This is a genomic window from Sporosarcina sp. SAFN-015 (assembly GCF_059415085.1).
On record NZ_JBPFDR010000002.1, the window covers coordinates 115,344 to 230,686 of the forward strand.

Annotated in this window: 122 protein-coding genes, 1 pseudogene, 1 riboswitch and 1 other annotated feature (2 of these 125 cut by a window edge); of the genes and pseudogenes, 98 read left to right on the forward strand and 25 right to left on the reverse strand. The window is 45.3% G+C overall.

Going from position 1 to position 115,343, the window contains the following annotated elements; genetic code table 11:
* Positions 1–1,392, forward strand: the 3' portion of a protein-coding gene (gene scpC, locus ACR65H_RS03545) for a succinyl-CoA:acetate CoA-transferase ScpC (protein ID WP_440498732.1). 123 nt of this gene lie to the left of the window's left edge; only the last 1,392 of its 1,515 coding nucleotides appear in the window; its start codon lies beyond the left edge, outside the window; it ends in the stop codon at positions 1,390–1,392.
* A gap of 407 nt (positions 1,393–1,799) precedes the next feature.
* Here scpC and mgtE read toward each other — a convergent pair whose 3' ends face one another.
* Positions 1,800–3,158, reverse strand: a complete 1,359-nt coding sequence (gene mgtE / locus ACR65H_RS03550; RefSeq protein ID WP_440498734.1) for a magnesium transporter — start codon at positions 3,156–3,158, stop codon at positions 1,800–1,802.
* A 204-nt stretch (positions 3,159–3,362) separates the two neighbouring features.
* Here mgtE and ACR65H_RS03555 point away from each other — a divergent pair, with 204 nt between their 5' ends.
* From ACR65H_RS03555 to ACR65H_RS03595, 9 genes are all read left to right on the forward strand, one after another.
* A complete protein-coding gene (locus ACR65H_RS03555; RefSeq protein WP_440498736.1) occupies positions 3,363–4,175 on the forward strand; it encodes a transporter substrate-binding domain-containing protein in 813 nt (270 codons plus the stop codon).
* A 69-nt stretch (positions 4,176–4,244) separates the two neighbouring features.
* Positions 4,245–4,877 carry an amino acid ABC transporter permease gene (locus ACR65H_RS03560; protein WP_440499200.1) on the forward strand — a complete coding sequence of 211 codons (633 nt, stop codon included), beginning with the start codon at positions 4,245–4,247 and terminating at the stop codon, positions 4,875–4,877.
* A 12-nt stretch (positions 4,878–4,889) separates the two neighbouring features.
* Positions 4,890–5,615 carry an amino acid ABC transporter ATP-binding protein gene (locus tag ACR65H_RS03565; RefSeq protein ID WP_440498737.1) on the forward strand — a complete coding sequence of 242 codons (726 nt, stop codon included), beginning with the start codon at positions 4,890–4,892 and terminating at the stop codon, positions 5,613–5,615.
* Positions 5,616–5,735: 120 nt separating this feature from the next.
* Positions 5,736–6,194, forward strand: coding sequence for a GyrI-like domain-containing protein (locus ACR65H_RS03570; protein WP_440498739.1), 459 nt, complete (start codon positions 5,736–5,738; stop codon positions 6,192–6,194).
* Between the two features lie 30 nt (positions 6,195–6,224).
* Positions 6,225–6,575: a VOC family protein gene (locus ACR65H_RS03575; RefSeq protein WP_440498740.1), complete on the forward strand. Its 351-nt coding sequence runs from the start codon at positions 6,225–6,227 to the stop codon at positions 6,573–6,575.
* 15 nt (positions 6,576–6,590) lie between these two features.
* Positions 6,591–6,998, forward strand: a complete 408-nt coding sequence (locus ACR65H_RS03580; protein ID WP_440498741.1) for a VOC family protein — start codon at positions 6,591–6,593, stop codon at positions 6,996–6,998.
* Positions 6,999–7,140: 142 nt separating this feature from the next.
* Entirely contained in the window at positions 7,141–8,271 is a 1,131-nt protein-coding gene (yfkAB, locus tag ACR65H_RS03585; RefSeq protein WP_440498742.1) for a radical SAM/CxCxxxxC motif protein YfkAB, read from the forward strand.
* Between the two features lie 26 nt (positions 8,272–8,297).
* On the forward strand, positions 8,298–8,540 hold the full coding sequence (locus ACR65H_RS03590; protein WP_440498744.1) for a hypothetical protein: 243 nt from the start codon (positions 8,298–8,300) through the stop codon (positions 8,538–8,540).
* Positions 8,541–8,657: 117 nt separating this feature from the next.
* On the forward strand, positions 8,658–9,587 hold the full coding sequence (locus ACR65H_RS03595) for an AEC family transporter (RefSeq protein WP_440499201.1): 930 nt from the start codon (positions 8,658–8,660) through the stop codon (positions 9,585–9,587).
* A gap of 195 nt (positions 9,588–9,782) precedes the next feature.
* Here the strand turns inward: ACR65H_RS03595 and ACR65H_RS03600 are convergent, their stop codons facing one another.
* From ACR65H_RS03600 to ACR65H_RS03610, 3 genes are all read right to left on the reverse strand, one after another.
* Positions 9,783–10,847 (reverse strand): M24 family metallopeptidase, encoded by a 1,065-nt coding sequence (locus ACR65H_RS03600; RefSeq protein WP_440498745.1) that lies wholly within the window; start codon positions 10,845–10,847, stop codon positions 9,783–9,785.
* Positions 10,848–11,122: 275 nt separating this feature from the next.
* Entirely contained in the window at positions 11,123–11,902 is a 780-nt protein-coding gene (locus tag ACR65H_RS03605) for a cytochrome c oxidase assembly protein (RefSeq protein ID WP_440498747.1), read from the reverse strand.
* Positions 11,895–12,416, reverse strand: a complete 522-nt coding sequence (locus tag ACR65H_RS03610; protein WP_440498748.1) for a DUF2243 domain-containing protein — start codon at positions 12,414–12,416, stop codon at positions 11,895–11,897. Before ACR65H_RS03610 ends, ACR65H_RS03605 begins: the two co-directional genes overlap by 8 nt.
* 120 nt (positions 12,417–12,536) lie before the next feature.
* Here ACR65H_RS03610 and ACR65H_RS03615 point away from each other — a divergent pair, with 120 nt between their 5' ends.
* The 6 genes from ACR65H_RS03615 (at position 12,537) to ACR65H_RS03640 (ending at position 20,945) form a co-directional block, all read left to right on the forward strand.
* A complete protein-coding gene (locus tag ACR65H_RS03615) occupies positions 12,537–12,971 on the forward strand; it encodes a YugN family protein (RefSeq protein ID WP_440498749.1) in 435 nt (144 codons plus the stop codon).
* Positions 12,972–13,222: 251 nt separating this feature from the next.
* Positions 13,223–14,440: an MFS transporter gene (locus ACR65H_RS03620; RefSeq protein ID WP_440498750.1), complete on the forward strand. Its 1,218-nt coding sequence runs from the start codon at positions 13,223–13,225 to the stop codon at positions 14,438–14,440.
* 28 nt (positions 14,441–14,468) lie between these two features.
* Positions 14,469–15,875 (forward strand): M20 family metallopeptidase, encoded by a 1,407-nt coding sequence (locus ACR65H_RS03625; protein WP_440498752.1) that lies wholly within the window; start codon positions 14,469–14,471, stop codon positions 15,873–15,875.
* A 127-nt stretch (positions 15,876–16,002) separates the two neighbouring features.
* Positions 16,003–17,298, forward strand: coding sequence for a hypothetical protein (locus tag ACR65H_RS03630; protein ID WP_440498753.1), 1,296 nt, complete (start codon positions 16,003–16,005; stop codon positions 17,296–17,298).
* Between the two features lie 223 nt (positions 17,299–17,521).
* The gene (locus ACR65H_RS03635) at positions 17,522–18,421 is read left to right on the forward strand and encodes an ABC transporter ATP-binding protein (protein WP_440498755.1); all 900 of its coding nucleotides are present in this window, start codon (positions 17,522–17,524) and stop codon (positions 18,419–18,421) included.
* Complete coding sequence (locus ACR65H_RS03640) at positions 18,402–20,945, forward strand: ABC transporter permease subunit (protein WP_440498756.1); 2,544 nt, start codon at positions 18,402–18,404, stop codon at positions 20,943–20,945. Before ACR65H_RS03635 ends, ACR65H_RS03640 begins: the two co-directional genes overlap by 20 nt.
* A 179-nt stretch (positions 20,946–21,124) precedes the next feature.
* Here ACR65H_RS03640 and ACR65H_RS03645 read toward each other — a convergent pair whose 3' ends face one another.
* Both ACR65H_RS03645 and rluF read right to left on the reverse strand, forming a co-directional pair.
* The gene (locus tag ACR65H_RS03645) at positions 21,125–21,886 is read right to left on the reverse strand and encodes a SurA N-terminal domain-containing protein (RefSeq protein ID WP_440498758.1); all 762 of its coding nucleotides are present in this window, start codon (positions 21,884–21,886) and stop codon (positions 21,125–21,127) included.
* A 219-nt stretch (positions 21,887–22,105) separates the two neighbouring features.
* Positions 22,106–22,810 carry a 23S rRNA pseudouridine(2604) synthase RluF gene (rluF, locus tag ACR65H_RS03650; RefSeq protein WP_440498759.1) on the reverse strand — a complete coding sequence of 235 codons (705 nt, stop codon included), beginning with the start codon at positions 22,808–22,810 and terminating at the stop codon, positions 22,106–22,108.
* Positions 22,811–23,019: 209 nt separating this feature from the next.
* Positions 23,020–23,248 (forward strand) — a binding site (T-box leader).
* 84 nt (positions 23,249–23,332) lie between these two features.
* Between rluF and ACR65H_RS03655 the strand changes: the two genes are divergently transcribed.
* The 35 genes from ACR65H_RS03655 to ACR65H_RS03825 all read left to right on the forward strand — a co-directional run bounded on the left by ACR65H_RS03655 (position 23,333) and on the right by ACR65H_RS03825 (position 57,933).
* On the forward strand, positions 23,333–24,691 hold the full coding sequence (locus ACR65H_RS03655; RefSeq protein WP_440498760.1) for an anthranilate synthase component I family protein: 1,359 nt from the start codon (positions 23,333–23,335) through the stop codon (positions 24,689–24,691).
* Positions 24,692–24,721: 30 nt separating this feature from the next.
* Entirely contained in the window at positions 24,722–25,753 is a 1,032-nt protein-coding gene (gene trpD / locus ACR65H_RS03660; protein WP_440498761.1) for an anthranilate phosphoribosyltransferase, read from the forward strand.
* Positions 25,750–26,541: an indole-3-glycerol phosphate synthase TrpC gene (gene trpC / locus ACR65H_RS03665; protein ID WP_440498762.1), complete on the forward strand. Its 792-nt coding sequence runs from the start codon at positions 25,750–25,752 to the stop codon at positions 26,539–26,541. The genes trpD and trpC overlap by 4 nt, the downstream gene beginning before the upstream one ends.
* Entirely contained in the window at positions 26,538–27,149 is a 612-nt protein-coding gene (locus ACR65H_RS03670; protein WP_440498763.1) for a phosphoribosylanthranilate isomerase, read from the forward strand. The genes trpC and ACR65H_RS03670 overlap by 4 nt, the downstream gene beginning before the upstream one ends.
* A 1-nt stretch (position 27,150) precedes the next feature.
* Complete coding sequence (gene trpB / locus ACR65H_RS03675) at positions 27,151–28,344, forward strand: tryptophan synthase subunit beta (protein ID WP_440498764.1); 1,194 nt, start codon at positions 27,151–27,153, stop codon at positions 28,342–28,344.
* The gene (gene trpA / locus ACR65H_RS03680; protein ID WP_440498765.1) at positions 28,341–29,135 is read left to right on the forward strand and encodes a tryptophan synthase subunit alpha; all 795 of its coding nucleotides are present in this window, start codon (positions 28,341–28,343) and stop codon (positions 29,133–29,135) included. Before trpB ends, trpA begins: the two co-directional genes overlap by 4 nt.
* A gap of 48 nt (positions 29,136–29,183) precedes the next feature.
* Positions 29,184–30,158 carry a DUF4003 family protein gene (locus tag ACR65H_RS03685; RefSeq protein ID WP_440498767.1) on the forward strand — a complete coding sequence of 325 codons (975 nt, stop codon included), beginning with the start codon at positions 29,184–29,186 and terminating at the stop codon, positions 30,156–30,158.
* 318 nt (positions 30,159–30,476) lie between these two features.
* Positions 30,477–31,502, forward strand: coding sequence for an ABC transporter ATP-binding protein (locus tag ACR65H_RS03690; RefSeq protein WP_440498768.1), 1,026 nt, complete (start codon positions 30,477–30,479; stop codon positions 31,500–31,502).
* A complete protein-coding gene (locus ACR65H_RS03695; RefSeq protein WP_440498769.1) occupies positions 31,483–32,409 on the forward strand; it encodes an ABC transporter ATP-binding protein in 927 nt (308 codons plus the stop codon). Before ACR65H_RS03690 ends, ACR65H_RS03695 begins: the two co-directional genes overlap by 20 nt.
* Before the next feature lie 14 nt (positions 32,410–32,423).
* Positions 32,424–33,392: an oligopeptide ABC transporter permease gene (gene opp4B / locus ACR65H_RS03700; RefSeq protein WP_440498770.1), complete on the forward strand. Its 969-nt coding sequence runs from the start codon at positions 32,424–32,426 to the stop codon at positions 33,390–33,392.
* Positions 33,393–33,420: 28 nt separating this feature from the next.
* On the forward strand, positions 33,421–34,332 hold the full coding sequence (locus ACR65H_RS03705; protein WP_440498771.1) for an ABC transporter permease: 912 nt from the start codon (positions 33,421–33,423) through the stop codon (positions 34,330–34,332).
* A gap of 22 nt (positions 34,333–34,354) precedes the next feature.
* Complete coding sequence (gene opp4A / locus ACR65H_RS03710) at positions 34,355–36,190, forward strand: oligopeptide ABC transporter substrate-binding protein (RefSeq protein WP_440498773.1); 1,836 nt, start codon at positions 34,355–34,357, stop codon at positions 36,188–36,190.
* Between the two features lie 226 nt (positions 36,191–36,416).
* Positions 36,417–37,241, forward strand: a complete 825-nt coding sequence (gene dppA / locus ACR65H_RS03715; RefSeq protein ID WP_440499202.1) for a D-aminopeptidase DppA — start codon at positions 36,417–36,419, stop codon at positions 37,239–37,241.
* Positions 37,242–37,256: 15 nt separating this feature from the next.
* The gene (locus ACR65H_RS03720; protein WP_440498775.1) at positions 37,257–38,192 is read left to right on the forward strand and encodes an ABC transporter permease; all 936 of its coding nucleotides are present in this window, start codon (positions 37,257–37,259) and stop codon (positions 38,190–38,192) included.
* On the forward strand, positions 38,192–39,130 hold the full coding sequence (locus ACR65H_RS03725) for an ABC transporter permease (protein ID WP_440499203.1): 939 nt from the start codon (positions 38,192–38,194) through the stop codon (positions 39,128–39,130). Before ACR65H_RS03720 ends, ACR65H_RS03725 begins: the two co-directional genes overlap by 1 nt.
* Positions 39,131–39,240: 110 nt before the next feature.
* The gene (locus ACR65H_RS03730; RefSeq protein WP_440499204.1) at positions 39,241–40,227 is read left to right on the forward strand and encodes an ABC transporter ATP-binding protein; all 987 of its coding nucleotides are present in this window, start codon (positions 39,241–39,243) and stop codon (positions 40,225–40,227) included.
* Between the two features lie 55 nt (positions 40,228–40,282).
* On the forward strand, positions 40,283–41,950 hold the full coding sequence (locus ACR65H_RS03735) for a peptide ABC transporter substrate-binding protein (RefSeq protein WP_440498776.1): 1,668 nt from the start codon (positions 40,283–40,285) through the stop codon (positions 41,948–41,950).
* 107 nt (positions 41,951–42,057) lie between these two features.
* Complete coding sequence (locus tag ACR65H_RS03740) at positions 42,058–42,981, forward strand: S66 peptidase family protein (RefSeq protein WP_440498777.1); 924 nt, start codon at positions 42,058–42,060, stop codon at positions 42,979–42,981.
* Positions 42,982–44,088: a mandelate racemase/muconate lactonizing enzyme family protein gene (locus ACR65H_RS03745; protein WP_440498778.1), complete on the forward strand. Its 1,107-nt coding sequence runs from the start codon at positions 42,982–42,984 to the stop codon at positions 44,086–44,088. It abuts the gene before it with no gap.
* Positions 44,085–45,029, forward strand: coding sequence for a C40 family peptidase (locus ACR65H_RS03750; RefSeq protein WP_440498780.1), 945 nt, complete (start codon positions 44,085–44,087; stop codon positions 45,027–45,029). The genes ACR65H_RS03745 and ACR65H_RS03750 overlap by 4 nt, the downstream gene beginning before the upstream one ends.
* Positions 45,030–46,043 (forward strand): ABC transporter ATP-binding protein, encoded by a 1,014-nt coding sequence (locus ACR65H_RS03755; RefSeq protein WP_440498781.1) that lies wholly within the window; start codon positions 45,030–45,032, stop codon positions 46,041–46,043. It begins immediately after the preceding gene.
* 492 nt (positions 46,044–46,535) lie between these two features.
* Positions 46,536–46,838, forward strand: a complete 303-nt coding sequence (gene ureA / locus ACR65H_RS03760; protein WP_440498783.1) for an urease subunit gamma — start codon at positions 46,536–46,538, stop codon at positions 46,836–46,838.
* Positions 46,839–46,855: 17 nt separating this feature from the next.
* Complete coding sequence (ureB, locus tag ACR65H_RS03765; RefSeq protein ID WP_440498784.1) at positions 46,856–47,221, forward strand: urease subunit beta; 366 nt, start codon at positions 46,856–46,858, stop codon at positions 47,219–47,221.
* Positions 47,222–48,937 (forward strand): urease subunit alpha, encoded by a 1,716-nt coding sequence (ureC, locus tag ACR65H_RS03770; protein ID WP_440498786.1) that lies wholly within the window; start codon positions 47,222–47,224, stop codon positions 48,935–48,937.
* A 36-nt stretch (positions 48,938–48,973) separates the two neighbouring features.
* Entirely contained in the window at positions 48,974–49,420 is a 447-nt protein-coding gene (locus ACR65H_RS03775) for an urease accessory protein UreE (RefSeq protein ID WP_440498787.1), read from the forward strand.
* Entirely contained in the window at positions 49,362–50,102 is a 741-nt protein-coding gene (locus ACR65H_RS03780; protein ID WP_440498788.1) for an urease accessory protein UreF, read from the forward strand. Before ACR65H_RS03775 ends, ACR65H_RS03780 begins: the two co-directional genes overlap by 59 nt.
* 18 nt (positions 50,103–50,120) lie before the next feature.
* On the forward strand, positions 50,121–50,750 hold the full coding sequence (gene ureG, locus ACR65H_RS03785; protein ID WP_440498789.1) for an urease accessory protein UreG: 630 nt from the start codon (positions 50,121–50,123) through the stop codon (positions 50,748–50,750).
* Entirely contained in the window at positions 50,737–51,549 is an 813-nt protein-coding gene (locus ACR65H_RS03790) for an urease accessory protein UreD (RefSeq protein WP_474760454.1), read from the forward strand. Before ureG ends, ACR65H_RS03790 begins: the two co-directional genes overlap by 14 nt.
* Positions 51,550–51,565: 16 nt before the next feature.
* The gene (locus ACR65H_RS03795) at positions 51,566–53,134 is read left to right on the forward strand and encodes an ABC transporter substrate-binding protein (protein WP_440498791.1); all 1,569 of its coding nucleotides are present in this window, start codon (positions 51,566–51,568) and stop codon (positions 53,132–53,134) included.
* Positions 53,124–54,095, forward strand: a complete 972-nt coding sequence (locus tag ACR65H_RS03800; protein WP_440498792.1) for an ABC transporter permease — start codon at positions 53,124–53,126, stop codon at positions 54,093–54,095. The genes ACR65H_RS03795 and ACR65H_RS03800 overlap by 11 nt, the downstream gene beginning before the upstream one ends.
* Positions 54,092–54,904 carry an ABC transporter permease gene (locus ACR65H_RS03805; RefSeq protein WP_440498793.1) on the forward strand — a complete coding sequence of 271 codons (813 nt, stop codon included), beginning with the start codon at positions 54,092–54,094 and terminating at the stop codon, positions 54,902–54,904. The genes ACR65H_RS03800 and ACR65H_RS03805 overlap by 4 nt, the downstream gene beginning before the upstream one ends.
* On the forward strand, positions 54,897–55,643 hold the full coding sequence (locus ACR65H_RS03810; protein WP_440498794.1) for an ATP-binding cassette domain-containing protein: 747 nt from the start codon (positions 54,897–54,899) through the stop codon (positions 55,641–55,643). The genes ACR65H_RS03805 and ACR65H_RS03810 overlap by 8 nt, the downstream gene beginning before the upstream one ends.
* A 27-nt stretch (positions 55,644–55,670) precedes the next feature.
* Positions 55,671–56,360 carry an ABC transporter ATP-binding protein gene (locus ACR65H_RS03815; RefSeq protein WP_440499205.1) on the forward strand — a complete coding sequence of 230 codons (690 nt, stop codon included), beginning with the start codon at positions 55,671–55,673 and terminating at the stop codon, positions 56,358–56,360.
* Between the two features lie 61 nt (positions 56,361–56,421).
* Positions 56,422–56,898: an acyl-CoA thioesterase gene (locus ACR65H_RS03820; RefSeq protein WP_440498796.1), complete on the forward strand. Its 477-nt coding sequence runs from the start codon at positions 56,422–56,424 to the stop codon at positions 56,896–56,898.
* 84 nt (positions 56,899–56,982) lie between these two features.
* Positions 56,983–57,933: a hypothetical protein gene (locus tag ACR65H_RS03825; protein WP_440498798.1), complete on the forward strand. Its 951-nt coding sequence runs from the start codon at positions 56,983–56,985 to the stop codon at positions 57,931–57,933.
* Here ACR65H_RS03825 and ACR65H_RS03830 read toward each other — a convergent pair.
* Positions 57,930–58,297 (reverse strand): annotated as a pseudogene (locus ACR65H_RS03830) (VOC family protein). The gene ACR65H_RS03825 and the pseudogene ACR65H_RS03830 sit on opposite strands and share 4 nt — an antisense overlap.
* 392 nt (positions 58,298–58,689) lie before the next feature.
* Here ACR65H_RS03830 and ACR65H_RS03835 point away from each other — a divergent pair.
* From ACR65H_RS03835 to ACR65H_RS03880, 10 genes are all read left to right on the forward strand, one after another.
* Positions 58,690–59,472, forward strand: coding sequence for a hypothetical protein (locus tag ACR65H_RS03835; protein WP_440498799.1), 783 nt, complete (start codon positions 58,690–58,692; stop codon positions 59,470–59,472).
* Positions 59,469–60,122 (forward strand): hypothetical protein, encoded by a 654-nt coding sequence (locus ACR65H_RS03840; RefSeq protein ID WP_440498800.1) that lies wholly within the window; start codon positions 59,469–59,471, stop codon positions 60,120–60,122. The genes ACR65H_RS03835 and ACR65H_RS03840 overlap by 4 nt, the downstream gene beginning before the upstream one ends.
* 2 nt (positions 60,123–60,124) lie before the next feature.
* Positions 60,125–60,493: a GntR family transcriptional regulator gene (locus ACR65H_RS03845; RefSeq protein ID WP_440498801.1), complete on the forward strand. Its 369-nt coding sequence runs from the start codon at positions 60,125–60,127 to the stop codon at positions 60,491–60,493.
* Positions 60,486–61,205, forward strand: a complete 720-nt coding sequence (locus ACR65H_RS03850) for an ABC transporter ATP-binding protein (RefSeq protein WP_440498802.1) — start codon at positions 60,486–60,488, stop codon at positions 61,203–61,205. The genes ACR65H_RS03845 and ACR65H_RS03850 overlap by 8 nt, the downstream gene beginning before the upstream one ends.
* Positions 61,202–62,119, forward strand: a complete 918-nt coding sequence (locus ACR65H_RS03855; RefSeq protein ID WP_440498804.1) for an ABC transporter ATP-binding protein — start codon at positions 61,202–61,204, stop codon at positions 62,117–62,119. The genes ACR65H_RS03850 and ACR65H_RS03855 overlap by 4 nt, the downstream gene beginning before the upstream one ends.
* Complete coding sequence (locus ACR65H_RS03860) at positions 62,088–62,867, forward strand: ABC transporter permease (protein ID WP_440498805.1); 780 nt, start codon at positions 62,088–62,090, stop codon at positions 62,865–62,867. Before ACR65H_RS03855 ends, ACR65H_RS03860 begins: the two co-directional genes overlap by 32 nt.
* A 233-nt stretch (positions 62,868–63,100) precedes the next feature.
* On the forward strand, positions 63,101–64,390 hold the full coding sequence (locus ACR65H_RS03865) for a S8 family peptidase (protein ID WP_440498806.1): 1,290 nt from the start codon (positions 63,101–63,103) through the stop codon (positions 64,388–64,390).
* A gap of 131 nt (positions 64,391–64,521) precedes the next feature.
* Complete coding sequence (locus ACR65H_RS03870) at positions 64,522–65,760, forward strand: helix-turn-helix domain-containing protein (protein ID WP_440498808.1); 1,239 nt, start codon at positions 64,522–64,524, stop codon at positions 65,758–65,760.
* Positions 65,757–65,915 carry a hypothetical protein gene (locus ACR65H_RS03875; RefSeq protein WP_440498809.1) on the forward strand — a complete coding sequence of 53 codons (159 nt, stop codon included), beginning with the start codon at positions 65,757–65,759 and terminating at the stop codon, positions 65,913–65,915. Before ACR65H_RS03870 ends, ACR65H_RS03875 begins: the two co-directional genes overlap by 4 nt.
* 474 nt (positions 65,916–66,389) lie before the next feature.
* A complete protein-coding gene (locus ACR65H_RS03880; protein WP_440498810.1) occupies positions 66,390–68,327 on the forward strand; it encodes a DUF2207 domain-containing protein in 1,938 nt (645 codons plus the stop codon).
* A gap of 46 nt (positions 68,328–68,373) precedes the next feature.
* Here the strand turns inward: ACR65H_RS03880 and mscL are convergent, their stop codons facing one another.
* A complete protein-coding gene (gene mscL, locus ACR65H_RS03885; protein WP_440498812.1) occupies positions 68,374–68,751 on the reverse strand; it encodes a large conductance mechanosensitive channel protein MscL in 378 nt (125 codons plus the stop codon).
* A gap of 80 nt (positions 68,752–68,831) precedes the next feature.
* On the opposite strand from mscL, the gene ACR65H_RS03890 reads away from it, so the two are divergent.
* On the forward strand, positions 68,832–69,053 hold the full coding sequence (locus tag ACR65H_RS03890; protein ID WP_440498814.1) for a transcriptional regulator: 222 nt from the start codon (positions 68,832–68,834) through the stop codon (positions 69,051–69,053).
* A gap of 9 nt (positions 69,054–69,062) precedes the next feature.
* On the opposite strand, the gene ACR65H_RS03895 is transcribed toward ACR65H_RS03890, so the two are convergent.
* The gene (locus tag ACR65H_RS03895; RefSeq protein ID WP_440498815.1) at positions 69,063–69,386 is read right to left on the reverse strand and encodes an MGMT family protein; all 324 of its coding nucleotides are present in this window, start codon (positions 69,384–69,386) and stop codon (positions 69,063–69,065) included.
* A gap of 84 nt (positions 69,387–69,470) precedes the next feature.
* Here ACR65H_RS03895 and ACR65H_RS03900 point away from each other — a divergent pair, with 84 nt between their 5' ends.
* Positions 69,471–70,022, forward strand: a complete 552-nt coding sequence (locus tag ACR65H_RS03900; RefSeq protein ID WP_440498817.1) for a hypothetical protein — start codon at positions 69,471–69,473, stop codon at positions 70,020–70,022.
* 11 nt (positions 70,023–70,033) lie between these two features.
* Here the strand turns inward: ACR65H_RS03900 and ACR65H_RS03905 are convergent, their stop codons facing one another.
* Entirely contained in the window at positions 70,034–70,693 is a 660-nt protein-coding gene (locus ACR65H_RS03905; protein WP_440498818.1) for a phosphatase PAP2 family protein, read from the reverse strand.
* An 85-nt stretch (positions 70,694–70,778) separates the two neighbouring features.
* Here ACR65H_RS03905 and ACR65H_RS03910 point away from each other — a divergent pair, with 85 nt between their 5' ends.
* From ACR65H_RS03910 to ACR65H_RS03930, 5 genes are all read left to right on the forward strand, one after another.
* On the forward strand, positions 70,779–71,354 hold the full coding sequence (locus tag ACR65H_RS03910; RefSeq protein ID WP_440498820.1) for a glycerol-3-phosphate acyltransferase: 576 nt from the start codon (positions 70,779–70,781) through the stop codon (positions 71,352–71,354).
* Between the two features lie 35 nt (positions 71,355–71,389).
* Positions 71,390–71,716, forward strand: a complete 327-nt coding sequence (ytxJ, locus tag ACR65H_RS03915) for a bacillithiol system redox-active protein YtxJ (RefSeq protein WP_440498821.1) — start codon at positions 71,390–71,392, stop codon at positions 71,714–71,716.
* Between the two features lie 315 nt (positions 71,717–72,031).
* Positions 72,032–73,093 (forward strand): Delta(5) desaturase DesA, encoded by a 1,062-nt coding sequence (gene desA, locus ACR65H_RS03920; protein WP_440498823.1) that lies wholly within the window; start codon positions 72,032–72,034, stop codon positions 73,091–73,093.
* Positions 73,094–73,166: 73 nt separating this feature from the next.
* Entirely contained in the window at positions 73,167–74,297 is a 1,131-nt protein-coding gene (locus ACR65H_RS03925; protein ID WP_440499206.1) for a sensor histidine kinase, read from the forward strand.
* Positions 74,294–74,899, forward strand: coding sequence for a response regulator (locus ACR65H_RS03930; protein ID WP_440498825.1), 606 nt, complete (start codon positions 74,294–74,296; stop codon positions 74,897–74,899). Before ACR65H_RS03925 ends, ACR65H_RS03930 begins: the two co-directional genes overlap by 4 nt.
* Here the strand turns inward: ACR65H_RS03930 and ACR65H_RS03935 are convergent.
* Entirely contained in the window at positions 74,892–75,158 is a 267-nt protein-coding gene (locus tag ACR65H_RS03935; RefSeq protein ID WP_440498826.1) for a hypothetical protein, read from the reverse strand. The genes ACR65H_RS03930 and ACR65H_RS03935 overlap by 8 nt on opposite strands.
* Positions 75,159–75,255: 97 nt before the next feature.
* Here ACR65H_RS03935 and kynU point away from each other — a divergent pair, with 97 nt between their 5' ends.
* From kynU to kynA, 3 genes are read left to right on the forward strand one after another with little or no spacing between them, the layout of a single operon-like run.
* The gene (kynU, locus tag ACR65H_RS03940) at positions 75,256–76,527 is read left to right on the forward strand and encodes a kynureninase (protein WP_440498828.1); all 1,272 of its coding nucleotides are present in this window, start codon (positions 75,256–75,258) and stop codon (positions 76,525–76,527) included.
* Complete coding sequence (gene kynB, locus ACR65H_RS03945; RefSeq protein WP_440498830.1) at positions 76,524–77,156, forward strand: arylformamidase; 633 nt, start codon at positions 76,524–76,526, stop codon at positions 77,154–77,156. Before kynU ends, kynB begins: the two co-directional genes overlap by 4 nt.
* Positions 77,153–77,971 (forward strand): tryptophan 2,3-dioxygenase, encoded by an 819-nt coding sequence (kynA, locus tag ACR65H_RS03950; protein WP_440498832.1) that lies wholly within the window; start codon positions 77,153–77,155, stop codon positions 77,969–77,971. The genes kynB and kynA overlap by 4 nt, the downstream gene beginning before the upstream one ends.
* Positions 77,972–77,992: 21 nt before the next feature.
* Here the strand turns inward: kynA and ACR65H_RS03955 are convergent, their stop codons facing one another.
* Positions 77,993–80,029, reverse strand: coding sequence for a DUF7800 domain-containing protein (locus ACR65H_RS03955; RefSeq protein WP_440498833.1), 2,037 nt, complete (start codon positions 80,027–80,029; stop codon positions 77,993–77,995).
* A gap of 190 nt (positions 80,030–80,219) precedes the next feature.
* Here ACR65H_RS03955 and ACR65H_RS03960 point away from each other — a divergent pair, with 190 nt between their 5' ends.
* Together ACR65H_RS03960 and dsdA are read left to right on the forward strand one after the other, a co-directional pair.
* Positions 80,220–81,083, forward strand: coding sequence for a D-alanyl-D-alanine carboxypeptidase family protein (locus ACR65H_RS03960; RefSeq protein ID WP_440498834.1), 864 nt, complete (start codon positions 80,220–80,222; stop codon positions 81,081–81,083).
* Between the two features lie 61 nt (positions 81,084–81,144).
* Entirely contained in the window at positions 81,145–82,455 is a 1,311-nt protein-coding gene (dsdA, locus tag ACR65H_RS03965) for a D-serine ammonia-lyase (protein ID WP_440498836.1), read from the forward strand.
* Positions 82,456–82,599: 144 nt separating this feature from the next.
* Here dsdA and ACR65H_RS03970 read toward each other — a convergent pair whose 3' ends face one another.
* Entirely contained in the window at positions 82,600–83,346 is a 747-nt protein-coding gene (locus tag ACR65H_RS03970) for a YqcI/YcgG family protein (protein ID WP_440498837.1), read from the reverse strand.
* A 132-nt stretch (positions 83,347–83,478) separates the two neighbouring features.
* Here ACR65H_RS03970 and ACR65H_RS03975 point away from each other — a divergent pair, with 132 nt between their 5' ends.
* The gene (locus ACR65H_RS03975) at positions 83,479–84,330 is read left to right on the forward strand and encodes a dimethylarginine dimethylaminohydrolase family protein (RefSeq protein ID WP_440499207.1); all 852 of its coding nucleotides are present in this window, start codon (positions 83,479–83,481) and stop codon (positions 84,328–84,330) included.
* Between the two features lie 255 nt (positions 84,331–84,585).
* Here ACR65H_RS03975 and ACR65H_RS03980 read toward each other — a convergent pair whose 3' ends face one another.
* From ACR65H_RS03980 to fmdA, 4 genes are all read right to left on the reverse strand, one after another.
* Complete coding sequence (locus ACR65H_RS03980) at positions 84,586–85,731, reverse strand: hypothetical protein (RefSeq protein WP_440498839.1); 1,146 nt, start codon at positions 85,729–85,731, stop codon at positions 84,586–84,588.
* A gap of 352 nt (positions 85,732–86,083) precedes the next feature.
* Positions 86,084–86,242, reverse strand: a complete 159-nt coding sequence (locus ACR65H_RS03985; protein WP_440498840.1) for a hypothetical protein — start codon at positions 86,240–86,242, stop codon at positions 86,084–86,086.
* 129 nt (positions 86,243–86,371) lie between these two features.
* Positions 86,372–86,641, reverse strand: coding sequence for an FmdB family zinc ribbon protein (locus ACR65H_RS03990; RefSeq protein WP_440498841.1), 270 nt, complete (start codon positions 86,639–86,641; stop codon positions 86,372–86,374).
* Positions 86,642–86,653: 12 nt separating this feature from the next.
* On the reverse strand, positions 86,654–87,832 hold the full coding sequence (fmdA, locus tag ACR65H_RS03995; RefSeq protein WP_440498843.1) for a formamidase: 1,179 nt from the start codon (positions 87,830–87,832) through the stop codon (positions 86,654–86,656).
* A gap of 329 nt (positions 87,833–88,161) precedes the next feature.
* Between fmdA and ACR65H_RS04000 the strand changes: the two genes are divergently transcribed.
* From ACR65H_RS04000 to ACR65H_RS04035, 8 genes are all read left to right on the forward strand, one after another.
* Positions 88,162–88,578, forward strand: coding sequence for a (deoxy)nucleoside triphosphate pyrophosphohydrolase (locus tag ACR65H_RS04000; protein WP_440498845.1), 417 nt, complete (start codon positions 88,162–88,164; stop codon positions 88,576–88,578).
* Positions 88,551–91,688 carry a DEAD/DEAH box helicase gene (locus ACR65H_RS04005; RefSeq protein ID WP_440498847.1) on the forward strand — a complete coding sequence of 1,046 codons (3,138 nt, stop codon included), beginning with the start codon at positions 88,551–88,553 and terminating at the stop codon, positions 91,686–91,688. Before ACR65H_RS04000 ends, ACR65H_RS04005 begins: the two co-directional genes overlap by 28 nt.
* A 99-nt stretch (positions 91,689–91,787) precedes the next feature.
* Entirely contained in the window at positions 91,788–92,645 is an 858-nt protein-coding gene (locus ACR65H_RS04010; RefSeq protein ID WP_440498849.1) for a GIY-YIG nuclease family protein, read from the forward strand.
* A gap of 61 nt (positions 92,646–92,706) precedes the next feature.
* Positions 92,707–93,297, forward strand: coding sequence for a dienelactone hydrolase family protein (locus ACR65H_RS04015; RefSeq protein ID WP_440498850.1), 591 nt, complete (start codon positions 92,707–92,709; stop codon positions 93,295–93,297).
* A 21-nt stretch (positions 93,298–93,318) separates the two neighbouring features.
* Positions 93,319–93,756 carry an NUDIX hydrolase gene (locus ACR65H_RS04020; protein WP_440498852.1) on the forward strand — a complete coding sequence of 146 codons (438 nt, stop codon included), beginning with the start codon at positions 93,319–93,321 and terminating at the stop codon, positions 93,754–93,756.
* Between the two features lie 146 nt (positions 93,757–93,902).
* Positions 93,903–93,986 (forward strand): putative holin-like toxin, encoded by an 84-nt coding sequence (locus ACR65H_RS04025; RefSeq protein ID WP_440499208.1) that lies wholly within the window; start codon positions 93,903–93,905, stop codon positions 93,984–93,986.
* 266 nt (positions 93,987–94,252) lie between these two features.
* Positions 94,253–95,014 carry a glucose 1-dehydrogenase gene (locus tag ACR65H_RS04030; protein ID WP_440498854.1) on the forward strand — a complete coding sequence of 254 codons (762 nt, stop codon included), beginning with the start codon at positions 94,253–94,255 and terminating at the stop codon, positions 95,012–95,014.
* A gap of 206 nt (positions 95,015–95,220) precedes the next feature.
* Complete coding sequence (locus ACR65H_RS04035; protein WP_440498856.1) at positions 95,221–96,369, forward strand: MFS transporter; 1,149 nt, start codon at positions 95,221–95,223, stop codon at positions 96,367–96,369.
* A gap of 75 nt (positions 96,370–96,444) precedes the next feature.
* Here the strand turns inward: ACR65H_RS04035 and dapA are convergent, their stop codons facing one another.
* The 3 genes from dapA to ACR65H_RS04050 form a co-directional block, all read right to left on the reverse strand.
* Complete coding sequence (dapA, locus tag ACR65H_RS04040) at positions 96,445–97,329, reverse strand: 4-hydroxy-tetrahydrodipicolinate synthase (protein WP_440498857.1); 885 nt, start codon at positions 97,327–97,329, stop codon at positions 96,445–96,447.
* Between the two features lie 129 nt (positions 97,330–97,458).
* A riboswitch (Lysine riboswitch) is annotated at positions 97,459–97,637 on the reverse strand.
* A gap of 160 nt (positions 97,638–97,797) precedes the next feature.
* Positions 97,798–98,520: a toast rack family protein gene (locus ACR65H_RS04045; protein WP_440498858.1), complete on the reverse strand. Its 723-nt coding sequence runs from the start codon at positions 98,518–98,520 to the stop codon at positions 97,798–97,800.
* A 333-nt stretch (positions 98,521–98,853) separates the two neighbouring features.
* A complete protein-coding gene (locus tag ACR65H_RS04050) occupies positions 98,854–99,141 on the reverse strand; it encodes a hypothetical protein (RefSeq protein ID WP_440498860.1) in 288 nt (95 codons plus the stop codon).
* A gap of 276 nt (positions 99,142–99,417) precedes the next feature.
* On the opposite strand from ACR65H_RS04050, the gene ACR65H_RS04055 reads away from it, so the two are divergent.
* A complete protein-coding gene (locus tag ACR65H_RS04055; protein WP_440498862.1) occupies positions 99,418–99,609 on the forward strand; it encodes a hypothetical protein in 192 nt (63 codons plus the stop codon).
* A 70-nt stretch (positions 99,610–99,679) separates the two neighbouring features.
* On the opposite strand, the gene ACR65H_RS04060 is transcribed toward ACR65H_RS04055, so the two are convergent.
* Positions 99,680–99,919 (reverse strand): YkuS family protein, encoded by a 240-nt coding sequence (locus ACR65H_RS04060; protein ID WP_440498864.1) that lies wholly within the window; start codon positions 99,917–99,919, stop codon positions 99,680–99,682.
* A 205-nt stretch (positions 99,920–100,124) separates the two neighbouring features.
* On the opposite strand from ACR65H_RS04060, the gene ACR65H_RS04065 reads away from it, so the two are divergent.
* From ACR65H_RS04065 to ACR65H_RS04085, 5 genes are all read left to right on the forward strand, one after another.
* Positions 100,125–100,505: a VOC family protein gene (locus tag ACR65H_RS04065; protein ID WP_440498865.1), complete on the forward strand. Its 381-nt coding sequence runs from the start codon at positions 100,125–100,127 to the stop codon at positions 100,503–100,505.
* Positions 100,506–100,553: 48 nt separating this feature from the next.
* The gene (locus ACR65H_RS04070; RefSeq protein WP_440498867.1) at positions 100,554–102,014 is read left to right on the forward strand and encodes a protein adenylyltransferase SelO; all 1,461 of its coding nucleotides are present in this window, start codon (positions 100,554–100,556) and stop codon (positions 102,012–102,014) included.
* 164 nt (positions 102,015–102,178) lie between these two features.
* The gene (locus ACR65H_RS04075) at positions 102,179–103,846 is read left to right on the forward strand and encodes a MutS-related protein (RefSeq protein WP_440498868.1); all 1,668 of its coding nucleotides are present in this window, start codon (positions 102,179–102,181) and stop codon (positions 103,844–103,846) included.
* A 115-nt stretch (positions 103,847–103,961) separates the two neighbouring features.
* The gene (locus ACR65H_RS04080; protein WP_440498869.1) at positions 103,962–104,480 is read left to right on the forward strand and encodes a sigma-70 family RNA polymerase sigma factor; all 519 of its coding nucleotides are present in this window, start codon (positions 103,962–103,964) and stop codon (positions 104,478–104,480) included.
* Entirely contained in the window at positions 104,473–105,786 is a 1,314-nt protein-coding gene (locus ACR65H_RS04085) for a DUF4179 domain-containing protein (RefSeq protein WP_440498870.1), read from the forward strand. Before ACR65H_RS04080 ends, ACR65H_RS04085 begins: the two co-directional genes overlap by 8 nt.
* Positions 105,787–106,118: 332 nt before the next feature.
* On the opposite strand, the gene ACR65H_RS04090 is transcribed toward ACR65H_RS04085, so the two are convergent.
* Positions 106,119–106,568, reverse strand: coding sequence for an ImmA/IrrE family metallo-endopeptidase (locus ACR65H_RS04090; protein WP_440498871.1), 450 nt, complete (start codon positions 106,566–106,568; stop codon positions 106,119–106,121).
* 9 nt (positions 106,569–106,577) lie between these two features.
* Entirely contained in the window at positions 106,578–106,913 is a 336-nt protein-coding gene (locus ACR65H_RS04095; protein WP_440498872.1) for a helix-turn-helix domain-containing protein, read from the reverse strand.
* Positions 106,914–107,083: 170 nt separating this feature from the next.
* On the opposite strand from ACR65H_RS04095, the gene ACR65H_RS04100 reads away from it, so the two are divergent.
* From ACR65H_RS04100 to ACR65H_RS04110, 3 genes are all read left to right on the forward strand, one after another.
* Positions 107,084–107,506, forward strand: coding sequence for a DNA-binding response regulator (locus ACR65H_RS04100; protein ID WP_440498874.1), 423 nt, complete (start codon positions 107,084–107,086; stop codon positions 107,504–107,506).
* 235 nt (positions 107,507–107,741) lie between these two features.
* Entirely contained in the window at positions 107,742–107,942 is a 201-nt protein-coding gene (locus ACR65H_RS04105; RefSeq protein WP_440498875.1) for a BhlA/UviB family holin-like peptide, read from the forward strand.
* A gap of 218 nt (positions 107,943–108,160) precedes the next feature.
* On the forward strand, positions 108,161–108,964 hold the full coding sequence (locus ACR65H_RS04110; protein ID WP_440498876.1) for an N-acetylmuramoyl-L-alanine amidase: 804 nt from the start codon (positions 108,161–108,163) through the stop codon (positions 108,962–108,964).
* Positions 108,965–109,017: 53 nt separating this feature from the next.
* Here the strand turns inward: ACR65H_RS04110 and ACR65H_RS04115 are convergent, their stop codons facing one another.
* Positions 109,018–109,923 (reverse strand): NAD(P)/FAD-dependent oxidoreductase, encoded by a 906-nt coding sequence (locus ACR65H_RS04115; RefSeq protein ID WP_440498877.1) that lies wholly within the window; start codon positions 109,921–109,923, stop codon positions 109,018–109,020.
* Positions 109,924–110,054: 131 nt separating this feature from the next.
* Between ACR65H_RS04115 and ACR65H_RS04120 the strand changes: the two genes are divergently transcribed.
* From ACR65H_RS04120 to ACR65H_RS04140, 5 genes are all read left to right on the forward strand, one after another.
* A complete protein-coding gene (locus ACR65H_RS04120) occupies positions 110,055–110,204 on the forward strand; it encodes a hypothetical protein (protein ID WP_440498879.1) in 150 nt (49 codons plus the stop codon).
* A 14-nt stretch (positions 110,205–110,218) separates the two neighbouring features.
* Positions 110,219–110,428 (forward strand): hypothetical protein, encoded by a 210-nt coding sequence (locus ACR65H_RS04125; RefSeq protein WP_440498880.1) that lies wholly within the window; start codon positions 110,219–110,221, stop codon positions 110,426–110,428.
* A gap of 270 nt (positions 110,429–110,698) precedes the next feature.
* Positions 110,699–111,598: a carbon-nitrogen hydrolase family protein gene (locus ACR65H_RS04130; protein WP_440498881.1), complete on the forward strand. Its 900-nt coding sequence runs from the start codon at positions 110,699–110,701 to the stop codon at positions 111,596–111,598.
* A complete protein-coding gene (locus tag ACR65H_RS04135; protein WP_440498882.1) occupies positions 111,582–112,256 on the forward strand; it encodes a GNAT family N-acetyltransferase in 675 nt (224 codons plus the stop codon). Before ACR65H_RS04130 ends, ACR65H_RS04135 begins: the two co-directional genes overlap by 17 nt.
* Positions 112,257–112,258: 2 nt before the next feature.
* Complete coding sequence (locus ACR65H_RS04140) at positions 112,259–112,930, forward strand: GNAT family N-acetyltransferase (RefSeq protein ID WP_440498884.1); 672 nt, start codon at positions 112,259–112,261, stop codon at positions 112,928–112,930.
* A 236-nt stretch (positions 112,931–113,166) separates the two neighbouring features.
* Here ACR65H_RS04140 and pgeF read toward each other — a convergent pair whose 3' ends face one another.
* Positions 113,167–113,928, reverse strand: coding sequence for a peptidoglycan editing factor PgeF (gene pgeF / locus ACR65H_RS04145; RefSeq protein ID WP_440498886.1), 762 nt, complete (start codon positions 113,926–113,928; stop codon positions 113,167–113,169).
* A gap of 130 nt (positions 113,929–114,058) precedes the next feature.
* Between pgeF and ACR65H_RS04150 the strand changes: the two genes are divergently transcribed.
* Together ACR65H_RS04150 and ACR65H_RS04155 are read left to right on the forward strand one after the other, a co-directional pair.
* On the forward strand, positions 114,059–114,589 hold the full coding sequence (locus ACR65H_RS04150; protein ID WP_440498888.1) for a sigma-70 family RNA polymerase sigma factor: 531 nt from the start codon (positions 114,059–114,061) through the stop codon (positions 114,587–114,589).
* Positions 114,576–115,343, forward strand: partial view of a DUF4179 domain-containing protein gene (locus tag ACR65H_RS04155; RefSeq protein WP_440498890.1) — the 5' portion only. 501 nt of this gene lie beyond the right edge of the window; 768 of the gene's 1,269 nt are visible here — the first part of the coding sequence; the start codon lies at positions 114,576–114,578; the stop codon falls past the right edge of the window. The genes ACR65H_RS04150 and ACR65H_RS04155 overlap by 14 nt, the downstream gene beginning before the upstream one ends.

Genomic DNA, 115,343 nt, shown 5'->3' on the forward strand with positions numbered 1-115,343 from the left:
GGTGACGCGAAAGCGGTTCCAATGGCTTTAGTGAAACGGGCAGAAACGGAAAAGTTCAAAGTGAATGTATTCACGGGAGCATCCCTCGGCTCGGATATCGATAAATTATTTGCGGAAGCGGGAATTGTGAAAAAGAGACTCCCTTTCCAAGCGGAAAAGGCGATGCGCAACGGCATTAACAATGGCGAACTGCTTTTTGTGGACCATCATCTGTCCCATACGGCAGAGTGGATTCGTTCGAATGTGACTGAACCGATTGATTTCGCAATTTTGGAAGCGATTTCAGTGACAGAAGATGGGATGATCATTCCTTCAACGTCTGTCGGCAACTCGTTATCGTTTGCGAAGCATGCAAAGTCAATAATCATTGAAATAAATACAGCACAGACGACTGCATGGGAGGGAATCCATGATTTGTATGACCCAGGCAAACAAGGAGAACGGAATCCGATTCCACTGATGAAAGTGGATGACCGGATTGGAACAATCGGCATTCCAATCGACGTGGATCGAGTAAAAGGGATCGTGTTCACGCACCAACAAGATTCCGCGTCAACAATTACGAAGCCTGACCATGATACGGAAGTTATGGCTGAACACTTGCTGTCATTTCTACGTTCGGAGGTGGAGGCGGGCCGATTAACGAACAGCCTCGCGCCTCTTCAATCGGGAATTGGTTCCCAGGCGAACGCAGTATTGCATGGTTTACTGGATTCGGAATTCGAAGACCTTGAAGTATATTCAGAAGTGCTGCAAGACGCAGTATTTGATTTGATTGATGCGGGCAAGATCCGTACCGCTTCATGTGCATCGATTACTCTGTCGCAAGAAAAGATGGATAAGGTTTTCGGTAATTTGGATCACTACCGGGACAAGCTGATCATGCGTCCGCAAGAAATCTCGAACCATCCTGAAATCATCCGCCGACTCGGTTTAATTTCCATCAATACGGCTCTTGAACTAGACATTTACGGCAACGTCAATTCGACGCATGTAACCGGGACGAAGATGATGAATGGCATCGGGGGCTCCGGCGATTTCGCCCGAAATGCAAGACTTGCCATCTTCGTTACAAAATCGATTGCCAAAAACGGCGATATTTCAAGCATTGTCCCGTTCGTTTCGCACGTGGATCATACAGAACATGATGTCGATGTCATAGTCACGGAGCAAGGATATGCGGATCTCCGCGGTCTTGCGCCAAGGGAACGCGTTGGCCTCATCATTGCGAATTGCGCGCACCCAATGTACCGCAGTCAACTATGGGAATACTATTACGAGGCGCTTGAACGGGGCGGGCATACGCCACATGTACTCGAAAAAGCATTCTCTTGGCATATGAATCTCATGCAGCACGGCACGATGCACCCATTCACCGAGAAACGCGTCTAACGTTAACCAACCAATCGAATTTAACTATATACTGCAAAGAAAAGCTGTCCAGAAATGACTGTGACAGCTTTTTTATATATGTGGTGTCCATGTCCAAAGCAAGAGGAAAGGAACCGACTTTCGCGCTCAAGAATCTGTATGTCGCGCTCAAGAAATCGGTAAAGCGCTCAAGAATCTGATGTCGCGCTCAAGAAAACGGTAAAGCGCTCAAGAATCTGATTCCACGCTCAAGAAATCGGTAAAGCGCTCAAGAATCCGGATGTCGCGCTCAAGAAATCGGTAAAGCGCTCAAGAATCTGATTCCGCGCTCAAGAAAACGGTAAAGCGCTCAAGAATCCGGATGTCGCGCTCAAGAAATTGGTAATGCGCTCAAGAATCCAGATTCCGCGCACAAAGCGATATAATCCCTACATCAATTTCGAAATGAACATCGTTGCAATTCCGAAATAGATCAATAGCGATAAAATATCATTGATGGTTGTAATAAGTGGGCCCGACGCAACTGCAGGATCAACTTTGAATTTACTTAAAATCAACGGAATGATAGTCCCTGCCAACGTACCGATAATGAGAGTCGCAACGAGGGAAGAACCGACGACGAGTCCAAGTGTGAAGCTGCCTTGCCAAATATAGGCGATGACGGAAATTACCCCGCCGCAGACAACACCGAGCATGATGCCGACGAGCAACTCGCGGAAGACTAAGCTGAGTGTCTTCTTCCATGTCAATTCTTCCGAGACAAGACCCCGAACGACAACAGCCAATGATTGAGTACCTGTATTTCCGGTCATCCCTGCAATCATGGGCATGAAAAATGCCAATGCGACGACGGCTTCGAGCGTTGCCTCAAATTTGGCAATGATGCTTCCTGAAACGAGGCCGATGAACAATAGCAAAATAAGCCATGGAAGCCGTTTATACGTAGCAACGAACGGTTTTGTGTGGAAGTCGATCTCTTTGCCGGAAGCAAACAACATTTCAATATCTTCATTTGCTTCCCGCATGACGATGTCAAGCACGTCGTCTGCTGTAATAATGCCAACTAGAATATTGTCATCATTGACGACGGGCACGGAAAGGAAGTCGTGCTTGCCTAGCATCCTGGCGACGTCACTCTCTTTTGTATCTTCATGGACTTTAACGATGTCCGTCGTCATTACATCGGTAATTTCATCTCCGGGCTCGCTTAAAAGAAGGTCGCGATAGGAAGCGACGCCGACCAACTCTTTTTCATCATTGATGACATATACGTAATTCAAGTAATCCGCAAAGTCTCGAAAATACTTCAATTTGTTAATCGTTTTTTCAACTGTAAAAGATTTATGAACCCAAACATACTGGCTGATCATCGCTCGTCCTGCAGATTTTTTCGGATACATCATCTTTTTACGGATGTCTTTCTTTTCTTCCTCTCGCATTTGAGCAATAAGGCGATTGACCTTTTTATCCGGCAGATCGGACAGCAGATGGGCGAGGTCATCCCTCTTCAACACTTCCAATAATTCCGTGGAACGAACAGCTCCGATTTTATTCAATACACGCAGTTGTTCGTTGCGGGTCAAGTATCTTAGTAACGTTACGAGCTGCTCCAAAGAGAGCCACTCCAAAAAAAGGATTCGGCGTTTTTTTGGCAAATCGCGGTAATGTACGGATATTTCATACGGAGTTAATTCGCTGATGATTTTTTGAAAAGTTTCTTTCTGCCCTTCCTTCAATACGTGGACAATTGCACGTGATACTTCTTCCTGATCCCCTTTTAACGTCATGACTCCCTCACCTCTCTTTTCATATGAAATGAAATACTTGCTAACCCGTCTATTCCCCTCATTCCTTGTTACATAAACAGAACAAGGATTTCACTGGTAGAATAATTGATTACGAAAAAAGATGTTTAGCGCAGAAATGATAGGGAAAGAGAGTTAGTAAGCAAAAAAAGACGGCATTTTGTCGGGAAAAAGGGAGTTTTTTCTATGGGAAAATGGAAGACGCTATTATTCTTGCTTATGGCAGCCATGCTGGTGCTTTCAGCATGCGGAGAGGATAAAGGAGAAGCGACAGATGAGGGGTATAAGCTTGTCAAAAAAGGCAAATTGACATATGCGGCGAGCGGTCTCTACAAGCCGTTCAACTTCGAGGAGAATGGTGAATTGACTGGGTTTGATATGGAAATCGGAGCGGAAATCGCGAAGAGAATGGGTCTAGAGCCGAATCCGGTGACAAACCCATTTGAAACGATCCTTCAAGGACTTGTTGCGAATAAATATGATGCCATCATCGGTTCGATGGCCTACACGAAAAAACGTGCCGAGCAAGCCGCTTTCACAGAGCCGTACTACTACTCGGGCGGGATGATTTGGGTCGCGGAAGACAATAACGACATCAAATCCCCGGAAGATCTGAAAGGGAAGAAGATTGGTGTTATTGCTCAATCGACATATGAAGAGCCGGCAAAGGAACTATCCGACAATATCCAGTATTACAGCAGTGATGTTGTTGCGCTGAAGGATTTGACGGTCGAAAATCGGTTGGATGCCGTCATTACGGCTGATATCGTCGGTTATGAAGCGCAAGATAACGGCTTTGCCATTAAAGAAGTCGGCACTCCGTTATGGGTGGAACAGCCATCGATCGCGGTGAAAAAGGATAATGAAGAGCTCCGTGACGCGATTGACAAAGCCCTGAAAGAAATGATCGATGACGGCACATATGATGAAATCTCAAAGAAGTGGTTCGACCGGAACCTATTGGATATCGACTTGGAAGACGCTGAGATGCTTGAATAAAACAGATTTGTGAATAGAAAGAGGGAGTGACCAGTGCCAGAAATATTGATAACGTTATCCGAAGTGTTCATGCGCACGTACGAAGGCTTCCTGAAAGCGGCACTTGTCACATTGAAAATAACTGCTATTGCCATTGTGTTAGGTACCTTGTTCGGGATTGTCTTTGCGTTAATGAAAATATCAAGATCAAAAATCTTACAAACGATTGCCAACTTATATATTACGTTGATCCGTGGAACGCCGCTCATCGTACAGATTATGTTTTTATACTATGGGATTACATCGATTGTCGTCCTGTCGAATTTCTGGGCAGGTGCGATTGCACTAGGCGTCCATAACGGGGCGTATATTGCAGAAATTTTCCGCGGAGCAATCCAAGGGGTTGACCGTGGACAGCGTGAGGCGAGCCTGGCGCTTGGGATGAATCGAACGCAGGCGATGCGCCGAATCATTTTTCCGCAAGCGTTGCGTCGCGCAATCCCTCCGCTAGGGAACCAATTTATCATTACATTGAAGGACTCGTCCCTCGTATACGTCATCGGCGTTACGGAATTGTTTGGTCTTGCGAATCGGGAGGCGGCGGCATCCTTCATGCCGTTCGAAACATTCCTCGTTGTTGGACTATACTACCTAGTTCTCGTCCTTATTTTCACATGGCTATTGAAGTTGTATGAGAACAGGTTGAACGTAGATGGATCTTAAGGAGGGAACGAAATGATCAAAACAAAAAATCTCCACAAGTCATTCGGCAATCTCGAAGTGCTGAAAGGAATCGATATCGACATCAATCCAGGCGAAGTCGTCGTACTCGTCGGAGTGAGCGGCTCTGGGAAGAGTACGTTGCTGCGCTGTCTAAATTTCCTTGAAAAAGCACAAGAGGGAGATATTTTGATTGATGGGCGGAGAATCGACCGAAAGAAGGAGGACTTGTCTAAAGTCCGTGCGGAAGTGGGCATGGTGTTCCAGCACTTCAACTTGTTCCCGCATAAGACGGTGCTTGAAAATATTATGGAAGCGCCGTTGATCGTTAAAAAGGAAGAGAAGGGGAAGGCGAAGCAATTGGCACTTGCCCTGTTGGAGAAAGTCGGCCTTTCCGACAAGGCGGACGTCTATCCGAATAAGTTATCAGGTGGACAGAAGCAGCGGGTCGCCATTGCACGAGCGCTCGCAATGGAACCGAAAGCACTACTGTTCGACGAACCAACCTCTGCGCTCGATCCGGAGCTCGTCGGCGAAGTGCTAGGGGTCATGCAAGACCTCGCCAATGAAGGAATGACAATGGTCGTCGTTACACATGAAATGAAATTCGCGAAAGAAGTGGCGGACCGAATTATCATGCTAGACGAAGGGTGCATCATCGAGGATGCCGACCCGGATACATTTTTCAACCATTCCACAAACGAACGGACACGACAGTTTTTGGAGATGGTGGATTTGTGAACGAAGAAGCAGCTTCCTGTTTATATGGGAAGCTGCTTTTCTGTTCAATAAATGGTTTTCAAAAATATCAGTTTTATGTCATGATAATAGAAATGACTAAGATAAGGGGAATGTCTGGAGATGGAAATTGTTGAAAAGGGAGAAATGAAGTTTGTCGGTATTCGTCTGCAATGTGATTCAGTGGAGGATTATCAACTGAAGATACCTAAGACGGTTGGGGAATTAAAGGCTCGAACTTCCGAAATTGTACGACCGATTGATCGAGAGCGGATATTTGGGTTGTTTAAAGTGGAGGCTCAATCTTCTGAAGATGGCTATTGGGTCTGCTTGCAAGTTGAAGAGATTGAAAGTATTGCAAATGGCTTCGAAGGTCTTTCAATAAGACCGAGTAAATATGCCACACTTCGGCATGTCGGTGCGGCAAAGGATCTCCATCAAACATATGAAAATCTCCATGAAGAAATTGCGAAAGCGGGATACCAAAGGTTGCCTGACGAATGGACGATAGAAGAATACAGTCCAAAACATGAACAGAGCGCCGATATGATCAATGTTTCTTTGTATGATCCGGTAGTGTAAACACCACATTGTTAGAAAGTAAGGTGCGAAATGAAAACAATTATGAATGCAATTGGAACAGTCTTTTTGCCGGTGCAGGACGTAGAAAAATCACGGGACTGGTATTGTGATCTATTCGGAATTTCTCCAGAAGGGGACATCCAATTCGGGCATCTATATGTGATTCAAATGGAAGGTGTAAACCTCGTCTTGGACAGCAAGCTGTTTCAAAAAACAGGGCCGCTTCGAGCACCGATGTTCCATTTGAATTCAACTGATATTCAAAAGGCTTATGAAGAGATGCAATCTCGGCATGTTGACTTGACGACAGGTATAGAAAACGGTCATTGGTTTAATTTCAAGGATCCGGATGGAAATGAAATGATGATATGTCAATGTTGAAAGTAGGGGGAAGTTATGGAAAGCTTCATTAAACGAATTGAAACGATCTACTTGCCGGTTGCCAATCCGAAATCATCTGCGGAGTGGTATGAGAAGAATTTGAAATTAAAAGCGGTCGGTCCAGCTGAATCAGATGCTACCCAAGTGCGGCTCGCGTTAGAGTCAGGCCAATTCATCTTTTTAATTCAAAGCAAGGAAACGGTGAAGGCAAATTTCACAGAAGCTAGCGGCGAGGAACAATGTTTGCTCACATTGCAAGTAACTGATTTTCAACGTTTCCATGAAGAATTGCATGCGAATGGCGCAACCATTACGGCGATTGAAGACAATGATGATTGTGGACAAAACTTCTATGTGTATGACCTTGATGGCAATAAACTTGATATTTGGAGTGGCTGGCCAGTCGTTCCGGAATCTAAATAACGAAACTTTACGCCTATAAAAAGTATCGAGAGAACAACTTCCTGATACTTTTTTATTTTTTGTTATAAGGATCTGAGGTTGCAAATGCCCCAAATGAAGCTCATACTATTTAAATGCAATTAACTAGTAGGGAGTCATAGAAATGAAGAATGTAGCAACATTGAAAAAAATGTCACCTGCCTATGATCCGTGGGAAGCTTACTTGGACGTGCAGGAGCATGGCAAGTTAACATTATCAAGCATTGAATTTACGACTACTTATTTGTGCAATATGCGATGCGAGCATTGTGCGGTCGGCTATATGCTGCAGCATAAAGACCCCGATGCATTGCCGATCGACTTGCTTCTTTCCCGACTTGATGAAATACCGCATTTACGGACGATCAGCATAACAGGCGGCGAGCCGATGTTTTCGAAAAAGTCGGTTGAGCAATATGTTTTACCATTATTAAAATATGCACATGAACGCGGCGTTCGAACGCAGATGAATTCGAACTTGACGATGCCGCTTGAGCGTTATATGGGGGTTGCCCCTTATTTGGACGTTTTGCATATCTCCCATAACTGGGGCACAGTTGATGATTTCATTGATGGTGGTTTCGCAAATATGGAAAGGAAACCTCCAAGGGAACGCCGTGCCGAGCAGTTCCAGCGAATGATCGATAACAGCCGCGCATTGGCGGAAGCCGGTGTCATGGTATCAGCGGAGACGATGTTGAATAAGCGGACGTTGCCGCATCTCGGACATATCCATCGACAAATCGTCGAGGAGATGAAGTGCGCAAGGCATGAAGTGCATCCGATGTACCCAAGCGATTTCGCATCCCAGCTTGAAGTGCTATCATTGGATGAAACGCGAGAAGCAATCCATCAATTATTGGATATGCGTGATGAAGACGTGTGGATGCTATTCGGTACATTGCCGTTTTATCCTTGTAGCCAGAATGAAGAAGATTTGAAACTGTTGAAACGCATATACAGCAGTAAAAACGTCTCGGTGCGTAACGATCCAGACGGTCGTTCCCGTCTGAACGTCAACATCTTTACAGGCGACGTCATTGTAACTGACTTTGGCGATACACCACCAATGGGGAATATCCAAAATGATTCATTACCCGAAATGCTCGACAGATGGCTTGACCGTCCGCTTGCAAAATCGATCAGTTGCCACTGTCCTGCCGTAAAATGCCTGGGACCGAATCTATTAGTGAAAGATGCGTATTATCCGGAAGAGGATTTTACAGGAAAACAGGCAAGACTTTCAACGGAATGATTTGCAGTACGCGGAAGCGTGCATGATTGGGGAAACCTGCTTCGCGCCAAGTGCCTTTGACAAATAAAGAGCTCATTCCATTTCGGCGGATAGGTAAAAGGTCACGAAATGTCGATAACTTTGTGAAAATGATCGATAACTCGCACCGTGTGACCGATAAGTACTTGCAATTGACCGATAACTTTCGAGAAATGACCGATAAACCCCGGGAAATGATCGGTATCCATTCATTGAAAACAATAGACCATCAAGAAAGGACTTCCGAATGAGGGAAGTCCTTTTCTTATCGTACAGTATAACTTTTTCCTAATTACAATGAAGGATTGTTCTCCTGTATACTCAAATGGAAGAGATTTCTGAAAGAGTGACCTCACATAGGGGGGACCATCATGTTCATAGGGACTATTTTTATTAATATTATTATACCTATATTAATCCTATTAATAATCGGAGCAGGTTTACAAAGGAAGTTTGCATTTAATTTAAAAGCGATTTCGAACCTGATTACGTATTGTCTTATGCCAGCAGCCGTTTTCATCAATCTATACCAGACGGAGATTGATGTGCAAGTCCTGTTGGAAATCATAGGTTATTTAGTTGCCTTCAGTTTAGTAATAATCGTTCTAACAACTATTTTGAGTAAATTATTGAAGTTAGACAGAGAAGAATCGGCCATATTTAAAAACAGTATTTCGTTAATCAACTCTGGGAATTACGGAATACCGGTCAGTCAGCTGTTATTCCAAACGAACCCCCTCGGCATCTCCATCCAAATTATCGTAATGGTTTTCCAAAATGTTTTAACGTATACATATGGATTGTATAATTTGATATCCGCAACGAAGTCAGGGTTAGAAATCCTGAGATCATTATTGAAAATGCCCGTCATCCACGCGATGCTTCTCGGCAGTTTGTTGAATTGGCTGCATGTTCCGATTCCGAACGCTATTTGGGTTCCGATCAGTCATCTGGCGGATGCATTTTTAGCAATTGCGCTTATTTTATTGGGAGCGCAGCTTGCACAAATTGAGTTGAAAACGATTCTGAATCGGACGATTGTCATCAGCAGTATCGGTAGGCTTGTCATCGGTCCAAGTGTTGCATTACTTCTCATTTTTCTATTTGGTCTAGACGGTGTTGTTGCACAATCTTTATTTATTGCAAGCTCCTTCCCCACGTCCAGAAACAGTTCAACACTAGCGTTGGAATATGACGTGAATCCGGATTTGGCCGCTCAAACCGTTCTGTTTTCAACTGTGTTAAGCGCGATCACGGTGACGTTTGTTGTTTATTTATCTGCAATTTTGTTTGTTTGATTGGAGAGAGGTATTTTGGAAGGTAGAAGGTCACGAAATGACGATAACTTTGTGAAAGTGACCGATATCTCTGTCGAGGGTGACCGATAACTCCTCAAAGATGACCGATACCATTGTGAACTTGACCGATAACCATCGCGAAGTGACCGATAACACTAAAATGGACTTCCGGATAGCTGGAAGTCCATTTTTGTCTTAAAGAATGATTAAGTTTTTCGGAGATTTCGTGATAATCTCTATGCCATCTTGCTTCAAGATAATATCATCCTCAATCCGCACCCCTCCAAGGCCTGGAATGTAAATGCCCGGCTCGACCGTCAACACCATTCCCTCTTCGACGAGCAGCTCGCATGTCGGATTCATGAAAATATCTTCATGGATATACAAGCCAATCCCATGCCCCATGCCATGTCCATAATAGTCGCCATACCCTTTTTCGCTGATCACATCACGGGTCAATGCATCCGCTTCTTTTCCAGTCATGCCAACTTTGATGCCGGAGAGCGCGTTTTCAAGAGCGTCATGAACGATTGAATAGATTTCCTTCAGCTTCGGATCAGGCTCGCCGACTGCTACCGTTCTTGTCATGTCGGAGCAATATCCTTTGTAATATGCACCAAAGTCCAATGTCACCATATCGCCTTGCTCAATTACTTTGTCACTCGCCACGCCATGCGGCAATGCGGAACGTACGCCGGAAGCAACAATCATATCGAATGAGGAAGAAGTCGCACCCAGTTTTCTCATATGGAATTCCAGTTCATTCGCAATTTCTATCTCCGTACGCCCAGGTTTAATGAAAGTCAGAATATGCTCGAACGCAGAATCTGCAATTTCAGCAGCCTTTTTCAAAATGGTTACTTCATCTTCATTTTTAATCATCCGCAACTTTTCAACGACATTCGAAACAGGTACCAGCTCCGATTTTACTGCTTTCGAAAGCTGGGAGTAATAAAAATAGGATTGGTGCTGTTGTTCAAATCCGAGCTTCTTGATTCCCAAGCTTTCCGCAAGCGTTGAAATCTCCTCATAAATGATGGAGCGGTCGATTTCTTTTACGGTGAAATCGGTCACTTGGGCATTCGCCTGGCTCGTATAACGGAAATCTACTAATAAATACGCTTCCGCCTTAGACACGAGTACAGTCCCTGCAGTTCCCGTAAAGCCCGTCAAGTATCTCCGATTGTACGGATCTGTAATAAGCATCCCGTCAATTCCTAATTCATCAAATGAACTACGTAACTTCACTAATTTCTCCATTATAAAACCCCCACTAATAAAAATATTCCCATTATTACTATGACATAGGAAGTCCGGAAATAATAGAGGGGGTAATGGCTTTTTACGATGAAGATTTGCAGCGCATTTGACTGGGTAAAAGGTCACAAAATGACAATAACTCCTGGGGAATGATCGATAACTATTGGGAAATAAACGATAAGTGCTCGCAAATAATCGATAACTTCTGGGAAATGAACGATATCCATCGGGAAATGATCTATAAAATTAAAATGTATTCCACCTTGCAACTGCACTCATACTTCGACGGAAGTATATTTGCGCAGACGAACGGATTGATACCAATGCTTGAACAATATAAAAATCAACAACAGATCCACCGCGTCACCACCATAATACATCAGCATGGCGCCAACCCTTGCTTGTTCTGTTGGGACGCCCGCCGGAGGGTAGGCGTAGATGAATTTTGACAGAATGCCATGACCGGCAAGTGCCACAATGAAGACGACAGTTCTGTACGTGAAACTGAAACGGTGGAAGACCGGATCAATATAAATTAAAGAGATTGTGAATAAATAACCTGCCAGGAAGACGTGGATGTGAATGATGATATGTAGCCAAATGTTAGCATGCATCGCTGAATATAAACCGGTCGTATAGAGAAGCCATAACCCGCCAATGTTCAAGATAGAAGCAACGATCGGATGGGTGAAGAATCCCGCGAATGAACTTTGCAGCAGTCGGCTAAGCTTTCTTCCCAAATGAACATTTAACGTACGCATTACTAATGTCATAGGGGCAGCGAGTGCAATGAGAAGCGGGGCAAGCATGCCTAATAGTAAATGCCCCGCCATGTGAGCCGTGAAATCGGCATGGGATTGACGTGAAAGAGGGCCGACCACTGCTGCGGCAGCAAAAAGTACACCTGAAATAAAAGAAACGGTACGCAGCCATGGCCACTTACGAAGTCGCCCCCGTCTATTCGTGATGATCACAGCCCCGATGTAAACTCCGATCGCAAGCAATGCCGGTATGCCAAAAAACAAATCGGTCAACAGAAAATGAGTGTCATGCATTGGAAAACGCCCCTTTTCCTTCACGCTGGTCGCGTCGTGCACTTGCAATCAAACCAATGCCAGCGACAATCATGACGGCTGCAGAAATATTCCAGACGAGGTCATACGGTAAAATGTCAACATTGTATCGGATCTGGTGGATGCGCATGACTTTATGCTGGATCGTGCCGTCATAAAGCTGGAAAGCCCCGCCGCCAAGCAACTTCCCTCCCCACCACATTTTATGCCACAATGCGTTTCGCCTCCGCAAATCGGCAACGAGGAATAAGCCGCCGACAGTTGCAAACCAGCTAAATGCGTGAAATAGTCCATCTGAAACAAGTCCGACCGCAACAGTGGATTTATCGTAAAACTTATGCCAATGGAGCAGCTGATGGAACAATGTTTCATCTAGAAAAGCGACAAACCCTAATCCGAATAAAATACCCGACCAAAGGTTTCTACGCGCAAATAACGCCCTATTATTTAAATTTGCTTGTGTGTTATGTATTGTTGTCAAAAAGTTCCCCTCCATTTGAAGATTCTTTTGAAGTATAGCCGTTAGGAAGGAATGGTAATCTTCTGCTTTCGACAGTATGTCTTCCTTTCCTTTTGTGAATGCTGTATAGCGAATCATGCAGAAGGAGGAGACGTTATGTTGAAATTACAGACGGGGCTTGAAGGGCAGATAGCGTCGTTCGGTCTTGTAAGGGATTGCATCCATGGGCTTGGATACCATATGGGCGGCAATTGGGACTACCACCAAGGATATTTTGATCATATCTTGTGCAAGGAGGGCGGGGAAACAATCTACATTCGGATTCCCTTTACCGTCATGGATGGCGAGCTAGATAATTATGAAGCAGTCATTCGATTCCGTACACCTTATATTATTAAACATGTAGTGCATGTCGGGCTGGACAGAGATGAGACGTCCATGCTAAATGTTGCCGGCTTCAACCAATTCCAGCCGCCGATTGACAAAGACGGCAAGATTACAAATAAAGACAGATGGATGCATGCCGGAGAAGTCGCTGTTCAAGAATTAATGGATTGCTTGCATGCACAAGATTTGTTGAAAATCAGCTGAATCGAATGGAAAGCTTGCTTGACCCTTATAAAAAACAACTTGCCAAATTTATTAATTTTGGCAAGTTGTTTTTTGTCAAAGGTGGACGTTTGAAAAGAGAAAGAGATAGCGGCGACAATTTGAACGTTCGAAATATTGTCGGTTAAGTAAAGCATTGCAATATCGTTAAATTTTATTTATAGTATTTCTATATAACGCAAATTTCGTTTTATGTTCGTAAATTGGTAGGTTGTGAAAAGGGAGGTTTTCTTTTGGTTTCTTCGAAGCAGAGAAATTTAATATTGTTATTGCTTTTTGCCGGATGGGCGATTGGGAATTTTGATCGTTATTTTATAAACTATGCGGTCTTGTCGATTACAGAGGATCTGCAGTTAAACCCGGCTAGTACGGGATTGATTCTTAGCAGTTTCTTTGCGGGGTATGCATTAATGCAAATACCCGGTGGTTGGCTAGCTGACAAATTTGGCTCAAGAAAAGTTTTAATTGTATCCGTTTTCATGTGGTCGGTGTTCACTGCATTGACCGGGGCAGTTTGGTCAATGGCTTCCATGATTGTTGTCCGTTTCCTATTCGGCATCGGAGAAGGCGGGTTCCAGCCTGCTAGCTCAAAAATGATTTCGCAAACGTTTCCAAGCGAAAAAAGGGCGTGGGCCATGTCTGTTATGCTGTCATCAGGAGGCATCGTGTCCTTGGTCGTGCCGCTTCTTTCCGCATATATGCTGACGACAATCGGATGGCGTATGTCTTTCCTTATTCTCGGTGGAATTGGTCTTTCAATTACAATTCTTTATTGGGTGTTTGTTAAATTGCCTGCCCATCTAAAAGAAGAAGAGTTGAAGACGGAAATGGAATCACAAAAAGGGATTTTTAAACAAATTTTAAAAACACCGCTTATGCTGAATCTGTTTATTGCCTACTACAGTATTTATGCAATCAACTGGGGTTTGGCAACATGGCTGCCGACATATCTCGTTAATGTAAGAGGCCTGGATCTGGTTTCGCTTGGCTGGGCACAAACGATCCCTGGTTTAGCTATGCTTGTTGGAATTTACCTTGCTGGCTATATCATTGACAGATTGCCGCTTGGCAAAGAAAAAATTGTGGGCGCAATCTCCAGTGTTGCGATCGGTGTCATGCTATACCTTATGTTCAATGCACCAAGTGTAACGGTTTTTATCGTTTATCAGACAATCGTGCTGCTATTTGTTTCATTCGTCATATTGCTTTTGCCAGCTATTATTTTGAAAAGGCTTCCATCTACCGTGACAGGGACAAGTATGGGGATTGCCAATACAGGCGGGCAGTTGGCAGGATTCATTACACCGCTTGCCATCGGGTTTATCGTACAGGCGTTTAATGGCTCCTATAATGCTGCCTTTTGGATGCTGATCATTTTCGCGGTTATCTGCACAATTTCCCTATTGACATTGAATTATCGGAAAGGTCAATTGTTGCAAGATGCTGCATAATAATTTTCAGAAGAAGGAGAGATGAATGATGGATACATTGAATGCGGTTGTGAATGTAATTGAACAGAAAAGGGAAAAGTTCATTGCTTTAAGCGATAAAATTTGGGAAGTGCCCGAATTGTATTTTCAAGAATTTCAATCGTCGGGCTATTTAATTCATGCATTAGAAGAGGAAGGGTTTCAAGTTGAGCGGGAGGTGGCAGGGATAAGCACAGCGTTTGTCGGAAGTTTCGGTTCCGGGAAACCTGTCATTGCCATTTTAGGTGAGTTTGACGCGTTGCCAGGGCTTAGCCAGAAAAAAGGGCTAACGCATCACGACCCGCTTGTCGAGGGCGGAAACGGACATGGCTGCGGCCATAACTTGCTTGGTACGGGTGCATTTGCGGCGGCTGTCGCAGTGAAAGAGTATTTGGCGCAGAACGATAGACAAGGGACGATCCGTTTTTATGGATGCCCAGCCGAGGAGAATGGCTCTGGAAAAGCGCTGATGACGAAAGCAGGACTCTTCGATGATGTAGACATTGCTTTTTCGTGGCATCCTTGGGATGTACCGGGGCTTATGGATAAAAGGACACTTGCGAATTACTCTGCAAAATTTAAGTTCACAGGAAAAAGCGCCCATGCGGCGGCGGCTCCCCACTTAGGAAGAAGTGCACTCGATGCCGTCGAGCTGATGAACGTCGGGGTTAACTACTTGCGTGAGCATATGGTGCCGGACGCAAGAATCCACTATGCCGTGACGGATACAGGTGGTGCTTCGCCGAATGTGGTTCAAGCAAATGCCGACGTGGTCTATTTGATAAGAGCTGCGGAAAAAGATGAAGTGGAATCGCTTTATAAGAGGGTACAGGACATTGCGAGAGGTGCCGCTTTAATGACAGGCACTACGTTTGAAGAGGAATTTGTAGGAACCGCTTCCAACCTCATTCCTAACTCTGTACTTGCGGATATAATGTACGAGAATTTGGAGAAGGTAGGGGCGCCTTCCTATGATGAAGGTGACGTTGCCTTTGCAAAGAAGATTCGTGATACGCTGTCAACAGAGGACTTGAATAGTGCGTATGCCGGACGGGATCGTGAAACAGTGAAAAAGCTGAAAGAAAGGGATATTGCTGATTTCATCCCGCCATATATACCTTCGGAAGCCATCATGTCAGGATCGACGGATGTTGGGGATGTCAGCTGGGTCGTCCCGACGATGCAATGTCTTACAACTTGTTTTGCACTGGGCACTCCCCTTCACACTTGGCAGGTAGTTTCGCAAGGGGTTGCTCCGATTGCGCATAAAGGGATGTTGCAAGCAGCCAAAGTGATCGCATCCACCGTGTTGCAAGTGATGGAAAATCCAGTAATTATTGAACAGGCGAAAGAGGAATTGGCGGAACGCTTGGATGGCAAATCATATCGTTCATTAATTCCCGATTCAGTGAATTAAAAAAGTTGTTTGGGGCTGATTATATGGTCAGCCTCTTTTTCACGTATAAAATTGGAAGACCACTGGATTTCGTAAGGAAATATCGATAAAATTGGCTCACAGGTGTTGATGAGAAAGCAGGGATAGCATGTACAAAGTTGCGGTTGTCGGTCCGGCCCGATCTGTTAATCGGATTCTAACGTTAGCAATGGAGATAGAAAAGGAATTGGAATTCATTCCGTATGTTTATATGAAAACGAGTGAAGTAGAGGATTTTGTTAAAAATCCAAAGGTACCGGTGGACTTTTGGCTGTTTTCAGGTTACATACCTTATAAGATAGCGCTTAATGTGAAAGGCCCTCAAGAAGCTTTCGTATATATTGATTCGAGCGAATTAAGCATTTATAAGGAAATCGTGAATTTATCTAATAAAATTGGCAAACTCCCGGAACGGATCAGTATTGATATCGTAACATCTATTCATCTTGAAGAAGAGACTGTCAAATTGGAAAAAATAATGAAAAAAGTATTTGTGAAAAAATTTGACGTGGAGATTGACGCAGAAGAATTATTTAATTTTCATTATGAATTATGGCTAAAGGGAGAGATAGAAGGGGCGTTGACTTGCTACCCCACTGTTTATGACCGATTGAAGGAGGTGGGAGTTCCAGCGTTTTGGCTATCGCCGACTCGTAATGAAATCTTCCACACCACACGAATGTTTTTTGAGAAGATCAAGACTTCCTACTATAAAGACACCCAAATTGGCATTAACTTGATTGAAGTTATCGAATATGACGCTATCAAGGAAAAAATGAAGGAATCGTATAAATTGGAGTATTTGGAGCTTCATTTGAAAAAAACACTTATCCAATTATGCGAATCGCTGGACGGATCGCTTATCGAGCAAGGGAATGGCAGGTATGCAATCTTCAGTACACGTGGGGCGGTGGAGCGCGAAATCAGAACAGTAAAAGAGAAAGTGAATCATCTTTCGCTCGAAGCGGATTCGAGTGTTGCTGTCGGGATCGGCTTCGGTCAGACTGTCCTAACAGCAGAAGTGAATGCAAATCGGGCGATTCGTGAATCAAAAGAGATAGGGCAGCAAGAAATCATTATCATCCAGGAAGATGGGACAATAATTGACGCTGCCGGGAAAAGTGAGGAACTTATTTACGCCTATAGAACGGATGACGAAGAATTTGTAAAGAGGTTGAATGAAGGCAATATCAGTGTCAAGACATTTAAGCGCATTGAATCATTGATTCGGAAAATGGATTGGGCTGATTTTACAACAAAGGACTTGGCAATTCACTTAAAGATGAGCGAACGTAATGCTCAAAGAATAATAGCAGAATTATGTGCGGTACATCTGGCTGTCTGCATCGGGGAGGAGTCCCATTATTCGAGGGGGAGGCCGGTGAAACTATATAAGCTCGTCTAGCAAACAGCACTCTGTTCCATTCCGAGAAAAGAACGTTTTTGATGGATTGTATGTATACGGAAGATTTATTGAAAACGAGTTGAATAAGTAATCCATCTTGGCAGCATTGGCTAAGGTGGATTTTTTATTTCGGAATATAAATTAAATATTAAAACAAATACGTTCATAAGTATAGTAGAATAGAGTCAATTGTAAGTAAAATTTTGGAAAGGGGCGGTGGGGAATGATTTTATCTGTTAAAGACGTGTACAAATCATATGGCAAAGAACAGGTTTTGAAGGGGATTACGTTTGAGATTGAAGAGCCACAGATCATAGCGCTCGTTGGGCCGAATGGGTCTGGGAAGTCTACGTTAATGAACATCATTACGAATTTGTTGCCTGCACATAAGGGCGAAGTGGAGGTTCTTGGGAAGAGCAATCGGAATCCAAATATTTTCCGTGAGATTTCTTTCATGCAGGACAATACGGTGCTATACGAATATTTAACGGGGTACGATCATTTGCAATTCATTTGCGACGTGCAAGGATTGTCAAAGAAACAATTATTGGACACGGCGGAACGTATCGGGATTACGAGTTATTTGAATAAAAAAGTGAAAAATTATTCGCTTGGAATGAAACAGCATCTGCTGCTCGCAATGGCTGTCGTGAACAAGCCGAAGCTCATGATTTTGGACGAACCGTTGAATGGTCTTGACCCAACGAGTGCTATTCGGGTACGAAATTTGCTGCTCGCGTTGCGGGAAGAAGGGACGGCTATTTTATTGTCATCTCACAATCTGGCGGAAATCGACCGTGTGACGTCATCGATTTTATTCCTGAAGAAAGGAAGTTTGATTCAGGAAGATATGGCGGAATTTGAGCAAGTACGCTATCAGATTACAGTTAATGATATCGTAAAAGCGGAAAAGACATTGGCATCAGTGGGGATACCTGTCGAAGTAGTGGATGAGCGGCTGCATCTATACCGGAAAGATATAGGGCTTGACCGTGTGTTCTATTTGTTGGATCAAGAGCAGATTGTTATTGACGATATCGAGAAGAAAGTGTTCGGTTCCGAGGAGCGCTACCGGAAAATCTTTACGGAAGAGACGAAGTCCAATGAGCTTGTTGAAGTTTGAGCTGAAGAAGATTTGGCGGCAGAAGAAGTTCATTTGGTTATTGGTTATAGTGATGCTGACCGTTGGATGGTTTTTTTATCAAAACAAAATCGAGCAGGATTTGATGTCGAAAGAGGCAGAGGAGAAAATACTTCAAGTTGTTCTCAAAGTCGACCAACTGTACGCACAGCTCTTGCCGTTGAACAGGGAGAATAGGCTGACAGAGGTGCAGGCGGAGCAATTCGACATCTTGAACAATATGGCGACGGCCACGTTTCAGTGGAAGAGCGCCATTTACGGAAAACGTTGGGATGAAATACCGCTCGTCGAGAATGAATTCTATTCGCTATTGGAAAAGTATGAGAAAACTGGTGGTGTCTTTACAACATTAGAGGGCGTAGAACGGGAAAAGGCCATTAATAAGAATGCTTATTTGGTAAAGCATGATTTGCCGTATGCCAACGAAACAGATCCGGTGTCCCCTGCCTTGCAAATGAGTGAAATCGCTCCCATTTTGCTAGGACCGGCCGGACTTTTGCTGCTATTGCTCCTTTTTGGGAACGCTTATACTTCGGAGAAGGAGCAGCAGACATTATTGACGTTAAGGACGCAACCGCTCCGTAGATGGGAGTTGTTGCTTGCGAAGTACGCGGGATTGCTAACCGTAACGTTTTTCTACTTGGTTTTCGTCGCGATTGGCGGATGGATGATCCCGGTTGTTTTCGGAGAAACATTCAATGACTTGTTGTATCCAACGTTTCTGGAAACAGGCGATTCATTCTCCATCATTCCCATATGGCAACATTTGTTGAATGTGACGATTCTATTTGTGGGAGCGGGGGCATTCCTTTTTGCCTTGTTGCTTTTAATTGGTACGCAATTAAGAAGCTCATTTTCAACAATCATGCTGACAGGCTTCCTTACAATGATCGGCGTTGTACTGACGGATGCACTGCCGATTACGCAGACACCTTGGAACCCTTTCCAGTTTTTCCGCGCAGACCGGTTTTTGACCGAAATGCCGACCGATCCGATAGGGATGTATGCAGTTTCGGCAATTCTATGGAGCGTTTTATTGCTCGCGGCAACCATTTTCTTGCGTGAAGGTGAACGTGGTTTATTTAAATCGGCCGAGGAACTGAAGCCGTACCATAAAGGGAAAATGACACATCTCCGCTCCATTTGGAATACTAGTTTGTTTGAATGGCGGAAGTCGAAGCGGAGGGGGCTTGTCGGGCAGTCGCTGATCGTCCTATTCATCGCTGCTATTGTCGGCTATTTCTATTTCGCGGAGCAAGTGAAGGAGAAGGAGACTGAGGCTCTCGAAAGGTTGGCATCGATTGTAGAAGATGCGGAGAATGAGACGGGACTCATCGGTTACTTTATGGAAGCCATCAAAGAAATGGAGAAGCAGGTTGCAGAAGCAAATGCAAGAGGTGAAGACGGGGATTTCATATATGGACATAATATTGAATACTTTAACGAGTATATAGATGTAGCCCGTGAAGAAGCCGCGCATGCCGAACGTGCATTGAAGGCTTATGAAAATAAAGATTGGACCCCGTTATACGAATATCAGCTGTTCAATGACCATCGATATCTTGAAAGCTTGAAAGAGTCTAAAAAGCATAATTATGATCCTCTCACCATTTTCGGCTATGAAACAGCGATTGCGCAAAAAGAGTGGATGAAAGATCATAATATCCAACCGGTATTTGCGGGCACCTATATTCCGAACATCCATGACCAATGGAAAGAGGAACACCGGAAGGAGAAGAAAATGAATGAACAGGCGAACCGGAAAGTTGATCATAGCGGGTTATTCTCGCTCTTTATGTATTTCCGGGACTACCTGTACTTCATTCCGCTGATTTTATTCCTTCTCCTTGTAGGCGCAGGCTTTTCGGGCGAGCGAGGGAAGAGGCCGACGTTGCAGTTGCTTGAGACATTGCCGATCATGAAGCGTTCCCTTTTCCTTGGTAAAGTGTTTTTCAGTTCTGCTATTGCGATCGGGAGCGCGATTGTTGTTTTCCTGTTTGCCGTGCTCGTCGGAACGGTGTTCAACCGGTTTGGCGACTGGATGTATCCGGTGCTGCATTATCATAGCAGAAAAGAATTCCAATCGTTTGATTTTACAGGGCAGCGGGCATTCGAGGGCGGCTATCACTTCATGCCGCTCGGAGAGTACTTGTTGAAGGCCCTCTTGCTATATGTTTGTGCAGCATTGTTCCTGCTTGCATTGACGAATGTCCTAGGGCTCTTCATCCGCCAGCCGCTAGTCGTGTACGCATTGACGGGATTAATAAGTTTAGCAGGGTATTTAGTGAGTTGGGAAATGAATGATTTTGCTCATTATTCGCCGTTCCTCTATCTCAACATACCGAAAATTGTCAACGGGGAAATAATGACGCTGCTGAATGTTCCGGCCATTAGTGTGTATATGGGCTGCGGGATGCTGCTTGGAGCGACGGTTTTCCTTTTGGGTGCGGCTTATATCGGATTGAGTTTTGAGAAGGGGAGGAAGTCGGTAACAGCAACGGCGTGAACGCTCACAGCATAAAAGAGGATTTAGGGAAAAGATTGATCAAGCCCAAGAGCCTTATATGTAGACACGATATATAGTGAATAAAAAAGAAGATGAACACTACATTTTGTAGAGATTCATCTTCTTTTTCGTTTGAATGGCCGTTTATCAACAGCCCATTGAGCATTTTTGTGTGTACATCAAATCATTATGTCAATCGTCGCATTTTTCTTTAACTCTTCAGCATGCTGAGCAATTTTTTCCTGCTGTTTTTGCTGATGAAGAGATTGTTCGATTTGCGGTTTTACTTCCTCAAGCTTTGGAGCTTCTTGTCCTGCACTCTTTGCTTGTTCTGCATATTGCTCATACATTCGTTGGATTTCTTCATCGGTTATTTTGCCTGCCGGCACTTCTTTCTCAACGTACTGTCTAAGTTTAACATCGTCAGCTATTTGAGTTTCAAGTGTTTTCATATCTATGCCGGATTGTTTAAGGGCGGCTTCGAATTCTTTTTCTGTTTTAAACTGTTTTTTTATTTCGTCCAGCTGCTTATTAATCTCTTCCTCTGAAACTTTATAGCTTTTTTTATCTGCCTCTTGTAGAAGAAGAGTTTGCACGACCAAGCTGTCAATAGTTTGATTTTTCGCTTGCTCTGCACCTTCTTTAGAAGTCGGATCTTGTCCCATTAGCTGCAGTTGTCCTTGGACAGACGCTAAACCAGTATTATAGTCGCTTCCCAAAATCTCTTTATCATTCACTATGGCGACAGTTTTATTTTCATCTATTTGCTGTTCTTCTAATTTCTTTTGCATTTCTGCCATTTGGTTTTGCTGTTCCTTCTGCTGATCGGTTTCGGCTGTTTTATTATCATTTGTGGCTTCTGTATTTTCTCCATTTGCTCCGCATGCCACTAAAATAACGGCCATTAGACCGGTTACTAATGTAAACAACATTTTTTTCATAATCGATCTCCTCCCTTTAGCTAGAAGTATGATTTTTATTAAATAAATCATCTAGTGCGCATTATAAAGTTAATCCTGCGAAAAAGAAACGGGATGCGCCCCTTTTTAATATTTATCACAGGATTGAAATATCTGTAATGACTATGGATGCGTATAAAAAAGGCGATACATATTGTGCTTTCACAATATGTATCGCCCTTTAAACGTTCATCGTTGTATTCACCTTTTCGGCTCATAATTGAGCATTTGAAACATTTCCTTCAGTTCCTTATCCGTCAAGTCGCGCCATTGTCCGATTGGCAAATTGCCAAGATGGATGTTCATGATCCGTGTACGCTGGAGGCGTCTGACGTTGTAGCCGAGTGCCGAGCACATGCGGCGGATTTGGCGGTTTAGGCCTTGTGTCAACGTGATGTTGAATTTGCGGGGGCCAAGTTGTTTCACTTTGCACGGTTTCGTCACTGTGTCGAGGATTTCGACGCCGGATTCCATTTTTTGAATGAATTCTTTTGTAATGGGGCGGTCCACGGTGACGATATATTCTTTTTCATGGCCGTGTTCTTCGCGCAGGATTTCATTGACGATGTCGCCGTCATTTGTAAGAAGCAGCAAGCCGTCGGAGTCTTTGTCGAGCCTTCCGATATGAAAGATGCGGAGCGGGTGATTGACGAAATCGACGACATTCCCCTCAATATGACGTTCAGTCGTGCTCGTAATGCCGACGGGTTTATTGAGAACGATATAGACGAGCTGCTCTTCGGTTTTAACGGGTTTGCCGTCGACACGTACTTCATCTCCTTGTTCGACTCTGCTTCCGAGTTCTGCGGGCTGGCCGTTGATAGTGACGCGTCCGTCTTCAATCCATTTGTCTGCGCCGCGTCGCGAAACGATGCCAGCTTCGCTTAAATATTTATTAATTCTCATTCGGTTCACCTTTTTTCGAGTTTCTTTCCCACTATTGTACAGCTTGGGCAATAGTTATACAAAGTATGGGGGCTACATATATTAACGAAAGGTTGACAATTGATTGAATGAATAGTAAGGTTAGTACAACTTTTTTGTTCGGAGAGGGTAGAGGGGCCGGGAGCGGCGCCGCCCAGGAACAGATGAGTCGAGTTGAGAAGAGCATAGCTGAGAAATTGTTGAATAAGAGGAGTAGCTTCGGAATCGCGATATAGAGAGTCAGTGGGTGGTGGAAACTGATTCGCGGCCGTTGTGAATGGACTTATGAGAGCTGTCTGGAGTTTTTCAGGCGGACGCCTTTCCCACGTTACGGGAAGTGCCTTTTTTAGGCGCGCCGAGTGGAAGCTATTTTAAGATGGCTTCAAATAGAGGTGGCAACGCGGGTAACCCGTCCTCTGCAATTGGACTTTTCTGTCCTTTTGCAGAGGGCTTTTTTGTTTTTAATCTAGCCTGCCACAAACAAATTAGAAGAGGAGAGCTGAGATGGAAAAGACGAGTTTACGTATTACAGAGAAGAAGATTGAAGGAGATTCACTGACGCCGATCCTTATTTTCAGGCGGTTGCAAGGGCGCCATCGATTTTTGTTGGAAAGCTCGTCGCAGCATGATCGGTCGGGGCGGTATTCGTTCATCGGGGTGGATCCGGTGAAGGCATATCGCGGAAGGAATGGCCGGTTGGAAGAGTTCGTGTATGCGACGGAAAAGACATATGTGCATGAAGGGGATTTGTATACACTTCTGAAGAGATTGATGCCACGTATTGCGGAGCATGGAAAATATCCATTCATGGGAGGCGCAGTCGGATATGTCGGCTATGGGGCGGCGGAGGAAGCAGTAGTTCATTCCAATGAAAAGCCTGATGTGTATTTCAATATTTACGATACGGTCATCATCTTCGATCACCTTCTGAATGAAGTGACGTTGCTGCATACGGAAATCCATCCGGAATACGCGAAGCCAGACTTAAATGCTATGGCGGAGACGATTACATCAGGGCCGGTAGAAGAAGAGAAGGGCGTATCCGTTTCTGATTATCGATGTGCAATCTCGCAACAAGAATTTGAGGACCGTGTCCGGCAGGTGCTGCAGTTCATTGAAAAAGGCGAGGCTGAGCAGGTTGTCCTCTCCCGGAAGCTTGTGGCAGAAATCGATGGCGACCCGTTTGCGCTGTATCGAAAACTGCGTAAAAAGAATCCTTCGCCTTATATGTACTATATGGAGTTCGGTGATCATACCGTCATCGGTGCTTCTCCAGAAAGTCTCGTCAAGGTGACGGACGGAACGGTCATAACGAATCCGATTGCAGGGACGCGGAGACGGGGGTACACCGCCGAAGAAGATCGAGCATTGGAAGAAGAGCTGCGAAGTGATCCGAAAGAGCTTTCGGAGCACGACATGTTAGTCGAAGTAAGCAAGAAAGAGATGGAAATGGTCTGTGAGCCATCGTCCATCCTCGTTTCGACATACATGGAAACCGTAAGATATGAGCATGTCATGCACCTAGTTTCGGAAGTGGAAGGCAAAATAGCCCCGGGTTTGCATGCACTCGATGCACTAAAAGCGACTATGCCGGCGGGGACGGTTACCGGTTCGCCGAAAAAGGTTGCGATGGATATCATTACACAGCTTGAGGATGAGCCGCGAGGGTTGTATGGCGGTGCAATAGGCTATATCGGGCTAAATGGGAATATCGATTTTGCATTGACCATCCGGACGATGACGGTGCAGGAAGGAATAGCGACCGTGCAAGCGGGCGCAGGGATTGTGAAGAATTCAGTGCCAGCGTTGGAATATAAGGAGACAGTAAACAAAGCACGTTCTTTATTGGACGCTTTGAAATAAAGGACTTGATAAGAAGAGGAGAGATGAGCGGTGAAAAACTATACGAGAATAGTAGAGGAAGGCCGGAACTTACAGTATGAAGAGATGGAGCATGCGGCAAAACGGTTGTTTTCGGAAGAAGCGAATGTCGAGGAAATGGCCGCGTTTCTCGTCGCTTTGTCCAAGAAAGGAGAAACAGCGACTGAAGTGGCGGCGTTAGCTTCGGTCATGACGTCACATGCAATAGAAATGGACGTCCCGTCTGCCCGTTATTTGGACAATTGCGGAACAGGCGGGGATGGTTCGAACTCGTTCAATATTAGCACGACGTCGGCTTTTGTTTTAGCGGGTGCTGGTGTACATGTAGCCAAGCACGGCAACCGGAAAGTCACAAGTGCAGCGGGCAGCCAAGATGTGCTCGATGTGCTCGGCATCCATTCACGTTTTACAACTGACGATATGGGAAGGATGCTTCGTGAGGAAGGGTTAGCCTTTTTGTTCGCACCGATCGTCCATCCGAAAATGAAGCGGATTGGCGAAGTGCGAGCAATGATCGGTAAGCCGACAATCTTCAACCTCGTCGGACCGCTGACGAATCCTATTCCCCTCGAAACCCAATTCACGGGCATTAACCGTCCCGATTTTATTATGGAATACGCGTCCGTTATGCGAATGATTGGAAGGGAAAGGGCACTTGTCGTATCAGGGGCGGGAGGCCTGGATGAGGCGTCACTTGCCGGACAGAACTCGTTTGTCCTTATGGATAAGGGAGACTTGATCCCGTTTTCATTAACTGCCGAAGATGTTGGGCTATCCTATGCTCCTTTATCTGCGATTCGCGGTGGTTCACCGGAGGAAAATGCTGCGATGATCCGCTCCGTGTTACAAGGCGAACGGGGCCCGCGTTTTGACACGGTCGTATTCAATGCTGGTTTAGGGTTGTTCACGAACGGCATGGCAGATTCGATACAGGAAGGGATTGAACTGGCGACCGACAGCATTCTGTCGGGTAATGCACTTCGGAAATTGAAGGCAGTTGTAGCATTCAGTGAACAGATCGGGCAGGAGGCGATGGTGAAATGACGATATTAGAAACGATTTTGCAGACAAAACGGCTTGAAGTGAAGCAGCTTTTAATGGAGGAACTTGTCGTTTCATGTGAAACATTGCCCAAACGTCCTTCCCTTTTTGAAACGTTAAGAGAATCAGATCGCTTGGAAGTCATTTCGGAGATGAAACGCGCTTCGCCTTCAAAGGGGATGATCGCCGGGAATACGGATTCGGTCGCGCAAGCGAAGGCGTACGAGCAAGCTGGAGCGGCATGCATCTCGGTATTGACGGATTCAACTTTTTTCAAAGGCTCCTTGGACGATTTGGCGGCGGTAGCTGAAGCAGTCAAAATCCCGCTGCTCTGCAAGGATTTCATCATCCATGAATTGCAGATCGACCGAGCGAAGCAAGCAGGGGCATCTGTCATTTTACTTATCGTAGCTGCGCTTGACGATGTGACATTGCAAAGGCTATACAGCTATGCGACTGCGCGTGGACTCGAAGTGCTTGTGGAAGTGCATGATGCAAAGGAATTGGACCGTGCTCTTGCAATAAATGCAAAACTGATTGGCGTCAATAACAGGGATTTGAAAACGTTCGATGTTGATATGGCAAGGACGGAAGAAGTTGCAAAGCATTTTCCATTCAATGAAAATCGCGTATTCATCAGTGAAAGCGGAATTAAGGACGCGGAGGATGCGAGTAGAGCGGCTATGGCCGGAGCAAGCGCTGTTCTTGTCGGTGAGTCGCTCATGCGGAGTGCTTCCGTTGAAGACTCGCTCCGTTCGTTGCAAGTTCCAAAGGCAGGTGTTCCGCTATGACGAAAGTGAAGATTTGTGGGTTGATGGAGCCTGAGCATGTTAGAGCTGCGGTGGATGCGGGGGCGGATGCGGTCGGATTTGTATTTGCACCGAGCAGACGCCGTGTCGCGATTGCGCAAGCAAAAGAACTGGCACGACTCGTTCCGGATCATGTTATAAAAATTGGTGTCTTCGTTAATGCGGAGCAAGAAGAACTGGTGCGGGCATTTCGGGAGGTGCCGCTCGATTTCATTCAATATCATGGCGGGGAGTCAATGGGAACTATCAAAAAAGCAGGACTTCCTTCTATTAAAGTATTATCAGTGCATGGCAGTGAAGATGTGGAAAAGGTGCATGGCTATGATACGGAGTATGTCTTGTTCGATACGCCAGGCGTTGAATTCAGCGGCGGAAGCGGGAAGGTGTTTGACTGGAGTTTGGTGGAGAAGGATGTTCCGAGAGATCGTCTTATTTTGGCGGGCGGATTGCATGCGCAAAATGTCAGAGAGGCAATCCGGCAAGTTCGTCCGTATATGGTAGATGTGTCAAGTGGAGTGGAGATAGATCGTAGGAAAGACGCGACACTGATCCGTGAGTTTGTTCAAGCAGTGAAAGAGGAGGAGAGCTGAGATGGCAGTAGAGATGAGAAAAGGAAGGTATGGAAAGTTTGGTGGACAATATGTGCCAGAAACGTTGATGTCTGCGCTGATCGAATTGGAGAAAGCCTATGAAGAGGCAAAGGCCGATCCGACGTTTGCGGATGAGTTGGATTATTATTTGCGTGATTTCGTCGGTAGGGAAAATCCATTATATTTTGCGGGGCGTTTGACGGAGAAGGTCGGGGGCGCAAAAATTTTCTTGAAGCGTGAGGATTTGAACCATACGGGCGCCCATAAGATCAATAATTCGCTCGGGCAGGCGTTACTTGCGATGCGGATGGGCAAACGAAAAATTGTTGCGGAAACAGGTGCTGGGCAGCATGGTGTGGCAACCGCTACGGCTTGCGCATTGTTCGGTTTGGAGTGCATTGTCTTCATGGGCAAGGAGGATATCCGCCGACAGGAGCTGAATGTGTTCCGGATGGAGCTGCTTGGCGCGAAAGTAGTATCGGTCGATAAGGGATCTGGCACGTTGAAGGATGCTGTCAATGAAGCGCTTCGTTATTGGGTCGCGAATGTGGACGATACGCATTATATTTTAGGCTCAGCGCTCGGTCCGCATCCGTTCCCGGAAATCGTGCGTGATTTTCAACGGGTGATCGGTGTAGAGACGAGGAGGCAGATTATCGAGAAGGAAGGTCGTTTGCCTGACGCGGTCGTTGCGTGTATCGGAGGCGGCAGCAATGCAATCGGTATGTTCCACCCGTTCGTCGAAGATGAAAAAGTTGCATTGTACGGTGTTGAAGCGGCGGGTAGCGGAGTTGCGACAGGACTTCATGCGGCAGCGATTGCGGATGAGAAGGAAGGTGTTCTGCATGGGGCGTATATGTATGTGCTTCAAGACGAGAACGGCTTCATCCAGGAGGCGCACTCGATTTCTGCAGGTCTTGATTACCCGGCTGTCGGACCGGAGCATTGCCATTTGCATGACATCGGAAGAGTGAAGTATACGGCGATCACGGATGCGGGAGCGTTGGAAGGACTTCAGCTTCTATCAAGGACGGAAGGCATCATCCCGGCGTTAGAAAGTGCGCATGCGATCCAGTTTGCGACAGAGCTGGCAAAAAGCATGGAGAAGGACCAAATTGTCGTCATCTGTTTATCAGGCCGCGGTGATAAAGATATGCAGACAGTTCGTGATGTGCTTGGAGGTGGAGCGGAATGAAGACATTGGAGAAGAGAATTCGTACATGTATCGAGGAAGGCGGAAAGGCGTTCGTACCGTATATAATGGCGGGCGACGGAGGTTTAGTGACGCTGAAAGAGAAACTGCTCTTTTTGCAGGAAGCAGGCGTGACAGCGATTGAAGTCGGCATTCCTTTTTCGGATCCGGTAGCGGATGGGGAAGCTATCCAACATGCAGGAGCAAGAGCGCTTTCCGAAGGCGTGACGCTTCGGAATGTTTTGGAGGAGCTTATGAATTGTAAAGGGGAATTGGCGGTTCCTTTGGTTGTTATGACGTATTTTAATCCGATTTTGGCAATTGGTGTGCATCAATTTGTCGAAGCGTGCGGAAAAGCAGGGATCAGTGGATTAATTATCCCGGATTTGCCGCATGAGGAAAGTGGATCACTTCGTGGAATGTTGAAAGGGACTGATATTGCATGGATCCCTCTCGTGTCGTTGACAAGCCCGGATGAAAGGATTGCAATGATAGCAGAGGGCGCTGAAGGTTTCTTATATGCTGTTACCGTCAATGGAATTACCGGAAAACGGAATGAATTCGGTACGGCTATTTATTCCCACCTAGAACGTGTTAAGCGATTCAGTCCTGTACCTGTATTGGCGGGGTTTGGTATTTCAACGCAAACACAAGTGAAAGAGATGGGCAATTATACGGACGGAGTCGTTGTCGGAAGCGCGATTGTCGAAGCCTTTCATCGGGGGGAGCTGGAAAGTATCCGTGATTTAATACAGTCTGGTGTAGAGAAATTTGAAATTGTCGATCAACGTTGAAACTTTTCATGCTGTCATAACGTACATATAGCAAAGGAGTTGTACGGGATGCATTTGGATATGATCAGGCAAGAAGTAGAGATGACATATGACAAAGTGAAATCATTGGCAGGCTGGAGTGTCGATAAAAACGTTGTGTTGACGATCACTTCGTATTACGTGACGGCAGCGAAAGAATTCGATGCTGTTGACTTCAGTCGTGCCATGGCCGCCTTGAAAGAGCGGGCAGGCTGGTTTTCGCCCTTACGCGGGAATCTGTTGCCGATGATGGCAGCATTTCTTACACATTCTGAAGACTCAGTGGATGAAGGCGCGGATCGGCTCATTGATAAGCAACGGGCGTTAAAGCAGACTGGTTTTCGGAATACAATCCATTCTTATCTCGCCGCGCTGCTCATGGCTGATGATGCCAGCCGATTTCAAGAAGAGGCTGACCGTGCGAAAAAACTATATGACGCGATGAAAAAACAGCATTATTTCCTTACATCGGATGATGATTATGCATACGCCATGCTGCTCGGTAAAAAAGGGGAGGACCCGGAGGCCCACGCCAAGTCGATGCGGACTTACTACGATGCATTACGGGAAGAGGGATTTCGAACAGGCAATGAACTTCAGTGGCTTTCGCAAGTCATGACGTACATGGATATCGCATTCCAGCCGCAGCTTGTCAAAAGGGCATGGGAAATTTACGGTATGCTTCGGGACAACACAAAAGCGAAGCCTGTCCATTATCCGATGGTCGGATTTCTGACTGTGTTCGAGGTAGGAGATGAAAAGATTAGGGAAATCATCCAGCTGGCAGAACAATTGGGACAATCGAAGTTATTCAGATGGAACAAAGAAATGGCACTTTCGATTGCCATCGGTCATGTGATGCATCGCTTGACGGAAAATGCTGAGCAAGTAAATGTCAGTCTTGCCGCATCCGTAGAGATGATTCTGCAGGCACAGCAGGCGGTGATGGCCGCTACGGTGGCGGCAGTTGCCGCGTCATCGGCTGCAAGTTCCTCGAATGGATAATTGCAAGTGAATAGCAAAATAGTCAGGTGAAAAAAGCCGTTGTAGAACAGCAACAGCTTTTTTCACCTGTTTTTTTATGGACAACGATAGAAGATCGAAAAAAAAGTTTACGCTGAACCATTACGAGAAAACGCTTACATAGCAATGATTGTAACATGTTTGTCATATTAGAAATAATATAAGATTTTGATATTCTAAAAAAACAGTATTGTCAGGACTTATGTTGTGTAGTATATTGAGTTCAATAACTTTAAACGAAATCTGAAAATTAGTTATTTGAGAAAGTGTCAGTTAGTAGTGAGTAAGGAGGAAATTCTATTGAAAAACCCAGTCTTGGAAATAAAGGATCTTCGTACGTCATTCAATATTAAGGGCGACTATTATGCTGCGGTAGATGGAGTTTCCATTACAGTCCACGAAAATGAAGTCGTTGCAATCGTCGGTGAATCGGGTTGCGGTAAAAGTGCATTAGCCCTTTCTGTAATGGGCTTGCATAACCTGAAATCCACGAAGCTTGAAGGCCAAGTAAATTTTGGTGGACAAAATTTACTGACGCTATCACGTTCGCGATTGGATAAAGTGAGAGGGAAAGACATCGGGATGATTTTCCAAGACCCAATGACCGCTTTGAATCCGCTAGCGACAATCGGACGGCAAATTGAAGAGCCGATGGATTATCATATGAAATTATCCGCAAGCGAGAAGAAAAAGAGGACATTGGAACTACTTCGACGAGTAGGCATTAAAAACGAACAACGCGTCTACGAGCAATATCCGCATGAATTATCAGGTGGGATGAGACAACGTGTCGTCATCGCAATCGCTCTAGCATGCGACCCTGTTCTATTGCTCGCGGATGAGCCTACGACAGCTTTGGACGTTACGATCCAAGCGCAAATCATGGATTTGATGAAAGAACTGCAAAACCAGATGAAAACAGGCATCATCCTGATCACACATGACCTAGGGGTCGTCGCGGAAATGGCGGACCGTGTAGTCGTCATGTATGCAGGTGAAGTCGTTGAAATAGCAGAAGTAAAAGATTTGTTTGAAAACCCTTTGCATCCATATACCCGTTCTTTATTGAATTCAATCCCTTCTAACATGGATTCAAAAGAAAAATTGCATGTCATTGATGGAATCGTTCCATCCATTCAGAACCTCGACCGCAAAGGATGCCGTTTCGCACCGCGGATTGAGTGGATTCCTGAAGAGGATCATGAGGAGATGCCGGAAATGCATGAAGCTGCACCAAACCATTTTGTCCGATGCTCATGCTATAAAACGTTCTACTTTCCGGAGGACAGAGTAGGAGAGAAAGAATATGTCGCTACTAACAGTTAATGATTTAAAAGTTCACTACCCGATCCGAGGTGGTTTTTTCCGTAGAGTAGTAGATCACGTAAGAGCAGTCGATGGTATCAGTTTTGAATTAGAGCCTGGCGAGACTTACGGACTAGTTGGAGAGTCGGGATGCGGCAAGACAACTTCCGGCCGGGCGCTCATCGGCTTAAATAAAGTGACAAGTGGAGAAATGCTGTTCGAAGGAAAAGACTTGGCTAAAATGGGCAAGAGCGAAAGACGCAATTATACAAAGGATATACAAATGATTTTCCAAGATCCATATTCCTCATTGAATGGCAGGAAAAACGTCTTGAGTATCATTGCTGAGCCCCTCCGAAACTTTGAAAGGCTATCGCCGAAGGAAGAGTTGCTTAGAGTGCAAGAGTTAGTTGCAAGAGTCGGCTTAAGCCCTGAGTCTATTTATAAATATCCTCACCAATTTTCTGGTGGGCAGCGGCAACGTATCGGAATTGCACGGGCGCTAGCTCTGAATCCAAAGTTGATCATTGCGGATGAGCCGGTATCCGCGTTGGATGTATCTGTTCAGGCGCAAGTGCTGAACTTCATGCAGGAGATACAAGAAGAATTCAACCTGACATATCTATTCATTTCGCATGACTTAGGGATCATCCAGCATATGTGCGACCGAATCGGCATCATGTACAGAGGCCGTTTCGTAGAGGAAGGGACTGCTTCCGAAATTTACAACAATCCACAGCATGTTTATACAAAACGGTTGATTGCCGCAATTCCGGAAATGAATCCTGAGAAGCGTTTCGAAAAGATGCATTTACGTCAGGCAATCAATCAGGAATACCAAACTGAATATAGCAACTACTTTGATAAAGATGGGCGGATGTTCGATCTGAAGAAAATCTCGGATACGCATTCCGTCGCTATGCAATAAGGAGGATGATGTAAATGTTGAAATTCATTTTACGAAGAACACTGCTCATGATTCCACAGCTCATCCTTCTCAGCATTATCATCTTCATGCTTGCAAAAGCGATGCCGGGTGATGCGGTGACGGGGGCGTTTCAAGGGAATCCAGACGCTACACCTGAACAGATAGAGAAAATTCGTGAAAAATACGGATTGAATGATCCATGGTACCAGCAATATGGTCGTTGGATTTCAAAAGCAGTGCAAGGCGACTTCGGTATGTCCTATATGCATCAGCAACCAGTCACGAACTTATTGGCAGGGCGGGTTGAAAACACCGTACTTTTAGCGTTGTTTACAATGATTGTCATTTACTTGATCGCCATCCCGCTTGGCATTATTGCTGGAAGATGGTCAGATACTTGGGCGGACAAAATGATTGTCACGTATAACTATTTCGCTTTCGCGACACCTACATTCGTATTTGCTTTATTATTGCTATTCTTATTCGCTTTCGTACTCGGCTGGTTCCCGACCGGTAACAGTGTTGACATCCGAATTGAAGTCGGGACATGGGACTATTTCGTGAATAGGGCGAAGCACTTATTCTTACCAGTCATGTCTGGTGCTCTAATCGGAACTGTCGGAACTATCCAATACTTACGGAATGACATTATCGACCAGAAGATCAAAGACTACGTAAAAACGGCCCGCGCGAAAGGTGTGCCGGAAGGGAAAGTATATACGCGACATATTTTGCGTAACTCGCTATTACCAATTGCAGCTTTCCTTGGAATGGAAATTACCGGTCTTATCGGCGGTTCGGTTTTTATTGAAACAATTTACAGTTATCCAGGCCTCGGATACCTTTTCATTCAGTCTATTAACTTACGTGATTTTACCGTCGTAACGGCGCTCGTAATGATTTCTGGTGCTGCCGTCATTATCGGAACATTGCTTTCGGATATTATTCTGAGCATTGTCGATCCACGTATTCGACTTGAATAGTGAAAAGAGAGAAGAGGAGGGGAAATGAATGACTAATCCAGTTCTAGATGAAAAAAAGCTTATTGCACAAGAAAAGTTAAATAATCCGTCGCTTATGCGCACGATTTGGCGTGAAATAATAAACGATAAAATGGCGTTGGGCTCGTTGATTTTGCTTACAATCATCGTTTTAGCGGCATATATCTCTCCATTAGTGATTGACCCGGCCTCTTTGACGCGGGTAAACTTCCTGAACGTTTGGAAACCACCATCCGCTGCCAACTGGCTTGGTACTGATGATGGAGGTAGGGACGTGTTCGGACAACTTATGATTGGGACAAGAAACTCACTCACAATCGGAGTAGCGGTTACCGTCCTTGCAGGGTTGTTCGGCTTAACGTATGGGCTAATATCGGGTTATTTCGGTGGCGCTGTGGATAATGTTATGATGCGTATCCTTGAATTCCTCATGGTATTGCCGTCATTGATGTTCATTATCGTATTTGTAACAATCGTACCAAACTATAATGTATTTACGTTCATCCTGATCGTAAGTTTATTCGCCTGGTTCGGTAAGGCGAGACTTATCCGGTCAAGGGCTATTTCTGAAAGGGAGCTTGATTATATCAATGCTTCCAAGACGTTAGGAACACCAAGTTGGAAGGTCATGTTCTTTGAAATGTTCCCTAACTTGAGTTCCCTCGTCATTGTTAATATGACACTTACGCTTGCAGGAAATATCGGGTTGGAGACAGGGCTGACCTTCTTAGGATTCGGTTTACCCGCTGGAACTCCATCTCTTGGAACGCTGATTTCGTTCGCAAGGAACCCTGATATCGTAAAGAATAAGTGGTGGTCATGGTTACCTGCAGCATTACTAATTCTAGTAATGATGCTGTGTATAAATTACGTCGGGCAAGCGGTCAAACGCGCGTCAGACGCAAGGCAAAGATTAGCCTAAAAAATAAGGGGAGGTAATACAATTGGCAAAGAAGCAATTTATGCTACTTGCAAGTCTCTTGCTTGTTCTCAGCGTATTTTTAGCTGCATGTACAGGTAAAGACAAAGAGGATGCTGGTGAAAAAGAACCGGCTAAGGAAACAGGCAAAGAGAACACAGAAGAAACGACAGAGGAAGATCCAGCTGAAGAAGATGCAAGCGCTGGCCTAGACTTCCCGTTCGAAGTATCGAACAAAGCTGAGCCAATCGAAGACGGAGAAATGACAATCGCAATGGTTACAGACACTCCGTTTGAAGGAACTCTTGCACCTGTATTCTATTCAGGCGCATATGACTGGGAAGTAATCAGTAAGTTCCACGAAAGCGTATTTGCTTACGATGGCGACTACTTGATCACTCAAGACGGTGCTGCTAACTGGGAAATTAGTGAAGATAATAAAACAATCACAATTACAATTAAAGACGGCGTTAAATGGCATGATGGCGAGCCTTTAAAAGCTAGTGACCTTCTTTACTCTTACCAACTTCTTGGTCACCCTGATTACACAGGAACTCGCTACACGTACATGATCTCTAACGTTGAAGGTATGCCTGCATACCATAACGGCGAAACAACAGAAATTTCTGGTATCACAGTTTCTGAAGATGACAAAACAATTGCTATCACTTACACAGAAGCGACTCCATCGCTAATGTCTGGTATTTGGGGCCATGCTACACCTAGACACCATGTCGGCGATATCATGACTGGTGAAGTGACAATGGAAGAGCTTGTTTCTTCTGATAAAATCCGTGTAAACCCAATCGGTTTCGGTCCTTACAAAGTTGCAAAAATCGTACCAGGCGAGTCTGTTCTTTATGAGCGCTTTGATGACTATTGGAGAGGGAAACCTGCTCTAAAATCATTGGTTCAAAAAACAGTAAGCTCTGCTTCAATTCTTGAAGTTCTTAAAAAAGGTGAAGTGGATATCGCTTCTATCCCTGTAGACCAATATCAAAACGCTAAAGAAATCGACAACATCGAGCTTCTTGCTGACGTTGATACTGCTTACACATATATCGGGTTCAAACTTGGTAAATGGGATGCAGAAAATAAAACAAACGTAACTGATCCAAACGCAAAAATGGCTAACAAACTTGTTCGTCAAGCTATGTGGTATGCAATGGATAACGAAACAATCGGTAAAGAGCTTTATCACGGTCTTCGTTTCCCAGCAACTACTTTGATCATTCCTGTATTTGCTAGCTTCCATGATTCTAGCATTGAAACACCGTCTTACGATCCGGAAAAAGCGAAAGCACTTCTTGACGAAGCTGGATACGTAGATACAAACGGCGATGGTTTCCGTGAAAACGACAAAGGTGAAGAATTCGTTCTTAACTTTGCTTCTATGTCCGGCGGAGAAACTGCTGAGCCAATCGCACAGTTCTACATTCAAAACTGGGCTGACGTAGGTATTAAAGTTCAACTTCTAGACGGACGTCTACACGAGTTCAACTCCTTCTACGACATGGTAGAAGCTGATGATCCGAAAATTGACATCTACCAAGGTGCATGGGGAACTGGTACTGATCCAGATCCATCCGGCCTATACGGAAGAGATGCTGCGTTCAACTACACTCGTTACACAAGCGAGAAAAACGACGAGCTTCTTGCAGCTGGTACATCTGAAAAAGCATTTGACTCAGACTACCGTAAAGATATCTACAAACAATGGCAACAGTTGATGGTTGAAGAAGTTCCGGTTGCACCAACTGTATACCGTTACTACCTAATGGGCGTTAACAAACGTGTTGTTAACTACTCTATCGATCCAGATTCTGACCTATTCTTGTATCAAATGGGTGTAAGTGAATAATAATTGATTATTGAGCAATCTCAGTAATCTGTAAACCGCCATCCGGGCAACTGGATGGCGGTTTTTTGATGAAATCTGCAACCCGTTACTACTTACTTTCAACAATAGCATGAATCTATTTTTTGAAACCATATTGTAATATTCTTAAAAATTTGATAGGATTGAACTTACCAATTAATCGATTATACTAGCAATTCAGAGAGGTAAAGGAATGGGGGAAGCAAAGTTGAAGATTTACGTATCCGTTGACATGGAAGGGATTACAGGGCTGCCCGATTACACATTTGTCGACTCGGCCAGACATAATTATGAACGAGCGCGCCGTATTATGACCGAGGAAGCGAATGCTATCATACGCGCAGCGATTGGACAAGGGGCTGAACAAGTCCTCGTGAACGACAGCCATTCCAAAATGAACAATTTGCTAGTTGAGGAGCTGCATCCGGATGCAGATTTAATAACAGGTGATTTGAAAGCGTTTTCCATGGTACAGGCGCTCGATGAATCATTCGATGGTGTAATCTTCGCGGGTTACCATGCAAGAGCAGGTCAGCCGGGCGTCATGAGTCACTCGATGACATTTGGCGTACGGAATATGCATATAAATGATGTAGCGATTGGTGAGCTTGGCTTAAATGCATATGTAGCCGGCTATTATGGAGTGCCTGTCATTATGGTCGCTGGGGACGATCGTGCTTGTCAGGAAGCGGAAGACTTGATTCCTGGCATTGTGACTGCAGCGGTTAAGCAATCTATTTCCCGTTCTGCGGTAAAGACGCTGCATCCGACAAAGGCTCATGCATTGATCGAGGAAAAGGTCGCAGAAGCGATTGCCAAGCGTTCAACGATCAAACCGCTCGTGCCGCCAGCACATCCTGTGTTGTGTATTGAGTTTACAAACTACGGTCAAGCCGAATGGGCTGCTCTCATGCCGGGATGTGAAATTGAGCAGGGGACGACGATCGTGAAATTTGAAGCGAAGGACATTCTGGAAGCATATCGGGCAATGCTCGTCATGGTCGAATTGGCAATGCAAACAAAGTTCTGCTAAAGGGGGGAGTGGCGCATGGCAATTTACATAGTTAAAAGATTCTTCATGATGATTGCGACTATCCTCATCATCGCGACACTGACATTTTTTTTGATGCATTCAATACCGGGTTCACCGTTTGATGAAGAACGGACATCGAACCCGACAATCCAGGCGAATTTGGAGAAATTCTATAAGTTGGACCAACCGACACATGTGCAATACTTATATTATTTGAAATCGATTGCGACATTTGACTTTGGACCTTCCATTAAAAAGCCGAACGACTCAGTGAATAAATTACTTGCGAGGGGTTTTCCGATATCACTCGAACTAGGAATGGTAACGATCATCGTTGCGGTTCTATCGGGGATTACATTAGGGACATTTGCCGCCTTGCGACATAACGGCATTATCGATTATGCGGCGATGGCTTTCGCGGTCGTCGGGATATCCGTTCCGAACTTCGTATTGGCGACGGTGCTGATCCAGCAATTGGCGGTAAACTGGAATCTCCTACCGCCAGCGACGTGGAGCAGTCCGCTTCACATGATCTTGCCGACATTGGCGCTTGCCACTGGTCCTACCGCAATCATCGCACGTCTGACACGTTCGAGCATGCTCGAAGTGCTGACCCAAGATTATATGAAAATGGCGAGAGCGAAAGGACTATCACCGATGCGGATAGTGCTTCGGCACGCACTTCGCAATGCGCTCATGCCGGTCGTCACAATTATGGGGACGATGCTTGCAGGGATTTTGACGGGGACATTCGTTATTGAAAAAATCTTTGCGATACCGGGCATGGGGAAATACTTTGTCGAGAGCATCAATAACCGTGATTATCCGGTCATTATGGGCTCGACTGTATTCTATAGCGCATTCCTCGTATTCATGTTGTTTTTAGTAGATATCGTCTACGGATTCCTTGATCCTCGCATTAAACTTCACCGAAAGGAAGGTGAGGCGTGATGGTGAGTCATCAGCAAAACGTAGAAGTCCAGGATGAATGGTTCCAACCGAAAGGAAAGGACACGGAAAAAGCAGAATCGGTCGTACGTCCGTCGCTCTCCTATTGGAAAGACGCCTGGCGCAGATTACGGAAGAATAAAATGGCGATGGGCGGCTTGGTATTCTTAATTATCCTAACGCTTTTCGCGATATTCGCTCCGATTCTGTCACCGCATAATATAGAAACGACGCAATATGCAAACCAAAACTTGCCGCCGTCCTCGACACATTGGTTCGGCACGGACGACAAAGGATGGGATGTCTTTACGAGAACTTGGCACGGTGCACGCGTATCGCTGTTCGTAGGTGTTGCTGCCGCATTGATCGACTTTTTCATCGGAATTATCTATGGGGGGATAAGCGGTTATAAAGGTGGAAGGACAGATACAGTGATGATGCGTATCATTGAAATCTTGTACGGGCTTCCCCACTTGCTCGTCGTCATTCTGTTAATGGTTATCATGGGACCGAGCTTAACGACAATCATCGTAGCGCTGACAATTACAGGATGGGTCGGAATGGCCAGGATTGTCAGGGGACAAGTGCTTCAAATTAAAAACTACGAATTTGTAACCGCCTCAAAATCATTTGGAGCCAAAACACCAAGGATCATACGGAAAAACTTGCTGCCGAATACAATGGGTCCGATCATCGTTCAAATGACATTGACTGTACCGAGTGCCATCTTTGCGGAAGCCTTCCTAAGCTTCATTGGGCTAGGAATTCAAGCCCCTGTTGCGAGCTGGGGGGTCATGGCGAATGATGCGTTGCCGGTTATCTTGTCAGGTCATTGGTGGAGGTTATTTTTCCCTGCATTCTTCATTTCAATGACAATGTTTGCATTTAACGTCCTCGGAGACGGTATGCAAGATGCACTTGATCCGAAACTGAGGGGGTGACTGGATTGGATAATAGAAAATATGCACCGTTGGATGAAAGTCATGGCGGGACAGCAGTCGCGCAGGAACCAAAAAAATTACGCAAGCGCAATAAAATATTTACAGACGTCATGCTTTCTGTACGTGACCTACACGTATCGTTTAAGACATTTGGGGGGGAAGTACAAGCGCTTCGCGGCGTTTCATTCGATCTTTACAAAGGAGAGACGCTTGCGATCGTCGGAGAGTCAGGCTGTGGGAAAAGTGTCACCGCGAATACGATCATGGGACTCATTCCTAAGCCTGCGGGCCGCATAAAAAATGGAAGTGTCATATTCAAAGGAAAAGATTTAACGAAGCTCGATAAATCCGAAATGAGAAAGGTGCAAGGGGTCGATATTTCGATGATCTTCCAAGACCCGATGACCGCTTTGAATCCGACACTCAAAATCGGAGAGCAATTGACGGAAGGTTTGCGAACCCACCAAAAAGTTAGTAAAGAAGAAGCACGGAAAAAGGCGATTAATCTTCTGGAAGTGGTCGGCATCCCGAATCCAGAGGAGAGGATGAAGCAATATCCTCATCAGTTTTCCGGAGGGATGCGGCAACGGATCGTCATTGCAATTGCTCTAATCTGTGAGCCAGAACTGCTTATCGCCGACGAGCCGACAACCGCACTGGACGTTACAATCCAGGCACAGATTCTAGAGCTGTTCGAAGAAATACAGGAACGGACAGGCGTTTCAATCATTCTCATTACACACGATTTAGGGGTTGTAGCGAAAATAGCGGATCGAATTGCGGTCATGTATGCAGGAAAAGTCATTGAAATCGGGGGGAAGCGTGAAGTGTTCTACACACCGCAGCACCCCTATACGAAAGGGTTGCTCGCTTCCGTCCCACGACTCGACTTAAAGGAAGAGGAGCTTCAACCGATTGAAGGGACGCCGCCAGATTTATTCGCTCCGCCGATCGGATGTCCGTTTACGGCAAGATGCCCATTCGCTATGGAAGTGTGCGACCGCGTATACCCTACAACAACCAGCTTGTCCGATACACATGCCGTCGACTGCTGGCTGCAGGACGAACGGGCGAAGAAAGTTTTTACATTCAACTAGGTTTTCCGCACGAAAGTGCTTAGCAAGTCATATATAAACAAAGGGGGCTATTGAAATGAAGAAATGGTTGACATTCTTGATGGTGGCAATGCTTGCACTCGTACTTGCAGCATGTACCGCGAACAAGGACGCAGGCAAGGAACCGGAAGAACCGGCGGATACTACATCGACGGATGATGGGAAAGAAGAAGGCAAGACAGAAGAGGCAACTTCCGGGGAGAAAATCCTCTTAATGAACAACGGGGAAGAGCCGACATCGTTCGATCCGTCCATCGGATTCAACGCAGTGTCTTGGAGCGCTCTCAATAATATCATGGAAGGTTTGACACGCCTTGATGAAGACCATAAAGCGGTCGAGGCAACAGCTGAAAAAATCGACATTTCCGAAGACGGATTAACGTACACATTCACAATCCGCGATGGCGCGAAGTGGTCCAACGGAGATCCGGTTGTAGCAGGTGACTTCGTATTTGCATGGAAGCACATGTTGAATCCGGAAACAGCGTCTCCAGCAGCGTTCCTAGCTTACTTTATCGAAGGAGCGGAAGCATACAATAACGGAGAAGGCTCCGCTGATGACATCGCTATCGAAGCTCAAGATGACAAGACGTTCGTCGTCAAATTAACTGCACCAAACGAAGCATTCTTGAACATTATTACAAATCCAAGCTTCTTCCCAATCAATGAAAAAGTAGCGTCTGCTGATCCAGCTTGGCATACAGAAGCTGCAACATTCGTAGGGAATGGGCCGTTCAAATTGACTGCATGGGACCACGATGTCAGCTTCGAATTTGAAAAGAACGAACATTACTGGGATGCAGGGGCTGTTAAGTTGGATAAAGTTCACTGGGCAATGGTGAACGACTCAACGACAGCTTATCAAATGTATCAAGCTAATGAATTGGATGTAACAGGCGTACCATCTGAAATTGCTGATCAGTTGAAGGATAGTGAAGAGCTACGCATCGATGACCAAGCGGGCTTGTATTTCTATCGTTTTAACACTTCAATGGAACCATTTACGAACAAAAAGATCCGCCAAGCATTTGCATTTGCGGTTGATCAAGAAGAAATCGTCAATTTTGTAACGAAAAATGGCGAGAAGCCAGCACATGGCTTCGTCACATATGGCTTCATCGGACCGGATGGTCAAGAATTCCGTGATTCCGTAGGCGACCTCGTCTCCTTCGATCCGGAAAAAGCAAAACAACTTTTGGAAGAAGGTATGAAAGAGGAAGGCTATTCAGAGCTTCCGAAAGTGACAATTTCTTATTCTACGAGCGAATCACACCAGAACATCGCGATTGCTCTTCAATCCAAGTTTAAGGAAGTGCTCGGAGTTGACGCAGAGCTTCAAAATGTTGAAAGCGGAGTATTCCTTTCAGAGCAAAAAGAGTTCAAATACCAAATGTCCCGTTCTTCTTTCTTGCATGACTATGCTGACCCTGTGAACGCGCTCGAAAGCTTCATTACTGGCTCTTCGATGAACCGTACAACATGGTCGAATGCGGAATATGACAAGCTCATCGCGGACATCAAAAATGAAACTGACGAAAATAAACGTTGGGAATTACTGAAACAGGCAGACACGCTTCTCATGGATGAAATGCCTGTATTCCCACTATACTTCTACAACCAGACATCACTTGAAAAACCGGGCGTATCCGGTATCCTGCGTCACCCTGTCGGCTATGTCGATTTGAAATACGCGGATAAGAACTAATGAACAAGTCGCGGTGTCCTTCATGGCGCCGCGATTTTCTAATTATGCGTATTTGGATAAAGATATCCATGTTAACAATGATTATTAATGGAAAGAGGTGCCGGAGATTGAGAATACGACCGAAAAGGCTGCATGCAGGGGATACGATTGGAATCGTTGCTCCTTCAAGCCCTCCGAATCAAGCCAATCTAGAACGCTCTCTCGCTTTTCTTGAACAGCTTGGACTGAAATGGAAATTCGGGCGACATGTAAATAATGTCAATGGTTATTTAGCAGGTTCGGATGATGAAAGGCTGCAAGACTTGGAAGACATGTTCGCGGACCCGTCCATCAGCGGCATCATTTGTGCGGGGGGCGGATATGGTTCGGCTCGCTACACGGATCGGCTGGATTTGCAGTTGATTCGGGAAAACCCGAAAGTGTTTTGGGGATTCAGCGACATTACATTCCTCCATACGGCAATCGGCCTGTATTCGAACCTTGTCACCTTTCATGGTCCGATGCTTGCATCTTGTGTCGGAAAGGACACTTTCCATGAACTCTCCGCAAAAATGTTCCGGCAATTGTTCGAACCGATGGAGCTACATTATACCGAGGAGATTTCCCCGTTAAACGTACTTGCAAGTGGCAGTGCGCAAGGCGAGCTTGTCGGAGGGAATCTGTCACTGCTTGCGGATACGATCGGGACGAAATTTGAAATCGACACGAAAGGGAAGCTGCTATTCATCGAAGACGTTGGAGAGGAGCCGTACCGAGTCGATGGGATGTTGAACCAATTGCGAATGGCGGGGAAACTGTCAGATGCAGCTGGAATCGTTATCGGGGATTTCTCGGATGTAGAACCAAAGAAACAGCAGAGGACCTTGTCATTGGATGACGTGTTCCACCATTATTTGGGCGGATTAGCAAAGCCGGTTGTGGAGGGCTTCAAGATAGGTCACTGCGAGCCGCATTTCGCGATTCCCCTAGGGGTCGCCGCAAAGCTGGACGCAGATCAAAAGACATTGACGATTTTACCGGGGGTGGAATGAATGCGCATCCGCTCAATCGAAACAATTCCCGTCGCTGTCCCGTTGACGAAGCCGTTTAAAACGGCGCTTCGGACAGTGACGACAGCATATGCCATCTACGTGAAAGTGACTTGTGAAGACGGACGCACCGGTTGGGGAGAAGCGCCTCCGACCCACGTTATTACAGGCGATTCCCTCGGAAGCATTACATACGCGATTGAAGAGGTGATTGCGCCGCTTTTAGTAGGGAAGGATGTTCGGAATCGCGAGGAGATATTCCGCCTGGTGAAACGGTCAATCGTCCGCAATACAAGTGCAAAAGCCGCTGTAGACATGGCCATCCATGACCTGCTTGGGCAGTTAGCGGGCATACCGCTCTATCAATTGCTTGGTGGGAACAGAAGCGAAATTGAAACCGACTTCACGGTGAGTGTCAACGATGCGGCTGAAATGGCAGATGATGCAGAGCGTTATATTGCTGAAGGCTTTAACGTATTGAAAGTGAAAGTCGGCATCGGGGACATTAACGAAGATATTGAGCGAATCCGGGCGATTCGGGAACGAGTAGGGGCGGCACCAAAAATTCGGCTCGATGCGAACCAAGGGTGGAAGCCGAAGGAAGCGATCTTTGCGATTGGAAAGATGGAGGACGCAGGGCTCGATATTGAATTGATTGAACAGCCAGTGCTTGCAGATGATATCGATGGGCTATTGTATGTGACAAATCATACACTCACACCGATCATGGCGGATGAAAGCGTGTTTTCCGCGAAAGATGCACTCCATGTATTGGAGCGTCGGGCGGCAGATTTGATTAATATTAAACTAATGAAATCGGGTGGAATCCACGAGGCATTAAAGATCAATGCATTGGCGGAAACGTACGGCGTTGAATGCATGGTCGGCAGCATGATCGAGACGAAGCTCGGTATAACAGCTACAGCCCATTTTGCTGCTAGCCAGCCGAACATTACTAGATTCGATTTCGATGCACCGCTTATGTTGGCAAAGGATATTGTCGCAGGCGGCATCGTCTATGACGGAAGGGTCATCCGGCTGCCTGAAGGGCCAGGGCTCGGATTGGATCAGGAAGGAATGGAACTGATCGGGAAGGGGACAGGACAATGACGGAGTTGACAGTGAATATGTACGCATGCGCAGTGCCGGTCGCGACTGTTTGGACTTCACCAGAGTCGGCGCGGGAGATGGACGTTGACGGTATTTCTAATCCGCTTCAACTGAACAAATGGCTGGAGAAGCTTGCATATGAAGAACGGCTGGACTTGTGCAACGGCAATCGAGTGCAGACGCAAATTTTGTACGGTGAACCTGTCATCGTTGACGAAATCGAAGGTGAATGGGCGAAGGTGATTGCCGTCTGGCAGCCGTCAAAGAAGGATGAACGCGGCTATCCGGGGTGGGTGCCGTTGCGCCAATTGAAAAAGGCATCGCCACTTGCAGAGGCCGGTGGATTCGTAAGAGTGTCGGTCCCAAAATCGCAATTATGGAATCCGGACGGGACGCCTTTTATCATTGTTCCGTTCAATACGATTTTGCCGCTGACCGATGAAAGCGACGACTACTTCCATGTGCAAACACCTGATGGGGACGCATTAGTTTTGAAAACGGATATCGTGCGGGCCTCATCCGTCCATCAATTTAAAAAGCGGAAAGCGGCGGCCGCTGTCGAAGAGGGCCTTGCCTATTTGGATCTTCCATATTTCTGGGGTGGCATGTCCTCGTACGGCTTTGATTGCTCCGGCTTCACGTACAATATGCTGAAAGCTTGCGGGCATTTCATCCCACGGGATGCGGGCGATCAGGCGAGAAGCGGCGAGGAAGTGCCGATGGATAAGCCGGAGCATTGGGAAAAAGGAGATTTGCTATTCTTCGCAAATGACGAAGGAAAAGGAAACGTCCGTCATGTCGGGTTTTATTATGGAAATGGATTGCTTCTTCATTCTCCTTCAACAGGGCAGTCGATCGAGCTAGTAAAGCTTGCAGGTTCGAAGCTGGAGCGGGAATTATGCGCAGTCCGCCGGTATGGCAAAGATGAAGGGGGAAATTGAATGGCTCACGATGTGATTTTATCCGTAAAGGATTTGAAACGCCATTTTGATGTAGGCAAAGGATTGAAGCTGAAGGCTGTCGACGGTATCAGTTTTGACATTTTCAGAGGAGAGACGTTCGGGCTTGTCGGCGAATCGGGCTGCGGCAAATCGACAGCGGGCCGGACAATCCTAGGCCTGTACAATAAAACGGACGGCGAAGTTCTCTACGAGGGACGAAGTGTCCATACGATGACTGACAGTGAACGGCAGCGCTTTTTAAAGAAAATGCAGATGATCTTCCAAGATCCGTACGCATCATTGAATCCCCGTTCCACTGTGTATGAAATTATTTCGGAGCCGATGCAAATCCATGGGATGTACAAGACGCAAGCGGAGATGAGAGCACGTGTCAATGAATTGCTTGAGGATGTCGGCTTGAACCGGGATCATGCGAACCGTTACCCGCATGAGTTTTCCGGCGGTCAACGGCAACGTATCGGCATCGCCCGTTCACTGGCTCTTGACCCGGAATTCATCATCGCTGATGAGCCGATTTCCGCGCTCGATGTGTCCGTGCAAGCGCAAGTCGTTAAACTACTTCAACGTCTGCAGCGGGAGAAGGGCTTGACGTATTTATTCATCGCACATGATCTGTCGATGGTCAAATACATTTCCAGCAGGATCGGCGTTATGTATTTAGGGCATATGGTAGAGCTCACTACGAGCGCGCAGCTTTATGACAAGCCGCTTCACCCTTACACGGAAGCGTTGTTATCGGCGATTCCAATTCCAGATCCGGATATCGAGGAGTCGCGTGAACGGATTTTATTAAAAGGTGAGCTGCCAAGTCCGATTAATCCGCCATCTGGCTGTGTGTTCCGGACACGCTGTCCGTATGCGATGCCGGTGTGCGGAGAGTTGAAGCCGAAATGGCTTGAAAAGGAAGAAGGGCATTTCGTCGCTTGTCACTTGCATGATGAGGAAGTGATGAAGCGGTCGGATGCGGTAAAGATTCCAGTAGGGTCGTCCTGATTATGATCAGGACGATTTTTTTATGGTTTATCGAATGGATCGATAGTCCCGAGATGAGCATAACTACGCCAAATTGCGCCATAACTGGCCGAAACTTGAGCATTATCTTCTGGTACTCGCGCAAAACACCCTCAAACTCGCGTATACGTGAAAAAATCGCGCAAAACATAACCGATACACGGAGGATTGCTGCGCGGGAAGCTGTATGGGCTCTGGCATTGCCAACGGCGCGATTTCCAAGGAAAAATTTCCTGTTTCCGTTAATGTTGCCAAGGATATTTGGTTATCTTATAATAGTATCGTTGTAATTCCTCTTTTCCCTCTATCGGCCTGCATCGCGCCAGGTCCCAATCAATCGGGCTGCGCCAGCCCTATATTGCATACTCTTGCAAGACACAAGAATTCGAAAAAATTGAATAGGAAAGGCAGACGGAGTAGAATACTGTCTTTAGTTGTCGAAAATGTCTGATTATAATTCGGGGGTGTTTTTTGTTGAAGTTATCACCAGTTGAACAGGAAAAATTGATGTTGCACGTGGCGGGAGAGCTTGCGCTGAAGCGGAAGGCCCGTGGGGTAAAGTTGAATTACCCTGAGGCTGTGGCTCTTATTTGTCATTTTATTATGGAAGGCGCTCGTGATGGTAAGTCCGTCGGTCAGTTGATGAGTGAAGGAAAGCAGTTGCTGACAGCGGATGATGTGATGGAAGGCGTCGAAGATATGGTGAAGGATGTGCAGATTGAGTGCACATTTCCGGACGGAACAAAATTGGTTACGGTGCATCACCCAATTCAATAATAGAGGGGGTTTTTCGTTTGAAACCAGGAGAGATCAAGGCTGCTGAAGGATGGATTGAAATTAACGTGGGGCGTGATGTGAAGACGGTGAAGGTCGCAAATACAGGTGACCGTCCGATTCAAGTCGGGTCTCATTTCCATTTCATAGAGGTGAATAAATTTCTTGAATTCGACCGTGAGCAGGCGGTCGGAATGCATTTGAACATACCTTCAGGGACAGCGGTGCGTTTTGAGCCGGGCGAGGAGAAGGAAGTGGAGCTTGTCGAGTTTGGCGGGAAGCGCCATGTGTTCGGTTTGAATAAATTGACAGAAGGTTCCACTCATAAAAGAGATGAGATTGTAGAGAAGGCATCGGATGGCGGATTTAAAGGAGCTGACAGTTAAGTGAGAATTACACATGAACAGTATGCAAGAATGTTCGGCCCGACTGTGGGCGACAAGGTTCGTTTAGCGGATACCGATTTATGGATTGAAATCGAAAAGGATTATACGACGTATGGAGATGAAGGCATTTTCGGCGGTGGTAAATCCCTTCGCGTGTCAATGGGACAGAACAGCGAGAAGACGTCCGACGAAGGCGTGCTTGATACGGTCATTACAAATGCGACGATCATTGACTATACAGGGATTGTGAAGGCGGATATTGGGATAAAGAATGGAAGGATCGTCGGCATTGGCAAGGCGGGAAATCCGAATACAATGGATGGTGTCGATCAAGGCATGATTATCGGAGTCGGCACGGAAGTGTACGGCGGCGAAGGCTTGATCGCGACAGCGGGTGCGGTCGACACACATATCCACCTCATTAGCCCGCAGCAGGTGGATGTGGCATTGAATGCAGGAACGACAACATTCATTGGTGGTGGGACAGGTCCGGCATCTGGTTCAACTGCGACGACAGTGACGCCGGGGAAATGGCATTTGCATCGGATGCTTCAGCAAATTGAAGACATTCCGTTGAATATAGGTATTTTCGGGAAAGGTAGCGCTGCTTTTCCAGAACCGCTTGTTGAACAAGTCCGAGCGGGTGCAATTGGCATGAAAATCCATGAGGACTGGGGGGCAACTCCGTCGGCATTAGATCAAAGCTTGAAAGTGGCGGATGAATATGACATTCAGATCGCTCTGCACTCCGATACGTTGAATGAAGCTGGTTTTGTCGAGGATACGATCAATGCGATTGATGGACGGGTCATCCACGTTTTCCATACGGAAGGTGCTGGCGGAGGTCATGCGCCTGACCAGTTGAAGATGGCATCATTGCCGAATGTATTGCCGGCTTCGACAAATCCGACGAAACCTTTTACAGTCAATACGATTGATGAGCATATGGACATGCTCATGGTTTGCCACCATTTGAAGCGTGATGTGGCGGAAGATGTCGCTTTCGCAGACTCGCGAATCCGTCCGGAAACAATCGCTGCAGAGGACATAATGCAGGATCTTGGAATTTTGAGCATCATGTCATCCGACTCCCAAGCTATGGGCCGCGTTGGTGAAGTGGCGATACGGACATGGCAGACGGCGGATAAGATGAAGAAGCAGCGAGGTCCGCTTCCACAAGATGAAGGAAAGGGCCATGATAATTACCGCGTTAAGCGATACATTTCAAAATATACGATCAACCCTGCGATTGCCCAAGGAATTTCGCATGAGATCGGTTCCATTGAAGAAGGGAAATTGGCGGATATCGTTTTATGGGATCCCGCATTTTTCGGCGTAAAAGCACAAGTTGTTATTAAAGGCGGCATCGCGGTGTATGCAATGACGGGCGATCCGAATGCTTCCATTCCAACTCCACAGCCTTTAATGGGCCGCCGGATGTACGGCTACCATGGACAAGGTCCTCAAAATGCCGCAATGACATTCCTGCCAAAAATCGCAGTGGAAGAAGGACTTCCGGAACAGCTGGGGCTGAAAAAGATGATTGGAACGGTGAAAAATTGTCGTAACGTATCAAAGGCGGACATGAAGCATAATAGCGAAATGCCCGTAATTGACGTCGACCCGGAGACATATGAAGTGAAAATCGACGGCGAACTCGCCACGTGCGAACCGGTAGACGTACTGCCAATGGCGCAGAGGTATTTTTTATTCTAATAAAACCCCAGTCTTAGCTATGAAGGAGAATACAAGATGCTAATTGAAAAAATCATATGCAATATCGGTGATACAGAAGAAATCCCAGGAAAACGCATCGAATGGGTCGAACTCGAATGGGAAGAATTAAGCAAACGAATTTTGCGTACGGAATCGACAGAAGGTACGGATGTCGCATTGCGCATCGATCAGGAAGAGCCTTTGAAATACGGTGACTTGCTGTTCGAAGACGACGAGCGATGCATCGTGATCCGGACGAAGATGGAACCGGTCATCGTCATTCGTCCGAAAGATATGGTCGAAATGGGCAAAGCTGCATTCGAGCTTGGCAATCGCCATACTCCAGCGTTAATCGAAAAAGATGAAATTGTCGTCCGCGCAGATCACACGTTGGCGCCATTATTGGATGAGGTGGGTGTGGACTATGAGACGACAGAACGAAGATTCAAACAACCTTTCAAATACCGTGGCCATTCCCACTGATATTCAGTTTTTGCGTTTGCTTCAAATTCACGATTCAGCATTCCCGATCGGCACCTATACGCAATCATACGGAATGGAAACGTATATCCAGGAAGATATTATCCGGAAGAAAGAAGAGCTGATTGACTTTTGCACGACTTTCCTCCATCAAAATCTCGTATATGGCGATGCTATTCTCATTCAGGAAGCGTATAAGGCTGCAAAGCAACGTGATACGGATCGGCTGTTGCATTTGGAAAATCTTTGCGGGGCCATCAAACTTGCAAAAGAATCCCGCGATGCGAGTGTCAATTTGGGCAGGCAGTTCATCAAAACAGTTTCACCGCTCGTCGAGGATGCCTTTTTCGACGAGTGGAAAAACCGGATCGATGCGAATGAAATAAAAGGGCATTATGCAATCCTTTACGGAATTTATTGCGCTGTCAATGATATGGAGGCTCATTATGCAGTCCTATCGTATTTATTTTCATCGGTGAACGGGCTTGTCCAAAACGCAGTGCGTGCAGTGCCGTTCGGACAAAATACGGGTGTGCAGGCAATGCATCAATTGGCTGAAGAAGTCGTTGTAGCTGCCGGAATTGTTGCCGGTTTGCAAGAATCGGATATTAGTAACAATGCGTTAGGCATTGAGCTTGCATCAATGAAGCACGAATATTTATTTTCAAGATTATTTATTTCATGACAGGAGGCGTTTCTATATATGAAACCAGTACGTATCGGAATCGGGGGTCCCGTCGGATCGGGCAAAACATCGCTCGTCGACGCACTGACCCGCGCAATGCATGAAGATTATAACGTTGCAGTGATTACGAATGATATTTATACACGTGAGGATGCGCAATTCCTCATGAATCACGGTGTGTTGAATGAAAACAGGATTCTCGGAGTAGAGACTGGCGGATGCCCGCATACCGCAATCCGTGAAGATGCGTCTATGAACTTCGCGGCAATCGATGAGTTGAAGGAACGTTTCAATGATCTTGACATCATTTTCGTTGAGAGCGGCGGCGATAACCTGTCCGCGACATTCAGCCCTGAGCTTGTAGATGGGTATATATATGTAATCGATGTTGCAGAAGGACAAGATATTCCTAGAAAAGGAGGCCCGGCGTTAACGAGATCCGATCTTTTATTGGTCAATAAAACTGACCTTGCTCCGCATGTCGGCGTTGATCTTGAATTGTACGAGAGCGACGTGAAGAAGATGCGAGGCGGCCGCCCTTACGTTCTCGCGGACGTCCGTACACGGAAAAATGTCGACCAGATCGTCAATTGGATCAAACGGAATATGTTGCTAGAAGGCGCAGGGACTTCAAGTGCTGGCGAGTAAAGTTGCTCGTCGACACCATAATGGAGTGCTGGATATGGTGTTTGAGCCGAGAAGAGGCTACACCCGGTTGACGCATGTATTCCAGCAGCCTCCATTGAAGGCGAGCCGTGAGTTATACGAAGGTAATGACCCTACGGCGACGGTCTATTTGATGGAGTCGTCGGGTGGAATGGTGGCAGGCGACCGGAATGACATTTCAATCCGCCTACTGCCCGGTAGCAAAGCAAGAATCATCCAGCAATCGGCGTTAAAGGTATACAGGTCCCATACAGGTGAAACTTGCGTACAATCGATAGATGTGGAGGTCGCAGAAGACGCTCGTCTTGAATGGATGCCTGAAGTGATCATCCCATTCGCAGATTCCAAGTTTCAAATGGAAACGACGATCCGTTTGGCAAAGGGCTCAACTTTGCTTTGGGGGGAAATTCTCGCTCCTGGCCGGGAGATGCGCGGGGAAGTATTCGATTTCTCTTCATTAAAATCAATGATGAAGATTTATGTCGATGAGGAGCTGCTCGCCTTCGACAGCATTCATTTCGTCCCAGAAAATCTACATCTGCATAAGCTTGGTTTACTTGAAGAGGCATTGTATGTCGGATCCATTTGGCTCGTTTCCGATGAAGCGGACAAAATTGATCTACGGGCGATTCAGGAAGCGATGAACGTTGGCGACGGATTACGTGCAGGCGTTACCAGACTAGCTGGAAATGCGGTGCATTGCCGTTTTCTTGGGGTCAATCAATGGAGACTGCAGCAGGAATTGAAACGTGTCTTTTCCGAATTGTCGGCGCTCATATGAAAGTGCGAGGGAAACTATGTATAAACAAAAACTGATGATAGTGTTAATTGGAGTAATCATGCTCGTTGCCATTGCAGGCTGCGGGAAAAAAGAGACGTCTGTCGTGAAAGAAAACAGTCTTATTTATGCTTCGGAATCAGAGTTTGATGGATTGAATCCGCTCCTTGAGGAGACGAATTTGGACGCGCTTCTATTCCGCGGGCTGTTCCGCTTTGACGAAAACAATGTACCGAAAGAGGATATTGCAGAGTCGTTCACTATGACGGATGACAAATTGACGTACACATTCAAGTTAAGAGAGGACATCCGATTTCATGATGGTGAACCGCTAACTGCGGACGATGTCATCTTTACAATTGAGAGTGTTTTGGATGACAAGAATTCATCGTTCTTGAAGTCCGATTTCAATGAAGTAGAATCCTTGAAGAAGATCGACGACTATGAATTTGAACTGAAGCTGAAGCACCCTTTCACGCCGATATTGGATAAATTGACGTTGCCGATATTGCCAAAGCATGCGTTTGACGGCGTGGATATGCGGACAGCAGATTTCAATAGCCATCCGATCGGTGCAGGGCCTTATCAGTTCGACCGATGGGATCGGGGAAATAGCTTGACGTTGAAAGCGTATGAGCAATTTTATGGCACGAAGCCATCCATCGAGAAAGTCATTTTCAAATTCATTCCTGACAGCAATGTAAGGGCCTTGCAATTAGCTTCGGGAGAAGTCGATATTGCATTGCTCGACCCGGTACAAGTCGGTGAACTGGAGAAACGGGATTATGTGAAGATTTACAATATCGATACCGCGGACTACCGAGGAATCCTTTTCAATATGCAAAATGATGTATGGCAAGATGTACGGGTGCGGCAGGCATTCAGCTACGCCATCGATCGAGCGCAAATTGTGAAAGGTATTTTGAAAGGGTATGGGAAAGTGGCTTATTCGCCTCTTCAAAAACATGCTTTTCATAATGAAAACATCGAAAAATACAGCTTTGATATCGCACATGCCGAATCCTTGCTGGATGAAGCCGGTTGGAAAAAATCAGAAGACGGTTTCCGCTATAGAGACGGTAAGAAGCTGAGCTTTACAATCACAGCTCCTGCTTCCGATGCGGTGCGCGTCAATATGGCGAACTATGTTGCGGAAGGCTTCAAGTCGATCGGAGCGGATGTCAACGTGGCGGCGCTTGATTGGAGTGCCATCACGATTGAAGAGACAGACGCTTTCATGATCGGATGGGGCAGTCCGTATGACGCGGATCATCATACGTATAGTTTGTTCCATTCTTCGGAATCAAGCTTGACAGGATCCGGTTATAATTACGGAAGTTATTCGAATAAAAAAGTAGATGCATTGCTTGAAAAAGGTCGTTTGTCAATGGATGAGCAGGAAAGGAAGACTAGCTATATGGACTTCCAAGAAGAATTGGCGAACGATCCGGCATTCGCATTCATCGCATATGTCAATGCAGTTTATGGCATTCACGGAAATATCGAAGGTGTAAAGGAGCGTACACTCGGTCATCACGGCTCCGGTTTCCTTTGGAATGTCGAGGAGTGGAAGTGGAATGACCGTTAAATGGGTCGGGAAGCGCATGATGTTGGGGATACTCGTCCTCTTCATCGTGAGCTTCCTCTCTTTTTTCATTATGCATGCGGGACCGGGTAGTTCCGCGACTGCCTATTACGGAGGCAATGCCCAAACGTTGACTGCCGCAGAAAAAGAGCGGATCAGCAAGGCTTTTGCATTGGACCGTCCGCTGATCGTCCAATACGGGGCATGGTTGAAAGAGACCGTGAAAGGGAATCTCGGCATGTCTGCGAAAGAGGGCCGCCCTGTTGCTGCGATTCTTGGAGAACGGCTGCCGAATACGTTATTGTTGTTTGGGGCATCGATGTTTTTTATTATTTCGGGGTCGATTTGGCTCGGGATGGCGGCGGGTATGCGGCCTGGATCGTTGCTGGACCGAGGTCTGTCGGCATTCAGTATCGCATCTTCTTCCATTCCGGCGTTTTGGCTCGGAATTTTATTCATTTATATATTCGCTGTTACACTAGGTGTCTTGCCGTCGTCCGGTACGAGAAGCCTAGGAGGGGATGGCGGTTTTGGTGATAAAATGAAACATCTCCTCATGCCTGCAGCTGTCATTGTCTTAACGCATGTCGGACTTTACGCACGCTTTCTCCAAGAAAGCGTGAAATCCGAAATTGCAAGCTATTATGTGATGGCGGCAAGGGCGAACGGTGTTGAGGAAAGGGAAATTAGGCGAGGAGTTTTACGGAATGCCTTTATCCCATATTTGAATTATCTCGGAGTCACGATCCCTTCATTTTTCGGAGGCTCTGTCATTGTGGAAGCATTATTTTCCTGGTCGGGCATCGGACAATTGCTCGTGAAATCGGTCATGGTGAAGGATTATCCGTTGCTTATGGGCGGCATTATGCTGACTGGTTTGATTGTCGTCATCAGCCTTTTTATCATTGATGTGCTCATGTATGTCCTCGACCCGAAACTCCGGAAAAGGGAGGTGGGCGTATGAAATCGTGGAAGAAACTTGTCTTCTGGTGCTCGCTTTTAGGTTTGATACTCGCTTTGACGTTGTTTTCGGATTTTTTGGCAACACAACCTGTAAATGAAATGGATTTAGATGCGGTTTATGCGCCGCCGGGTGAAGGCCATCTGTTAGGGACGGACCATCTCGGCAGGGATGTATATTCTCGTTTATTGCAAGGTGGAAAGGTGACATTGGCTGTCGCGTGCTTGTCGGTCGCCTTGTCATTTGTAATCGGCGTCCTATATGGAGGAATTAGCGGATATGTAGGCGGCTGGACCGATAGTGTCATGATGCGGATTTTGGAAGCCCTTATTTCAATCCCATCCCTCATATTCGTCTTAGCATTTCAGGCGATCATGCAAGGCGGAATGTGGGGGATGACATTTATTATTGGCGTGACGGGCTGGTTCACAACCGCTCGGATTGTCCGCTCGGAATTCATCCGGCTAAAGGACACGGAATATGTGAAGATGGCGAAAATGTTCGGCACACCGTTTTGGAGAATCATTACGGGTCATCTATTGCGCAATAGTCTGCCGCCGCTTTTTGTCGTGACGATCTTCAATTTGGCAGGTGCCGTGTTCATTGAAGTGTCCCTCAGCTTCCTCGGGGTCGGCATTCCGCCTGCGGTTCCATCGTGGGGCAATATGCTATACAATGCCCAAAATGATTTATTGATCGGCGCTTGGTGGATCGGTGTTTTCCCAGGAATATTGATCTTCATGACGATCTTATCTATTAACTTCATCGGGGAAGCGTTGAAGGATCCTGAAAGGGGGCGGTTCAGTGCTTGAGGTGAAGGAATTGTCGATTAATATTAATGGTACTCCTGTTGTGAATCAAAGCTCGTTTTTCATTCCGAAAGGGAAAGTGGCGGCAATGATCGGCGAAAGCGGCAGCGGAAAAAGCATGACAGTTGCAGCCATATTAGGCATATTGCCAATTGGTGCGCATGTATATGGAGAAATTCGTTTCAGAGGCGAGGATCTGTTAGAAGCTTCGAAGAAAGATATTTTAGCTTTGCGGAGACAGGAGTTTTTCACGATCTTTCAAGATCCATTGAACAGCTATAATCCAAGCGTGAAGATAGGTCGACAGCTTTACGCATTTTCTGCAGGCCGAATCGGCGATGATGAAGCTAGCTTTTTAAAGAAGATGAAGGAGATTCTTAGGAGGCTGAGTTTATCCGAAGAAATCTTGGAACGGTATCCATTCGAATTATCCGGAGGGATGCTGCAACGATGCATGATTGCTTGCGCCTTGTATGTTGAACCAACTTTGCTCATTGCAGATGAACCGACATCAGCTCTCGATAAAGTTGTACAGAAGGAGTTTTTGAAATGGCTCCGTCTATTGAATGAAAACGGAACGACGGTGTTGATTATTACGCATGACTTGGAAGTCGTGGCGGAGACAGCCGATGATATGATCGTCATGCGAAAGGGCGAAGTTGTAGAAACGGGACCTGTTGCAGATGTCTTTAGGAAACCCGTGCATGAGTATACGAAGCGTTTGCTGGATAGCCGATTTTAGGAAAGGGGGGCGGGCAAATTGCTGCAAGTGGAACATCTTTCAAAAAGCTATGGCAAGGGAAAACAGCGAAAGACTGTTCTTCACGATATTAATTTGTCGGTAGGTGAAGGGGAGCTTGTCGGAATCGTCGGCGAAAGCGGCAGCGGAAAAAGCACGCTGGCACGCCTCATCATGCGATTAGAGCCTGTGGATGAAGGAACGATTGCATTCTTTGAAACGGATGATTTCTATGCCGCCTGCCAAATCGTCTTCCAAAATGCATCCGCCGCCATGAATCCTTCCTGGACAGTCCGCCATATTTTAAAGGAGCCGCTTCGGTCGATGAAAGACGATCGGGATGCACATATCAAATTGATGCTTGGAACGGTCGGCTTGGAAGAAAAACATTTGGATCGGCGCCCTTCGGAGTTAAGTGGCGGTGAGCGGCAGCGCGTGAACTTGTTGCGCTCCATGCTAATTGAGCCAAAGCTTTTAATATGCGATGAAATCGTGTCCAACCTCGATCGTCTAGTTCAAAAGGAGATTGTCGAGCTCATTCAGAAATTGAACCGGGAGACGGGCATGGCAATTCTTTTCATTTCCCATGACTTAAAAGTTGTACAGCATTTATGCGAGCGAGTGTATGTAATGGAAGGCGGAAAGATTGTCGAGGAAAGCGTGAAACGGGATGGTCGTTTTTCATTCACGCATCCGTATTCCCGCCAATTGTTCGCGTAAGCTTGTTCAACTAATTAAGTAGTGGGTATACTGGAAAAGAGTATTGAGAGGGAGATGGATTATGGAACAACGACCAATGAGTCAATCACGGACGATCATTTCGAAACTTGTATTGCCGCCGGACACAAACCATATGCAAACAATTTTTGGTGGAAAAGTTCTGGCGTACATAGATGAAATTGCCGCTATTACAGCGATGAAACATTCGAACAAGGCGGCTGCCGTCACTGCCTCCATCGATTCGGTCGACTTCTTGTCGTCCGCCAAAGTCGGGGACGTACTTGAACTCGAAGCCGTCGTCAGCTCAACAGGGCGCACATCAATGGAAATTTTCGTCTCGGTGCACTCGATGGATCTGTTGACAGGCGCGAAAAAACTGACGACCGAATCATTCTTGACGATGGTCGCGATGGATGAAAACAACAAACCGACTCCGGTTCCAGGCGTCTATCCGGAAACCGAAGCGGAAAAACGCTTATTTGAAACAGGTCCCGCCCGCCGGAATCACCGGATACTGCGGAGGGAAATAAAGCATTAATGAAAGTCGCCGCCTTTTTATGGGCGGCTTTTTTCTTGAAACTTTCAACGGAATTTTCCGTATATAAGGAAAGGAGTGAGCATAATGAGAGCGGATATACATGAACGACAAATGGAACTGACGATGCTCCGGAATGAGCGGAATCGAGTGAAACGAAGGCTGGAAGGTGCGGAGGCACAATATAAAGAAGCGGTTCAGTTGCGCGATCGCCTGCATCGGCAGCTATCGAAGGAGCAACAGGACGTCGTGAAGTTAGGCAAGTTTTCATTTGCGAATAAAATCAAAGAGTGGACGGGCAAATGGGATGAACAAATGGAAAAGGAGATCAATGAAGTCGCGGAGGCCGAGTTGAAATACAATGAAGCTGAAAAGACGGTAACCGACTTGGAGGCGGAAGTCGGGCGGCTGCGCGCAGAGATGAAACGTGATGATTTCCTTTATGTAGATGAAGATTGGGAGGACTTTTTGAAAGAGAAAGAGGCGTGGATCCGGCAAAACGATACGACGGCGAATAGCACACTGCAGAAAATTGCTGATGACCGGGTGCGGGTGCGTTCATTGGTGAGGGAAATCGACGAGGCGTATGAGGCGGGCGACAAGGCAAAACGGGCGTTGGACGCCGCACTCGACAAGCTTGGCAATGCGGAAGGGCTGTCGATGTGGGATACATTTTTAGGCGGCGGACTTATCGTCTCCGCAATGAAGTATTCGGAAATGAACAGCTCTGACGACCTTGTGCACCGCGCACAACGGGCTCTTCGTCATTACGAGACGGAGTTGATGGACGTCCAAAATGCCGCAACAGAATCTTTCAACGTGAACCATAACGACTTTTTCACGTTTACGGATATTTTCTTTGATAATATCTTCTCCGACTGGGCGGTGCATTCACGGATTACGGACGCAAAAAGTAAGCTGAACAGCGTGCTTCACGACGTCCGCCGTGTACAAGACCAATTGCGGCGAAAACGCGATGAAGCAATGGAAGAATTGAAGCGTCTCGACCAGCAGGAGAAGGATATTATTGTGTCTTAATCAAACTCCAAAAACTCAATCCGATTGCCGAACGGGTCGTGCGAAAGAAACGGGCACGTCCTGCGATCGGCGGTTCTTCTGATATTAAACAACCGGCTGTTTCCAATCGTGATTTCAATTGTTCAAGCGCATGTACGGTGAAGCCGGGATGCGCTTTTTTGGCAGGCATGAAATCAGCTTGGATGCCAATATGAACTTCCTGCGCTCCGCATTTGAACCAGCATCCGCCGCGCCCTTGCAAGTTTTCCGGCTTCGGAATTTCTTCCATGCCAAGCAGCTTGCCGTAAAATTCGCGTGCCTGCTCTTCAGACTGAGGAGGTGCCGCGATTTGGATATGGTCGATGCCAGTGAAAAATTGAGTCATCGTATTTCGCCCCTTTTTGTTTTGTTATGTACAGTGTAGATGAGTTTTTCAAGAGAAGCTATGACGGGAAATGAAACAATATGTATAAGATTTCATTATAGTAAATTGTTTTTATAATAAGTTGCGACGGTGAAAGCATCTGTAACGACTTCTAGAGCGCTAAATGCATTTGGCAAGCTGAGGAATTTTTAATATCTATTGAATCCAGAGAGTTATCTATTAAATACGCGGAGTTATCTATTGAATGCAGAGAGTTATCTATTGAATCAAAGAAGTTATCACCAAAAAGGGTCTTTTGATTCATTTCTTATGAATCATTCAAATAACTTTACACTTCTGCATAACTTAGTGTACTATGTAACTAATACACCGGTACAGGAGGAGGTAAATAGGTGAAGCAGTGGAACGGATTATTGCATAAGGAATGGGTGCAGTGGAGAGGGCAGATTATCGTGCTAGTCATTCTGCTATTGGCGGGATTGTTTATATTGCCGTCGTTGGCAAAGGTGCTCGCAATAGGGGAAATTTCCGTATTTGAAATCACGATGGCCATCGGCTTTATAGCGGCAGGTGCATGTATATTGGTTCCTGTCATTGCATTCTCGATGATGTTTAACAAGGATATGAAAAGGCCAGATATATGGTTCCATTCTACAGCGTCCACAGTGAAGCTTGTCGGGGTGAAAATGTTGATGTCAGCTGGAATGGGCTTGGCATACTTGCTTGCTACGGTACTAGTCGTTGCGATAAGGTATGCAATTACACCTCAACCGGAGGCCATCTTCAACGAGTTATTATTTTATGGAAGTTTGTTGATCATCGGAGTTTTTCTTGCTTCCATACAGTTCATGGTATACGGTTTTTTCTTTATCGTCATAGACCAGTTGTTAAAGCCTTTTCTTAAAGGGTTTTCCTTTGTTGTCACATTAATATTATTCATCATTTCAGCAAGGATTTATGGGGAAGTAACCGGTTCTAATCTTTATGACAAATTTATACGCGTTGGCAGTTTTGATCTAATGTCCCTTAAGAACCCGGTGATCGATCTCCAATATGATTACTTCACCGTCACGAATACAGTTTTGTATGCTGGTGAGATTATATTCGCCGTTCTCTTTACTGTTGGCTTGTTCTATTTGGCAATCGCCTTGTTTGAAAAGAGGGTGCGGCTATGACAAGCTGGAATGGTTTATTGAGAAAAGAATGGGTGCTCCAGCGGATTACTTTTATAGTATTAATCGCGTTTATTATCTTCATTGCTGCATCCAGTTTTGCTCCCTTGGCGGTGGGGGGCAAATTTGATCTTATAGAGATTACGAATACGTTCTCGTTTTTGCACATGTATTTTGGTGCGTTACTATTTGTCCATAGTCTTAATACAGACATGAAGCGACCGGATATATGGCTGCATTCGCCAGCTTCGATAGGGAAGCTTTTGGGGGCTAAAATGCTGATTGCTTTACTATTGGTTGGGGTATCTAGCCTGGTTTGGAGCGGCATAGGAGTTTTCACGTATTTCATTGGAGGATTTGTAGGAGTTATTCCAGAATGGCCAAATTTGTTAAAAGTGTTATTGACTACAGTCTTTGCGATTTCTGCAAGTTTGCCGATATGGGTGATTTACAAGATTTTAGCATTGAGGGTTGGCTGGTTGGCGGCAATTGTCATGCTTATCATTCTTTTCATAGGATCGATTCTATGGGGCATTATGGAGACGGTCTGGCATGGGTTCGGACCTTTCGCCGGTTCAACTCTATACGCTATCGTTTCAATCGTATTATTCACAAGCGGAGCCATCCTGCTTGAAAAGAAAGTGAGGTACTGACGATGAGCATTGATTTTTCACCGGATAAGCCGATTTACCAGCAGCTCATCGACCGGATTTTGGGAGATATTATGCGAGGCACGCTTGCGGCGGGAGAGAAGTTGCCGTCTGTCCGTGAGTATGCAGTTGAAGCAGGCGTGAATGCCAATACGATGCAACGCGTATACAAGGAGTTGGAGCAGATGGAGATCACTGAGACGAGAAGGGGGCAGGGATCATTCGTGACGGAGGATCAGGAAAAGATCACGGCGCTTCGGAATGAAATGAAGGAACAACTCGTAACGTCATTTATTCAAAACGTGAAGTCTTTCGGATTTACGACGGACGAAATTGTAAAGTGTCTGCAGGAACGGGGTGGCGAGAATGATTGAATTGAAACATGTTGTGAAAAAATATGGGAGCAAGAGGGCATTGCTAGACGTGACGCTGTCGATTCCGAGAGGGAAAGTGATAGGGCTTGTCGGTGAAAATGGGAGCGGTAAGTCGACATTATTGAAGATGATGGCGGGTTTATTGACACCAAACAGTGGAAGCGCGACGTTTGACGGAAAGCCGATTACGCGGCGAATCGCTTCAAAAATTGCCTATATGTCCGACACGGATGATTTCTATACGTATTTCACTGTTCAGCAACTCATCGATTTTTATGAATCGCAATTCGATGATTTTGATGTGGTCAAAGCGAAGGAGATTGTGCAATTTCTGAACGTATCGCTTACATCGCGGATAAAAAGCTTATCGAAGGGGAACCGCGGGCGGGTGAAAATCGCCGTGACGCTTGCGAGGGAAGCGGACGTTTATTTACTCGATGAACCGTTCTCGGGCCTTGACCCGATGGTGCGCGACGATATTTCAAAAGGGCTCATCCGTTTTACGGATCCAGAGCGCCAGACGGTCATCATGTCGACACATGAAATTCGGGAGGTCGAGCCGCTGCTTGATGAAATTATCGTTATGAGGGGTGGTCAGTTGATTGCCCATGAGGCGGTCGACGAAATCCGTGACTTTTACGGAATCGATGCAACAAGCTGGATGGTATCGCTATTCAAAGACCAGCAAGTGGAAAGGGAGTTGGGAAAATGAAACCGGTAGTAGAATTAAAGAATTTATCTAAAACAATTCGAGGTAAGAAGATCATCGATAATTTGAATTTGTCGTTGTATCCAGGACAGATTACAGGCTTTCTCGGTCCGAATGGAGCTGGGAAAACGACGACAATCCGTATGATGGTCGGTCTCATGAAACAAACGGGAGGCGACATTGTTATCGATGGAGTGTCGCTTCGTGAGAATTTCGAGGAGGGGCTTTCGAAGGTTGGCGTTATCGTTGAAAATCCAGAAATGTATAAGTTCATGTCTGGATATAAGAACTTGATCCATTTCGCTCGTATGCATAACGGCGTGACGAAGGAGCGAATTGATGACGTCATCCGCCAAGTCGGGATGCAGAACCGAATCCATGAAAAAGTGGGGACTTATTCGCTTGGGATGCGCCAACGTCTCGGACTTGCGCAAGCGCTCCTGCACTCGCCGAAGTTCTTAATTTTGGATGAGCCGACAAATGGGTTGGATCCTGCAGGAATCCGCGAATTCCGGCAATACTTGCGTAAAATTTCCGAAACGGAAGGGGTATCCGTTTTCGTTTCCAGCCATATGCTTTCCGAGATCGAGCAAATGTGCGATCGGATTGCCGTCATTCAAAACGGTAAACTCATCGATATCCGTGAAATGTCTGAGGCGCGTGAGTCATTCTATTATTTGGAAGCGACCCCTGGGGAAAAGGCGAAGCGAATGCTTCTTGACGGAGGATTTACGGTTGAAGAGTTCAAAGGTGGCTTGCTTGTGAACGCCGAGCAGCACCAAATTCCGGGCTTGGTCGAGTCGTTTATTGCCGAAGGGCTGCAAGTGTTTGCGGTTCAACCGCACCGGAAGACGTTGGAGGATGAGTTCTTGGAGATGACAGGAGGTGGCCAAATTGCTGAAGCTAATGCAAAATGAATGGATGAAGTTATGGTATAAAAAAGGTACATGGGTCATGGTTGGCATTCTTGTAATCATAACAGCCGGCATGATGGGGTTAATGAAATGGATTAGCATGCAAGAGAATATGGGTGGCAATTTCACGAGGGAAGGGATGGTCCAGGATCCATCATCACTGGGCGGAACGGTCTTGTTGCTTACAGTTATCGTAGCAGCAGGCATTGTCGCATCCGAGTTTTCTCAAGGGACAATTAAAATGTTGTTGACACGCCCGGTAAAACGATGGAAAATCCTCTTGTCTAAATTTATAACGGTAAATCTGTTTGGCATGTTCCTCATGCTAATCGGATATATTGTCTATATCCTTTTGGCGCTCCTGTTATTTAAGTCAGGTCCAGACGCTGGTCTGTCAAGTTGGACAGTTTGGAGCAAAAGCTTATATATGCTGCTTCTTTCATTCGGTAATGTATTCATTACAACGACATTCGCGTTCACGATCGGCAGTGTATTCCGATCCAGCTCGCTAGCGATTGGACTGTCGCTGTTCATCTATTTCACTGGCTCTACGATCAGCGCCTTGCTTTCAAGATATGAAATTGCGAAATACTTGTTATTTACACATATGGATTTGACTCAATTCGAGACAGGCATGATGCTAATTCCGGATTTAACGATGCCGTTTTCACTTGCCGTATTGGCCGTTTATATCATCGTCTTCCTCGTCATCAGCTTTACAACATTCGTAAAACGTGATGTTACTGCTTAATTGATAGGTACAATCAAATAGTGGATTCCTGATTTGCCCAATACCGGTCACATAGATGGCCGGTTTTTTTAGTTCTTTTTTATTATATATTTGTCATTTTGAGGGTGGATAGATAGAGTGAAAAGGGGCAAAACCCGTCGATTTCTATCGAATTTTTCCCAATTTCCTATTGTCGGAATGTTTGCTACAGTGAAAGTAGCAACACCGAATCTATGAGGAAAAGAGGAGAATAAATGAAGAAACCATTGAAAGTTCTCGCGGCAATCGCAATTGCAGCCAGCATGGCAATCTCAACGGGAAGCGTATATGCAAAAGACGACTTCCGAGATTTCAAAGAGGATCAAATGAAGCAAAGGGGCGAAACGTTCCGAGTACTCATTACGGCAACGAGTGACAAAGAACTGCAACAGCTTCAACAAAGCTATGAGCTGCGCAATGAATTCGATGGCCACTCCTATACGACGGATGTGACAGCGAAGGAGTTTGAGGCTTTGCAACATTTGCCGCACATCACTGTCGAAAAAGTGGACGTCCTTTCGATTCAAATTGATCCGTCCTCTTTGAAGTTGAATGATGAAGTGGATGCGGCGGCTGCAAGCCAGTCTGTTCCTTGGGGAATCAAAGCGATTTATAATGACAATAATTTAACTTCTACGACAGGCGGCTCAAACGTGAGAATCGCCGTGCTCGATACCGGCGTTAACGTTAATCATAACGATTTATACTATAACGCAGAACAATGTAAAGACTTCACACAAAGCTCGTCGCTAGTAAATAATTCTTGTACCGACCGCAATGGGCATGGAACCCACGTCGCTGGGACTGCATTAGGCGAAGGCGGAGATGACAGAAGAGGGGTTTACGGGGTCGCTCCAAATGCGAAGCTTTGGGCATATAAAGTATTGAACGACTCCGGAAACGGCTATGCGGATGATATTGCGAATGCAATCCGCCACGCGGCAGATCAGGCATCAGTGCAGCGCGTGAAAGTCGTCATCAATATGTCCCTCGGTTCGAATGGAGAAAGTTCGTTAATCACGAATGCCGTCAACTATGCGTATGACCGCGGTGTATTGGTTGTCGCTGCGGCAGGGAACGACGGCTATTCCCCTGGTTCGATCGATTATCCGGCGGCATTGCCATCAGCAATCGCAGTTGCGAATCTTGAAAACCGATTGGAAAATGGCACATATCGTGTCGCCAATTCATCATCTCGGGGCCATGCAAGGACAGCAGGCGATCATCTTATCCAAACGGGAGATGTTGAACTGTCGGCACCTGGCACATCCATCTTCTCGACTTGGTACAATGGCGGATACGCGACAATTAGCGGCACATCTATGGCAACACCGCATGTCGCAGGACTGGCAGCGAAAGTCTGGGCGGAAAATCCAAGCTTCACAAACGTTCAACTACGCGCCAACTTGCAAAATCGTGCGAAATCATATGACATCCTCGGTGGTTATCATGCCGGACGAGGAGACGACATTGCGTCAGGATTTGGATTCGCACGAGTACGTTAAACTAGCCTCCTAATGAAAATCCCATACATTAGGCCGAAAACAGTCCCTTACTCCCCTGGGACTGTTTTCTCATGTAATCATGTAATTGACATGATACGTTTGAATAGTAAGAAAGTAAAGGGGTGCTTATGATGAATATCGGATCCATCCTGAAATACTACAGAATGAAAAACAATCTAACGCAAGCCGAACTTAGCAAAGGTGTCTGTTCCATCTCCCATTTAAGTAAAATCGAGTCGAATAAATACATTCCCCATAATGAAACAATCAATGAACTGTTTAAACGTATGGGCATTGAATGGGAGAGGGAAGTGGATACATACGAATATTGGAAAGCGAAATTGGAAACGTTCATTATGCACTCGGTCTATTACGACCTGAAATCGATGGAAGAAGTATATAAGGAGCTTTCCACTCAAGAGGACTATTTGCAATCGACGGATTTAGTGAACCGCTACGAGCTCTATAAGTTGCGTTACTATTTATTCAAGCGGGACATGCCTCGCGCAACTCAACAAGTCTCAATCCTAAAACGAATGGAAACATCATTTACGGACTATGAAAGAGGCGTCTCCAAAGTCATTCACCTCATGTTCGATATTTTTTCTCAAAACTTTACAGAAGCAGAAAACCGATTGGAACAAATCGAAGAATACCGCGAACGAATTCCATTCATGTTCGAAGGAGAATTATTCTATCAAAAAGCGTACTTGCTCCACAATCGAACGCAATACGGCAGATCGACATACTTTGCAGAAATGGCTGTCGACCACTTCCGAAAGGATTGCAATTATATCCGCCTCCTCCACGCACAGCTCCTGCTGGCCATCAACTACACAAATCGCGACTTTGCCTTGCAAGCGGATGGTTTATTCAAAACAATTCTCCGCAACGCCAAAATGATGGAGATGGATCAGCTGTACCAAGGAGCACTCTATAACTATTCGGTATTGCAAAATCGGAGGGGTCTCCATAAGTCGGCATACGAGATGTTGACGGAATTAAAAGCGTTGTTGGAACCGGGGACGGATTATTATCAGGCGGTACTAATCCATTTATTGCAAACCGCTGTCGAAGAACAAAAAGAAATGGATCCGTTGCTCGATGAACTGAAAAAGCTTACGGAAAGGAAGAATGACCCATATTTAAAGATTCAGTTGAATTACTTTAGAAAGACAAAATTTTCCCAACGAGAACTTTTTGACTATTGTGAACAAACGGTATTTCCTTTTCTAAAGAAACATGATTATATAGGGGAAGCAAGAAGTATCGCTTGGCGGTTGGCAAACTATTGCCGATCCATCGGCGATAACGAAAAAGCGGCACTGTATAGTTTATATTACTATGACAAAGGAGAGAAGGAATTATGAAACGAAAGTTATCCATCATTTTACTAACGGCAATGTTCGCCGCATTTGCCGGAACAGGAACTGCTTTGGCAATGGATCCGAATGACAGCGTAGAAGCAAACACAAAAGGAAGAGATAACTTAACACCACCATCGATCTTACCCCCACAAGTATAATAAAAAGGTGTTCCGAGCTTTGCAGCTGCGGGACACCTTTTCTATTTGCCGTGACGCGATTACAAAAAAGCACTTCAACAATCACTTATGATTGTTGAATGTGCTGACAAGACCAGTTATTGTGCCAAGGGCGATAAAAGCGAACAGCGTGTACATGATATAAATGAACCACATGAAGACTTCACTCCTTTTTATCGTCAATCCTACATTCCATTGTAGCATCAGTTTTGGGTGGAGGCAACGGCAGACACAAGGATGTCGAATTTGATGATGGGGGTGATTATTGGTGGTGTTTGGGTGGGTGGAAAGACCTGAGACGAGCATAACATCGTGAGACTGCGCCATAACTGGCCTGAACTCGCGCGAACCCCCGTAGAACACCATGCAAACATGCCATTTCTACCAATTCTCCTTAATTCTGAAACCCCACCCTACCACTCACCGTATTGTAACAAAGCAATAGGGGGTGCTGTGATGCGTAAAATAGTCGTTTTCATAGTTATGATGTTGATCCTTTTACCGGCCCAGGTCCATGCAAAGTCATACTCGATTGATCGGGTGCAGATCAAGGGGTGGGTGCAGCCGAATGGCGATATGTTGGTGAATGAGGTGTTCACGTATACGTTAGATGGATCGTTTTCGCAGCTGAAGAGATCGTTTCCGGATAAGCATCTCGGACAGGTCGCTCGGTTCGAGGCGTACTTGATTGACGGGCAGGATCCCGTTGTCGGGGAGATTAAACAATCTGACTTGACGAAAGCGACAGTGACACGTGAAGGAAGCACGTACAAAACAGCCATCCGTGCGGAAGATAAAGTCGTATCTGTCATTTACATCTACACGATGCAGAACGCGGTGACGTCATACGATACATACAGTGATTTGTCCGTCACCTATTTTGAGGACGGCGCCAATCATGATGAGGATTTGAATAATGTGGACATCGCGTACGTGTTGCCAGGCGACGTTGGTGATGATGCAATCCACGGGTTTATGCACGACCGTGAAGGGGAAGTGCGGATGGTTTATCGCGACGGCATTTCGTTTCATACGCCCAAGTCGGCCGCATCCACAGTGACGGAGACCCGTGTGCTGTTTCCTTCAACGATTATGACGGCGCAGCAAAAAATTGCGGAGCCGATATCGTTTGAGGAAGCCATCCATCAAGAGCAGCAGATTATCGATAAAAATGAATCCAGATGGGTAAACATCCCTGTTGCAATGAAGGCGGGGAACGGTCTCAGCATTTTCTTCATCGTACTTTTTGGTATTCTTGTCTTGCTGAGACAACGTGTATTTTCCCTGTTCGGCAGCACAGACCTCGTCCTGCAGACCGATCCGACGTATTTGGCTTTTGTCGATCGGAACGGCAAATTCAACCGGAAAAGCTTTCTATCAGGTTTGTTTTCCCTTGCTGAAAAAGGAATTATAAAAGTGGAATTGACTGATTCAGCAGCACGTTTTCAAGGGAAGGAAGGTGCCCCTGAAAAGACGCTCGTGTTTCGGCTCCTTCAATCGAATGAACACTTGAAGAAATCGAAACAAAAATTACTGCCCCATGAGCAATATTTAGTGACATGGCTATTCAAAGGAAGAGTAGGACATCGAAAATTCCATTTGCACGATATGGCAGGGCCGTCCGTCCGTGGGGATAAAGAGAATCGAACCCAGCTGCGAAAGCAAAGGCAATTCCATGAAAATCATGAAACTTGGCATGACGAAGTGCTTCATCTGATGGAAGACGCAGGGTCTCTTTCGACCTTGACGCCTAAACTAATGAAGATAGCTATTTTCCTGCTAACCACATTCGTAACGATGTACGGATTTTATGCAGATGGTGCAGGCGGTTGGGGAATTGCATTTCCTGCGATTGTAATGATTATCGGAATATATTTTTATAGTACAAATCCCGGAAAGAAATGGCCGGCAATCTTGTTCTTCATCGGAATGTTTTTTGCAGGGGCCCAAATTGCAGCTCCCGCATTAACGGACGCAGTCCTTTATGCAATCATCTGTGGGGCCATTTTATTTTTCATCGTTCCAAAAGCGATGCCAAGCTCGCTTACAGCCCTTTACACAAAGATGAGCATTACGAAATTCAGAAGACAGGTGAAACGGGGCGTGCCGAATTATATCCATTCGGATGAGATCGACCGTTGGATTGCACGTGCTTATTTATTAAATAGATCAAAGAAAAAGCTTCCGAAAATAAAACGTAGTTTGCCTGAATCAGCTTCAATGGCGGCATTGTTCGCATTGCACGTGGATCCGCTTTATTTCTCTTATTCCACTTGGGGCCCGATGCCTGTTGATAAGAGCGCATCTTCCTGGAGCGGCGGCGGATCATATGATTCCGGCGGTGGTTACAGCGGTGGAGGAGATGGCGGCGGCGGTGGCGCGGGGGCCGATTGATATAGGTTGATATGGAAAATGCCGGCTTGTAAATAGCCGGCATTTTTCATTGTTTTTCCTTCAATAAATCACGGATTTCTTTCAATAATTCTTCTTTCGCGTCAATGGCTGGCGTTTCTTCTTTTGCCGGCTCCTTTTTCCGTTTAAACTTCATCAGGATTCGGACGAATAGGAAAATCGAGAAGGCAATAATGAGGAAATCGATGATTGATTGCAGAAATAGACCGTATGTAAGATTGGCGTTTCCGATTGTCACATGAAGACCGGACACATCGACTTTCCCTGTAAGAGCAGCGATAATCGGTGTAATGATATTCGCGACGAGCGATGATACGATGTTTCCAAAAGCTGCCCCGATGACAACAGCAATCGCCAAGTCCAAGACATTTCCTTTAAATGCAAATTCCTTAAAATCTTTCCACATATTTTCACCTCCTTTCAAGTTGTTTTTCTCTTCTTGTTCGCATATAATGGGAACAAATGTTCCTAACGGAGATGAGAGCTTTGCGACAGGCTTTATTGAAAATATGTCAGCGCCATGAATTGGCGGAAATGATTTATATGAGGGCGGATGGCACATTAACGAAAAGGCGCATCCGTATCCTAGCGGTCAGCATTGATTCGTTCACGGCCTACTGCCATCTGCGCCATGAAAAACGCACGTTTAAACTAGACCGGGTCTTGTCCGTCCAACGACTGTTGAATCATGAGCGGCAGGCGATTTGAGCTTCATCATTAAAACTCTTCTTCAGGAAACCACCGATATACTTGTAAATCCACTTTTCCGTTTGCCATGAACTCCACATCTTCCGACTCAAGCAGTTCCCGTTGCAAGCCGCCTTTTTCTTCCCGATCGGAAGGGGTTGATATGCCGCCTTGCGCATTGATAATCCGGTGCCAAGGCAATTCATATTTAGCGCTCATCGAATGAAGGATTCTCGCGACTTGCCTTGCGCCGCGCGGATTTCCGGCAACGCTTGCGACTTGTCCATAAGTCATGACATGGCCGGCAGGGATATCCCGGATGATTTGTATAACTCGCTCTGTAAATGGAACCATTGTAAAACCTCCTCATTCTGAAACTATCCAAGTCACTTAATCGTACACAAGATATATAGAAATATAAATGGGAGAGTGGTCACATTGAGTAACTTGTTTACGAAGCAGAGTCACATTGGATATATGATAAAGATTGCCGGCGTGGTCGTGATGGTATGGGGATTCATTCAAGGAATCTATTCCTTGTTCATGATGGCGCAAATGGGTGGCCAGTTTATGAATGAATGGGGAGAAATGCAGTATGCAAGCGGGATAACGGGCACTGCATTGTTCGCATTCATCAGCATTATTGCGACGCATTTTCTCTACGGGCTACTGATCATCGGATTCGGGGAAGTGATTGATACATTGCAGAAGATTTATTTCCGCATGGATCCGGAAGCAAAGAAGCAATGGGAGAAAGAGCAGAGGGAGAAGAAGGAAGCTCTCACCCCAGAAGGAGAAGTGCCTTTTTGGGTAGATCAGGAAGTGAAACGATATTATGAAAAAACACAATCGAGTGTCCAATCCATCGAAAAAACGAGCGAACCATATGTGTTTAAAATTACAGTAGATGAGCGAATTGAATATATGGAAGTAGGGAACTTCGAACCTCGCATTTTATCCGATGAAGAAGCAGCTAAATTTTCAGAATGAAAAGCACCTCGTCAATCTACGACGAGGCTGCGTTTCTTTCGCTTTTGAAATTGGACGAACAGGAAAGTTGTAAGCGTGAGCCAAAACGAGCTTGCAATCATGCCGCCTAAAATGTCGCTTGGATAATGAACGCCAAGGTAAATGCGGCTTGTCGCAATCAAGCCGAACATCAAAACCGCAAAGACTACTAAAGTGATTCGACCTATCGTTGAACGGATATGGCGCCATAGCAAATAAGTAAATAGCGCGTATAAACTGAAGCCCATCATCGTATGGCCGCTTGGGAAGCTATAGCCGCCAGCTTCGGCAAGTCGATGGAATTCAGGACGTGCCCGTTTGAAAATGAATTTTAAGGTTTGATTCAATACGCCTGTCCCAATCATCGCAAAGAAAAAGAAATAAGCTTGGCTTCTGGAGTGCAACCCCCATAACAACAGGGCGGTCACTGCAATGATGAGAAGCATGACAACTTTCGTGGAACCGATGAATGTAAAAGCGTGCATGATCGGCGTCAGCCAAGGTGCTTCCAAACCTTGGATAGCATCGATGATCGACCTGTCATAGCCATTGATCATTTCGCTAAGAATTGCTGTTACAATAAAGGCAAAGGCAGCGCCGAATAAAATACATAAACTAATGGCCACGGAAGGGCGAAACGGTGATTCCTTCATCTAGATCATCCTTTCTTCTGCGACATATTGTACAGGAAAAGGCAGAAGCTGCATATAGTGGAGTGGGAAAGGGAAGTGGAATCGAATGGATATTGCCATATTGCTTATCGTAGCCTATTTTGTCGGCAATATGCTGACGGCAACAGTAGTCGGGAAACTTTTCTATCAAAAAGATATTCGTTCAGCAGGCAGCGGAAATCCAGGGGCACGCAATGCAGGCAGAGTGTTTGGAAAAGCAGCATTCACGATTGTTTTTCTAGGAGATGCGCTGAAAGGCGTCCTCATCGTGTTGTTAGCGAAATGGATGGGAGTAGACGAATGGATTCAATTGATGTGCGTTCTCGTCGTCATGGCTGGACATGTTTTTCCGATCATCTATAAGTTTCGCGGCGGACAGGGCGTATCGACGTTCATTGGCGGGATGCTCGCTTTCCATCCACTCGTCGTCGCTTGCTTCGTAGTCGTGTTCCTTGTCCTTTATCCATTTCTAAAAAACTTCAGCTCTGCCGGATTAAGCGCGATGGCACTGTCGCCACTGTTCCTCTTTGGATTGACAAAGGAATGGCCGCAGACGATTGCCGCGATTCTCGTCGTCGCTTTTCTCCTATTCGCCTATTGGAAGGATTCATTCAGCATAAGAAAAGGGTATAGAGAGAATTAAGACGAACGAGACTAAGAGAAAGGAGAAGTCATATAATGAAAGAAATTAAATCTATGGAAGAATGGGAACACGTACGAGACCAATCGAAAAAAGAGCCAGTCTTCCTTATGAAGCATAGCACGACGTGCCCGATCAGCGCTGCGGGATACCGAGTATTTGAGCAGTATGAAACGGATTTTCCGAAATACTTTCTAATTGTCCAAAGAAGCCGCCGACTGTCAAATGAAGTGGAGAGCGAATTGGGCATACAGCATGAAAGCCCACAGTTATTTCTATTGAAGGACGGCGAAGCAGTTTGGAATGAAAGCCATTACGGAATTAGCCAATCAAATATCAAATCGGCCGTCGAAGCGAACGGCTGAAACGTGCAGGCATCTCTTACAGGGGTGTCTGTTTTTTATTGGCGGGAAAAAGTCCCGAGATGAGCATAACGCCGTTAGATTGCGCCATAACTCGCCCGCACTAGCGCAAAACATGCCTAAACTTGAGTAAAACTAACCCACACTTGCACATAACGAACAACTACCCGCGCATAACCTTCCAAGCATCTATTCCTTGTGAAACTCTTCACAATAAATGACACTTATCATATGCAAAGTCATGACGTTCATCTATTCTGCAAAACGGGTAAGCAGTTTAGTATGAACATAAGGAAATTTAACGAGGAGGCGTTCACTTTGAGCAAGGAAAAAACGAAGCAATTGCACAAAAATGTTGCACCTTATGCCAAATCGGATTTAAAAAAGAGTGTCATCCAACTGATCAATACGGTTCCGCCTATATTTTTACTATGGTTTTTGGCGTATCAAAGTTTGTCAGTATCGATTTGGTTGACGATTGGAATTGCTGTACTTACGGCGGGCTTTGTCGTACGGACGTTTATCATCTTCCACGACTGCACGCACGGTTCATTCTTCAAAAATAAAAAAGCTAATGACATTGTAGGAACGATAACAGGGATTATCACGCTATTCCCATATGAAAAGTGGAAACGTGAGCATGCCATTCACCATGCAACAAGCTCCAACTTGGATAAACGGGGCGTCGGGGATATTTGGGTTATGACAGTCGAAGAATATATAGAAGCGTCGAAATGGCAGCGACTCATGTATCGCTGCTACCGGAACCCGCTCGTCATGTTCGGTCTGGGACCCTTATATTTAGTACTCATTACGGGTAGGATCAACCGTAAGGATGCGCGTCAGAAAGAACGCAATAACACGTATTTGACGAATGTAGTAATCGTCGCACTTTATGCATTCATGGCATGGCTCGTCGGTTGGGAAGCGTTCCTCATCGTCCAAGGCTCGATCATGTTTGTCGCAGCAGCGCTCGGCATTTGGCTCTTCTACATCCAGCACACATTCGAGGATTCTTATTTTGAAGAAGAGTCTGAGTGGGACTATGTGAAAGCAGCAGTCGAAGGCAGCTCCTATTACAAATTGCCGAAAGTCCTTCAATGGGCAACTGGCAACATCGGCTTCCACCACGTCCATCATTTGGCGCCGCGTGTACCGAACTACAATTTGGAAATAGCGCACGAATCAACACCGCCGCTTCAAATGGCGACAACGATCAACATTAAAACAAGCTTAGAATCACTCCGTTATAAACTATACGATCCGGCGAACAAGCGGTTCATCACATTCAAAGAAGTGAAAAGCGCAGTGAAACGCGCCACACCAAGCATTGATTTGAATGAATTGAAACCGAAGAGAACGAGCTATGACAGTAAATGATAAGATGCAGCCGCCTTCCTATGAGGCGGCTGTATGTTTTTGGTATAATGGAAGGAACAGGACGGTGAAATGGATGCAAAAATGGTATAGTATTTTCCCGAGAAATCCGTGGCTCAGTATTTATGCATGGGTCGTCTTTTGCCTGCTGCCGTTCTTTTTCATCTTCCGATCTTGGTCGGCGGTCGGAATATCAGTCGGCACCGGGTTATTAGTCCTTTTCTTCATCTCCTATTTCTTTTCATTCAAGTCTAAGAGCGGTCTCGTTTATATGTGGGTCAGCTTTGAAATCGTCATTAATATCGTCATGACACTTCTGTTCGGCTATGTGTACTTGTCGATTTTCACAGCGTTTTTCATTGGAAATATTAGATCGACTGTCGGTTTTTTCATCATGTACGGGTTACATATCTTCTTCACGGTCAGCGCAATTGTCACAGGCTTTTTCTTAGAAATCAACCTGTTCTTACCGCAAGTGCATTTCATCCTTATAACAGTGATCGGCGTCATCTTACTTCCGTTCAATCTGTACAACCGCGGGAAGCGAGAAAAACTCGAAGATCAGCTCGAGGATGCGAATGAACGCATTTCAGAATTGATTCTAATGGAGGAACGGGAGCGGATCGCGAGGGATTTGCATGATACGCTTGGTCAGAAATTGTCGATGATTGGATTGAAAAGTGACTTGGCACGAAGATTAATATCGAAAAATCCGGTTGAGGCGGAAAAGGAATTGGCCGATATACGCCAAACAGCAAGCACTGCGCTAAAGGAAGTGCGTGAGCTTTTGGCGGATATGCGTGCAACACGGCTCGTCGATGAAGTGATGCGCGCTCGCCAAATCCTTGCTGCAGCGGAAATCGAATTGGAGATCGAAGGAGATCCGGCTGTGACCGCCATACCTTCTAACGTTGAAAACGTCCTCGGCATGTGTCTAAAAGAGGCGGTGACGAATGTTGTGAAGCATAGCGAAGCAACGGTTTGCCATATCGTTTTCAAGCAGGAGGACGATAAAGTTTCCATTTTTGTGCGAGATAACGGAATTGGAATGAAAGCGAGGAAGTCGGCCGGCACAGGCTTGAAGGGAATGCAGGAGCGACTCGAGTTCGTGAATGGATCGCTCGAAACGGATGAGGACAATGGCACGACATTGAAAATCCGAGTGCCTGTCGTCATTACACATCAAGTTGAGGAGGGATTGTCGTGATTCGAATCGTCATTGCTGAAGACCAAGGAATGATGTTAGGCGCATTAGGCTCCCTTTTGAACATGGAAGACGATATGGAAGTCGTCGGAATGGCGCGGAACGGGGAGGAAGCGGTCCGCCTTGTGAAAGAGCATGAACCCGATATTTGCATTATGGATATCGAAATGCCGGTCATGACAGGTTTGGATGCAGCGGAGGAGCTCGTTGGGGTGGATTGCAAGATCATCATCTTGACGACATTTGCGCGTGCAGGCTATTTTGAGCGCGCACGGAAAGCGAAGGTTCGTGGTTATTTATTGAAAGACAGTCCAATCGAAGAACTCGTCGATTCCATCCATGCGATTCAGGCCGGACGCCGGATCTACGCGCCTGAGCTTGTCGATATCGCATACGAGGACGACTCTGAAAACCCGCTGACCGACCGCGAAACCCAAGTGCTTGGGCTCGTTGCGGAAGGAAAGACGACGAAGGAAATCGCGGGAGAGCTCTATTTGACGCCAGGAACCGTACGAAATTACATCTCCGTCATCCTCGAAAAGCTGGAAGTCGGCAATCGGATTGAAGCGATTTCGAGGTTTAAGGAAAAGGGCTGGTTTAAATAAAGTGCGTTAGGTGAAGGAATTCCATCTCCTTTGCCTTTTTTATTTTCTGCCTGTCGGCAATCGCGTCCAAAGCGTGTCTTCGTGCGTCCAATGCGATGCGCCTCGCGTCCAAAGAAAGGGGTCGCACGTCCAAATCGGCCTGTCCCGCGTCCAAAGTGAGGGGTCGCACGTCCAAAGCTGGCTGTCCCGTGTCCAAAGTGAGGGATTGCACGTCCAAAGCTGGCTGTCCCGCGTCCAAAGCGAGCCAGCCCCCGCTCAAAGCAACCCCATTCCCTCCAAAAAATCCACATGTTCAGAATGTCCTCGCCCCCACCAATATGCTATGCTTTTCTTAGCAAGACAAAAGGGGGATCTGTATGACACAACACACTTTAGCAAACGCACAGGAACGCGATCGGCAAGACAAACTCGCTTCCTATCGAGATGAATTTTACATACCGGCAGACACAATCTACATGGACGGCAATTCACTCGGTTTATTGTCGAAACGTGCTGAACAAACGCTGCTCGAATTGCTGGAGTCATGGAAAACGCTTGGCATCGATGGATGGACGGAAGGGGAGCATCCGTGGTTTTATTTATCCGAGCAAGTCGGGGAGAAAATGGCGCCGCTTGTTGGAGGAATGAAGGGCGAAGTCATTGCGACCGGCTCTACAACAACAAATCTGCATCAGCTCGTCTCGACATTTTACAAGCCGGACGGCAATAAAACAAAAATCCTCGCGGACGAATTGAATTTTCCCTCTGACATTTATGCGTTGCAAAGCCAGCTCCGACTAAAAGGCTTCGATCCTGACACGCATCTCATCCGTGTTAAAAGCCGAGATGGCCGTTATTTAGATGAAGACGACATTATCGAAGCGATGACCGACGATGTAGCGCTCATCGTGTTGCCGGCGGTTTTATACCGAAGCGGGCAAGTGCTTGATATGGAAAAGTTGACGAAAGCTGCGATTGAACGGAATATCCCGATTGGCTTCGACCTTTGCCATTCCATCGGTGCAGTTGAGCATTCGCTCCATACTTGGGGAACGGATTTCGCGTTTTGGTGCACGTATAAGCATTTAAACGGTGGACCGGGTTCCGTCGGTGGCTTGTTTATCCACGAAAAGCATTTCGGCAAAGTACCGGGGCTCGCTGGCTGGTTCGGCTCGAATAAGGAGTCGCAATTTGATATGGATCATACGATGGATCCCGCGTCGGACGTCGGTGCGTATCAAATCGGCACACCTCATGTGCTTAGCTTGGCGCCGGTTATCGGCTCGCTCGACATGTTCGAGGAAGTGGGCATCGCGACAATCCGTATGAAATCATTGGAATTGACAGGCTATATGCTCGAATTGATTGAACAGGAGCTGCAAGGATTCGGCTTTACAATCGGAAATCCGACCGACGGAACGCGCGGCGGCCATTTGTTGCTTGAGCACGAGGAGGCGGCACGCATTTGCAAAGCATTGAAGGAAGATGGCATCATACCGGATTTCCGCGCGCCGAATGGCATACGGCTCGCGCCTGTCGCTCTGTACAATACATTTGAGGACGTCTGGCAGACAGTGCAGAAGCTAAAGGTCATCATGGATGAAAAACGATACGGAAAGTTTGAGAATAAAAGGGGTGTTGTCGCATGACGGGTGAGTGGATCGATATATCACAGCGGCTGCATAATGAAATTGCCGAATGGCCGGGGGACACGCCGTTTTCCTACGAAGTTAAGTTCCCGAAAGCGGAAACAGGTTCTGTGAACATCGGAAAGATGACGACGAGTACGCATATGGGGACGCATATCGACGCGCCGTTTCACTATGACGATAATGGAATGAAAGTGCATGAGCTGCCGATTGATGTATATATCGGAAAAGCTCGTGTTATCGATGTTTCGGGACTTGAAAGCGTCGGAAAATCCGATTTGGAAGGAATCGATTTCGGTAGCGTGGAACGCATTTTATTAAAAACATCAAGCCGTCCAAACCCGGATGTGTTTCCGGAAACGTTTACCGTTTTGCGGTCGGATATCGGTCCTCTGTTGAAGGAGCGGGGAGTAAGGCTAATCGGAGTCGATACGCCATCCGTCGATCCGGAAGAGAGCAAGACGCTGGATGCTCACCATTCACTGCATGATAACGACGTCCTCATCTTGGAAAACATCGTCCTCGAAAACGTCGAGCCGGGAGATTATGAACTGATAGCACTTCCACTGCCGATTGAAGGCGGAGACGGAAGTCCAGTGCGCGCAGTCGTTAGGAAGTGGCAATCATGAGCGAAAAAGGGATCCATACCGACTTCAAGGATAATATGACATACGGCGAGTATTTGCGTCTCGATAAAGTTCTCACAAGCCAAGAACGGTTATCCGGCCACCACGATGAAATGCTGTTCATCATCATCCACCAAGTGAGCGAGCTTTGGATGAAGCTTATTTTGCATGAGCTGAACACCGCAATCGAGCTGATTGAAAAAGATGAACTGCCGGAAGCGTTCAAAATGCTAGCGCGCGTCTCCCGTGTACAAACGCAGATCATCCAGGCGTGGGATGTCCTTTCGACGTTGACGCCTGCTGAATATATGGAGTTCCGGGAAAGCCTCGGTCGCGCATCGGGCTTCCAGTCATACCAAAATCGACTGATTGAATTTGCGCTTGGCTACAAGCAGCCACATATTTTAAAAATCTATGAGAAAGACCCTGATCTTGCGGGTGAATTAAAGATTGCCTATGAAGCACCTGGAATCTATGACGTAGCCATCCGCGCTCTATCACGTGCGGGATTCCCAATCAACAAGGAATTGCTCACTCGCGATTTTTCCGTAACATACAAAGGCGATCCGACCGTGGCAGCTGCATGGCTCGAAGTATACCGCGATGTCGATCGTTATTGGGACTTGTACCAACTCGCCGAAAAGCTTGTCGATATCGAAGACAGCCACCAGCAATGGCGCTTCCGCCATATGAAAACGGTTGAACGGATCATCGGTTTCAAAACGGGCACCGGCGGTTCGTCGGGCGTAGACTATTTGAAATCCGTCCTTGACCATAAATTCTTCCCCGAGCTGTGGGACGTCCGGACGAAGTTGTGAATAAGTAAAAGCCTCGCCAGTTCACTTCGGCGAGGCTTCAATATCTTCAAATCGAATCTCTTTCATTTCTCCTCTTTTCATCTGCAACAGCGAATGCCTGATAACGCTTTTTCCCACGGTAACTATCCCGATATTGTTTTCCGTCTCGACAATCGCTCCCGTCTGCATCTCCAAATAGCGGAGACCTTCCTGCCATTTCGCATCCTTCGGGCAATCAATCGCCTTTTCGCCATTACGAATTGAAAACCCGACATCGCAATACCGGTAAATCGTCCTCTTCACTCGCCGTCTCGCATTGCCCCAAATCGCCATTTTCATAAACGTTCCCCAAATACCGGAGAAGCTCATATTATGGGACGGGCTGCTCGTGAACTGTAAAATGTCTAGCACTTCCCGTTTCGACGTCAATCGTGATCGGACTGCTGAAGCATAATGGACATCCCCTGACAGGATGATGCACTGGGACAGACTCCAATGAAACAACTGCCCGATGAAATCGGTGAATCCTTTGCCGTTATATTTCCAAGCCTCAAAATCAAGCACTTCGTGAATCGGAAACCCGAGCGCACGTAGTGGATAGACATATGAATGAAGAACAGATTCGATCAAGCCTAATCCATACAGCGGAGTAGGCGAGACGATTATAAGTGGATCCCCTCGTGTCCAATGGGACTTCAAAAGGGTCCGCGCTGTCACTTTCCAACCGGACGGGCCAATCAATCTCGGTGTCTGGACCGTCTCCTTATACATTCGCCCGACTTTCACCGGTTTCGGGTCTTGCTCAAAATGACGCATTGTCCTCGTATTTAAAAATAGCGCAGCAGGTGTAGTAGGCGCCACGAATTGCCAGCCATTAAATGACCAAAGCCGATTCGCCCAAACCTCATAAGCAGTTGAGTGAGCAATGAACCCGTCGAAATGACTACACATCGACTGTAGGAACCCCTCCCCGAACCGTTGTGGCTCATTGCCCCAACCTTGGAACGCCCAGTATGCACATAGCCCGTTCGCAATAACGTGTTTTCCCAAAGGCGAAGCGAGCACCGCACTGCGCCAGTCTGCGGATAAATTCCAGTCATCCGTCACATCATGATCATCAAATATCATATACGTAGGCATATTTGCAAAAAGCCTGCGTATTCGGTGAAGCGAACTGATCGCCCCCAGAAGATTCTTGGTCTGCTCTTCAAAACGGCCTCGATATTGCTCAAGTTCTTTGCGATCCTCTGGAAAATAAACATAGAATCCATTGTCTTCCACCAACTCATCAAACGATGGCAGAAAAACACCTTCCCATATCGCCGGACTCCAAGAGAGCAAGTACATCGCTGCATACTCACCGAACGTGAGCAAATGATTCGAAGCATTGGCCGAAGTGAACCGACAAAACCGTTCCGTTATAAATTGCCGTCCATTCACTTGCCAGATGGCCGTAGCAAATGGCTCCTCCTGCAAACCCGGATCGAATTGCCCAAGATCCTCATTACCAATATAGTGTTCGGCGACCGTTCTGATGACTGGAAACAAAGGATCCGCCACATCATCCGCATAAATTTGGTCGCCTGTAAGAAACAAAGCACTCGGCCGTCCTGCAAGATTCCTCATTTCCTTTTGTAGAAGTTCATCTGCTGCAACGAGGGCATCATCTCCCTTTCCATGAAATTTCCGACAAGATGCATATAGAAAAGTTGGAGCTGCAGTAGCGGGGATGAAAAACGAAGGGTAGGGAAGTCCATCGTACGTGATGGAATCTTCATTTTTGTGAATCAACCCGAGGCTAGCCAAATTATTTATAATTTTTCCAACGCGAAAAAGCAGGTCATAGCCAAGGAGTGTATCCGTTGGGAATTGCCCACGCACCTGTACAAGGTGAATGAACAAACGATGGCCTGCTCGTATTGATGTCGTATTCGTGGCGGTGTCAAGCGGCACAAGCGTGTCAAGACAATAAACGGCAGCGTCCACCTCAACAGGACGGTCCGTCGCCACCCAAATGGCAACAGATTCCGTGTCTACCCGCCGTAACATAGGCCCTGCTAAAATCCCCGCACTCTCCATGCAAATCACCACCATCACTGACGTTATTACTATTAGCGTATTCAGTCTTGATGACGATGGTGTGTGCAGGATGATGAGGGGTTTTGCCACCTCTGCCCATCTTCAGAAATTCTTCAGAAAATCCATGCATGAATCTTCATCTTCTTTGTAGACAATAGATGTATGAATAGAAAAAGGTGAGGTTCATCCAATGAAAAAAATACTAATGATTCTACTTTTCGCCGCATTGGCGTTTTTCTTCCTCATTAAAGATAAAGATGCTCGTAAAGAAGCAGACCCTCTCTACCACGAGGCGAAGGCCGCTATCGTCCTTGAAGCGGATTCGGGAAAAATCCTCTACGAGCAAAATGCGAAAGAAGCACTGCCAATTGCAAGCATGTCAAAGCTGATGACCCAATATATCGTCCTTGAAGCAATCTCCGACGGCCACCTCTCATGGGACAGCCAATACGAGCCATCCACTGCCGCCTTGAACCAAACGCGACATGCCGTCATATTAGGGATGGACAAGAACAAAACATACAGTGCTCGTGAGCTATTTACAGCCATGACTGTCACTTCCGCAAATGATGCTGCTATCGCACTAGCTGAGATGGTGAGCGGATCGGAAGAGGATTTCGTGAAAGAGATGAATAAGAAAGCAAAACGATTTGGCTTGCGCAACACTCATTTCATCAATGCAACAGGGCTGGATGAAGAAGAAACGAACCGTGCTTCCGCCAAAGATGTTGCTGCGATTGCAAACGAACTTCTCACACAATATCCCGAAGTGCTGGAATTCACCCGCCTGACAGACTTTACAACAAGTGAAGGGACAAAGCTATGGAGCACGAACCTTATGCTCCCCGGAATGCCGCAAGCAATGACAGGAATGGAAGGATTGAAAACAGGATATACCGAGGAAGCAGGGCCATGTTTCGCTAGCACAGGCATCTATGAAGGGAAACGGATCATCACAGTCGTCATCGGCGTCGGGGAGGACAGCAAGGATACTGCGCCACGATTCGAGCTGACACGTGACCTGATCGACCGTTATGTTTTGAATGAATCATAGAAGAGAAGTAACGACCTTGCATGGTATAATGAAAAAAAATTTGCATAAGGGGTCGATACCTGTGAATGAAACCGAAAAAGCGAAGTGGATCGAAAAATTGCCATTACTGCAAAAAATCATTGAAAAGCAGGAAGTATTATGGCGAAACCCGTTGAACGGCGACAGTGCATTCGGGATCACTCAAACGGGCATTACTGAGGCTGATGTGAAGGACGCGAGCGACCGGTTGAAACGTTTTGCTCCGTACATCGCAAAAGTATTTCCCGAGACATTAGCGGCAAACGGTATTATTGAGTCGCCGATAACGAGGATTCCAAAGATGAAAGAAGCACTCGCCTCTACATATGAAACAGAAATAGTAGGGGAATTACTGTTGAAACAAGACAATGCGCTTCCGATATCAGGCTCGATTAAAGCACGTGGCGGCATTTATGAAGTGTTGAAACATGCTGAAACGCTTGCTATCGAAAACAGGCTCCTCCATAAAGATGATAACTACGAGAAATTTGCTGAGCCGGTATTACGTAATTTATTTGCAAAGCATAAAATAGCTGTCGGTTCGACAGGAAATCTCGGTCTGAGCATCGGCATCATGAGTGCGAAGCTCGGCTTCAATGTTACCGTCCATATGTCCGCAGATGCGAAGCAATGGAAAAAGGATCTCCTACGGGAAAAAGGTGTGACAGTCGTCGAATATGCGGATGACTATAGCAAAGCAGTAGAGGAAGGCAGACGCCAGGCAGAAGCCGACCCGCTTTGCCACTTCGTCGATGATGAAAATTCGCTCGACCTTTTCCTTGGTTATGCCGTTGCAGGAGAACGAGTCGCTGCGCAATTAAAAGAACATAGCATACAAGTCGATGAGAACAATCCATTATTCGTTTATTTACCGTGTGGGGTTGGCGGGGGACCTGGCGGTGTTGCGTTCGGCCTGAAGCTTCAATTCGGGGACAATGTCCATTGTTTCTTCGCGGAACCGACACATTCACCATGCATGACAATCGGCATGATGACAGGCTTGCATGATAAAGTTTCAGTCGCAGACTTCGGCTTGGACAATCAAACAGCGGCGGACGGGCTTGCAGTCGGTACTCCATCTGCATTCGTCGGCAAAAAGATGGAACTGCTTCTCGAAGGGTGCTACACAATTGCGGATGAAACGATGTTCAAGCTATTAACAATGATTGCCGATACCGAAGACATCCGCCTCGAACCATCAGCACTTGCGGGAATGACAGGACCTGTTCAAGTAATCCGTAATGAAGTACCTTTTGCGAATGACGCAAAAGCAACCCATCTCGTCTGGGCAACTGGCGGCAGCATGGTGCCCGAAAATGAAATGGATATTTACTATGGAATCGGCAGGAAATAATCGAGCTATTTCCCGGGAAATCGACGAATTTCGGGAAATATTCCGTTAATATTTTCTCCCTCAACCGCTATAAATAGGACTTTTAAGTCGAAATATGGCCTCTAGAAGCAGGAAATAACTAAATGGAATATGAAAAGGGGCCGCTCATTGGGCCCCTTTCATTTCCTTATGTGAAAACGGACATTTCCCGACAATCGGTTCGATATCGTCGCCGATGAAAAACTGTTTCCATTCATTATGTGAAGGATCTCCGTAATGGCTAATGTCCGGATGCTTCGGCAATTGATCCCACACTTCGACACGTTCACGCACCTTTTCCCTCGACATAATGCCGCCTTTTTCGGTACCCTTCAATCCTTCGAAAATGCGTCTAGGTTGGAAGCCGAGCACCATCGACTGCCCCAAATCCCTAGTCTTCCGTTGCTTATAGGCAGGCGCGTTCCCGAATACGAAGATTGGTTCACCGCCAAAATGGAAGTCCCATAAATAATGATCAGGATCGCGTGGACTATTAGCTGGCCACTCCACTTCATCGACATCATGCAAATATTGCAGAATGTCCCAAAATTCCTTTCGGTAAGCCTCCAAATCACCTTCCGCCTCAAAAGGCTCCACGAAGACGAACAGCCCATGCCGCTTATGCTTCGGATCATCGAACAACTTCAAAAAGGCATGTAACGCGGAAGGCAAGTTGGACCAATCATCCTGCGTCACATACGCATAACGCAATTCCCCCTTCAATTCGCCGCCCATGCCGAAATAACAAGGAAACGTCTTATCCGTCACAGTCTCACGGAACGTCTGATAGCTTTCCAATAACCACTCCGGCAAATCTGATCGAGTTGCAAAATCCTCTTTCGTTAAAAGCGTAGTAGTCTTTTCATCAATCATTCTAAATCCCCCCAACTTATACTTATAGTCAATCGTTCATTTCCCTTATCAGGGGAGCATAAAACTAGTGGTTTAGTTCAATTAGAAGAGGGAATAGTCGATATGGAGAAAAAAGATGTGGAGGATGAATGCATGAGTTCCCCTGTGGAAGATCAATCAAAAACGAAGGTTAATACAGAATACGATACGTTAAAGAAAGTTATCCTTTGCCAGCCAAAATTCATGGCAATCGAAGACGTCATCAATGACACCCAAAAGCAATATGCAGATGAAAATATAGACGTAGAACTTGCGATGAAGCAGCATGAAGAATTCGAAAAGCTGCTCCGTGAACACGGCGTTGAAGTGATCAAGTTACCTTCATCGGAACAATTTCCCGAGCAAGTCTTCACGCGGGACATCGGATTCACGGTCGGAGAAGATGTATTTGTCGCCGAGATGGCGAGCGATATCCGAAAAGGGGAGGAAGAGGCCCTTGAGGAATTTCTTGAAGACGAAAATATCCCTTACCAAACGACGACAGACAGAGTTGAAGGCGGGGATGTCATCGTTGATCGCGACAAAGTATATGTCGGCATCAGCAGCCGCACATCGGACGAAGCTGTCCGCAAGCTACAGCGCGATCTGCCAAAACATAACATTATCCGCGTACCATTCAATGAAAAATATTTACACCTTGATTGTGTATTCAACATACTGTCGCCTGAAATCGGACTCATCTTCCCGGAAGCACTTTCAGCAGACATGGTCGAAACACTTTCAAGCACATATAAGCTGATCGAAGTATCTCCGGAAGAGCAATTTACGATGGGTACAAACGTATTATCAATCGGAGACGGCAAAGTATTCAGCCTCCCGCAAAACGAACAAGTGAACACCGCCATGCGCGCCCACGGATTCGAAGTCATCGAAGTCGACTTCTCAGAAATCATCAAATCCGGCGGCTCCTTCCGATGCTGTTCCATGCCGCTCGAGCGGGAATAAACCTCACGAAAAGTGAGGTTTTTTTATGGAATCGACTCCAAAAGCGCGTAAATGCTGAATTTCACGCATAAACTGCCAGAAAACCGCATAAGTCCATTTAAATGCGCATAAACAGACTAGAGACGCATAGACCGATATTTCTACGCAAAATCATTAGAAGCACGCATAAATCCCGCATGTATAGATAGTATTTAGCGCAAAAAAACAAGCACCTATATCTGGATGCCTGTCGTTTAAGCAGTCTATGACCATGAGTTATTTTTTGCTAACATCTTCATACGTGACATAGTAAATTTTATTCTTAGCATCGTAATTTACAGTAATCTTATAGACAAAGCCGGCAACTTCCCAATTTCTTGATGAGGGATTTTTGCTTTTTGACGTTGGATTTCCAAAATTCCCATCTATATAATGTACCTTTGCTTCAATTGTTCCGTTGGAATGGACTAACTGATAAGAAGCTGCCACTTTAAATTGATTTTTATTCTGTTGTACGAGAGTGAATGAAAGGTTTTGCAATCTGTCTACCACCACATTCACCGGTGCAGCAGGTGCCGTGTAATACGCCTTTTTAGTAATGGTTCCATATCTATCTGTCAATGGATACGAAAGTTCATTCACTTGCCCCGGCAGAAGTCCGTTTATCGTAACGGCTTCCTTTCTGACATTTCCTTTACTATCGGTAATCAAGATGTTAACTGTAGCTGAGTACCTTTTCGTAGTTGCATCATATTTCCACGTTGCATCCGGAGAGAAAGTAAAATCTACGTTTGCAATTGGAATTACCAACGTTGTATCGTGGACTTTCACATTATAATTCAATCCGCTTACAGCCAGTGATTGTGCCGCTGTAACAACAGGCTTCCCAACGGACCAATTCTCAACTTTATCGTACGTTAAAATGAATTGATTGCTTGAAGGGTTATACACCCATTTTGTATTTTCCGCAACCGTGGATGTAATAAACGGAACATGGATCTTTTGTGATACAGTTCGTGCACTTGAATGAACTTTTCCAGTATGCTTTCGATTATCATCAATGGTATAGGCAGAAATTTCGTATTCAACGTCACCTCTGACTGACGATACATCAACTACCGCCTCATACGTCCACACCTTCTCGCGGACCTTAGTGACCGTTATGTTTTTTGATCCAGGAATTGAGACAACGAGCTCAGGCCCGTCAATAACGACTGTACCTGTTAATCGAACCTCCTTCGCATACCGCGGAACGATGACTTCATTATACGTAATACCACCTTTCCGGTCATTCTGCTCTGTTCGAAATGTTTGTTTCTTGCCTTCCTTCGATTTTGCATTGACAACTGCTCCACTCGCACTAAAAAGCAACAAACCTGCAACCACAATAGATACAAGCTTTCTTGAAAAGACTTTCCCCATTTGACACTCTCCTCTTATTTTATCACCTGAGGGCCGTTTACATTATATGCAAAAAGAGATTTAGGTGTGCATGGCACTCTGATACATTAAATAATTATGGAGAGGAGAATATACGAAAAACACGGAGAAAGTTTGACTTTTTTCAACAGATTAAGATAAAAGACCTCATTATAGATACATAATAATTAAGCACCAACTACTATCCTATAAATAAAGAGCAGCTAAGAGTCGGTGATAAGGTTACTAAGTCGGTGATAAACGCTCGAGAGTCGATGATAAAGTCGCTTAAGTCGGTGATAACTCTCTCTCCGTACAACAAAAAAATAGGACTACCCGAAGATAGCCCCTTTCTTTAAACTTCCGACTCCACAATCTGTTTGTTATCGTGCATCGGACTTTCATATGCAACAAGCGTAACACCGAGCTCATCCTCTAATGTACTCAAAGCCCTCAACTGCTCCTCATTCAACTCTGCAAGTAGTGCGCGTTCGTGTTCTCGTTCAGGCATCATAAGCTACACACCCTTTCAAATTTAACGTTAGGGTAACCAATCGCGGATGGGATATACTAAATCAACTGAGCGCAAAAAATCCACAAAGGCTGATAAAGCCTCTGTGGATGTATACTTGTCCGATTCACATTATCCGACTTGCCAAGGACGATTGACCTTCGATTTTTTCTTTGGCTGCTTAGCCCCTAATTCAGCACGTGTCATTCGCTGAGGTTCCATTCCTTTTTCGATCCGTGAACTAACCTCTCTAGAAAGAGAATGCAAGTTAGGTGCTAAAAAAACTCGATTTGAGACGTGTCCACAGTCCGGGCAGTCTGCTATTTCTTTATTGCCAGCCATTGACTTGAAGAACAGCGTAAATTCACCGCACTCCTTGCAACGGAATGTATAATTAGGCAAAATGATTCCTCCTTATTTCGGCATAATATCCTTATCGAAAATTTGAGTAGGAATCGCGATTGTACAGCAAGCATTCGGAATATCGACAATGCCGTTGATACGACCTTCAACCGGCGCCGTACTCAAAAGCATATACGCCTGCTCGCCTGTATATCCAAGTGTCTTCAAATACTCGATTGCATTCAAGCACGCTCTGCGGAATGCGATATTCGCATCCAAATACGTCTGTTGCCCATTGCGATCATCAACGGAAATCCCTTGGAACACGAGATAATCATTGTAGTTCGGCTCAACCGGACCAGGCTGGAACACAGGGTTTTCGTGAATTTTATACTTTTCCATGCCGCCCTTAATAATGTCCACCTTCAACTCGATCCAGCCGGACATCTCAATCCCGCCGCAGAACGTAATCTCCCCGTCCCCTTGGGAAAAATGAAGATCGCCGACCGATAACTTCGCCCCTTCGACAAAAGTCGGGAAGAAGATCCTTGATCCTTTCGATAAATTCTTAATATCACAGTTTCCGCCATTTTCCCGCGGTGGCACAGTACGCGCGCCTTCTTTCGCAACTCTATCAAACTCTGCGCCAGTTAACGTACCAAGCACCACACTTTCCGATGTAGGAGCGTTTGCAAGCGCAGGCACCCGATTCGGATCCGTATCTATCAGTTTTTGCTCTCGATCATTCCATTTTTGTAAAAGCTCCATAGAAGGGGCAACACCAATGAGACCCGGATGAATAAGCCCTGCAAATTTCACGCCAGGCACATGTCGCGAAGTTGTATAAATACCTTCAAAGTCCCAAATCGACTTTTGAGCCTCCGGAAACTCGTCCACTAAAAAGCTTCCACCATTCTCCTTCGCAAAAATCCCATTAAAACCCCATTCATACCCCTGATGCGCTCCGATATCCAAAATATCGACAACAAGCAAATCACCAGGTTCCGCACCATTCACATATACCGGGCCACTCAAAACATGAACACGCGAAAGATTCACCTTCCGGACATCCTCTGCGCTATCATTATTTCCAATCTGCCCATCCGTCCATTCCTTACAATCCATTCTAAAAGAAGTACCAGGATCTACAGAAAAAGCAGCAGGAATATCCGGATGCCACCGATTGTGACCCGGATGTGCTTGCTCTTCCATCGGCTTACTCAAATCTAAAGCATACATTGTTTTCGCCATTCCTATTCCCCCAATCATAGATTTTGAATGCGCCTTCATAGTAGCAATAATATAGTAAACTGTCAAATAAATATGAAATTTGTAAAACTTGGATTTATAATGGTGTCGATTAGGAGAATTCGGAGATGGGTGGAGACTGGAAGAGCTATATTTTTTGAAGGGGAAAGGAGTACGAGGTTGCTTGTCTCATTGAATTTATAAAATTCATTCAGCTAAATTGGGAGAAGTGTTACAATGGGAACAGTATCCAGTTTTTTTCGACAACTAGTCGTAGAGAATATCATGCAAGTTTGAACTAATTAATTTAGTAAAGCAGAGGAGATTTTAAAATGACTAAAATCGTCCATGTTGTTGGTGCAATCATTCATAACGAAGAAGGTAACATTCTTTGTGCGCAACGTTCTGCAAGTATGACATTGCCTGGTTATTGGGAATTTCCAGGCGGAAAAATTGAACCAGGTGAAATACCACAGACTGCTTTGCTTCGTGAAATAAAAGAAGAACTTCATTGTGATATTGCAGTGGGACAATTTGTTGAAGAAACCGTATATAGATATGACTCATTTACAGTGCGTTTAGAAACCTATTTTGCTGAGATAATCAAAGGAACACCAATTGCTTATGAACATAGTGAATTAAAATGGGTACCATTCAAAGAGCTTTTTTCGTTACAATGGGCACCAGCAGACATTCCAGCCGTCGAAAGGGTGATACAACAATGCAAGAAGGGATTTACGAGCAATTAATCAACAAGCAAATTAAAACTGAATTGGACGAGCTTCCAGATATTTTTTCTGTGGAAAAGGAAGGAATAGACGAAGCAGAGGCAAGAGTTCTATTATCCAGTTATATTTCATCTGTAACTAGGAATGCGTTATCACATATTCGAGACGGTGGAAATAAGGAAGATGCACTGCTTAGTCAAATTCAAATTTGTAATGAAATTATCGATGTGCTTCAAAAAAAACTAAATGATGATGATTTTGGGGAACTTAAATTAGATGAGCATGCAGAGATTCTCACCTCGATTTATAAAACAATTAATACTGCTCAATCTTTAAAAAAGAAAAAAAGGGTTAGACCTGTTACCCCATTAACACAAAGCTCTTTATTCACCGGATCACATGCCGAGCCTAATATGTTGGAGGAGTTAAAAAAGGAAATTGCTACTTCTGATGAAATTGAATGGCTCGTTTCATTTGTGAAGTGGTCTGGTTTGCGCATTATTATTGAAGAGCTTCGTAATTTCACTGAACGAGGCGGCAGTCTAAGAATTATTACAACATCATATATGGAAGCGACAGATTATAAAGCACTTCACGAGTTAAGTAGGCTCCCTAATACTGAAATTCGGGTTTCTTTGGATAAAGAAAGAACACGTTTACACGCAAAAGCATATTTGTTCAAACGAAAAACAGGGTTTAGTACTGCATATATAGGCTCTTCAAACCTTTCCAACCCAGCACTAACCTCTGGACTTGAGTGGAATTTAAAAGTAACAGAGAAAGATTCATTTGATATTATTCGGAAATTTGAAGCTACCTTTGAAGGTTATTGGAATGACGAAGAGTTCAAAAGTCTGTCGGCTGATGAAAAAGAAAACTGGTCTAAAGTTCGTCAATCTTTGACAAAAGAACAAGTGGCAGAGACGAATGAGCAGTATTTCCTTGATATTCGACCGTACCATTACCAGCAAGAAATTTTAGATGAACTGGAAGTTGAACGTACTGTACATGGGCATATGAAAAACTTAGTCGTGGCGGCTACTGGTATTGGCAAGACAGCCATATCTGCCTTTGACTTCAAGCGTTTCATGCAGCAGAAACCGAATGCGAAGTTATTGTTTATCGCCCATAGAGAAGAAATCCTTAAGCAAAGTATGTATACTTTTCGTGCGATTTTAAAGAACAACAACTTTGGAGAAATGTTTGTCGGTCGTTTTGAACCTACTTCTTTCGACCAACTTTTTATGAGTATCCAAAGCTGGAATAGTCGAAAGATGATAGAAAAAACAACGGCTGGCTATTATGATTTTATCATTGTGGATGAATTTCACCATGCTACAGCACCGACATATAGAACTTTGTTAGAGTATTACGAGCCTTCCATTTTATTAGGTCTAACAGCTACCCCTGAACGAATGGATAATCAAAATGTACTTAGTTATTTTGACGACCGAATTGCAACTGAAATGCGATTAACAGAGGCGATCGACCGGAAATTGTTAAGTCCCTTTCATTATTTCTGTGTAACAGATAATGTTGATCTTTCAGCAATTAAATGGTCAAGAAGAGGTTACGATACTGACGAGCTCACAAATGTTTATACTTCAAATGACCGTCGCAGTGATCTTATTATCCACAGTATCAATACGTATGTTACTGATCTAGATCAGGTAAAAGCTTTAGGATTCTGTGTGTCAGTTGAGCACGCAAAATATATGGCTCGGTACTTTAACTCAAAGAAAATACCTTCTATCGCTTTGCATGGAGAATCGTCTGATGAGGAGAGAAATACAGCAAAGCGAAAATTAGTGAGTGGGGAAATTAAATTCATATTCGTTGTTGATTTATACAACGAAGGAATCGATATCCCCGAGGTCAATACAGTGCTATTTCTGAGACCAACTGAAAGTCTTACTGTATTTCTACAGCAATTAGGACGTGGATTACGTCTTGCAGAAGATAAAGAATGTTTAACTGTATTAGATTTCGTAGGACAAGCGCACGCAGATTATCCATTTGAAGAGAAGTTTAGGGCACTAGTTGGAAGGACGAAGCATTCCATTCGACATTATATTGAAAAAGGCTTCTATCAATTACCGAAAGGTTCCATCATTCAGATGGAGAAGCAAGCAAAGGAATATATATTACGAAATGTAAAAGAAGTAAAAAATACTAAACAAAATCTTATTACGAAGATCAAATACTTTGAAGAGGATACAGGAGAGAAGCTTACGTTATCAAACTTTCTTCATTATCATCATCTCACGCTTGCTGAATTTTATGGAAGGGGAAAAAACAGATCCTTTGAAAGGCTTAAAGTTGAAGCGGGGATCACAGATGATTTTAATAGCGAATATGAGGAAGTTGTAACAAAACGAATTCATGCTTTGTTCCATCTAGACTCAGCTGATCTAATCGAATTTTATCAGAAATACTTAGTGGGCGGGTTAATTGAAAATGAAGAACAGCAGCTGATGGTGGGGATGTTATACTATTCGTTCTTCGATGCGCCTCCAAAAAGTTTAGGATTCAGGTCAATGCATGATGGTATACAAGAAATCATTTCAAATGAAGTTCTTAAAAGTGAAATACAGCAAGTACTAGACGTGTGCATGGATAAAATCCGTTTAGTTGAAAAGCCATCGCCATTCGACTATACATCTCCACTCCGTGTTCATGCGCAATATACATCTGACCAAGTTCTTGCTGCTTTTGGTTATTTTAATGAAGAAGCCAAACCAGCATTTCGAGAAGGAGTCAAATACTTTGAGAATAAACAAACCGATATATTCTTCATCACATTAAACAAATCGGATAAGGATTTCTCACCATCGACGCAGTATGAAGACTATGCGATAAGTGACCGACTATTTCATTGGCAATCACAGAATAAGACTTCAGACACGAGCCCGACTGGCAAGCGATACATTAACCACTGGCAAAAGGGAAATAAAATTGCTTTGTTTGTTAGAGAATATAAACAAAAGGACGGTTACACTTCACCATTTGTTTTCCTAGGGACTGCTGATTATGTAAGACATGAGGGCAATAAGCCAATAAGTTTTGAATGGCGATTACATGAACGAATGCCTGCATGGCTACTACCGCTGGCGAATAAGAGTGTTTTATAATAATTAGTAAACAACTTAGCTTAATTAGCAATCCTAGAACACCAGACAACTAAGAACTGAACCATCGACGTTCATAGAGAGAATATGGGGTGGAAATAAATGAAGAATGATCGAACAGTAATGTTCTATTTTCCTGATGTGAAGCACGCCAATTCGTTGCGTATTATTCAAGATCCGACGAGTCAGATCCGTGGGTTTTATTTCACGAAGAGTCGGTTGAATGACGTTGAATCGTTGGAGTATGCAAACAATCATGCCGTTTATTTTTTGTTTTCCGATTCTGATGAATCGAGTGTGTATGTTGGTCAGTCCGTGAACGGCATTAATCGGATCAAATCCCATTTGCGTGAAAAAGACTTTTGGCAGTTCGGCATCTTGTTTGTGACGGATAATAATAGTTTTGATAAATTGAGCATTGATTACTTGGAGTATTATTTCATCCAAGCATTTTCCAGGACGCAGTACAGTTTGGAGAATCGCGATATGCGCACGGTTGAGCCAAACGTCAATGTGTTCAATCAATCGACTCTTAATTCATTTGCCTCCCATATTCAATTCTTGCTGGAAGCGTTAGGGGTTTCTTTCCGTGTGAGTATTCCAACTGAGATTGCAGTGAATGATGAAGTTGAAGTTTTTGAGGCGAAGTCGCCGTATGAAGCGTCGATTCTTCTTGCGGATGGGAAGTTCGTTTTGCAAGCCAATTCAATCATTTATGCACCATCTGAACATACGAAGGATTGGAGCGATGGAGGCACATTTTACAATCGAAATCTTCGAAGATATGAACAATTGATTGATTCAAATAAAGCCGTTAAGCTTGATGAAGGCTCTGCGAAATTAATTGATGATGTAGAATTCAACAGTCCAAGCATGCCTGCGGAGCTCTGTTCCGGTCGAGCTCAAAATGGGTGGATGTTTTGGAATGGGTTGAATGAGAAGAGGAATAAGGAAAAATAAGTTAGGCAGAGCTCCATTGTTCTGGGGTTCTGCTTTTTAATACTCAAAACGGAGGTGCGCATTGAACTTTATTCAACAAGGATCATCCACCGCAGTAATTGTCGTACACGAGATTTATGGGCTGAATCGGCATATGAAGGATATTTGCGAATCCTTGGGTGAACAAGGTTTTGATGTGTTTTGTCCTGATTTACTTGGCCGTCCAGCTTTTGACTATGTGGAAGAACAAGAGGCTTATCGTTATTTCATGGATCATGTGGGGTTTTTACATGCAAAGCATAAAGTGGAGAATCTGATCGATGATGTGCGGACTGCATATGAAAAGGTCGTTATTGTAGGTTTTAGTGTAGGGGCAACGGTAGCTTGGTTGTGTAGTGAGGATGGGCGTGTTGATGGTGTGGTCGGATATTATGGTTCGCGTATTCGACAGTTTTCGGAGTTGCAGCCGAGCTGTCATGTTTTGTTGTTTTTCCCTCGGAAGGAGTCTTCTTTTGACGTCGCTGAATTACTGTTAAACTTACAGGAAAATAATGTAAGATATTGTCAATTTGAAGGTGAACATGGTTTTAGTGATCCATACTCGGATCGATTCGATGAAATGTCAGCGCAAGAGGCCTTTCGAGAAATGAGTAGGTTTATTAGGGAAATATGAAGTAAGAATGGAGGGGATCATATGTTCATCGTAAACACAGAAGCAGCCATCTACCGTGACGGCCGTTATTTGCTATGCCAAAGAAGTGAAAAGGAAGATCACGCACCCGGCGGATTGGCGTTGATTGGGGGAAAGGTTGAGATGGAAGGGGCTTCTTCGGATATTTTAGAGCGGACGATTGCGCGTGAAGTCCAGGAAGAAGTGGGGCTTGTTATCGAAGGGCATCCACGGTATGTATATAGTACAAGCTTTGTGTCAGATCTCGGGGAGCCGGTTGTAAATGTTATCTTCTTATGTGAGCAATTCAGTGGTGAGCCATACGCTGTTAGTGCTGATGAAGTGGCGGCTTTGTTTTGGATGACGCCTGAAGAGGTGTATGAGCATCCAGAGGCTGCGGATTATTTGAAGGATTATGTCAGAAAAGCGGAGGACGTTCGTTTGAAGGGTATTTCGGTTTAATCTAACGATTGAGTAATTTGAACGGTTGTCCTAATTGTTTGGGAATAAAGCTAGGAGTACGAACGTATGTGTGGTATAATAGAAGAGTAATAGAATAGGTGACTCAAGGATGATCGGCCATTTTCCCGTGAAGGGAGGTGGTCGATATGACAGTATTCGAAGCAATGATGCTGGTATTTACATTTGCAGCACTGATTGTAGCTATATTGTCATCAAACGACAAAAAATAACCCATCCTTGAGTTAGCCGCTCAGATGGGTTATTCCTATCGCCGCCGATCCCCTATGGGAACCTACGCTATTATATTGACCGTTCAATGCGCACCATTGAGCGGTCTTTTTTACTTTATTCATTCTCTACCCCTATTATACGTATTCTATTCGAGTTGTTCAAGTTATTGGGAACAAAGGAGACTACAATTAGTAAAAGAAGTGGAAAAGGGTTTTCATACGATATGTCGAATGAAGGAGGTATTCAAGAAAAGGAGGCAAATGGAATGGGAGAATTGATGAAGGGCAAAGTGGGGATAGTTACAGCAGCTGGAAATGGCATTGGAAGAGCAAGCGCCCTAGCCTTTGCGGAAGAGGGAGCAAAGGTTGTTGTTTCTGATGTGAGTGAAGAAGCAGGGATGGAAACTGTGCGGATGATTAAGGAAATGGGCGGGGAAGCTATTTTTGTCTACTGTGACGTTTCACAGGAGCAACAGATTATTGATCTGGTAAAGCGAACTGTCGAAGAGTATGGGCGTCTAGATTGGGCACATAATAACGCGGGCATTGGTGCACCATCCAAACCGATTGCAGAAACGGAGACTGCAGACTGGGATCGTTGCATCCAAGTTACGCAAACGAGCTTGTACTTATCGTTGAAGCATCAAATCCCTGCGATGTTGAAATCGGGTGGCGGAGCGATTGTCAACACGGCATCGACGTCCGGCTTGCTCGGATCGGAAAACTTGGCTACTTATAGTGCGGCGAAATGGGCGGTTAATGGGCTGACAAAATCGGTGGCACTGGAATACGCTAAAAAGGGCATCCGCGTCAATTCGATCTGTCCTGGCATGACGTTGACATCAGCTGTAGAAGCATGGGCAAAAGAAGTGCCGGAGCAGGCGAAATATGTAGAGAACGATATTCCGCTTGGACGTATGGGGCGTCCTGAAGAACAGGCCCAAGCTGCGGTTTGGCTCTGTTCGGATAAAGCTTCCTATATTACCGGGGTGAATCTAGCTGTTGACGGGGGACAAACTGCGAAATAGGAAGTCGAAAAATAATCCATCCTTGAGTTGTACAAGCTCATGTAGGATGGATTATTTTATTTATACAGGGTTTTCACATCTTCATTCTATGATGAGAATCCATTTTTAATCTTTCTGAGCAAAAGTTGAGAAAAAATGTGTTAAGATATTCAAATAGTTTTTCGCAATCAACTAGGGACTTTTATCAATCAAAGAGGCGAGCACCTATGATATTAAGAAATGTATTACTTATCGTTCTTGGCTTTCAAATCGTCATTAACGCAACCCGTCCAATCATTACATTATCCGCATACGACATGGGTGCTTCCATGTTGGAAATTGGGATATTGACAGCGTCCTTTGCCGCGTTGCCGCTGTTAATCGCTGTTAAGGCCGGGAAATTAACGGATGCAATTGGAGATCGCCTTCCGGTCATTCTTGGTTTGCTAGGGATGGCGATCGGGATGTTGGTTCCTTACTTATTCGAATCGATTTGGGCATTATACGTCAGTCAAGTTTTTGTAGGTTCCTCTAGTATATTTATTGCTATCTCTTTACAAAATGTGCTTGGCAATCATGCGACAAAGGAAACACGGGATTATTATTTTAGTATGTTTGCATTAGCTGTTGCCGCAGGGGCATTCGTTGGTCCCGTAATGGGTGGTTATTTATCTGAGCATTTTTCTCATTCTGCCGGTTTTCTCGTATCTATGATTATTTGCATTCTTTTAATCGCTTTTGCTTTTTTTATACCAGTCGTACTGAAGGAGCAGCCCGCAGAAAAAGTAAGTCTTCGTTCTTCGTTGCAGCTAGTGAAAGAACCTCTCATTCAAAAAGCGTTATTTTCAAGTGCGCTTGTGCTGTATTCAAAGGACATTTTCGTTGCTTACTTTCCGCTGTACGGAAAGGAAATAGGACTCTCAACCTCTACAATTGGTTGGATCCTTGCCATTCAAGGATTGGCGACGATGATTGTCAGGTTTGTTTTGCCTAAATTACTGCAGCTGTTTGGTCGCGAAGTTGTTTTATTCAGTTCTATTTTGCTTGCAGGTTCTTCTTTTCTCGTTTTCACTTCATCTAGTAACATCATTCTTTTTTGTGTTTTTAGCTGTCTGATGGGGTTTGGATTAGGGTGTGGTCAGCCGATTTCTATGACGACAACCTACAATGCTTCGCCAAAATCGCGTACGGGTGAAGTTCTTGGTATTCGATTAATGACCAATCGGCTTTCTCAATTCATTGCACCGGTCTTTTTCGGGGCGGTGGGCGGCTGGGTAGGTGTAGTATCTGTCTTTTATGTTAGCGGAGCTTTCCTAATCGGCGGTGCGTTTGTGATGAAGCCTAGAAAAAATAAAGGTGAATCAGAAACGGAATAGGTATAGTTTGGTGATACATTATTAAAAAAACAATCCATCCCCGAGGATAAATGCTCGAAGGATGGATTGTGTTAATTAGATGGTTACTTCTTCATTGTTAGACAGTGCACGTTCTAGCGAATATAGTTGTTCTTCATTCAACGGAATCATCGGCAAGCGAACGCCGCCGACTTGGATTCCTTTAAGATTCAACGCTGCTTTTACAGGTGAAGGATTCGGGGCTGCAAAGAGTGCTTTCATCCTCGGCAATAGTTTGCGGTGATTGTTGGCAGCCTCTACTATATTGCCGATTTTGAAATTGCGGATCATCGTTTGCATTTCATTCCCCAACACATGAGCAGATACAGAAACGACGCCTGTTCCGCCAATTGATAGCACTGGAAGCGTTAGCGCATCGTCGCCGCTATACAATGAGAAACCTTCACGTGTACGTTCAATAATTTCAGCCATCGCGTCTAAATCACCGCTCGCCTCTTTCACGGCAACAATATTTGGAATTTCCGACAGGCGGATCGTCGTTTCGACTGACATGTTGACAGCGCTGCGCCCTGGAATATTGTACAGCATGACCGGTAAAGAAGTGGCCGCCGCAATCGTTTTGAAGTGTTGATATAACCCTTCCTGGCAAGGCTTGTTGTAGTACGGAGTGACAAGCATGATGCCATCGACGCCTGCATCTTCTGCATGCATTGTCAGTTCGATTGATTCTCTCGTGTTATTCGAGCCAGTTCCGGCAATGACCGGGACTCTTCCGTTCACCACGTCCACTGTAAATCTGAACAACTTCACTTTTTCTTCGTTCGATAATGTAGGGGATTCACCTGTCGTCCCTGCTACTACCAAGCCGTCTGATCCATTTGCGATTAAGTGATTGATCAAGCTCCTCGTTGCTTGGAAATCAATCTCACCATGTGCATCAAAAGGAGTTACCATTGCTGTTACAATTTGTCCGAAATTCATTGTTTCTCCACATCCTGTCTTTTATTTTGGTAAATAAAATAGAGGGAGAAGGGCAATTGAAAAAAAGAACACAAAAAGCAACAACGAGGGCTCGTTGTTGCTTGAAATAATGAAATAAATTATTTCTGTGCATAAGATAGCCCTCCATATAGTTTCCTATATGACAATCCTGGACTTATTCAACCCAGAACCAGCTTCGAGATAAATGAGAGTCTCTCCACTTCGGCAAATTCCCCTTTCCACAATCTTCATAGGATCTCATTGTCCTCTGATTGTGTACTGATGGTCTTTGCGCCTCTATCCTTACTTCAAAACTTGCGAAATAAGATATTATTAAATTAACTATCACTTTACAACGAATCATGCGAAATTGCAAGTGAAACGTGAAAATAATGTGAATTTATGATTTGCCAAGTATATTATTAAGGCCTTTTTACTATATTTCGAGGTGTTAGTAGTAGACTCAACTCATTCGGCCGTCTTAATTTTTACATCGCCAACGCCGATGTCGAGGGAAATGTCTATGATCGTGTCTGCTCCTGAATAGGCGTCATTGACATATACGCCATCGTTTTGTTTCGTGAAGTCTTTCAAATCAACCCTTCCAATCCCTTTTGAAACATTTACTCTAACGCCGGTCTGTTTCGGAAGGATAATCGTTACGTCGCCAACTCCTAAGTCAAAATCAGCACGGAAGCCTTTATTCCATTCGCCGCTCAGATCGATGGTGGAATCACTAACACCGCTGTCAATGGAAAGGCTATTTAGCTGGAGTCCTTCAAGGTTCAAGGTCGATTTTGAAACACCCATGTCAACGTTCAAATCGATAGGAATTTCATTTGTCAATTGGAGATCCCATTCGTTATCGACGTTGCGTTTATTGAAGCCGAATATTGTTCCTGAGCCTTGCTTAATTTTGACGAAGCCGACGTCCTTCCGAGTCTTATATGTTACTTTCGGCTCCAGTCGTTTGTGATTATAGGAAAACTCCCCGCTGACCCATTCAGGGGCACCACCTTGGATGTACAAGTTGCCAACTCCGAAGTCAATATCCACATTCAATGCGTCGGCATTGTCTTTTTCAATTGAAATATCATTTCCACTAGCTTTTGCAAACCACTTGTTATACCCATACGTGCCGAAGACGACTAAAATAACCGCCAGCAGTGTGGCCCATAGAAATTTGTTCATATCCATTCTCCTTCTGTCCCATTTTATTCTATTCTACCTTATTCAATTGAATAACTTACCAGTCGTATGTTTGATTTTCACCTACGTCTCAAGGCTGAGGGGAATTGCATTGCTCTGTTTCTAACATGTTTTGTCCCGTTCGTTAATATATTGGTAAAAAGAGTGACGGAAGGATGAGGGAATGAGGCGGGTGTTTCTATATTCAGCAACTGTGTTTGTCGGTATTGCACTGGGCATCATCATTACAATTTTAATGGAGTCCTAATCATTCATGAAAAAACAGAGCCTACAGCGGCTGCCTTAGGTTCTGTCTTACATATACATAAATCCTATTTACATATTTTTTGATTCCAAGTCAAAGATTCGTGATTTAATGCTCATGAGTTCCTTTGAGACAGCTTGTCCTTCGGAAATGCGCTGGCTAGTTTGGTGCTCAAATTGACCGCCAATTTCTTCTAAAAGATGATCGACTCGATCAAACCGGCTATGCATTTCTGATTTTAAGCTGCCAACATCGGATTTAAGATCACTCATTTCCGATTCAATATTGTCGACCTTGGCGTTTAAACTACCCATCTCCAACTTTAACCCTTCAAGCAATTGAAGTATCCTTTCCTCCATCTCTATATCCTCCTTTCCATATCGTCTGGTGTCTACGTAATCGTGGTTAGTCTGTTGTTTATAGTATACAGTAAATGTAAAAGAAAGTCTATTCCGACAAGAACGTTTGTTCCGTGTCATTGTAGTGCTTTGAAACTATGATATTTATTTAAAATCATAAAAACTGTACACTTACCTCTTGTCCTGTCTGTAAATTGACGTACTCTATGGAGACGGGGGAATCGTGAATCCAAACCGCGCACTTCCCTTGTCAATCAAAGGGGAGGAGGTATGGACATGTCGTTATTTTTTGAAGATGAAATAGAGAAGGTAAAGGGGAAACTCAATCCTTCGGAGTTAGAGGAAATGATGTCGCAGGACCCTCGCCTGAATGGACAATTAGATGAGCTTCGCGCTTTTCAACGTAGATACAGAGCGGAACAGCTGGAAGCTTCACGCAGACGTCAGACATATTATTATCATGCTTGAGTAATCAATGCAGCCCGCCAATCATTCAGTCGATTGGCGGGTTGTATTGTGGATTCTGTTTCGGGGAAGCTTATTGGAGGAGACTTGCTTTTTCTTCAACTGCTTGGACAACGTCATCAATTGACATGCCTTTCATCGTGATGACAGGGAAATTGAATTCATGTGTATTCCCTTCGTTGAGTGCTCGGACGATTCCGATGTCATAGCCGGTCACGTCTTCGTCCGTTGTAAACATCTTTGCTTCATAGCCTTTTGCTACCAGTGCATTCATGACGTCTTCATAAGGCTGTTCAACAGCAATTTTCACCATTTTCATTTTCCTCCTTTCATTCATATCCAAAGTTCTACAATACGGTTCCCTGAATTGATGGATTTATGAGTGAAGGTGTGCAAATCTCGGTTAATCGAAGGGCCGCCAATTGGTGAATGGTTGAGCTGTGCGATTACCCGAATACTACTGTAAGATTAGAAGTAGCTTTATCGGAATACAAGATATGGAAAGGGAGGAACTGAAAATGATTCATAAAATCGGACAAATTATGTTGTATGTAAACAATCAAGATGAAGCAAAAGCGTTTTGGACCGAGAAAGTTGGTTTTGTCGTAATTTCCGAGCAGGATAATGGTCAAGGAATGAGATGGATCGAAATTGCTCCGACTTCGGAGGCAGAAACGAGTATCGTTCTGCATAATAAAGAGCTTATCGCTAAAATGCAGCCGGAATTGAATCTTCAACCTCCTTCGCTGCTATTATTCACGGAAAACCTCGATTCACTCTATGAGGAACTACAAAGCAAACAAGTGAAAGTTGGCGAACTGGTCACCATGCCTACAGGCAGAGTGTTCAACTTTGCTGATAATGAAGATAATTATTTTGCAGTCTTAGAACAGAAATAATCGCACTTGATTATGAATAGGACAACTTAGAAATAGGAGTTGAGAACGATGACAGAGAGCAAAGGTTTCGGATGGCATTTCGATAACAGTTACACTCGGCTGCCGGAGCCATTTTACGCAGAAACCAATCCGGAGGAAGCTCCTTCACCAGAGTTAGTCATCTTCAATCACCCACTGGCGGAAGCGCTCGGTTTGGACGCAGAAATATTGCAAGGCAAAGAAGGAATAGATATCCTTGCGGGAAACAAAATTCCTGAAGGCGCTGCACCAATCGCACAAGCTTATGCAGGGCACCAATTTGGACATTTCACAATGCTCGGAGATGGACGAGCTGTGCTGCTTGGCGAACAGATAACGCCTGAAGGAAATCGAGTCGATATTCAGTTGAAAGGTTCTGGCAGGACGCCATTTTCGCGTGGCGGCGATGGGCGGGCGGCACTTGGTCCGATGCTTCGTGAATTCATTATGAGCGAAGCGATGCATTCGCTCGGACTCCCGACGACGCGAAGCCTTTCAGTCGTCGTAACAGGAGCGCCGGTTTATCGTGAAGAGACGTTCGAAGGAGCTATTTTGACACGTGTTGCGGCAAGCCATATCCGTGTCGGCACGTTCCAATATGCGGCTGCACGCCAAGTCGTCGAAGATTTACGGACGCTTGCAGACTATACCATTGAAAGGCATTATCCGGAAGTGGCAAGTGACTCCAATCCTTATGTATCCTTTTTTGAAAAAGTGATGGAAAAGCAAGCTTCATTAGTGGCAAAATGGCAGTTGGTCGGCTTCATCCACGGTGTCATGAACACGGATAATATGGCAATCAGCGGTGAAACGATCGACTATGGACCATGCGCCTTCATGGATACGTATGATCCGGCGACCGTCTTCAGCTCCATCGATCGTGAAGGGCGTTATGCTTATGGCAATCAACCCGGAATCGCCGAATGGAATCTAGCGCGTTTAGCAGAGACGCTCTTACCGCTCTTCGATGAAGACTCAGAAAAAGCGATCGACATCGCGCAACAAACATTGTCGGGATTTGCAAAGCTCTATCACGGGCATTGGCTGACAGGCATGAGAAGGAAGCTCGGCTTGTTCAATGAAGAAGAGCAGGATATAAAGCTCGTGAAGGACCTGTTGAACATAATGAAAGACAATCAAGCGGATTATACGAATACGTTCCGTGCATTGACAGTAGGGGATCTGAATATGCTGCCGATGTGTAAGACTCCGGAATTTAACGAGTGGCACGAACGCTGGAAGGCGCGGCTTGAAAGACAGCAGAAGTCCGAAGTAGAAGTGAATCAACTGATGCGTAAAAGTAATCCATCCATCATCCCGCGCAACCACCGTGTAGAGGAAGCCTTGGATGCAGCGATCGAGGGCGACTTCGGCGTAATGGAAAAATTGCTGAACATACTTGAAGATCCGTATGCCTACACAGCCGAACAAGAAAAATATGTCGCACCGTCCGCCTCAACTACGCCATACAGAACATTCTGCGGAACATGATGGCGGCTGAGGGCTCATAAATCAGAATAAGCGCTCATAATATACGAGGGAATATGCTCATTAACTCCAAAAAAGACCAAATCCATAAGCGATTTGGTCTTTTTTGACGAAACTTAAACCATTTTCTTCCGTATATAGAATAAGCAATCAAATGGGGTGATCGTTTGTCATATATAATTCTAATCTTTTCAGCAATCACAATCCTTGTCACTATCCATTTACTGACGAAGAACAGAAAGTTGCGGAAGCAATTTCGGAAAGAATGGGAAACCGGCATGTTTAGTAGGCAACGCGAAGCTTCGGACTCCGTGTCCTCGTACTGGGAGAATAAGAAGAATAGCATTTCCAACTATGATGGTGTCGATTTGCTCACATGGCATGACTTGTCGATGGACCAAGTTTTCGAAAAGATCAACTATACACAAACGAGCGTCGGATCTGAGTATTTATTAAATCAGCTAAGGGATATCACGCTTTCCCTTGACCATGTCGAACGAGATGAAAAACTGTACATAGTATTGGAAAACAATCAAGAACTCCGTGAGGAAATCCTACATACGTTGTCGAAGCTTGGTAAGCGGGACTATACGGATTCTTCTTCATTTTTCTATGGCAAATCCAACAAAACGCTTAAGAATCCAAACGTTTTTCTCTTTCTGGCACTCATGCCGGTTGCTTCGATCATCTTATTGTTTTTCCAATTGAAATGGGGCCTCCTTTGTCTTTTTCTATCATTTCTTGTAAATGCATTTACATATTACCGTCATAAAAACGCGTTGGAATACGGCCTGCATTCTGTTACTTATGCCGCCAGCATCATCAATACAGGGAAGAAACTGTCGACAATGCAAGACGCTTCAATTTCCGAATACACGAATCGGTTGAAAGCTAATTTGAAACCGCTCAAAAGGATTTTGCTTCTTACTAATTTCGTTTCGATCGGCAATAAAGGAAGCGGTGAATTCGATGTCATTTTCGAGTATATCCGCATTTTATTCCTCATCGATTTTATTTCCTATAGCAAGATTATTGACGCAGTAACAAAACATAAAGAAAATTATCGGGAAGTCTGGCAAGTGATCGGAAAACTGGATGCCGCGGTGGCGGTCGTTTTTTATCGCCACACACTCACTTCCTACTGCACGCCGAATTTTACCGATTCGGAGGAAATCTCTTTCACCAACATGGCGCATCCGTTACTTGATGAACCTGTCACCAACAGCTCACGTTTAGGAAAATGTACGCTGATTACTGGATCGAATGCGTCCGGAAAATCGACGTACAGCAAGGCGGTCGCCATAAATGCCATATTGTCGCAAACGATTCATACTGTACTGGCGAATAAGTGGTCAATGAAACCAAGCTTTGTTGCAACGTCAATGGCTGTGCAGGACAATGTGCTGCAAGGGGATAGTTACTTCATTGCTGAAATTAAATCGTTGAAGCGGATTATCAAGTTTCTTGAAGAAGGGAAACCATGCATTTCGGTTATTGACGAACTTCTGAAAGGGACAAACACTGTGGAACGGATCGCCGCATCCGCAGCTATAATGAAATGGCTTTCAAAAAGCAAAGGGATCAATATTACAGCTTCGCATGATATTGAATTGACCGAAATGATGAAGCATACCTATGAAAATTATCATTTTACAGAGACATTCAAAGATGGCGATATTCATTTTGATTACAAGATTCGTTCGGGTCCGTCCACCTCAAGAAATGCGATAAAGCTTCTGGAAGTGTTAGTTTACCCCGAGGAAATCACCGATCAAGCAAACCGTTTAGCAAAGGATTTCATGAATGAACGCGAGTGGGAAGTGCTGACGACTTGAAGATATTAGGATCTATTTCGCCCGGGGATTTTCTCCGGGCAATTTTTTACATAATTTTTGAACCTTTTCGAGTTTACGCAGTCTAATGTGTAAGAAGGGGAATGAGGTGTTGGGAATGGATGAGAAAGAGATAAGTGAAAAAGCGATACGTGGGGACGATGAGGCCTTTCTAGCGCTCATGCAACTCCATAAAGAAGCTCTCCTTCGAACAGCGTTTTTCTTCTTGAAAAATGAGGCGGATGCGTTGGAAGCACTTCAAGAAGTAACATATCGGGCGTATAAAAAAATTCATACGGTCAGAGAACCGGCGTATGTGAAGACTTGGCTTATCCGCATTATGATGAACTATTGCCAAGATCAGTTAAAACGAGGAAAACGGTATGTCATAACTGGAGAAGTGGACGAAGCAATTGGGAGGAAAGACGAATACCGATTGGAATTGACTGAAGCGCTGGCCACCTTGAAACCAGACGAACAGCAATTGATTTATCTAAAATACTTTCAAGACGTGAAAATAAAGGAAATCGCGGAACTAGCGAGCTTACCGGAAGGCACGGTCAAATCGCGGCTGCATAACATATTGCGATCGTTGCGAAGCCACTTCGGGGACAAAGGAGGAATGGATCATGTTTGAGAAGGAAGAAAGAAAACTATTGGAAATGAAAGATCAGTTGGATGAAATCCATCTTCCCTTAGACGAAGCAGATGATGCAATTCGCCGAGGCTTTGACCGAGCGAGACGTGATAAGGTGAAAGCGCGGAAGAAGCGTAATAGGATTTTGTCATTAGCTGTAGCCGCGCTTCTATTCTTTACATTTGTCACATCCATCCGTGTGTCTCCGGCATTTGCAAACGCGGTTGCGTCAATTCCAGGCATGGAGAAGTTCGTGGATTTAATACAGTTTGATAAAGGATTGGAAGGTATCTTTAAAAATGACTATTACCAAAAAGTCGATGCGGTTCAAACGGAAAATGGGCTGACATTGACGATAGATGGTGCAATTTTGGATGAGACGGGGATTAATATTTATTACACACTTAAATCAAAAGATAAGTTGAAGTCACTTTCTTTGGGAACAGTTGATTTAAAGCATGAAGAGGGGATTCCACCAAGCGGCATTTCTTATGGAGGTATAGATGTTTTTGATAACCCTAAGGAAGTAGCTAATCGAGTTACGTACCACTTTGAAAGTCCCATGAAATTCAAGAAATTATTATTCACACTGGATATGGATGTTTCATTCCAAGGGGAAGATATTTCGTTTTCATTGCCATTTGAATTACAGGAGAACGTAAAGCCAGGGAAGACTTTCGTGTTGAATGAAGAAATCGAGGTTGAATCGCAAAAACTAACGATTGAGGAAATCACCATTTATCCTTTACGTGTAGCTGTAAAAGTTGATTTTGATGAAGCAAATACGAAAAAAATCCTTCAATTTGAAGATATGCGATTGGAGGATGAAACTGGGGAGGTATGGGGATCCATCATGAATGGCGTCTCGGCAAGGGGCAGGGAAACTTATTTTTTGCAAAGCAATTACTTTGAGCAACCCAAAAGGCTTTACTTGCGCATCAATAAAATGCAAGCATTGGATAAAGATGAAGCGACGCTGGTTGTCGATACGGTGAAAGGCGAGATCATCAACGGCCCGAAAGACGATAGGCTGCAAATCTTAGAGGCTAGACAGTCGGGAATGCATCTTATCATGCCGGACAGGGACGGGAATCCTATGCATACCTATGACATAATTTCTACAGGCAAAGATGCGAAAGGTAAGGAGATCCATATTTCATCGACAGGGATGCATGTGGACGAAGAAGGGACGCGGCATTGGGATATGACGTTTGGAGCGACCCATTATACGAACCCACTATCCTTTGAATTGACGAGCTACCCTAACTACATTACCGGTGATGTTAAAATAGAACTGGGGAAATAATTTATTAGGCGAGCGCTCATAAATCGCGGCAAGCGCTCATAAACGGTGGCCGAGTGCTCATAAATCGGAATAAGTGCTCATAAACGGCAGCCAAGCGCTCATAAATCGGCATACGCGCTCATAAACGGCAGCCGAGAGCTCATAAATCGGAATACGCGCTCATAAACGGTGGCCGAGCGCTCATAAATCCACATAAGTGCTCATAAACCGTAGCCGAGCGCTCATAAATCCGCATAAGTGCTCATAAACCTTCAAGAAGACCAAACCGTAATGGATTTGGTCTTTTTTACTCAAACAAAACAAACATATGTTCGTTTTGTCTCCAAAAAAAATTATTGCTTCCGCAAATATAAGGGGTCGAAGAAAATTTCATACCCTTTATAGCTCGTCGAAACACCGAAACGGGAGTGGTAATGAACAATGGAAGCCATCAAATAATCCTCCGTTACCTCAAGATGCGTGCACACTTCCTCAACGCTTTTAAAGCCTGATTCATAGCATTCGATCAATTTATCTAACGAAACGATTTTTTCATATCCCCATCTCCTTGCAGCGAGTTCCAGCTTCAAATTCGTCAGTTTCTGAAGATCGGTAATATCGCCATATGTCGTTTCGTAATGACCGATTTCCTCCGCCAAAATACAATGTTTTTCGTAATGGCTCCTATTTTTATCAATAAGTACGACATCGTCCATATAAAGGCCCGCGAGCCCGGATGGAAGCGTTTTGACTTCCTTGATGACCAAGTGGGGGTATTGGGCAATCAGGGATTCATAGGTCATGGAACCACCTCACTTTCGTTGCGACTTGATGAATTGGATATATTTTTTTATTTCCACCAGTTCTTCTTCCGTTAAATCATCGTCGATATGGGCAGCGATCGTTTCAACGGTTGATGGCTTTTCGGGCACATTTAAGCCGAGCATCTGATCCAATGAAACGTGGAATGTCTCCGCAATCGCTTTGATCATCCTTGTTTTAGGTTCGATCGAATCGGATTCCCACTTCGATACCATTCCTTTCGTAATCGAGAGACCTATTTTTTGATTGATCCGATCTGCAAACTCCTCTTGGGACAATCTGTTTTCAGTCCGAATCCTTTTAATTTCATGGCCTATAGAATACATTGTGCAACCCCCTGTTCATTATGGACATTATACACTGTGGTTTCTTTCGTGACAACTTAATTAATTTATAGTAGTTGCAAATGAAACTTCTCCATGATAAAGTGTTGACTAATAAGTTTCATTAGCGACATATTGTTTCATTAATGAAACAAAAATAAGGGGTGATTGTCATGATGAAGGAGGAAATGGATCAATTATTGAAGGATTACCATTGGATGATCAACAGTGTCAAAGTCATTCGGGAAGGAATGAATGAAGTCAGCGAGGGGATGACAGCACGCTACGGACTGGATGCGGCAATGCCAAAAGCGAGTGGCGGTCGACCGAGCGATCCGATCTATCGGGAATTCAATAGAAGGGAAAGGCGTTTGAAAAAAGTGTACGAGTATGAGCGGAAAATCCAACTTGTGCAGGAGCGTATTCCGCTTATTACGGAGGACCGTGAAATCGAAGTGCTGCACTGGCTGCTGGAAGGGAAGAGTTTGCGGTGGATCGGCAGGCATATGCAAGTTTCGGATCGCCAAATCGGGAGAATAAAAGATTCCATTATTGATAGGATGTCGCAAATGTCGGACGTGCCGCAAATGTCGTAGAAATGACGATTGAAATTGTTTCGGGTTACACTGGGTGCAGGCCAAAGAAATTGGTCAGGCGCAACATAACTTGTCGCAAATGTCGGATGTGCCGCAAATGTCGTAGAAATGACGAGAAGAATTTCTCCAGGTTACAATGAGTACAGGCCAAGTAAACATGCAACGCAATAAGAGGAATTTCAAAGGGGCGTCCAATGGGCGTTCTTTTTATTTTCCTGAAAAAAGGAGGATGGGCATGGCTATTAAAGAACTGCTAGGTTATTTTTTGACACAGGGCCCGTTTGCCGTCCTGTTCGTATGGCTGTTTTGGTATCAAGTGAAAAGCAGTGAATCTAGGGAGAAAAGTTATCAGCAGTTATTGGAAACGATGTCGGAAAAATACGACGTCATTGTTGAAGAAATACGAGAAGTGAAAGAGCGATTGCCAAAGAAATAGGCATCGCTTTTTTTATTGGCGAAGCGAATGGTTCGGAAGTCCTAAGATGAACAAAAATGTGCGAAACTCGCGCAAAACCACCCGGCGCTGACCGGAAAGGAGGTGATGCCGGAAGAAAACGACGTCGAAAGGAGGTGGTTGTCATGTAGATGATCAAAAACGGCGGAATATGTATAGTCACGGAATAAAAAAATTAAATAACGAGAGGAAGATGACAAATGGTTAAAATTTATATCGATCCAGGACATGGTGGAACAGACCCCGGAGCTACTGCAAATGGTTTAAAGGAGAAAGATGTGACGCTCGCAATCGCAACGCGTGTCAAAAATATGCTTGTGAATGAATATTCCAATGCGACGGTGCGAATGAGCCGGACAGGCGATCAGACAGTCAGCTTGGTGCAACGGACGAATGATGCGAATGCATGGGGTGCCGATTATTATTTGAGCATCCATATTAATGCAGGCGGCGGAACGGGGTATGAGGATTACATCCATAGCGCACTGTCGGATTCTTCTACTACCGCTCAACTACGCAATACGATTCACGCGGAAATTGTGAAATTAATCGATATGCCGAACCGCGGCAAGAAGAAAGAGAATTTCCACGTACTCCGTGAAAGCAGGATGCATGCGATGTTGACAGAGAATGGGTTTATCGACAACGCGACCGATGCTGCAAAAATGAAAACATCCGCATGGCTCGACAAGGCGGCGAGAGGTCATGTGAATGGACTAGCCAAGGCGTTAGGCCTGCAAAAAACAAGCACACCGCCACCGACAGACAATGTTTTATACCGGGTTGTCACGGGTTCCTTTACGACGAGAGCCAATGCCGACCAGCAAATCGCCGCACTCAAGGCGAAAGGATTCGACAGCTTCATTGACATCGTCGTTCTGAATGGCACGACGTATTATCGGGTAATTACAGGCTCGTTTGCGGACAAGGCTAATGCGGACAAGCAAGTGGCTGATTTGAAAGCCGCAGGGTTTGATGCGTTTATCATTGTTGTTAATCTGTAAGGAGACAACCGCCTGTGCAATCAACTTCTGCACAGGCATTTTACATATTGGAATCAATCACCAAAAAATTCATTCGTCAAATCTCCATTCACTCCAATCGCGGCGGCGCTTCCAGATCCCGCGGCAATGACGAGCTGGGCGGGGACAATATGAGCGGTGTCCCCTGCTGCATATACATTCCACACATTCGTCCTGCCATATTCGTCAGTCTGGATGCCCCCGTATTCATTCAGCTCACAGCCGAGCTCTTCTGCGAACTGATTGCTATGGCTCCATAGAGGCGTAACGAATCCACCGGCGCGGTCAATGAGAGTTCCATCTTCAAGACAGACTCCTTTCAGCTGTCCGTTTTCACCTTCCAGCGCAGCGATGTTGTCTTCATAAACTTTGATGCCTTTCTCAAGCAATTTATTACATTCATCCGCCTCAAGCCGTCCTTCGCCATTCGTGAACACGGCCAGATCCTTGCTCCATACAAAAACTTCTTTCGCAAGTTTGTATACGTTTTTATCCGCAATGACGGCGAGCGGTTTATCTCGAAGCTCCCATCCGTCACAGTACGGGCAGCTGAACAAACTAGTGCCGTAGAACTTTTCGATATTCGGGATATTCGGCTGTTCATCCTTCAAGCCTGTCGCTAAGATGATTTTTATCGTATGAAAGCTGTTGCCTTCCGCCGTTTCCAGTTCAAAATGTATGTTGTCTAGTCGTTTTATAGAAGCAACCTTTTCGCTTTTGATTTCAACAGATGGATAGCGGGAGATATCGCTGCGAGCAAGGCGCCGGAACTCATCTGGCAAGATGCCGTCGCGGGTAATGAACCCATGGGCCTCGCGTGTCACTCGATTGCGGGCTTGGTTATCATCGAACAGCAGCACTTTTCTTCTCGCTCTTCCTAGTACAAGGGCGGCATTTAGCCCAGCTGGTCCACCGCCGATAATGATACAGTCATACATCATGGAATGATTCATCCTTTTTAGTGCAAGTTTACCCTGACGGAATGAAAATAAGCTTCCTGCACAAAGAACGACAAAAATTTCAGTTCATGAAAGAAGGTTGGCGAACCTATACTAAACTATGGAGGGATGAGGTGGAAAAAAGGATGGTGGAGCGAGGCATTGGCCTCGGATCTTGTTTAGCTGTCGTCATTTCTTGGAGTGTGCATAAATCAATACTTTGGGCCATTTTTCATGGAATCCTTGGATGGCTGTATGTTTTGTATTACGCATTGACGAGATGATCGGGAGGTTTATGATGAACGCTTTTTTGGGAATACTAAATGTATCAACCGAAGGAGTGATTATCATCATGAAAAGCTATGCTGGCGATAAAGATGAAAAGCCAAATGGGCTTCCGAAAGACTCTGCGGGATTGGCGAACGATGCGGCAAGAAAAGCGGAGGAGCAGTTAGAGTCGATCAAACAAGAAGCGCGTAATGAAATGAAAAGACAGCAGAAGAAATAGATTTTACAAAGGATGACCGACGATTTTGTCGGCATCCTTTTCATTTGTCGCAAAGATTGCGAGTTATGCTCTAGTTTAGGGTAGTTATGGCGCAATCTCGGCTACTTATGCGCGAGTTCTCGGTAGTTATGGCGCAATCTTTGCAACTTATGCTCATCTTGTAACTTTATGCCTAACAAAATGACGACATCCACCGTGAAAATAATGAATGACATTACCCACCCCGTGTATTATGATGTTGCTAACTACACATAATAGGGGGTTAGGTTAATGAAACTTCGCGTTTCTGCTGTGCAATATCATCTGCATGCAATCAGCTCTTTCGAAGAGTTTGAGGCGCAATGTGAGCACTATATCCGCAATGCCCAAGAATATGGGGCTGAGTTTGTTTTATTTCCGGAATTCTTCACGACGCAGTTGCTTTCGATTGGTGATGAAAATGGAAAAGCGCTGTCAATTGAGGCGCTGCCGGGCTTTACGAATCAATACATCGAACTGTTCACGACGCTCGCCAAAGAAACGAACATGCATATTATCGGCGGCACTCATGTTATCCAGCGTGAGGGGCGCCTTTATAATGTCGCTCATCTTTTCTTCCCGGATGGCACAGTGGAGGAGCAAGCGAAGTTGCATATAACCCCTTTCGAAATAGAAGGCTGGAATATGGCGGCTGGAAACGAGCTGAAAGTGTTCGATACGGAAAAAGGCAGGATCGCCATTTTGACGTGTTATGATATCGAATTCCCTGAAATCGTTCGGATGGTGAAGGCCGCGGGAGCAGATGTCATTTTCTGTCCTTCTTGCACAGACGACCGTCACGGGTTTCATCGCGTCCGTTATACGAGCCACGCGCGAGCGATTGAAAACCAAGTTTATGTCGTGTTGACGGGAACGGTCGGCTCCCTAAACACTGTAGATTTCATGCGCGCGAACTTTGGGCAAGCCGCAATCATTACACCGAACGACATTCCATTCCCACCAAAAGGGTTGGCAGCGGAAGGAGAGCTGAATCACGATATGCTCGTTACGGCGGATCTCGATTTGAGCCTGTTATACGAAGTGCGTGAAAAAGGTTCGGTGACCACATGGCGTGATCGCAGAACCGATTTGTACACGGATTGGGGTACTACTAGCCCAGTCGGGAGTGAGAGCAGTGGCATATCGCAGTGAGGTGATGGTCTCCCATAACGGGAGCTTCATTCCTGTTGCCATTCGCAATTATACACATGCGGATTTCGATGCCATGATCGCACTTCAGGCGGAATGCTTTCCGCCGCCTTTTCCGGAAGACTTATGGTGGAGCCGTGAACAGTTGGAGAACCACGTAAGCCTGTTTCCTGATGGGGCCATTTGTGTTGAATATAACGGTCGAATCATTGGTTCCCTTACGACGCTGCTCGTGAATTTTAATCCCGATGAACCAAAGCATACGTGGGAAGATGTGACGGATGGCGGGTTTATTCGCAACCATATTCCTGAAGGGAACACACTTTATATCGTCGATATCTGCATTAGCCCCGAGTTCCGGAAAGCGGGGCTTGGCAAGTGGATGTTGCAGGCGATTTACCAGCTCGCGGTCAAGCTCGACGTTGAACGGGTTCTTGGCGGAGGTCGCATGCCGGGCTACGGAAAGGTCGCCGGAGAAATGACTGCGCAGCAATATGTAGAGAAGATCGTTCGTGGAACAGTAAAGGATCCTGTCATTTCGTTTTTGCTTCGCTGCGGGCGCATGCCTGTCACGTTGATTGAAAACTATTTGGAAGACGAAGAATCGCATAACTATGCGTTATTAATGGAATGGAAGAATCCGTTTAAGAGGGGGAAATAGAGATGGAATTTATTCGCGTGAACAATATTGAAGATCCGTTATTTGCAAAAATGCACACATTGTTAGGGGAGATTTTCCCACCGGAAGAAGTGTTGGAGTTCGACTTATGGAAAGAGCCGCTCGAGGATCCGGGCATTCGCGTTTTTGTTGCGGTGCATAAAGGGGAAGTAGTCGGTGCAACTGAATACCGCTATTATCCGGACTGGAATATAGCAATGACCGATTTCACGATTATCGGGCAATCGGGCCTTGGCATCGGCCGCTTCTTGGCGAAACGGCGTGAAGAGGATTTACAGAGGCTGGCGAAAGAAAATGACAAGACGCTATTCGGCATGTTCGCTGAAATTTACGATCCATATGAGCGAGAAGATTTCGCTTTCGGCGGTGTGATGGCTATGAATCCGTACGTCCGGAGGGAAGTGCTCTCCCATCTCGGCTACAAGCGCCTCGATTTCACATATGTACATCCATCATGGAAAAACGATGGGGAAGCAGTGGAAGGCCTCGATTTCTGCTTCATGCCGACAGATGAGCAAGTGACGGAGATTCCATCCAGCCTAGTCGTAGATTTCTTAATGGATTACTATTCGGTCTTGCCGAATAAACCACAACAATGGCTCGATATGGTAGAAGCATTGAAACAAAAAGAAACAGTTGCGCTGCGACCGTTATAAAAACGAAATAGACTGTCTGAGAAAGCCGTTGATAACGGACTTTCTACGGCAGTCTATTTTGATTATATGGGCACGAATGCCTCCCGCGCTTAAAGTGAGTCGTCGCGCGTCCAAAGCGAGTCGTCGCGCGTCCAAAGTAAGTCGTCGCGCGTCCAAAGTGAGTCGACGCGCGTCCAAAGTGAGTCGACGCGCGTCCAAAGCGAGTCGTCCCACGTCCAAAGGATCGCTTGCCAGATTTACCCCTTCCTCATTACAAAGCTCAAATGCCGTCCCGCTTTCTTATCTTGACGGTACGAGAAGCCATCCGGGCTCACATAGGTGCATGTCCGGTCGATGGCGATCCGGTTTTCCGGAATCCCGGCCAGTTCCAATTGCTTCTTCACTGTTTTCTGGTTGTCGATATGGTATTTATTCGTTGTTTCATTGAAATACATTAATTCATCCGCATAGCCGAGCGCTTTGAATTTCACATATACATCCTCGTCCACTTCAAACTTCTCCTGACTTAACGCCATCCCGATTTGTACATGGAAATCAGCAGGATGACATCCCTCAACTTCTTTCAGATGCTCAAACACCTTCAAAGTGATTTCCTTGACCGTTCCTTGCCAGCCAGAATGGATGACGCCGATGAGGCCGCGTGCTTCATTCCAAAAAATGACCGGAACGCAATCGGCAGTGAAACTGCAGAGCAACACATTAGGTTCAACGGTGTAAAGCGCATCCGTATTCGGAATCGCAGTCGCCCCTACTTCAGCGCCGCGTCCTTTGTCGGCAAGGGTCACCTTATGAAAGTTCGCGCTATGTGTTTGACTGGCGCTGACGAAATCCGCCAGCTTGCATTGCAGGATGTCCGCCAATCGTTTTCGATTTACGAGGACAGTTTCGGGCTTCTCACATGCGTGAAACGCCATATTATTATGCTCGGGCAAACGTTCATCCCTCAATGTTGTTCCTGCAACGAATGTATCGTTGTCGATATATATTTTTGTTTTCATATCATCACCTGTTCTTACTATACTCGATTACACTATGGACAACCATGACAGATGTTCCGGGACTAAATTATTTTCGGTGAAAATGAACTTTTTCACGGTATGATGACTCTTATAGGGGAGAGGTGAGGTCGTGAAGGTCGTTCGGTTAGTGAAGAAAGCAAAAAAGGGGAGCAAAGAGGCATTGCTTCAACTGATCATGAATCAGCGGGACGACTATTATCGTCTTGCCCTGACATATATGGGAAATGAAAACGATGCAATGGATGCAATGGAAGAGATGATTGTCAGTTTGTATATGAATATTCACCAGCTACAGAAGGAAGCGGCATTTTACAGCTGGAGTAAAACGATCCTTGTAAATGGCTGCAAGCAGATGCTTAAAAAGCGGCAAAAAATTGTATTGTTGGATGAATGGGAACCAGAGAAGTCGGGTCATGATCCGTATTTGCAAAGTGAACAGCAAATGGAAATCCAAGAAATGCTCATGTTTGTGAATGAATATCAGAAAGAAGCCATCCAGTTGAAGTACTTCCACGATTTGGATTACGAGACGATTGCCGCACTGACGAATGTTTCGGTCGGCACGGTGAAGTCGAGGGTTTTTCAAGGATTGAAAAAAATAAGAGAAGCTTACAGGGGTGAATCCCATGAAAGATATTGAAAAACGATTGGCCGAGGAGCAGGAACGTTTGCGTAACATAACCGCACCAGTGGAATTGGAAGGGCGGCTTAGTCAGGCGTTGGACACTGTTCCTAGTAAAAAGAAACGGAAGCCTATTTGGCTAATGGCTGTCATTGCACTCTTATTCTTATCTGTTGTCGGTTTTAACTATAATGGGTTTGCCTATTATGGCAAGAAAATAATGGGGTACGATGAATTGATGAGTAGTACGCTAGCTAATTTAAATGAAGAAGGTCTGGGCCAGACGATTGGGGAAAGTGTTGTACTTGAGGATGGGACTGAGTTTACTGTAGAGGGCATTATGACGGATGCGAATCAGTTGATCCTTTATTACACACTTTCGAATCTCGATGAAATTGAAGATATTCAGCTGCCGAGGATTACTGGGTTTTTAACGAATTCGGATAGAGGTAGCGGTACATCCATCATCAATGAGGATGCTTCTGAAATCAAAGGAGAAATGTCTTTTGCCCCGGTTAGCCCATTTGCGAAAAAATTAACATTGGAATATGAAAAACGTGCACTGAACGGAAAGTGGATGACAGGAAGTATTTCATTTCCTTATGATCCGAATAAAGCGATGCAAACCGAAATTAGACAAAAAATTAAGGAAACAGTGAAAGTCGATAAAGGAACAATTACATTCAAATCACTCACAGCTACACCTACAATAACAATGATTAAAGGAACAATGGATGTGGAAAATTTTGATAGAATTCATCTTCCTTTTGAA

Coding starts and splice junctions, on each gene's coding strand:
- fmdA (WP_440498843.1), bottom strand. CDS start 87,832: ATGGCGAAAACAATGTATGCTTTAGATTTGAGTAAGCCGATGGAAGAG.
- ACR65H_RS04035 (WP_440498856.1), top strand. CDS start 95,221: ATGATATTAAGAAATGTATTACTTATCGTTCTTGGCTTTCAAATCGTC.
- dapA (WP_440498857.1), bottom strand. CDS start 97,329: ATGAATTTCGGACAAATTGTAACAGCAATGGTAACTCCTTTTGATGCA.
- ACR65H_RS03685 (WP_440498767.1), top strand. CDS start 29,184: ATGCATTTGGATATGATCAGGCAAGAAGTAGAGATGACATATGACAAA.
- ACR65H_RS03780 (WP_440498788.1), top strand. CDS start 49,362: ATGAGACGACAGAACGAAGATTCAAACAACCTTTCAAATACCGTGGCC.
- ACR65H_RS04000 (WP_440498845.1), top strand. CDS start 88,162: ATGACTAAAATCGTCCATGTTGTTGGTGCAATCATTCATAACGAAGAA.
- ACR65H_RS03985 (WP_440498840.1), bottom strand. CDS start 86,242: ATGATGCCTGAACGAGAACACGAACGCGCACTACTTGCAGAGTTGAAT.
- ACR65H_RS03625 (WP_440498752.1), top strand. CDS start 14,469: ATGGATACATTGAATGCGGTTGTGAATGTAATTGAACAGAAAAGGGAA.
- ACR65H_RS04130 (WP_440498881.1), top strand. CDS start 110,699: ATGAAACTTCGCGTTTCTGCTGTGCAATATCATCTGCATGCAATCAGC.
- ACR65H_RS03720 (WP_440498775.1), top strand. CDS start 37,257: ATGGCAATTTACATAGTTAAAAGATTCTTCATGATGATTGCGACTATC.
- ACR65H_RS03605 (WP_440498747.1), bottom strand. CDS start 11,902: ATGCATGACACTCATTTTCTGTTGACCGATTTGTTTTTTGGCATACCG.
- ACR65H_RS04050 (WP_440498860.1), bottom strand. CDS start 99,141: ATGGAGGAAAGGATACTTCAATTGCTTGAAGGGTTAAAGTTGGAGATG.
- ACR65H_RS03960 (WP_440498834.1), top strand. CDS start 80,220: ATGAAAAAAATACTAATGATTCTACTTTTCGCCGCATTGGCGTTTTTC.
- ACR65H_RS03615 (WP_440498749.1), top strand. CDS start 12,537: ATGTTGAAATTACAGACGGGGCTTGAAGGGCAGATAGCGTCGTTCGGT.
- ACR65H_RS04045 (WP_440498858.1), bottom strand. CDS start 98,520: ATGAACAAATTTCTATGGGCCACACTGCTGGCGGTTATTTTAGTCGTC.
- rluF (WP_440498759.1), bottom strand. CDS start 22,810: ATGAGAATTAATAAATATTTAAGCGAAGCTGGCATCGTTTCGCGACGC.
- ACR65H_RS03910 (WP_440498820.1), top strand. CDS start 70,779: ATGGATATTGCCATATTGCTTATCGTAGCCTATTTTGTCGGCAATATG.
- ACR65H_RS03875 (WP_440498809.1), top strand. CDS start 65,757: ATGAAACGAAAGTTATCCATCATTTTACTAACGGCAATGTTCGCCGCA.
- ACR65H_RS03725 (WP_440499203.1), top strand. CDS start 38,192: ATGGTGAGTCATCAGCAAAACGTAGAAGTCCAGGATGAATGGTTCCAA.
- kynA (WP_440498832.1), top strand. CDS start 77,153: ATGAGCGAAAAAGGGATCCATACCGACTTCAAGGATAATATGACATAC.
- ACR65H_RS03970 (WP_440498837.1), bottom strand. CDS start 83,346: ATGATTGATGAAAAGACTACTACGCTTTTAACGAAAGAGGATTTTGCA.
- opp4B (WP_440498770.1), top strand. CDS start 32,424: ATGTTGAAATTCATTTTACGAAGAACACTGCTCATGATTCCACAGCTC.
- ACR65H_RS04060 (WP_440498864.1), bottom strand. CDS start 99,919: ATGGTGAAAATTGCTGTTGAACAGCCTTATGAAGACGTCATGAATGCA.
- ACR65H_RS04140 (WP_440498884.1), top strand. CDS start 112,259: ATGGAATTTATTCGCGTGAACAATATTGAAGATCCGTTATTTGCAAAA.
- trpA (WP_440498765.1), top strand. CDS start 28,341: ATGAAGACATTGGAGAAGAGAATTCGTACATGTATCGAGGAAGGCGGA.
- yfkAB (WP_440498742.1), top strand. CDS start 7,141: ATGAAGAATGTAGCAACATTGAAAAAAATGTCACCTGCCTATGATCCG.
- ACR65H_RS04010 (WP_440498849.1), top strand. CDS start 91,788: ATGAAGAATGATCGAACAGTAATGTTCTATTTTCCTGATGTGAAGCAC.
- ACR65H_RS04080 (WP_440498869.1), top strand. CDS start 103,962: ATGGATGAGAAAGAGATAAGTGAAAAAGCGATACGTGGGGACGATGAG.
- ACR65H_RS03610 (WP_440498748.1), bottom strand. CDS start 12,416: ATGGAGGGGAACTTTTTGACAACAATACATAACACACAAGCAAATTTA.
- ACR65H_RS03795 (WP_440498791.1), top strand. CDS start 51,566: ATGTATAAACAAAAACTGATGATAGTGTTAATTGGAGTAATCATGCTC.
- mgtE (WP_440498734.1), bottom strand. CDS start 3,158: ATGACGTTAAAAGGGGATCAGGAAGAAGTATCACGTGCAATTGTCCAC.
- ACR65H_RS04025 (WP_440499208.1), top strand. CDS start 93,903: ATGACAGTATTCGAAGCAATGATGCTGGTATTTACATTTGCAGCACTG.
- ACR65H_RS04095 (WP_440498872.1), bottom strand. CDS start 106,913: ATGTATTCTATAGGCCATGAAATTAAAAGGATTCGGACTGAAAACAGA.
- ACR65H_RS03705 (WP_440498771.1), top strand. CDS start 33,421: ATGACTAATCCAGTTCTAGATGAAAAAAAGCTTATTGCACAAGAAAAG.
- ACR65H_RS03580 (WP_440498741.1), top strand. CDS start 6,591: ATGGAAAGCTTCATTAAACGAATTGAAACGATCTACTTGCCGGTTGCC.
- ACR65H_RS03750 (WP_440498780.1), top strand. CDS start 44,085: ATGACGGAGTTGACAGTGAATATGTACGCATGCGCAGTGCCGGTCGCG.
- ACR65H_RS04055 (WP_440498862.1), top strand. CDS start 99,418: ATGTCGTTATTTTTTGAAGATGAAATAGAGAAGGTAAAGGGGAAACTC.
- ACR65H_RS03825 (WP_440498798.1), top strand. CDS start 56,983: ATGAGAGCGGATATACATGAACGACAAATGGAACTGACGATGCTCCGG.
- ACR65H_RS03565 (WP_440498737.1), top strand. CDS start 4,890: ATGATCAAAACAAAAAATCTCCACAAGTCATTCGGCAATCTCGAAGTG.
- ACR65H_RS03570 (WP_440498739.1), top strand. CDS start 5,736: ATGGAAATTGTTGAAAAGGGAGAAATGAAGTTTGTCGGTATTCGTCTG.
- ACR65H_RS04105 (WP_440498875.1), top strand. CDS start 107,742: ATGGCTATTAAAGAACTGCTAGGTTATTTTTTGACACAGGGCCCGTTT.
- ACR65H_RS03850 (WP_440498802.1), top strand. CDS start 60,486: ATGATTGAATTGAAACATGTTGTGAAAAAATATGGGAGCAAGAGGGCA.
- ACR65H_RS03635 (WP_440498755.1), top strand. CDS start 17,522: ATGATTTTATCTGTTAAAGACGTGTACAAATCATATGGCAAAGAACAG.
- ACR65H_RS04085 (WP_440498870.1), top strand. CDS start 104,473: ATGTTTGAGAAGGAAGAAAGAAAACTATTGGAAATGAAAGATCAGTTG.
- ACR65H_RS04125 (WP_440498880.1), top strand. CDS start 110,219: ATGAACGCTTTTTTGGGAATACTAAATGTATCAACCGAAGGAGTGATT.
- ACR65H_RS03980 (WP_440498839.1), bottom strand. CDS start 85,731: ATGGGGAAAGTCTTTTCAAGAAAGCTTGTATCTATTGTGGTTGCAGGT.
- ACR65H_RS04100 (WP_440498874.1), top strand. CDS start 107,084: ATGATGAAGGAGGAAATGGATCAATTATTGAAGGATTACCATTGGATG.
- ureG (WP_440498789.1), top strand. CDS start 50,121: ATGAAACCAGTACGTATCGGAATCGGGGGTCCCGTCGGATCGGGCAAA.
- ACR65H_RS03555 (WP_440498736.1), top strand. CDS start 3,363: ATGGGAAAATGGAAGACGCTATTATTCTTGCTTATGGCAGCCATGCTG.
- kynU (WP_440498828.1), top strand. CDS start 75,256: ATGACACAACACACTTTAGCAAACGCACAGGAACGCGATCGGCAAGAC.
- ACR65H_RS03905 (WP_440498818.1), bottom strand. CDS start 70,693: ATGAAGGAATCACCGTTTCGCCCTTCCGTGGCCATTAGTTTATGTATT.
- ACR65H_RS03975 (WP_440499207.1), top strand. CDS start 83,479: ATGAGTTCCCCTGTGGAAGATCAATCAAAAACGAAGGTTAATACAGAA.
- ACR65H_RS03855 (WP_440498804.1), top strand. CDS start 61,202: ATGAAACCGGTAGTAGAATTAAAGAATTTATCTAAAACAATTCGAGGT.
- trpB (WP_440498764.1), top strand. CDS start 27,151: ATGGCAGTAGAGATGAGAAAAGGAAGGTATGGAAAGTTTGGTGGACAA.
- ACR65H_RS04030 (WP_440498854.1), top strand. CDS start 94,253: ATGGGAGAATTGATGAAGGGCAAAGTGGGGATAGTTACAGCAGCTGGA.
- ACR65H_RS03695 (WP_440498769.1), top strand. CDS start 31,483: ATGTCGCTACTAACAGTTAATGATTTAAAAGTTCACTACCCGATCCGA.
- trpC (WP_440498762.1), top strand. CDS start 25,750: ATGACGATATTAGAAACGATTTTGCAGACAAAACGGCTTGAAGTGAAG.
- ACR65H_RS03895 (WP_440498815.1), bottom strand. CDS start 69,386: ATGGTTCCATTTACAGAGCGAGTTATACAAATCATCCGGGATATCCCT.
- ACR65H_RS04005 (WP_440498847.1), top strand. CDS start 88,551: ATGCAAGAAGGGATTTACGAGCAATTAATCAACAAGCAAATTAAAACT.
- mscL (WP_440498812.1), bottom strand. CDS start 68,751: ATGTGGAAAGATTTTAAGGAATTTGCATTTAAAGGAAATGTCTTGGAC.
- ACR65H_RS03800 (WP_440498792.1), top strand. CDS start 53,124: ATGACCGTTAAATGGGTCGGGAAGCGCATGATGTTGGGGATACTCGTC.
- ACR65H_RS03845 (WP_440498801.1), top strand. CDS start 60,125: ATGAGCATTGATTTTTCACCGGATAAGCCGATTTACCAGCAGCTCATC.
- ACR65H_RS03805 (WP_440498793.1), top strand. CDS start 54,092: ATGAAATCGTGGAAGAAACTTGTCTTCTGGTGCTCGCTTTTAGGTTTG.
- ACR65H_RS04020 (WP_440498852.1), top strand. CDS start 93,319: ATGTTCATCGTAAACACAGAAGCAGCCATCTACCGTGACGGCCGTTAT.
- ACR65H_RS03640 (WP_440498756.1), top strand. CDS start 18,402: ATGAGCTTGTTGAAGTTTGAGCTGAAGAAGATTTGGCGGCAGAAGAAG.
- ACR65H_RS03925 (WP_440499206.1), top strand. CDS start 73,167: ATGCAAAAATGGTATAGTATTTTCCCGAGAAATCCGTGGCTCAGTATT.
- ACR65H_RS03880 (WP_440498810.1), top strand. CDS start 66,390: ATGCGTAAAATAGTCGTTTTCATAGTTATGATGTTGATCCTTTTACCG.
- ACR65H_RS04070 (WP_440498867.1), top strand. CDS start 100,554: ATGACAGAGAGCAAAGGTTTCGGATGGCATTTCGATAACAGTTACACT.
- ACR65H_RS03670 (WP_440498763.1), top strand. CDS start 26,538: ATGACGAAAGTGAAGATTTGTGGGTTGATGGAGCCTGAGCATGTTAGA.
- ACR65H_RS04065 (WP_440498865.1), top strand. CDS start 100,125: ATGATTCATAAAATCGGACAAATTATGTTGTATGTAAACAATCAAGAT.
- ACR65H_RS03560 (WP_440499200.1), top strand. CDS start 4,245: ATGCGCACGTACGAAGGCTTCCTGAAAGCGGCACTTGTCACATTGAAA.
- ACR65H_RS03820 (WP_440498796.1), top strand. CDS start 56,422: ATGGAACAACGACCAATGAGTCAATCACGGACGATCATTTCGAAACTT.
- ACR65H_RS03600 (WP_440498745.1), bottom strand. CDS start 10,847: ATGGAGAAATTAGTGAAGTTACGTAGTTCATTTGATGAATTAGGAATT.
- ACR65H_RS03655 (WP_440498760.1), top strand. CDS start 23,333: ATGGAAAAGACGAGTTTACGTATTACAGAGAAGAAGATTGAAGGAGAT.
- pgeF (WP_440498886.1), bottom strand. CDS start 113,928: ATGAAAACAAAAATATATATCGACAACGATACATTCGTTGCAGGAACA.
- ACR65H_RS03870 (WP_440498808.1), top strand. CDS start 64,522: ATGAATATCGGATCCATCCTGAAATACTACAGAATGAAAAACAATCTA.
- ACR65H_RS03730 (WP_440499204.1), top strand. CDS start 39,241: ATGCTTTCTGTACGTGACCTACACGTATCGTTTAAGACATTTGGGGGG.
- ACR65H_RS03645 (WP_440498758.1), bottom strand. CDS start 21,886: ATGAAAAAAATGTTGTTTACATTAGTAACCGGTCTAATGGCCGTTATT.
- ACR65H_RS03775 (WP_440498787.1), top strand. CDS start 48,974: ATGCTAATTGAAAAAATCATATGCAATATCGGTGATACAGAAGAAATC.
- ACR65H_RS03735 (WP_440498776.1), top strand. CDS start 40,283: ATGAAGAAATGGTTGACATTCTTGATGGTGGCAATGCTTGCACTCGTA.
- ACR65H_RS04110 (WP_440498876.1), top strand. CDS start 108,161: ATGGTTAAAATTTATATCGATCCAGGACATGGTGGAACAGACCCCGGA.
- ACR65H_RS04090 (WP_440498871.1), bottom strand. CDS start 106,568: ATGACCTATGAATCCCTGATTGCCCAATACCCCCACTTGGTCATCAAG.
- ACR65H_RS03955 (WP_440498833.1), bottom strand. CDS start 80,029: ATGGAGAGTGCGGGGATTTTAGCAGGGCCTATGTTACGGCGGGTAGAC.
- ACR65H_RS03745 (WP_440498778.1), top strand. CDS start 42,982: ATGCGCATCCGCTCAATCGAAACAATTCCCGTCGCTGTCCCGTTGACG.
- ACR65H_RS04115 (WP_440498877.1), bottom strand. CDS start 109,923: ATGATGTATGACTGTATCATTATCGGCGGTGGACCAGCTGGGCTAAAT.
- ACR65H_RS03865 (WP_440498806.1), top strand. CDS start 63,101: ATGAAGAAACCATTGAAAGTTCTCGCGGCAATCGCAATTGCAGCCAGC.
- ACR65H_RS03840 (WP_440498800.1), top strand. CDS start 59,469: ATGACAAGCTGGAATGGTTTATTGAGAAAAGAATGGGTGCTCCAGCGG.
- ACR65H_RS03755 (WP_440498781.1), top strand. CDS start 45,030: ATGGCTCACGATGTGATTTTATCCGTAAAGGATTTGAAACGCCATTTT.
- ytxJ (WP_440498821.1), top strand. CDS start 71,390: ATGAAAGAAATTAAATCTATGGAAGAATGGGAACACGTACGAGACCAA.
- kynB (WP_440498830.1), top strand. CDS start 76,524: ATGACGGGTGAGTGGATCGATATATCACAGCGGCTGCATAATGAAATT.
- ACR65H_RS03630 (WP_440498753.1), top strand. CDS start 16,003: ATGTACAAAGTTGCGGTTGTCGGTCCGGCCCGATCTGTTAATCGGATT.
- ACR65H_RS03575 (WP_440498740.1), top strand. CDS start 6,225: ATGAAAACAATTATGAATGCAATTGGAACAGTCTTTTTGCCGGTGCAG.